The 97,786-nt window shown below is 65.3% G+C and carries 103 protein-coding genes (1 of these 103 cut by a window edge); 48 read left to right on the top strand and 55 right to left on the bottom strand.

The features are described 5' to 3' along the window. Positions 1-137: 137 nt before the first annotated feature. Positions 138-833, top strand: coding sequence for a Crp/Fnr family transcriptional regulator (locus ACZ1JV_RS26550; RefSeq protein WP_465136850.1), 696 nt, complete (start codon positions 138-140; stop codon positions 831-833). 73 nt (positions 834-906) lie between these two features. Here ACZ1JV_RS26550 and ACZ1JV_RS26545 read toward each other — a convergent pair whose 3' ends face one another. Further along, positions 907-1,605, bottom strand: coding sequence for an OmpW/AlkL family protein (locus tag ACZ1JV_RS26545; protein ID WP_465151213.1), 699 nt, complete (start codon positions 1,603-1,605; stop codon positions 907-909). A 199-nt stretch (positions 1,606-1,804) separates the two neighbouring features. Between ACZ1JV_RS26545 and hemN the strand changes: the two genes are divergently transcribed. Next, positions 1,805-3,118 (top strand): oxygen-independent coproporphyrinogen III oxidase, encoded by a 1,314-nt coding sequence (gene hemN / locus ACZ1JV_RS26540; protein WP_465152661.1) that lies wholly within the window; start codon positions 1,805-1,807, stop codon positions 3,116-3,118. 123 nt (positions 3,119-3,241) lie between these two features. On the opposite strand, the gene ACZ1JV_RS26535 is transcribed toward hemN, so the two are convergent. Next, complete coding sequence (locus tag ACZ1JV_RS26535; protein WP_465151212.1) at positions 3,242-3,514, bottom strand: histidine kinase; 273 nt, start codon at positions 3,512-3,514, stop codon at positions 3,242-3,244. Positions 3,515-3,743: 229 nt separating this feature from the next. Further along, positions 3,744-4,502: a phosphocholine cytidylyltransferase family protein gene (locus ACZ1JV_RS26530; protein ID WP_465138625.1), complete on the bottom strand. Its 759-nt coding sequence runs from the start codon at positions 4,500-4,502 to the stop codon at positions 3,744-3,746. Between the two features lie 197 nt (positions 4,503-4,699). On the opposite strand from ACZ1JV_RS26530, the gene ACZ1JV_RS26525 reads away from it, so the two are divergent. The 4 genes from ACZ1JV_RS26525 to ACZ1JV_RS26510 all read left to right on the top strand — a co-directional run bounded on the left by ACZ1JV_RS26525 (position 4,700) and on the right by ACZ1JV_RS26510 (position 8,997). Beyond that, complete coding sequence (locus tag ACZ1JV_RS26525; protein WP_465151211.1) at positions 4,700-6,076, top strand: lipopolysaccharide biosynthesis protein; 1,377 nt, start codon at positions 4,700-4,702, stop codon at positions 6,074-6,076. A 19-nt stretch (positions 6,077-6,095) separates the two neighbouring features. After that, the gene (locus tag ACZ1JV_RS26520) at positions 6,096-7,313 is read left to right on the top strand and encodes a M20 metallopeptidase family protein (protein ID WP_465151210.1); all 1,218 of its coding nucleotides are present in this window, start codon (positions 6,096-6,098) and stop codon (positions 7,311-7,313) included. Positions 7,314-7,384: 71 nt separating this feature from the next. Continuing rightward, positions 7,385-8,326 (top strand): DUF7065 domain-containing protein, encoded by a 942-nt coding sequence (locus tag ACZ1JV_RS26515; RefSeq protein WP_465151209.1) that lies wholly within the window; start codon positions 7,385-7,387, stop codon positions 8,324-8,326. Next, complete coding sequence (locus ACZ1JV_RS26510) at positions 8,323-8,997, top strand: phosphotransferase-like protein (protein WP_465151208.1); 675 nt, start codon at positions 8,323-8,325, stop codon at positions 8,995-8,997. The genes ACZ1JV_RS26515 and ACZ1JV_RS26510 overlap by 4 nt, the downstream gene beginning before the upstream one ends. On the opposite strand, the gene ACZ1JV_RS26505 is transcribed toward ACZ1JV_RS26510, so the two are convergent. The 3 genes from ACZ1JV_RS26505 to dxs form a co-directional block, all read right to left on the bottom strand. Continuing rightward, positions 8,994-9,776, bottom strand: coding sequence for an alpha/beta hydrolase (locus ACZ1JV_RS26505; RefSeq protein WP_465151207.1), 783 nt, complete (start codon positions 9,774-9,776; stop codon positions 8,994-8,996). The two genes, ACZ1JV_RS26510 and ACZ1JV_RS26505, sit on opposite strands and share 4 nt — an antisense overlap. A 56-nt stretch (positions 9,777-9,832) precedes the next feature. Further along, entirely contained in the window at positions 9,833-11,095 is a 1,263-nt protein-coding gene (locus ACZ1JV_RS26500) for an MFS transporter (RefSeq protein ID WP_465152660.1), read from the bottom strand. A gap of 74 nt (positions 11,096-11,169) precedes the next feature. Continuing rightward, complete coding sequence (gene dxs / locus ACZ1JV_RS26495; RefSeq protein WP_465151206.1) at positions 11,170-13,092, bottom strand: 1-deoxy-D-xylulose-5-phosphate synthase; 1,923 nt, start codon at positions 13,090-13,092, stop codon at positions 11,170-11,172. A gap of 97 nt (positions 13,093-13,189) precedes the next feature. Between dxs and ACZ1JV_RS26490 the strand changes: the two genes are divergently transcribed. Both ACZ1JV_RS26490 and ACZ1JV_RS26485 read left to right on the top strand, forming a co-directional pair. Beyond that, a complete protein-coding gene (locus tag ACZ1JV_RS26490; protein ID WP_465151205.1) occupies positions 13,190-13,585 on the top strand; it encodes a VOC family protein in 396 nt (131 codons plus the stop codon). 120 nt (positions 13,586-13,705) lie between these two features. Further along, positions 13,706-14,179 carry a GNAT family N-acetyltransferase gene (locus ACZ1JV_RS26485; protein ID WP_465152659.1) on the top strand — a complete coding sequence of 158 codons (474 nt, stop codon included), beginning with the start codon at positions 13,706-13,708 and terminating at the stop codon, positions 14,177-14,179. A 4-nt stretch (positions 14,180-14,183) separates the two neighbouring features. On the opposite strand, the gene ACZ1JV_RS26480 is transcribed toward ACZ1JV_RS26485, so the two are convergent. The 6 genes from ACZ1JV_RS26480 to rpe form a co-directional block, all read right to left on the bottom strand. After that, positions 14,184-14,648 carry a Fur family transcriptional regulator gene (locus ACZ1JV_RS26480; RefSeq protein WP_465136860.1) on the bottom strand — a complete coding sequence of 155 codons (465 nt, stop codon included), beginning with the start codon at positions 14,646-14,648 and terminating at the stop codon, positions 14,184-14,186. A gap of 57 nt (positions 14,649-14,705) precedes the next feature. Continuing rightward, positions 14,706-14,855 carry a hypothetical protein gene (locus tag ACZ1JV_RS26475; RefSeq protein ID WP_465136861.1) on the bottom strand — a complete coding sequence of 50 codons (150 nt, stop codon included), beginning with the start codon at positions 14,853-14,855 and terminating at the stop codon, positions 14,706-14,708. A gap of 240 nt (positions 14,856-15,095) precedes the next feature. Then, on the bottom strand, positions 15,096-15,305 hold the full coding sequence (locus ACZ1JV_RS26470; protein WP_465151204.1) for a hypothetical protein: 210 nt from the start codon (positions 15,303-15,305) through the stop codon (positions 15,096-15,098). 23 nt (positions 15,306-15,328) lie between these two features. Then, a complete protein-coding gene (gene purH, locus ACZ1JV_RS26465) occupies positions 15,329-16,921 on the bottom strand; it encodes a bifunctional phosphoribosylaminoimidazolecarboxamide formyltransferase/IMP cyclohydrolase (RefSeq protein ID WP_465151203.1) in 1,593 nt (530 codons plus the stop codon). A 110-nt stretch (positions 16,922-17,031) separates the two neighbouring features. Continuing rightward, positions 17,032-18,966, bottom strand: coding sequence for a heparinase II/III family protein (locus ACZ1JV_RS26460; RefSeq protein WP_465151202.1), 1,935 nt, complete (start codon positions 18,964-18,966; stop codon positions 17,032-17,034). 28 nt (positions 18,967-18,994) lie between these two features. Continuing rightward, positions 18,995-19,657: a ribulose-phosphate 3-epimerase gene (gene rpe, locus ACZ1JV_RS26455; protein ID WP_465136865.1), complete on the bottom strand. Its 663-nt coding sequence runs from the start codon at positions 19,655-19,657 to the stop codon at positions 18,995-18,997. A 258-nt stretch (positions 19,658-19,915) separates the two neighbouring features. Here rpe and ACZ1JV_RS26450 point away from each other — a divergent pair, with 258 nt between their 5' ends. Further along, positions 19,916-20,431: a DUF2141 domain-containing protein gene (locus tag ACZ1JV_RS26450; RefSeq protein WP_465151201.1), complete on the top strand. Its 516-nt coding sequence runs from the start codon at positions 19,916-19,918 to the stop codon at positions 20,429-20,431. Between the two features lie 44 nt (positions 20,432-20,475). On the opposite strand, the gene ACZ1JV_RS26445 is transcribed toward ACZ1JV_RS26450, so the two are convergent. From ACZ1JV_RS26445 to ACZ1JV_RS26435, 3 genes are all read right to left on the bottom strand, one after another. Beyond that, positions 20,476-21,240, bottom strand: a complete 765-nt coding sequence (locus ACZ1JV_RS26445) for a nucleotidyltransferase family protein (RefSeq protein ID WP_465151200.1) — start codon at positions 21,238-21,240, stop codon at positions 20,476-20,478. Next, on the bottom strand, positions 21,237-22,160 hold the full coding sequence (locus ACZ1JV_RS26440; protein ID WP_465151199.1) for a hypothetical protein: 924 nt from the start codon (positions 22,158-22,160) through the stop codon (positions 21,237-21,239). The genes ACZ1JV_RS26445 and ACZ1JV_RS26440 overlap by 4 nt, the downstream gene beginning before the upstream one ends. Before the next feature lie 74 nt (positions 22,161-22,234). After that, the gene (locus tag ACZ1JV_RS26435; protein WP_465151198.1) at positions 22,235-23,281 is read right to left on the bottom strand and encodes a diacylglycerol/lipid kinase family protein; all 1,047 of its coding nucleotides are present in this window, start codon (positions 23,279-23,281) and stop codon (positions 22,235-22,237) included. A gap of 215 nt (positions 23,282-23,496) precedes the next feature. Here ACZ1JV_RS26435 and ACZ1JV_RS26430 point away from each other — a divergent pair, with 215 nt between their 5' ends. Beyond that, entirely contained in the window at positions 23,497-24,645 is a 1,149-nt protein-coding gene (locus ACZ1JV_RS26430) for a CDP-alcohol phosphatidyltransferase family protein (RefSeq protein ID WP_465151197.1), read from the top strand. 14 nt (positions 24,646-24,659) lie between these two features. Further along, a complete protein-coding gene (locus tag ACZ1JV_RS26425) occupies positions 24,660-25,088 on the top strand; it encodes an HIT family protein (RefSeq protein ID WP_465151196.1) in 429 nt (142 codons plus the stop codon). Positions 25,089-25,134: 46 nt separating this feature from the next. Here ACZ1JV_RS26425 and phbB read toward each other — a convergent pair whose 3' ends face one another. Continuing rightward, entirely contained in the window at positions 25,135-25,857 is a 723-nt protein-coding gene (phbB, locus tag ACZ1JV_RS26420; protein ID WP_465136872.1) for an acetoacetyl-CoA reductase, read from the bottom strand. Between the two features lie 169 nt (positions 25,858-26,026). After that, on the bottom strand, positions 26,027-26,794 hold the full coding sequence (locus tag ACZ1JV_RS26415) for a hypothetical protein (protein WP_465151195.1): 768 nt from the start codon (positions 26,792-26,794) through the stop codon (positions 26,027-26,029). A 333-nt stretch (positions 26,795-27,127) separates the two neighbouring features. Here ACZ1JV_RS26415 and ACZ1JV_RS26410 point away from each other — a divergent pair, with 333 nt between their 5' ends. The 5 genes from ACZ1JV_RS26410 to ACZ1JV_RS26390 all read left to right on the top strand — a co-directional run bounded on the left by ACZ1JV_RS26410 (position 27,128) and on the right by ACZ1JV_RS26390 (position 33,337). Next, positions 27,128-27,604, top strand: a complete 477-nt coding sequence (locus ACZ1JV_RS26410; protein WP_465136874.1) for a DUF3576 domain-containing protein — start codon at positions 27,128-27,130, stop codon at positions 27,602-27,604. A gap of 77 nt (positions 27,605-27,681) precedes the next feature. Then, complete coding sequence (gene leuS / locus ACZ1JV_RS26405; protein ID WP_465151194.1) at positions 27,682-30,213, top strand: leucine--tRNA ligase; 2,532 nt, start codon at positions 27,682-27,684, stop codon at positions 30,211-30,213. Beyond that, positions 30,210-30,707 carry an LPS assembly lipoprotein LptE gene (gene lptE, locus ACZ1JV_RS26400; RefSeq protein WP_465136876.1) on the top strand — a complete coding sequence of 166 codons (498 nt, stop codon included), beginning with the start codon at positions 30,210-30,212 and terminating at the stop codon, positions 30,705-30,707. The genes leuS and lptE overlap by 4 nt, the downstream gene beginning before the upstream one ends. 24 nt (positions 30,708-30,731) lie before the next feature. Then, positions 30,732-31,790 (top strand): DNA polymerase III subunit delta, encoded by a 1,059-nt coding sequence (holA, locus tag ACZ1JV_RS26395; protein WP_465151193.1) that lies wholly within the window; start codon positions 30,732-30,734, stop codon positions 31,788-31,790. Positions 31,791-31,936: 146 nt separating this feature from the next. Then, positions 31,937-33,337, top strand: coding sequence for a sugar transferase (locus tag ACZ1JV_RS26390; RefSeq protein ID WP_465151192.1), 1,401 nt, complete (start codon positions 31,937-31,939; stop codon positions 33,335-33,337). A 143-nt stretch (positions 33,338-33,480) separates the two neighbouring features. Here ACZ1JV_RS26390 and ACZ1JV_RS26385 read toward each other — a convergent pair whose 3' ends face one another. Genes ACZ1JV_RS26385 through ACZ1JV_RS26375 form a run of 3 tightly spaced genes read right to left on the bottom strand, consistent with a single transcriptional unit; the run spans position 33,481 to position 35,283 of the window. Then, a complete protein-coding gene (locus ACZ1JV_RS26385) occupies positions 33,481-33,990 on the bottom strand; it encodes an LptA/OstA family protein (protein ID WP_465151191.1) in 510 nt (169 codons plus the stop codon). Then, on the bottom strand, positions 33,987-34,634 hold the full coding sequence (gene lptC / locus ACZ1JV_RS26380) for an LPS export ABC transporter periplasmic protein LptC (RefSeq protein ID WP_465136880.1): 648 nt from the start codon (positions 34,632-34,634) through the stop codon (positions 33,987-33,989). Before lptC ends, ACZ1JV_RS26385 begins: the two co-directional genes overlap by 4 nt. Before the next feature lie 25 nt (positions 34,635-34,659). Beyond that, a complete protein-coding gene (locus tag ACZ1JV_RS26375; protein ID WP_465136881.1) occupies positions 34,660-35,283 on the bottom strand; it encodes a ribonuclease D in 624 nt (207 codons plus the stop codon). A 94-nt stretch (positions 35,284-35,377) separates the two neighbouring features. Here ACZ1JV_RS26375 and ung point away from each other — a divergent pair, with 94 nt between their 5' ends. Then, the gene (ung, locus tag ACZ1JV_RS26370; protein WP_465151190.1) at positions 35,378-36,067 is read left to right on the top strand and encodes a uracil-DNA glycosylase; all 690 of its coding nucleotides are present in this window, start codon (positions 35,378-35,380) and stop codon (positions 36,065-36,067) included. 20 nt (positions 36,068-36,087) lie between these two features. Here the strand turns inward: ung and ACZ1JV_RS26365 are convergent, their stop codons facing one another. The 5 genes from ACZ1JV_RS26365 to ACZ1JV_RS26345 all read right to left on the bottom strand — a co-directional run bounded on the left by ACZ1JV_RS26365 (position 36,088) and on the right by ACZ1JV_RS26345 (position 46,495). After that, complete coding sequence (locus ACZ1JV_RS26365; protein WP_465151189.1) at positions 36,088-36,396, bottom strand: putative quinol monooxygenase; 309 nt, start codon at positions 36,394-36,396, stop codon at positions 36,088-36,090. Between the two features lie 236 nt (positions 36,397-36,632). Beyond that, positions 36,633-38,066 carry a glutamate synthase subunit beta gene (locus ACZ1JV_RS26360; protein ID WP_465136884.1) on the bottom strand — a complete coding sequence of 478 codons (1,434 nt, stop codon included), beginning with the start codon at positions 38,064-38,066 and terminating at the stop codon, positions 36,633-36,635. 16 nt (positions 38,067-38,082) lie between these two features. Beyond that, entirely contained in the window at positions 38,083-42,720 is a 4,638-nt protein-coding gene (gltB, locus tag ACZ1JV_RS26355; protein WP_465151188.1) for a glutamate synthase large subunit, read from the bottom strand. Between the two features lie 444 nt (positions 42,721-43,164). After that, positions 43,165-45,204, bottom strand: coding sequence for a hypothetical protein (locus ACZ1JV_RS26350; RefSeq protein WP_465151187.1), 2,040 nt, complete (start codon positions 45,202-45,204; stop codon positions 43,165-43,167). Positions 45,205-45,253: 49 nt separating this feature from the next. Next, positions 45,254-46,495, bottom strand: coding sequence for a TIGR04063 family PEP-CTERM/XrtA system glycosyltransferase (locus ACZ1JV_RS26345; RefSeq protein ID WP_465151186.1), 1,242 nt, complete (start codon positions 46,493-46,495; stop codon positions 45,254-45,256). A gap of 66 nt (positions 46,496-46,561) precedes the next feature. Here ACZ1JV_RS26345 and ACZ1JV_RS26340 point away from each other — a divergent pair, with 66 nt between their 5' ends. The 9 genes from ACZ1JV_RS26340 (at position 46,562) to ACZ1JV_RS26300 (ending at position 54,705) form a co-directional block, all read left to right on the top strand. Further along, positions 46,562-46,768 carry a hypothetical protein gene (locus ACZ1JV_RS26340; RefSeq protein WP_465151185.1) on the top strand — a complete coding sequence of 69 codons (207 nt, stop codon included), beginning with the start codon at positions 46,562-46,564 and terminating at the stop codon, positions 46,766-46,768. Beyond that, positions 46,761-48,149, top strand: coding sequence for a putative O-glycosylation ligase, exosortase A system-associated (locus ACZ1JV_RS26335; RefSeq protein WP_465151184.1), 1,389 nt, complete (start codon positions 46,761-46,763; stop codon positions 48,147-48,149). Before ACZ1JV_RS26340 ends, ACZ1JV_RS26335 begins: the two co-directional genes overlap by 8 nt. Before the next feature lie 193 nt (positions 48,150-48,342). Beyond that, complete coding sequence (ctrA, locus tag ACZ1JV_RS26330; protein ID WP_132389726.1) at positions 48,343-49,038, top strand: response regulator transcription factor CtrA; 696 nt, start codon at positions 48,343-48,345, stop codon at positions 49,036-49,038. 182 nt (positions 49,039-49,220) lie between these two features. Further along, entirely contained in the window at positions 49,221-49,937 is a 717-nt protein-coding gene (trmB, locus tag ACZ1JV_RS26325; protein WP_465151183.1) for a tRNA (guanine(46)-N(7))-methyltransferase TrmB, read from the top strand. Positions 49,938-49,998: 61 nt separating this feature from the next. Further along, positions 49,999-51,537, top strand: a complete 1,539-nt coding sequence (locus ACZ1JV_RS26320) for a peptide chain release factor 3 (protein WP_465151182.1) — start codon at positions 49,999-50,001, stop codon at positions 51,535-51,537. Between the two features lie 121 nt (positions 51,538-51,658). After that, the gene (locus ACZ1JV_RS26315; protein WP_465151181.1) at positions 51,659-52,363 is read left to right on the top strand and encodes an endonuclease/exonuclease/phosphatase family protein; all 705 of its coding nucleotides are present in this window, start codon (positions 51,659-51,661) and stop codon (positions 52,361-52,363) included. Between the two features lie 151 nt (positions 52,364-52,514). Next, entirely contained in the window at positions 52,515-52,853 is a 339-nt protein-coding gene (locus ACZ1JV_RS26310; RefSeq protein ID WP_465136892.1) for a P-II family nitrogen regulator, read from the top strand. 29 nt (positions 52,854-52,882) lie between these two features. Then, entirely contained in the window at positions 52,883-54,184 is a 1,302-nt protein-coding gene (locus ACZ1JV_RS26305; RefSeq protein ID WP_465151180.1) for an ammonium transporter, read from the top strand. A gap of 182 nt (positions 54,185-54,366) precedes the next feature. Further along, on the top strand, positions 54,367-54,705 hold the full coding sequence (locus ACZ1JV_RS26300; protein ID WP_465151179.1) for a P-II family nitrogen regulator: 339 nt from the start codon (positions 54,367-54,369) through the stop codon (positions 54,703-54,705). Between the two features lie 23 nt (positions 54,706-54,728). Here the strand turns inward: ACZ1JV_RS26300 and ACZ1JV_RS26295 are convergent, their stop codons facing one another. Next, positions 54,729-55,157 (bottom strand): protein tyrosine phosphatase family protein, encoded by a 429-nt coding sequence (locus ACZ1JV_RS26295; RefSeq protein ID WP_465136895.1) that lies wholly within the window; start codon positions 55,155-55,157, stop codon positions 54,729-54,731. A gap of 300 nt (positions 55,158-55,457) precedes the next feature. Here ACZ1JV_RS26295 and ACZ1JV_RS26290 point away from each other — a divergent pair, with 300 nt between their 5' ends. From ACZ1JV_RS26290 to queC, 6 genes are all read left to right on the top strand, one after another. Further along, positions 55,458-56,207 (top strand): cold-shock protein, encoded by a 750-nt coding sequence (locus tag ACZ1JV_RS26290; RefSeq protein ID WP_465136896.1) that lies wholly within the window; start codon positions 55,458-55,460, stop codon positions 56,205-56,207. Between the two features lie 145 nt (positions 56,208-56,352). Continuing rightward, complete coding sequence (locus ACZ1JV_RS26285; protein ID WP_465151178.1) at positions 56,353-57,543, top strand: acetylornithine transaminase; 1,191 nt, start codon at positions 56,353-56,355, stop codon at positions 57,541-57,543. Continuing rightward, positions 57,543-58,469 (top strand): ornithine carbamoyltransferase, encoded by a 927-nt coding sequence (gene argF / locus ACZ1JV_RS26280; RefSeq protein WP_465151177.1) that lies wholly within the window; start codon positions 57,543-57,545, stop codon positions 58,467-58,469. The genes ACZ1JV_RS26285 and argF overlap by 1 nt, the downstream gene beginning before the upstream one ends. Next, complete coding sequence (gene hslO, locus ACZ1JV_RS26275; protein ID WP_465151176.1) at positions 58,466-59,374, top strand: Hsp33 family molecular chaperone HslO; 909 nt, start codon at positions 58,466-58,468, stop codon at positions 59,372-59,374. Before argF ends, hslO begins: the two co-directional genes overlap by 4 nt. Positions 59,375-59,426: 52 nt before the next feature. Next, a complete protein-coding gene (locus tag ACZ1JV_RS26270) occupies positions 59,427-59,870 on the top strand; it encodes a hypothetical protein (RefSeq protein ID WP_465151175.1) in 444 nt (147 codons plus the stop codon). Positions 59,871-59,908: 38 nt separating this feature from the next. Beyond that, positions 59,909-60,607: a 7-cyano-7-deazaguanine synthase QueC gene (queC, locus tag ACZ1JV_RS26265; RefSeq protein ID WP_465151174.1), complete on the top strand. Its 699-nt coding sequence runs from the start codon at positions 59,909-59,911 to the stop codon at positions 60,605-60,607. 143 nt (positions 60,608-60,750) lie between these two features. Here queC and ACZ1JV_RS26260 read toward each other — a convergent pair whose 3' ends face one another. The 19 genes from ACZ1JV_RS26260 to ACZ1JV_RS26170 form a co-directional block, all read right to left on the bottom strand. Further along, positions 60,751-61,794, bottom strand: a complete 1,044-nt coding sequence (locus tag ACZ1JV_RS26260; RefSeq protein ID WP_465136902.1) for an OmpA family protein — start codon at positions 61,792-61,794, stop codon at positions 60,751-60,753. A 191-nt stretch (positions 61,795-61,985) separates the two neighbouring features. Further along, the gene (locus tag ACZ1JV_RS26255; RefSeq protein ID WP_465151173.1) at positions 61,986-62,444 is read right to left on the bottom strand and encodes a DUF2793 domain-containing protein; all 459 of its coding nucleotides are present in this window, start codon (positions 62,442-62,444) and stop codon (positions 61,986-61,988) included. A gap of 34 nt (positions 62,445-62,478) precedes the next feature. Then, a complete protein-coding gene (locus tag ACZ1JV_RS26250; protein WP_465151172.1) occupies positions 62,479-64,674 on the bottom strand; it encodes a GTA baseplate fiber-binding domain-containing protein in 2,196 nt (731 codons plus the stop codon). Between the two features lie 9 nt (positions 64,675-64,683). Next, positions 64,684-65,088 (bottom strand): hypothetical protein, encoded by a 405-nt coding sequence (locus ACZ1JV_RS26245; protein WP_465151171.1) that lies wholly within the window; start codon positions 65,086-65,088, stop codon positions 64,684-64,686. A gap of 2 nt (positions 65,089-65,090) precedes the next feature. Next, the gene (locus ACZ1JV_RS26240) at positions 65,091-65,909 is read right to left on the bottom strand and encodes a DUF2163 domain-containing protein (RefSeq protein ID WP_465151170.1); all 819 of its coding nucleotides are present in this window, start codon (positions 65,907-65,909) and stop codon (positions 65,091-65,093) included. Further along, entirely contained in the window at positions 65,906-68,251 is a 2,346-nt protein-coding gene (locus ACZ1JV_RS26235) for a phage distal tail protein, Rcc01695 family (RefSeq protein ID WP_465151169.1), read from the bottom strand. Before ACZ1JV_RS26235 ends, ACZ1JV_RS26240 begins: the two co-directional genes overlap by 4 nt. Before the next feature lie 28 nt (positions 68,252-68,279). Next, positions 68,280-68,867 carry a tail tape measure protein gene (locus tag ACZ1JV_RS26230; RefSeq protein WP_465151168.1) on the bottom strand — a complete coding sequence of 196 codons (588 nt, stop codon included), beginning with the start codon at positions 68,865-68,867 and terminating at the stop codon, positions 68,280-68,282. After that, complete coding sequence (locus ACZ1JV_RS26225; protein ID WP_465151167.1) at positions 68,857-69,054, bottom strand: phage tail assembly chaperone; 198 nt, start codon at positions 69,052-69,054, stop codon at positions 68,857-68,859. Before ACZ1JV_RS26225 ends, ACZ1JV_RS26230 begins: the two co-directional genes overlap by 11 nt. Continuing rightward, positions 69,051-69,365: a gene transfer agent family protein gene (locus tag ACZ1JV_RS26220; protein ID WP_465151166.1), complete on the bottom strand. Its 315-nt coding sequence runs from the start codon at positions 69,363-69,365 to the stop codon at positions 69,051-69,053. Before ACZ1JV_RS26220 ends, ACZ1JV_RS26225 begins: the two co-directional genes overlap by 4 nt. Beyond that, positions 69,362-69,769, bottom strand: coding sequence for a phage major tail protein, TP901-1 family (locus ACZ1JV_RS26215; RefSeq protein ID WP_465151165.1), 408 nt, complete (start codon positions 69,767-69,769; stop codon positions 69,362-69,364). Before ACZ1JV_RS26215 ends, ACZ1JV_RS26220 begins: the two co-directional genes overlap by 4 nt. Before the next feature lie 106 nt (positions 69,770-69,875). Continuing rightward, positions 69,876-70,265, bottom strand: coding sequence for a DUF3168 domain-containing protein (locus tag ACZ1JV_RS26210; protein WP_465151164.1), 390 nt, complete (start codon positions 70,263-70,265; stop codon positions 69,876-69,878). A 3-nt stretch (positions 70,266-70,268) separates the two neighbouring features. After that, on the bottom strand, positions 70,269-70,451 hold the full coding sequence (locus tag ACZ1JV_RS26205) for a hypothetical protein (RefSeq protein WP_465151163.1): 183 nt from the start codon (positions 70,449-70,451) through the stop codon (positions 70,269-70,271). After that, on the bottom strand, positions 70,448-70,996 hold the full coding sequence (locus ACZ1JV_RS26200; RefSeq protein ID WP_465151162.1) for a head-tail connector protein: 549 nt from the start codon (positions 70,994-70,996) through the stop codon (positions 70,448-70,450). The genes ACZ1JV_RS26205 and ACZ1JV_RS26200 overlap by 4 nt, the downstream gene beginning before the upstream one ends. Positions 70,997-71,124: 128 nt before the next feature. Then, positions 71,125-72,264: a phage major capsid protein gene (locus tag ACZ1JV_RS26195; RefSeq protein WP_465151161.1), complete on the bottom strand. Its 1,140-nt coding sequence runs from the start codon at positions 72,262-72,264 to the stop codon at positions 71,125-71,127. 64 nt (positions 72,265-72,328) lie between these two features. Then, positions 72,329-72,760, bottom strand: coding sequence for an HK97 family phage prohead protease (locus ACZ1JV_RS26190; protein WP_465136916.1), 432 nt, complete (start codon positions 72,758-72,760; stop codon positions 72,329-72,331). Further along, positions 72,757-73,065 carry a DUF6127 family protein gene (locus ACZ1JV_RS26185; protein ID WP_465151160.1) on the bottom strand — a complete coding sequence of 103 codons (309 nt, stop codon included), beginning with the start codon at positions 73,063-73,065 and terminating at the stop codon, positions 72,757-72,759. The genes ACZ1JV_RS26190 and ACZ1JV_RS26185 overlap by 4 nt, the downstream gene beginning before the upstream one ends. Continuing rightward, on the bottom strand, positions 73,062-74,234 hold the full coding sequence (locus ACZ1JV_RS26180) for a phage portal protein (protein WP_465151159.1): 1,173 nt from the start codon (positions 74,232-74,234) through the stop codon (positions 73,062-73,064). Before ACZ1JV_RS26180 ends, ACZ1JV_RS26185 begins: the two co-directional genes overlap by 4 nt. 245 nt (positions 74,235-74,479) lie before the next feature. Then, on the bottom strand, positions 74,480-75,808 hold the full coding sequence (locus ACZ1JV_RS26175; protein ID WP_465151158.1) for a DNA-packaging protein: 1,329 nt from the start codon (positions 75,806-75,808) through the stop codon (positions 74,480-74,482). Then, a complete protein-coding gene (locus tag ACZ1JV_RS26170) occupies positions 75,801-76,334 on the bottom strand; it encodes a hypothetical protein (RefSeq protein ID WP_465151157.1) in 534 nt (177 codons plus the stop codon). Before ACZ1JV_RS26170 ends, ACZ1JV_RS26175 begins: the two co-directional genes overlap by 8 nt. A 290-nt stretch (positions 76,335-76,624) precedes the next feature. On the opposite strand from ACZ1JV_RS26170, the gene ACZ1JV_RS26165 reads away from it, so the two are divergent. The 3 genes from ACZ1JV_RS26165 to ACZ1JV_RS26155 all read left to right on the top strand — a co-directional run bounded on the left by ACZ1JV_RS26165 (position 76,625) and on the right by ACZ1JV_RS26155 (position 78,529). After that, entirely contained in the window at positions 76,625-77,263 is a 639-nt protein-coding gene (locus ACZ1JV_RS26165) for a YqaA family protein (RefSeq protein ID WP_465136921.1), read from the top strand. 70 nt (positions 77,264-77,333) lie between these two features. Beyond that, entirely contained in the window at positions 77,334-77,879 is a 546-nt protein-coding gene (locus tag ACZ1JV_RS26160; RefSeq protein ID WP_465151156.1) for a nuclear transport factor 2 family protein, read from the top strand. A 101-nt stretch (positions 77,880-77,980) separates the two neighbouring features. Further along, positions 77,981-78,529: an NADPH-dependent FMN reductase gene (locus ACZ1JV_RS26155; RefSeq protein ID WP_465151155.1), complete on the top strand. Its 549-nt coding sequence runs from the start codon at positions 77,981-77,983 to the stop codon at positions 78,527-78,529. A gap of 61 nt (positions 78,530-78,590) precedes the next feature. On the opposite strand, the gene ACZ1JV_RS26150 is transcribed toward ACZ1JV_RS26155, so the two are convergent. From ACZ1JV_RS26150 to ACZ1JV_RS26135, 4 genes are all read right to left on the bottom strand, one after another. Beyond that, positions 78,591-79,370: a GDSL-type esterase/lipase family protein gene (locus ACZ1JV_RS26150; RefSeq protein ID WP_465151154.1), complete on the bottom strand. Its 780-nt coding sequence runs from the start codon at positions 79,368-79,370 to the stop codon at positions 78,591-78,593. Between the two features lie 34 nt (positions 79,371-79,404). Then, positions 79,405-80,643, bottom strand: a complete 1,239-nt coding sequence (gene spt, locus ACZ1JV_RS26145; RefSeq protein WP_465151153.1) for a serine palmitoyltransferase — start codon at positions 80,641-80,643, stop codon at positions 79,405-79,407. An 11-nt stretch (positions 80,644-80,654) separates the two neighbouring features. After that, the gene (locus ACZ1JV_RS26140; RefSeq protein ID WP_142636232.1) at positions 80,655-80,894 is read right to left on the bottom strand and encodes an acyl carrier protein; all 240 of its coding nucleotides are present in this window, start codon (positions 80,892-80,894) and stop codon (positions 80,655-80,657) included. A gap of 135 nt (positions 80,895-81,029) precedes the next feature. After that, positions 81,030-81,392 carry a response regulator gene (locus ACZ1JV_RS26135; protein ID WP_465151152.1) on the bottom strand — a complete coding sequence of 121 codons (363 nt, stop codon included), beginning with the start codon at positions 81,390-81,392 and terminating at the stop codon, positions 81,030-81,032. Positions 81,393-81,465: 73 nt separating this feature from the next. Here ACZ1JV_RS26135 and ACZ1JV_RS26130 point away from each other — a divergent pair, with 73 nt between their 5' ends. From ACZ1JV_RS26130 to ACZ1JV_RS26110, 5 genes are read left to right on the top strand one after another with little or no spacing between them, the layout of a single operon-like run. After that, on the top strand, positions 81,466-81,747 hold the full coding sequence (locus ACZ1JV_RS26130; protein WP_465152658.1) for a DUF3572 domain-containing protein: 282 nt from the start codon (positions 81,466-81,468) through the stop codon (positions 81,745-81,747). Continuing rightward, positions 81,744-82,406: an HAD family hydrolase gene (locus ACZ1JV_RS26125; protein WP_465151151.1), complete on the top strand. Its 663-nt coding sequence runs from the start codon at positions 81,744-81,746 to the stop codon at positions 82,404-82,406. The genes ACZ1JV_RS26130 and ACZ1JV_RS26125 overlap by 4 nt, the downstream gene beginning before the upstream one ends. Beyond that, the gene (locus ACZ1JV_RS26120) at positions 82,399-82,872 is read left to right on the top strand and encodes a RidA family protein (RefSeq protein WP_465136929.1); all 474 of its coding nucleotides are present in this window, start codon (positions 82,399-82,401) and stop codon (positions 82,870-82,872) included. Before ACZ1JV_RS26125 ends, ACZ1JV_RS26120 begins: the two co-directional genes overlap by 8 nt. Further along, complete coding sequence (locus ACZ1JV_RS26115; RefSeq protein WP_465151150.1) at positions 82,853-83,623, top strand: glycerophosphodiester phosphodiesterase family protein; 771 nt, start codon at positions 82,853-82,855, stop codon at positions 83,621-83,623. Before ACZ1JV_RS26120 ends, ACZ1JV_RS26115 begins: the two co-directional genes overlap by 20 nt. Further along, a complete protein-coding gene (locus ACZ1JV_RS26110) occupies positions 83,620-84,756 on the top strand; it encodes a GNAT family N-acetyltransferase (RefSeq protein ID WP_465151149.1) in 1,137 nt (378 codons plus the stop codon). Before ACZ1JV_RS26115 ends, ACZ1JV_RS26110 begins: the two co-directional genes overlap by 4 nt. A gap of 7 nt (positions 84,757-84,763) precedes the next feature. Here ACZ1JV_RS26110 and ACZ1JV_RS26105 read toward each other — a convergent pair whose 3' ends face one another. Continuing rightward, positions 84,764-85,099 carry an SEL1-like repeat protein gene (locus ACZ1JV_RS26105; protein ID WP_465136932.1) on the bottom strand — a complete coding sequence of 112 codons (336 nt, stop codon included), beginning with the start codon at positions 85,097-85,099 and terminating at the stop codon, positions 84,764-84,766. Between the two features lie 320 nt (positions 85,100-85,419). On the opposite strand from ACZ1JV_RS26105, the gene dksA reads away from it, so the two are divergent. The 5 genes from dksA to ACZ1JV_RS26080 all read left to right on the top strand — a co-directional run bounded on the left by dksA (position 85,420) and on the right by ACZ1JV_RS26080 (position 88,898). Continuing rightward, positions 85,420-85,878 (top strand): RNA polymerase-binding protein DksA, encoded by a 459-nt coding sequence (dksA, locus tag ACZ1JV_RS26100; protein WP_395329995.1) that lies wholly within the window; start codon positions 85,420-85,422, stop codon positions 85,876-85,878. 293 nt (positions 85,879-86,171) lie between these two features. Beyond that, complete coding sequence (locus ACZ1JV_RS26095; RefSeq protein WP_465136933.1) at positions 86,172-86,537, top strand: PilZ domain-containing protein; 366 nt, start codon at positions 86,172-86,174, stop codon at positions 86,535-86,537. Positions 86,538-86,658: 121 nt separating this feature from the next. After that, positions 86,659-88,257 carry an ABC transporter substrate-binding protein gene (locus ACZ1JV_RS26090; RefSeq protein ID WP_465151148.1) on the top strand — a complete coding sequence of 533 codons (1,599 nt, stop codon included), beginning with the start codon at positions 86,659-86,661 and terminating at the stop codon, positions 88,255-88,257. 69 nt (positions 88,258-88,326) lie between these two features. Then, positions 88,327-88,716 (top strand): DUF4112 domain-containing protein, encoded by a 390-nt coding sequence (locus ACZ1JV_RS26085; RefSeq protein WP_465152657.1) that lies wholly within the window; start codon positions 88,327-88,329, stop codon positions 88,714-88,716. Further along, positions 88,716-88,898 (top strand): hypothetical protein, encoded by a 183-nt coding sequence (locus tag ACZ1JV_RS26080; protein WP_465151147.1) that lies wholly within the window; start codon positions 88,716-88,718, stop codon positions 88,896-88,898. The genes ACZ1JV_RS26085 and ACZ1JV_RS26080 overlap by 1 nt, the downstream gene beginning before the upstream one ends. Here the strand turns inward: ACZ1JV_RS26080 and arfB are convergent. From arfB to pabB, 4 genes are read right to left on the bottom strand one after another with little or no spacing between them, the layout of a single operon-like run. After that, positions 88,885-89,301 (bottom strand): alternative ribosome rescue aminoacyl-tRNA hydrolase ArfB, encoded by a 417-nt coding sequence (arfB, locus tag ACZ1JV_RS26075; protein ID WP_465136937.1) that lies wholly within the window; start codon positions 89,299-89,301, stop codon positions 88,885-88,887. The two genes, ACZ1JV_RS26080 and arfB, sit on opposite strands and share 14 nt — an antisense overlap. Next, positions 89,298-89,951 (bottom strand): RluA family pseudouridine synthase, encoded by a 654-nt coding sequence (locus tag ACZ1JV_RS26070; protein ID WP_465151146.1) that lies wholly within the window; start codon positions 89,949-89,951, stop codon positions 89,298-89,300. Before ACZ1JV_RS26070 ends, arfB begins: the two co-directional genes overlap by 4 nt. A gap of 1 nt (position 89,952) precedes the next feature. Then, positions 89,953-91,122: a pyridoxal phosphate-dependent aminotransferase gene (locus ACZ1JV_RS26065; RefSeq protein WP_465151145.1), complete on the bottom strand. Its 1,170-nt coding sequence runs from the start codon at positions 91,120-91,122 to the stop codon at positions 89,953-89,955. Positions 91,123-91,135: 13 nt separating this feature from the next. Continuing rightward, a complete protein-coding gene (gene pabB, locus ACZ1JV_RS26060) occupies positions 91,136-92,932 on the bottom strand; it encodes an aminodeoxychorismate synthase component I (RefSeq protein ID WP_465151144.1) in 1,797 nt (598 codons plus the stop codon). Positions 92,933-93,106: 174 nt separating this feature from the next. Between pabB and ACZ1JV_RS26055 the strand changes: the two genes are divergently transcribed. Continuing rightward, the gene (locus ACZ1JV_RS26055; protein ID WP_465151143.1) at positions 93,107-94,705 is read left to right on the top strand and encodes a helicase HerA-like domain-containing protein; all 1,599 of its coding nucleotides are present in this window, start codon (positions 93,107-93,109) and stop codon (positions 94,703-94,705) included. A gap of 4 nt (positions 94,706-94,709) precedes the next feature. After that, the gene (locus ACZ1JV_RS26050) at positions 94,710-97,367 is read left to right on the top strand and encodes a M1 family metallopeptidase (RefSeq protein WP_465151142.1); all 2,658 of its coding nucleotides are present in this window, start codon (positions 94,710-94,712) and stop codon (positions 97,365-97,367) included. 49 nt (positions 97,368-97,416) lie between these two features. Here the strand turns inward: ACZ1JV_RS26050 and ACZ1JV_RS26045 are convergent, their stop codons facing one another. Further along, the gene (locus ACZ1JV_RS26045; RefSeq protein WP_465151141.1) at positions 97,417-97,638 is read right to left on the bottom strand and encodes a hypothetical protein; all 222 of its coding nucleotides are present in this window, start codon (positions 97,636-97,638) and stop codon (positions 97,417-97,419) included. A 56-nt stretch (positions 97,639-97,694) separates the two neighbouring features. Between ACZ1JV_RS26045 and ACZ1JV_RS26040 the strand changes: the two genes are divergently transcribed. After that, positions 97,695-97,786, top strand: partial view of an IS256 family transposase gene (locus tag ACZ1JV_RS26040; RefSeq protein WP_465149753.1) — the 5' end (the start) only. Its footprint extends 1,111 nt past the window's final position; the window shows 92 of its 1,203 coding nt (coding positions 1-92); its start codon is at positions 97,695-97,697; its stop codon lies beyond the right edge, outside the window.

Raw genomic sequence — 97,786 nt, 5'->3', positions numbered from 1 at the left:
ACAAAAAACCCATTCCAATGAAGCGCTGCATTGCAGGACGCATACCGCGGGTGCGGGATGCAACCCTTTTCAGTGCGGCCACTTTGCGGTATCGGCGGGATTTCCCAGCCAGTTCAGGTCGCAGGTGTCTCCAGATCATGTCCAGTTGTGACCTTTGTGTCGTCCGCAACCGCGCGATCTGCGCAGCGCTCGACGCGAAGGAGCTTGAGGCGCTGAACGCCATTGGGCGGACGCGCGTGATCGAGCCCGGTGAATCGCTGATCTGGGAAGGTGAGGATTCCGTTCTGGTCGCCAACGTCATCGACGGTGTGCTGAAGCTTTCCACCAATACGGAAGACGGGCGCGAGCAGATCGTCGGCGTCGTCTATCCTTCCGACTTCATTGGCCGCCCCTTCGGCGGCACCACCGGGCACGGCGTCACCGCGCTGACCGAAGCCAAGGTCTGTGTCTTTTCGCGTCGGGATTTCGATGCCTTCGCGCGGGAGCATCCCGCGCTCGAACACAAGCTGCTGGAACGCACGCTGGGCGAGCTGGACCGTACGCGTCGCTGGATGCTTCTGCTCGGCCGCAAGTCCGCATCGGAAAAGCTGGCGAGCTTTCTGCTGGAAATGGCGGAGCGTCTGGGAGGGCAGGGGTGTGCCACAGCGTTCGAGAGTCCGCGCCGGATCTCGCTGCCGTTTTCGCGTCAGCAGATCGCCGACGTGCTGGGCCTGACGATCGAGACGGTGAGCCGCCAGTTCACGCGCTTCAAGCAGGAAGGCCTGATCGATCTGCCGTCGCGGCGCGATGTCACGATCCTCGATTTCGAGGCGCTGACTGCAGAGGCGGGCTGAACCCAGCGCTGGAAGCGGACACAAAAAAAGGGGAGCCGATGGCTCCCCTTTTTGCGTTCGGGCGTGGCCCGCTTCAGAAGCGGTAGGTGACGCCCGCGCTCAGCACCCAGGGATCGAGGTCATGCCTGGTCTTCAGCGCCAGCGTGCCGTCTTCGTAGAACGAGGCGGTAGGCTTCACCCAATACTTCTTCGCATCCAGCGAGAGGCCGAGACCCTGATCGTTCAGCGCGATATCGAAGCCGCCCTGAAGCGCGAAGCCCAGCGCATTCGACATCTTCACTTTGTCCACGCCCAGTGCCCTTGCCGTGTCGCCCGGCTTTTCGTCGATCACGAAGAAGATCGACGGGCCGGCGCCGACATAAGGCTTGATCGGCGTGCCGGTATCGAGGTGCGCCTTCAGCGTCACCGTCGCCGGCAGGATCAGCACGTGATCGACCAGCCCCGCGCCGGCAATGTCGCCCGTTCCGCTGACATGGTGCTGGGTAAGGCAGCAGATCGTTTCGACCGAGAAAGTCTTGTTGAAGAAGTATTCTACCGCGACGGTCGGCACGACATTGTCGTTCGCCTTGGTGCCGACATTGTCCAGCGTCGCCAGCGTGGCACCCAGCGTAGTGTCGGTGTCGATCGACTTGATCTTGTCGATCTTGCCATCGGGCAGCACGGCGGTGCCGAGTACCTTGACCTGCCACTTGCCGTCGGGGCTGCCCGCCAGCGCCGGCGTGGTGATCGCGGTGGCCGCCGCGAGAATGGCGAGCATGGTCAGTTTGCGCATGTCTTGCTTCTTTCCATCGCCGCCGGGGCCGCACCGTGCGATCCCCCCTCTTGAGCGGCTATGGCCAAGCCTTTGCGCCCGTTCCCGTTTGGAGGAATTGATTGGGCGCAAATTCCGCGAAAATCCGCGCTTCCTCTGGCGAGCGGTTGCTTGATCGAGCGCAATGACGCGGGCCAGAGTTGCGACAATGCTTCCGCTTATGTGGACCTATCATCCCGATCTGCTGGCGATCCCGGTGCCGCGCTACACCAGCTTCCCGACGGCGGCGGAGTTCGCAGAGGGCGTCGGCCCGGCAGATTTCGTAACCGCGCTGGAAAGCACGCAGGGCGAGGTGTCGCTCTATGTGCACATCCCGTTCTGCGAGAAGATCTGCTGGTATTGCGGCTGCAACACCAGCGTGGCCAACCGTACCGACCGGGTGGCGAGTTACCTTGATGCCCTTCACCGCGAGATCGTGCTGGTGGCCGAGCATCTGCCGAAGACCGCGCGGATCGCGCGCATCGCTTTCGGCGGTGGCAGCCCCAACGGAATCGCCCCGGTCGCTTTCGTGCGGCTGCTGGATGCGCTGACCCTGCACTTTGCGGCGTCCAGCCCGATCCTGTCGATCGAACTGGATCCGCGCACTTTCGGGGCGGACTGGGCGGCGGTGATCGGATCGGCCGGCATCACCCGCGCCAGCTTCGGCGTGCAGACCTTTTCACCCGCATTGCAACAGGCCATCGGCCGCGTGCAGCCGGCGCGGATGATCGAGGAGGGCACATGGATGCTGCGCAATGCCGGCATCTCCTCGCTCAATTTCGATCTGATGTACGGGTTGCCCGGGCAGACGCCGGACGACTTGCGCGATTCGCTGGAGCGGACCGTGGCGCTGGGCGCCGATCGCATTGCGCTGTTCGGCTATGCCCACGTGCCCCACCTGATCGCGCGCCAGCGCAAGATCGATGCGTCGGCCTTGCCCGATGCAGCGGCGCGCTTTGCGATGGCGGCGTTCGGGCATGCGTTCCTCATTTCCCAGGGCTATGTGCCGATCGGGTTCGACCATTTCGCCAGACCGGGCGACAGTCTGGCGCAGGCGGCGCTGTCGGGAATGCTGCATCGCAATTTCCAGGGGTTCACCGATGATCGCGCGCCGGTGCTGATCGGCTTCGGCGCCTCATCGATCAGCAGCTTCCCAGCGCTTCTGGCGCAGAATGAGAAGAATGCCGGGCGTTATCGCACGCTGCTTTCGCAGGAGCGGCTGACCACCAGCCGCGGCATTGTGCGCAGCATGGAAGACCGGCGCCGGGCCATGGTCATCGAACACCTGCTGTGCCGTCACCGCGCACGCATCGATGCCGACTTGCGCGCAGAAGCCTTGCCCTTGCTGCAACCTTATTTCGCGGTGGGATTGTGCGAGAGTGACGGCGAAGATCTGGTGATCCGGGCGGAGGGCCTACCCTATGCCCGCTCGATCGCGGCGCGTTTCGATCCCTATCGCAAGGACTCGTTGCGGCGGTTCAGTTCGGCGGTCTGACGTAAAAGGGCGTCAGACGTTCTGGAGCAATTTCCGATCCGACTGCGTCGGCTCGGCTGCTCTAAATTATGGGTTGGACGCATTTTCCGAGTCATCAGGTGTTCCACCTGATTAGAAAACGCTTTAGCCAGAGCTTTCAAACTCGACGCCGAACAGGTTGCCGTCCACCCAGCGCACCAGCCCCCAGACCTCGCGCCCGTCATCCAGCACGGCGCGGATCACTTCGTTGACCGCGGGCGCCTTGCCGACGGCCGCCGCGCTGAACCCGCGCGAGGAAACGTCGCGTATCATCACTTCTACGGGTTGGCCTTGCGCATCGGTGAGGACGTAGTGGGTCAGTTGCCCGTGGCGGCGCTCGCGCGGGATCGGGGTGGGCCGGAAGCGGGAAGTATCCATAGACGCGGCAGGACGACCGAACTGCGCGAAAATTAAGATAAGGCTTCGAATTTGACCGCGATCAATGGCACGGGGCTGCGCATCTGCGAGGAAGTGCCTGCCGGTCTTGCACCGCCGCTGCCACGGTCGGTGCGAACCGCTTCTCCCCAACTTAACGGGCGGTCCTTAGGGACCGCCCATTTTTGTATTAGGGCCCTTAGTTCAGGCCCCTTAGTTCAGACCCCGTAGCTCAAACCCACGTGTCGGTCAGCTTGGTGGCGATCTCGATATCGTTGAGGAAGTCCACCTCGGCCCAGTTCATGCCTTCGATCGAATTGGTACCGACCTTGCCGGTGGGCGCGATCGAATCGATCACCTTCAGATACCAGTGCTGCACGCCTTCGGGCGTGCGCATCGCCTGCCGCACGGTTTCGCGGAACAAGTCCGCCCCTTCGCCGCGGAAGGCGAGGAAGCCGATCGATTCCGAATTCGACTGTGCGGCGGTCAGCGTCTTGCCGATATGGACCAGACGGCCGTCCTCGGTCCGCTCCACCTTCATGTCGTCGCTGTCATAGCCTTCCTGCTTCACGTCGACAGTGACGGCGATCGGCCAGAGCTTGCCGTCCTTGTCGGTCGCGCCCTGCTGCACTTTGTGGACGATCTCTTCCGAAACCAGCGTATCGCCGTTAAGGATCAGGAAGTCGCCGCGCATCGCCTCACGCGCGATCCAGCAGGAGCCAAGGTTGTCGGCCACCTTGAAGAAGGGGTTGAAGCGAACCGTGATCTCCACGCGCGGATCCTTAATCGACTGCAGGTGCTCCTCCAGCATGTCGGTCATGAAGCCGGTCACCACGTCGATCCGCTTCACGCCGCCGCGCGCCAGCATCTCGATCTGCCATTCGATCAGCGAACGGCCGGAAAAGTCGATCAGGCACTTGGGGCGTTCGGCGGTAAGCGGCAGCAGGCGAGAGCCCTGGCCGGCGCTGAGAAGAATGGCGTGTTCGATCATGGGGTTCACATTCATGTTCGCGGGGGAGATGCCCTGCATCTAGTGATTGTCGCCCGAAAGGAAAAGGTGCGGCGCGATAAGCAGGCCGCGTGGAGGGCCGCGAAGCGAAGCTCTTTCGGGGTACCCGTTCATGCTTGCGCAATCGCGATTTAGCGACTGGCTTGCAACTCGCCTCCCCCTCGTTCAATGCAGGCTCAATGTCTCCCAAACGCCACCGCCAAGAGAGCAACACTCCGCTCGGCCGGATCCTTCAGAACACCGCCTGGCTGCTGGGCGGCAAGGGGTTCGGTGCGGTCTGCGGGATCGGCTATCTCGCCATCCTTACCCGCACGCTGGGGCTGAAGGACTTCGGCCACTTTTCGCTGATCTTCGGCACTGCGCAGGCGCTGATCGCGATCGCCGGGTTCCAGACCTGGCGCGTGGTCGTGCGCTACGGCAGCGAGCATGTGCACAATCTGGACTGGAGCAAGTTCGGCCGCCTCGGCATGCTGTGCGGCGTGCTGGATGCGCTGGGCGCGGTGATGGGCTGCGGGCTTGCCGCGATCCTGATCTACGGCTTCGCACATATGCTGGACCTGAACCCGCTCTACATGAACACGGCGTTCTGGTTCTGCTGCGCCTCGCTCTGGGCGCTGGTTTCAGCGCCGACCGGGATCGTGCGCGCGCTGCACCGCTTCGACATGGCGGTCTATGTGGAGGCCGTGGTGCCGACCGGGCGCCTGATCGCCGCGCTGGTGATCTGGCTGACCGGGCCCACCGTGGGCCGCTTCCTGTTCGCATGGGCGGCGATCGATCTGCTGGAAGCGCTGCTCTACTGGATCATGGCGCGCCGGCTTGCGCCCGCCGCGGTGAATTTCCGCAATTTCCTGCAATGGCGGCAGGCCATGGCCGAAAACCCCGGCATCGGCCGCTTCTTCATGGTCACGTACGTCGGCTCCACGCTCGACGCGGCGGTGAAGAACGGGCCGCTGCTGGTTGTCGGCGCCTGGGTGGGCACCAAGGCGGCGGGTCTCTACCGCCTGGCCTCGCAGCTGTCGCAGGCGCTGACCAAGCTTTCCTCGCTGCTGACGCGCTCGGTCTATGCCGAAGTGGCGCGCGCCCGGGTTTCCTCGCAGGCGGGCGAGTTCCGCAAGCTGGCCATGCAGACCAGCAAGATCGCCGGGCTGGGCGGCGTGGTAGTGGTCGCGGTCGCCATCCTGCTGGGCAAGGAATTGCTGGCACTGATCGGCGGCGACGCGTTCGAGCGGGGCGAGGCGATCCTGGTGCCGCTGACTCTGGCCGCCTGTTTCGATTTCGCCAGCGTTGCGTTCGAGCCGGTGCTCCATTCGACCGGCCGCGCGCAAGCCTCGCTGGTGGCGCGCCTGATCTCGGTGGTGGCGCTGGTGCTGGGCATGGTGTTCTTCATCCCGATCGGCCCCAGCGGCGCGGCTTGGGCCGTGGCTCTGGCGGGCGCGGTGTCCTACCTCGCGATGGGGGCGATGGCCTGGCATACGCTCAGGCAGATCGATCGGGACGAGATCCGCGTGATCGACGCCGAGCCCGAAGGCGACGAACCCGGCTCGACAGTGGAGTGACCGTGGCTATCATGGGGGCATGTCCACAGACCTGCTGACCCGCGAAGCCGCCCGCCTGTCCGACCGCATCGTTGCGCTGCGCCGCGCGATTCACGCCGAGCCCGAGATCGGCCTGCACAACCCGAAGACGCGCGACAAGATTCGCGAGGCGCTGGCCCACCTGCCGCTGGAATGGCGCGAAGGGCCTTCGACCACGGGCCTTGTTGCCACGCTGAAGGGCAGCGCGGGGCAGGGCGGAACGGTGCTGCTGCGCGGCGATACCGACGCGCTGCCGATGCCGGAGGAGACGGGCCTGCCCTTCGCCTCCACCATTCCCGGCGTCATGCACGCCTGCGGGCACGACACCCACGTCGCCATGCTGGCCGGCGCGGCGGAGATTCTCGCCGGGCAGGCCGCCAGCCTGAAGGGCGAAGTGCGCTTCATGTTCCAGCCGGGGGAGGAGGGCTATCACGGCGCCCGCTTCATGCTGAACGACGGGTTGTTGGGCGGGGAGGGCTTCGACCGGCCGCTGCCGGACGCCGCCTTTGCCCTGCACATCATGCCCAACGCCCCGCATGGCGTGATCGGCGGGCGCGCCGGGCCGCTGATGGCGGCAGCGGATGAACTGCGCATCACCGTGACCGGGCGCGGCGGCCATGCCTCCATGCCGCACGATGCCGTCGATCCGGTGCCGGTCGCCTGCGAGATCGTGATGGCCATCCAGACCATGGTCGCGCGGCGCTACAGCGTGTTCGATCCGGTGGTCGTCACCATCGCCAAGATCGAGGCGGGCAGCGCGCACAACGTGATTCCCGATACGGCCAAGCTCACCGGCACGATGCGCACGCTCTCGGCCGAGAACCGCGCGCGGCTGAAGGATGAATTGCCGCGCCTCGTGGCCGGGATTGCCGGCGCGCATGGACTGACGGGTGAGGTGACGATCCTCGAAGGCTTCCCGGTGACGATGTGCGATCCGCGCGCGGTCGATTTCGGTGAAGGCGTGGCGCAGGGCCTGTTCGGAGAGAACGCCTTCCGCCGCCTGCCCGATCCGATCATGGGCGCGGAAGATTTCGCCTATATCCTCGAAAAAGTACCCGGTGCGATGTTCTTCCTGGGCGTGGCGCAGGAAGGGGCGGACTGGCAGCATTGCTGCGGCATCCACTCGACCAAGATGATGGTGGACGAAACGGCACTGCCGCGCGGCTCCGCCTTCCTCGCGGGCCTCGCGCAGAACTGGCTGGAGCGCGGCTTCGGCTAGGCCGCATTGCCGCTGCGGTCATTGCCATGATCGCCGCTCCTTGCTGCCTTGGCGGCAAGGAGAGGTTCCCCATGAACGATCTGGCATTCGCCGATTTCTTCGCCGCCGAGCATGACGATAATCCCTACTGGAACGAAAGCGCCTGGTTCTCGGTCACGATTCCCGAGCGGCGCATCCACGGGCTGATCCAGCACTATTTCCGGCCCAACATGGGCATGCTCAACGGCGGGCCGGTGCTGTGGGATTCGAGCGGGCAGTATCAGTGGAACTGCCTCCACTACGACTGGGCGCATCTTCAGGCCATGCCGGAGGGCGCGGCGAAGTTCGCCATGCAGGCACGCAATTCGCTGTCCGTGCGGATGATCGAGCCGCTGTCGACGTACAAGCTCGACTATGACAAGGATGGCCTGTTCTTCGACCTGACATGGAGCGCCATCGGCCCCGTCCATCAGCTGAAAACCGGGGACGACGGCCAGACGGCAACCGCGAAGTTCCATCTGGAACAGCCGGGCCGGATGACCGGCAGCTTGCGCTGCAATGGCGAGACTTTCGCGGTCGATTGCCTGTCGATGCGCGATTGCTCCTACGGCGCGCGCGATTACGAATCGCTGGCCTGCGGCGGCTATTTCTGGGGCGTGGCGGAAGACCGCGCCTTCCACGCCATCGCCATGGGCGAGGGCAAGGAGGCGCGCTCGATCGGCGGGTTCATCTGGCAGGACGGCGCACTCGCCAGTCTCGCCTCCGGCCGCCGCGAAGTTCTGGAATGGGGCGAGCACGGTCCGGCACGCGTATTGTTCGAGGCGACCGACCAACTCGGCCGCTCGCTGCGCGCCACGGCGGAGATCGATCCGGGGCTGATCTTCACCGGCTATACCGATCATACCGTCGTCTGGTCGCTGATGCGCTGGGATTGGGACGGCGTGGAATTGTGGGGCGACAATCAGGAGTTCTGCCCCACCGCCCGCTTCCGCCGCATCGCCCGCGGTGAGATCGCACCGGGATCGCCGGCATGAGTTTGGGGCAGATCGTCGTCGTCAACGGCACCTCGGGATCAGGCAAGTCGACCGCCTGCGAGTTGTTCCAGAAGCGGCAGCAGGACTATTGGCTGCTTTACGGCATCGACCATTTCATGGCGCAGACCCTGCCCGCGCAGTTCGGCCACCACGGCCCGCGCGCGGGGGAGGGGATCGAGGCGGTGCCGCGCGATCCCGCCGACCCGCAAGGGCCGCTGCGCTGGCACTTCGCCCCGCAGGCGATGGCGGCCTTTTCGGCGATGCACGAGTGGATGGCGGCGACGTCCCGGCAGGGAATCAATGTAATCTTCGACCACCTGCTGCTGACCGACCCACCGGTGCTGCAGGATCTGGTCCGCCGTACCGAGGGTCTGCCAGTGCTGCTCGTCACGCTGAAGCCGCCGTTCGAAGTGCTGGAGCGCCGCGTGGCCGAACGCGCGATGACCAAGCGCATGCCCACCGATCTGTTGGGCGAAGATGCCGTGAACAAGATCATCGACCGCCTTGCACGCCTGCGGCCGTGGTTCTTCGAGGAAGTCTATCGCAATGACGTGTCGGACCTTGTGATCGATACTTCCGTCCATGCGCCGGATGCGGTCTGCGCGCAGATCGAGGAAAGGCTGGTGGCAGGGCCGGGTACTGCGTTCGAGGAACTGCGCCGCCGGCTCTAGAGGCCCCGGCCTTCAAGCCACCCGACAACGGCATCCTGCGCTTCAGCCTCGAACTGAAGCTGATGTCCGTACCGGTCGAAGGCCAGAAAGTGCCCGTGCGGCGCGGCCTTGGCCAGCGCTTCGCCTTGCGCGACGGGAATCAAACGATCATCGCGCGCATGCAGTACCAGAACCGGCGCCGAGACTTGCGGCATCGCGCCAAGGCTGTCGAAACGGTCGAGCATCAACGCGCGAACCGGAGCCCAAGGCATCGCCGTCGCGCCGACATCGGGCAGCGAGGTGAACGGCGATACCAGGACCTGCGCCGCCGGCGGATGCGCTTTTGCCAGTTGCGTCGCCACCCCGGTTCCCAGCGAGGCGCCCATCAGCACCAGCGATTCCGGCGGCAGGCCCTTGGCCTTGAGGAATGCGAGCGCGGCCTCTCCGTCGCTGATCAACCCCTGCTCGCTGGGCTTGCCGGGATTGCCGGAATAGCCGCGATAGTCGGCCAGCAGCAGGCCGTACCCCGCATGCGCCAGTTGCCGCGTGGCGAAGGCCGCGCCGGGCAGGCTGTCGCCATTGCCGTGGAAGAACAGCACCGTCCGCCGGCCGGGAGCGGCGGGTCGCCAGGCGGCGGTGAGGGCAAGTCCATCGTCGGTGCGCAGCATGACCCGCTCGAAGCCTGCCGGAATTTCGGCGGGGCCTTTAGGGGCCGGATAGATCATCGTCCGCTGCGCCAGGAACAGCAGCAGCACGGCTGCAAGATAGAGCCCGCCGACAGTGGGGAGGACGAACAGCACTCGCTTTCTCCATAGCGCGGCAGGGGGCTGGGCAGCGGGCCGGGCCGCGAAGTCGGTCAAACCGCCAGCCGGTCCAGCACGTTGTTGCGGCGGCTGTCCTGCAGCATCAGCGCGGCAATCAGCGAGACCGCGCAGAGCGCCGAGACGTACCAGTAGAAGCCGCTTTCATGGCCCGCCTTCTTGAACGCCAGTGCGACATTCTCGGCCGTGCCGCCGAACAGCGCATTGCCCACGCCATAGGCCAGACCGACGCCCAGCGCGCGCACGTGGGTGGGAAACATCTCGGCTTTGAACAACCCGCTGACCGACGTGTAGAAGCTGTTGATCACCAGCCCCGCCAGCACCAGCAGGAACGCTGCGCCCACCGCCTTCGCCCCGGCCAGCGCAGTGAAGATCGGCACCGTGCAGACGGTCGCCAGCGCGGCGAAGATCAGGATGTTGTTGCGCCGGCCGATCCGGTCGGACAGCAGGCCCATCACCGGCTGCAGCACCATGAACAGCGCCAGTTCGCCCAGCATCAGGCTGGTCGCCACTTCCTTGGACAGCCCCACCGTCAGCACCAGATACTTCTGCATGTACGTGGTGAAGGCATAGAACGAGAGGCTGCCGCCCGCCGTCAGCGCGACCACGATCAGGAACGGGCGCGTGGCCACGCGGAACAGCTCGGCAAGGCTGCCGGCTTTTTCCCCGGCGCGATCCTGGGCGCTGGAGGTCTCATGCATGTGGTGGCGGAACAGTACGATGCCGAGGGCGCCGATTGCCCCGATCACGAAGCCCAGACGCCAGCCCCATGCGGCGAACTCGGCCTCTGTCAGCACTTGCTGGAGCAGCACGATCACGACGGTGGCGCAAAGCTGCCCGCCGACCAGCGTGACGTACTGGAACGAGGACCAGAACCCGCGCCGCCGCCGTCCGGCAATCTCGCTGAGGTAGGTGGCGGCGGTGCCGTATTGCCCACCGGTCGAGAAGCCCTGCACCATGCGGCCGATCAGCAGCAGGATCGGGGCAAGGATGCCCGCCTGCGCGAACGTGGGCAGTACCGCGATCAGCAGCGCGCCGCCGCCCATCATCATGACCGAGAGCACCATCGCGCTCTGCCGTCCGTGCCGATCGGCATAGCGGCCGAAGAACCAGCCGCCGATGGGGCGGAGCAGGAAGCCCACCGCGAAGATCGCGCTGGTGGCCATCAGCTGCACCAGTTGGTCGCTCTCTGGAAAGAACGCGGGTGAGAAGTAGAGCGCGGTGAAAGCGTAGATGTAGAAATCGTACCATTCGATGAGGTTGCCCGCCGATCCCGCAAGGATCGCGCGCAACCGCATCGCGTCGGTTATGCCGACACCCGGCCTAGCTTCCGGCGCTGCCGCCGGAGAGACGACAGCGCTGCTATCCACGTTCAGGCGCGCGCTTCGTTCACGCCGGCACTGTTGTGCCGCAGCGCCTTCAGCACGGTATCGACGATCTGCGGGGCATTGAGGCCCGCCTCGTCATACTGCGCCTCGGGCTTGTCCTGATCCTGGAAAATGTCGGGCAGGCGCATGGTGCGGATCTTCAGACCCGCATCGGTCAGCCCTTCGTCGCTCGCCATGGTCAGCACATGCGCGCCGAGACCGCCGATCGAACCTTCCTCCACCGTGACGACCACTTCGTGGCTGAGCATCAGCTTGCGGATCAGATCGGTGTCGAGCGGCTTGGCAAAGCGCAAGTCGGCCACGCTGGTGGAAAGGCCCTTGGCCTCCAGCGCGTCGGCCGCCTTCAGCGCTTCGCCAAGGCGGGTGCCGAGCGAGAGCAGGGCGACCTTGGTGCCTTCGCGCACGATCCGGCCCTTGCCGATTTCCAAGGCTTGCGGAACCTCGGGCAGCGCCACACCCTCACCATTGCCGCGCGGATAGCGGAAGGCGATCGGACCGGAATCGTGGAGCGCGGCGGTGTGGGTCATGTGGACCAGTTCCGCCTCGTCGGCGGCGGCCATCACCACCATGTTCGGCAATGTCGCCAAGTAAGTAATGTCGAACGAGCCGGCATGAGTGGCGCCATCGGCACCGACCAGCCCGGCGCGGTCGATCGCGAAGCGCACCGGCAGGTTCTGGATGGCGACGTCATGCACCACCTGGTCGAAGGCGCGCTGCAGGAAGGTGGAATAGATCGCGCAGAACGGGCGCATGCCTTCGGCGGCAAGCCCGGCGGCGAACGTCACCGCGTGCTGTTCGGCAATGCCGACGTCGAAGCTGCGATCGGGGAACTGCTGCACGAACTTGTCCAGCCCGGTGCCCGAGGGCATGGCGGCAGTGATCGCGCAGATCGTGGGATTGCGCTCCGCCTCCGCCACCAGCGCCTTGGCGAAGACGCCGGTATAGCTGGGCGGGCCGGCGGGCGCCTTGGCCTGTTCGCCGGTGACGACGTTGAACTTCTGCACGCCGTGATACTTGTCGGCCGCTTCCTCGGCCGGGGCATAGCCCTTGCCCTTCTGCGTGACGACGTGGACGAGGATCGGGCCCTCGCCGGCATCGCGCACGTTTTCCAGAACCGAGATCAGCGCGTCGAGGTCATGACCGTCGATCGGGCCGACGTAGTAGAAGCCCAGTTCCTCGAACAGGGTGCCGCCCATGGCCATGCCGCGGGCGAATTCGTCAGTCTTCTTCGCGGCCAGATGCAGCGGGCGCGGCAGGCGGCGGGCAAACTTGCGCGCCAGTTCGCGCAGGCCAAGGAACCGGCCCGAGGAGACGAGGCGCGCCAGATAGGCCGAAAGCCCGCCCACCGGCGGCGCGATCGACATATCGTTGTCGTTCAGGATCACGATCAGGCGGTTGCCGGCCGCTTGCGCGTTGTTCATCGCCTCATAGGCCATGCCCGCGCTCATCGCGCCGTCGCCGATCACGGCGATGCCGCGGCCGGGCTCACCCTTGATCTTGTTGGCGACGGCAAAGCCGAGCGCGGCCGAGATCGAGGTGGAACTGTGCGCGGTGCCGAACGGATCGTATTCGCTTTCGGAACGCTTGGTGAAGCCCGAAAGGCCGCCACCCTGGCGCAGCGTGCGGATGCGGTCGCGGCGGCCGGTCAGGATCTTGTGCGGGTAGGCCTGGTGGCCCACGTCCCAGATCAGGCGATCCACCGGCGTGTCGAACACGTAGTGGATGGCCACGGTCAGTTCGACCACGCCCAGGCCCGAACCGAGGTGTCCGCCCGTCTGGCCGACGGCGGAAATCATTTCGGTGCGCAGTTCGTCGGCCAGCTGGCGAAGTTGCGTGGGCTTGAGCTTGCGCAGGTCGTCAGGGGTATCGACGGTATCGAGAAGCGGTGTTGCCGGATTGGCTGTCATGGGCATTGTTTACACGCGAGTTTGTCTGGTGTCGAATTTTCCGCTGCCATTAGGCGGCGAATAGGCCAAGATACAGGGATTCTCGTCGGAGGTGCCGATGATTCCCCCAGCGTTTGCGTTGAGCCGAGCCAATCCCATCGCCTTCGTCCTCACCGCCGATCGCGATCGGGCGCGGGCTTTCTATGCGGAATCACTGGGTTTGCCGGTGATCGCGGAAGACGATTTCGCCGTGACGTTCCGGCTGAGCGACGGCACGACGATGCGCCTGAGCGGGGTTCCGGGATACCAGCCGCATCCGCATACGGTGCTTGGCTGGGCGGTGCCCGATATCCGCGCGGCGCTGGCCGAACTGCGCGAAAAGGGCATACGGCCGAACATCTACGACGGGTTCGGGCAGGATGCCGAGGGTATCTGGGGCTCCCCCACCAGCGGCGCGCAAGTCTGCTGGTTTCCCGATCTCGACGGTAACGTGCTGAGCCTGACGCAGTTTTGAGCGGCTGGTGCCGCGGCTGTGATCGTGACATGGAATGGCTCCCCCCATCCGAGGAGTTCTTCCTTGTCGCTTTCCATTCGCCCAGCCACCCGTGACGATCTGCCGCAGCTTTCCACAGTCATGGATGCTGCCATCGGCGAATTGCAGAAGGGCTTCCTCGATGCCGACCAGATCGCGTCGAGCCGCGCGGTGATGGGGTTGGACCGGCAACTGGTGGATGACGGCACGTACTTCCTGGCGGAGATCGATGGCGAGATCGCCGGCTGCGGCGGCTGGAGCCGGCGGGCGACGATGTACGGCGGCGATCACAGCACCGGCCTGCGCGAGCCGCGTCTGCTTGATCCCGCCAGCGAGGCGGCGCGGGTGCGGGCGATGTACACGCATCCCGGTTTCGCCCGGCGCGGCGTCGGCCGCGCGCTACTGGCGCATTGCGAGGAACAGGCCCGCGCCGAGGGCTTCGCGACGTGCGAGCTGATGGGCACGAAGTCGGGCGAGCCGCTCTACCGGGTGGCAGGCTACGAAGTGATTGAGCGGATCGAGGATTCGACCGGCGGCGCACCCGTGCCGCTGGCCCGGATGCGCAAAAGCCTCTGAAACTTCAGGCGCTGCAGGCGGCGCAAGTGCCGCGCAGTTCCACCACCGGGCGGACATCGGCGAAACCGGCATTCTTCGCGGCGGCAATCAGCGCGCCGGTCAGTTTGTCGTCGTCGATGTGCACCGCCTGCCCGCAGGCGTCGCAGATCAGGAAGATGCAGTCATGCTGGCAGCCGGGATGGCTGTTGGCGAGGTAGGCGTTGGCGCTTTCCACGCGGCGGGCCAGGTTGGTGCGCACGAACAGGTCGAGAATGCGATAGACGCTGTTGGGCGCCACGCGCTTGCCGCGCAGGGTAGAGACGCTTTCGGCCAGGTCGTAGGCGGAGGCAGGGCGTTCACGCTCAGCCAGCGCGCCGAACACATCCGCGCGCATTTCGGTCCACTGCTCGCCCGATTCGAGCAGCGCGGAGCGGGCCGCTTCGATCAGACTTTCGCCTGAGTGCTCATGATGATGATGTGCGCCTGACATGGCCTCCATATGGAGGCTCGTCCGTCGGCGCGCAATGCCGCGCCCTTGTTTAGCGTGTTAGCGCTGGATCGAGTCCGCGTGCGCCGGCGGAGCCATCGTTTCGGACAGGGTGTGCGTGCCGATGCCCATCGCGCCGAACACCAGCAGCGCGCCGCCGGCAAAGCCGATTGCGAAGAAGCGGTAGAAGTCAGCCTTGAAGAGTCCCATGATCGGTGCAGCTATCCAGTGGTTCACGAAATTGCGTGGGGCCCACTTGGCGCGATTCGCCTTGCAGTCCAGTGAACGTGCCCCAATTTCGCCTTATTATGCGATGAGCGGTTGGCTCGTGGCGACGAATCGCGGGAACAGACGCGCGGTTGTCATGAACTTGGCCGATTGGGCCGAGTCGTTTGCCGGGTGGGGGAGTGGGCCGGTGCCGCCAAAATCCGCCTTCAGCGGATTTTCAAACTACGGCAGGATCGGCGCCAGCACCGCGTGGCCAAGCGAGGCCAGAACCAGCAGCGCCAGCGGGATCACCGCGCAGCCGAACGGCAGGGCCAGCGCGCCGGCGACGCGGGGCGGGCTGCTTACGCGGCCCAACCGCACGAGCACGGCCGATGCGGCCATGCCGATGAGGAAGGCGAGGGCAACCAGCGGTCCGAGCCAGTCTACCCCCATACGCGCCTTCCTCCCCGAATTGCTTAGTGCTTGAAGTGGCGCATGCCGGTGAAGACCATCGCCAGACCCGCCTCGTCGGCAGCGGCGATGACTTCCTCGTCACGGATCGAGCCGCCCGGCTGGATCACCGCCGTCGCGCCCGCCTCGGCCGCGGCCAGCAGACCGTCGGCGAAGGGGAAGAAGGCATCCGAAGCGACCGCCGAGCCGACCGTGCGCGCCTGCGCCCAGCCGAACTTCTCGGCCGCTTCGGCCGCCTTCATCGCGGCAATGCGCGAGGAATCGCGGCGGTTCATCTGGCCCGCGCCGATGCCGGCGGTGACGCCGTCCTTGGCATAGACGATCGCGTTGGACTTGACGTGGCGGGCCACCGTCCAGGCGAACAGGCAGTCCTTCAGTTCCTGCTCGGTCGGTGCGCGCTTGGTCACCACCTTCAGATCGCCCGCGCCGATGGCGCCGGCGTCGCGGCCCTGCACCAGCAGGCCGCCGGTGATCGGCTTCACGGTCAGGCCGGGGCGGCGCGGATCGGGCAGGCCGCCGGTCAGCAGCAGGCGCAGGTTCTTCTTCTTGGCGAAGAAGGCACGCGCTTCCTCGTCGGCGTCAGGGGCGACGACGACTTCGGTGAAGATCTGGCAGATCGCTTCGGCAGTCGGACCGTCGAGCGTGGTGTTCACCGCAACGATGCCGCCGAAGGCCGAAACGTCGTCACAGGCCAGCGCGCCCTGCCAGGCTTCGAGCAGGCTGGAGCCCTGCGCCACGCCGCAAGGGTTGGCGTGCTTGACGATGACCACGGCCGGATCCTGCCCCTTGAACTCGGCAGCGAGTTCGAAGGCGGCGTCGGCGTCGTTGTAGTTGTTGTAGGACAGTTCCTTGCCCTGCACCTGCTCGCCCTGGGCCAGGCCCTTGGTGAACGGGCCGACCGGCGTGTAGAGCGCGGCCTTCTGGTGCGGGTTCTCGCCATAACGAAGCGTGGTGGCCAGACGGCCGTTGACGCTGAGCATCTCGGGGAACTCAAGGCCCTGATCGGCGAAGGCGAACCACTGGCTGATCATCGAATCGTAAGCGGCGGTCTGCGCATAGGCGCGCGCGGCCAGCAGCTTGCGGAAAGACAGGGTGGTGCCGCCCTCGGTTGTTTCCAGCTCGGTCAGCAGGCCGGCATAGTCCTTGGGATCGGTGACGATGGCGACGAAGGCATGGTTCTTCGCGGCCGAACGCACCATCGACGGGCCGCCGATGTCGATGTTCTCGATGATCTCGTCACGGTCGGCGCCCTTGGCGACGGTCGCTTCGAAGGGATAGAGATTGACGACGACAAGGTCGATCGCGCCGATCTCGTGATCGGCCATGGCCTTGGCGTGTTCCGGATTGTCGCGCACCGCCAGCAACCCGCCGTGGACCTTGGGGTGCAGCGTCTTGACGCGGCCGTCCATCATTTCGGGGAAATTGGTGAGGTCCGAAATGTCCTTCACCTCAAGGCCGGCGTCGCGCAGCGCCTTGGCGGTGCCGCCGGTCGAAACCAGCTCCACCCCGCGCGCGGCAAGCGCCTTGCCGAGATCGGCGAGGCCGGTCTTGTCGGAAACCGAAAGCAATGCGCGGCGGATCGGGACGATATCGGTCATCTGGGGCCTCTTGCGAATGGAGCGGGCAAAGATTTTGCGCGCCCTCTAGGTCGACAGGGCCAAGGCCGCAAGGTGGGTAAGCCACAAGCAGTGGCGTATCCCGGCCGAAACTACCGCATTTTCTTGAGAAGCCAACCGAAGTTTCCGCCGCCGCGCGAAACCATGCCCTGGATCACCAGCTGCTGCGTGGCCTGCGGGCGGCCCATGCCGTCCACCCACAGCGAATCCTCGATCGTCACGTCGCCGGCGGTGCTGCGGAACTGCCAGTAGCTGCCATCGGGCAGCGACAGCGCCGCGCCCTGTCCATCGACGGTGGGCGAGACTTCGACTTCGGGGCCGAGGTGGAAGCGGATCGCGAAGCCCACTTTGCCGCGCTTGCCCTTGCGACCGGCGGGCAGCAGCACGTCTTCGCCGCGCAGTTCGCTGCCGTCGTCGCGCAGGATCAGGATGCGGCGGTGGTTGAGGCCGTGGCGCGCGGCATAGCCGTTGTGGCTGGCTTCCAGCCGGGTGGCATTGCCGCCGTTTTCCTGCGCCATGGTCTTGCGGTCGACATCGACCTCGCTGACGCCCGAACCGATCGTGCCGTTGATGAGCACGGCGGTGGAATTGGCATCGTCCAAGGTCAGCGTGGAATGGGCCGCGGTCGCGCGCAGTGCCTGCTCCAGCCGCACGGGCACCAGCCCGCCGCCGCTGGCGGCACCGCCGCAGTTGACGACCAGCCGGTGACGCCCATGCGAAAGCTCGAACGCCAGCGTGGAGGCGCAGCCATATCGCGCATGGGTGGGCAGCGGCGGCGGGGCCGTGTCGAACTGCAGGATCGCCTTCTGCGCGGCCACGCGCTGGTAGCCCCACTGGCGCACTTCGCGCAGCGGGCGCGTGCGCACGCCGCTGGCCTTGACCAGATCGTCGATATCGCTGGCGCTGACCGCCCAGCTGCCCTGCCACGAACCCAGCGAACCATCGCCGTGGGTCAGCGCCAGCAGCGGCGGCACCAGCAGTTCCACCACGCGCTCCACCGTCTGCGGGGCATCGCGGCGGGTGGCCTGATAGCAATTGCGCAGGCGCACCAGCAGGGTGATCGCCTCCATCTGCGCCAGCGGGCTGCGCGAAAGCACGCCGCCATCGTCGCCCATCAGGTCGCCCAGCGCCTTGACCAGACCGGCCTCGCCATAAAGGCGGCGCGGCCGGCCTTCGGGCAGCAGCAGGCCCGCGGCGACGATCGCGCACCAGCCGGCGACTTCGGCCAGCCCGTCCTCGGCGCGGTTCACATGGCGGTCCAGCCAGCGCGCGGTTGCCGAGATATGCGCCAGCGTGCGGCTGCGCAGCGCCTTGTCGCCCGAAAGGATCAGCGGCGCGTGGGCCAGCCAGTTCATCAGGCGCATGCCGGTATTGCCCACCGCCCAGGCCGGGCCCTTGCCGGGCTTGGACGGAGGGGCCGGGTTGGCTTGCAGCCATGACGTCAGAATGCGTTCGGCCACCGGCACGCACTGTTCGCGCGGGGCGCAGGCCTCAAGATCGGTCAGCCAGGAGAAGCTGTGGACCGTGCGCTCCAGCGGCGGGGTGACGCGTGCGGCGCCGGCATAGTCCACTTGCGCGATCGGGGTCTTGGCACCGTGGACCAGGAAGTGCCCGGCGCGCAGCGCGGTGCCGGCAGTGGCATTGCCGGGCAGCGTGTTGCTGACGGTGGCCAGCAGGCGCGTGCGCGGCTTGCGGCCCAGCGGCGATGTCAGCATCGTGGCCGGCACGCCAAGGCGATAGGCGAAGCGAATGAAGCGGTCCGCCGCGCCGGTGGAGGGCGGCGAGAAATCGGCCAGCGCGATATCGCGGCCGGCTTCGATGCGGGGGGGCAGCTGGATTTCGGGCCCGGTTTCCGGCCGAAGATCGGCGGTGAGCCCATGGCCTTCGGGAGCAGCGTCTTCGGGAATGGCGCCGATGCCATCGGCTTCGGCCGCTCTGTCCTGCTTCAATGCACCGCGCAACGCGTCCTCCTCGGCTTCCGCCGCCAGCGGAACGGCCCGATCCGCGCCCGGGTTCCCGGTTTGCATGCGCGGATCAGCCGTCGTGGCCAAGGGCTCAGTCCAGTCCCTTGAGCGCCCGGATATTGGCGGCATAGTGCGACGGGCCGCCGCGGAAAGTGGCGGAACCCGCCACCAGCACGTCGGCACCGGCGGAAACGCAAAGCGGCGCGGTCTTGGGATCGACGCCGCCGTCGACTTCGAGATGAATCTCGCGGCCGGACTTGTCGATCATCTTGCGCACCGCCTCGATCTTGCGAAGCTGGCTGGAAATGAAGCTCTGGCCGCCGAAGCCGGGGTTCACGCTCATGATCAGGACCAGATCGATGTCGTCGATCAGATAGTCCAGCATCTTGGCGGGGGTGGCGGGGTTCAGCGAGATGCCGGCCTTCTTGCCCAGAGACTTGATCTTCTGGACGGTGCGGTGGACGTGCGGGCCGGCTTCCGGGTGCACGGTGATGATGTCGGCACCGGCGGCGGCGAAATCCTCAAGGAAGGAATCGACCGGGGAGATCATCAGATGCACGTCGAAGACCTTGGCCGAATGCGGGCGCAGCGCCTTCACCACGGCCGGGCCGATAGTGATGTTGGGCACGAAATGGCCGTCCATCACGTCGACATGAATCCAGTCGGCCCCGGCTTCGTCGACCGCGCGGACTTCTTCGCCAAGTCGCGCGAAGTCGGCGGAAAGGATCGACGGAGAGATCAGCGGAACGGTCATGGAAAATCTGTACTCCTACGGGTAACGAATAAGACACCATATGTAGTGGGGACAAGCAGCGTCCTGCGCTTTTCCACCACGCGATATGGAACAGGACGGCCCCTTGGCGGCTGGATCTTCCTTGCGCAATCGCGAATTGCCAATTCAGTGCGCATTCACGGCCCGGCTGCCAATTCGCTGGCGTGAAACGGCGGCCTGCGGCAGAGGGTGCTTGCGGCGGGTGCGATCGGCCAGATGGACAAGGTCACGGGACCGGACATGACTATGAAGCAAATGCATTTTTCCCGCACTGCCATTCGCGGCACGGTGGCTGCCGTAACAGTGATCGGGCTGACGGTTTCCGCCGGCGCGGCGGTGCGCCCGCATGAGGAAATCCGCAACGACATGAGCCTGTGCCGGGCCGACAAGGGGCCGGCACTGCTGGTCACGGTGGACGGAATCAAGGCATCGAGCGGATCGATCCGCGTCCAGAGCTACCGCGCGACGGCGGCGGACTGGTTGCAGTCCGGCAAGTGGATATCGCGCATGGAAGTGCCGGCGAAGGCAGGCACGATGACCTTCTGCGTGCCGCTGCCGGCCAGCGGCTCTTACGGCATCGCCGTGCGTCATGACGTCAACGACAACGGCAAGACCGACATCAGCAGCGATGGCGGGGCGATGTCCAACAATCCGCCGATCAGCATCTTCAACCTCGGCAAGCCCAGCTACACCAAAGTCGGCGTGCCGGTGGGCAACGAAGTGAAGTCGATCCGGGTGCAGATGCGGTACATGTGATGGGCGAGTGCCCTTCTGGGCACTCTAGGTGCGGTTAGGTGTCGTTAAGCCCGCGTCGAAAGAATGGCGCGGGCGTCGGCCAGATCAGATGGCTTGTCGACGTCCACTGCCGCCAGGCCATCCCTTGCGGCGACAAGGCGTGCGGAAACGCCGATCTTGTCGCCCAGCCGCGCCAGGGCGCCGGCCAGCGTCAGCCGGCCCAGTGCATAGCCGATCAGGATGCCGACGCCGAGCCTTGCAGCGATGCGCCAAGGCCGCTTGCGGTCGGCCTCCACCAGTTTCCAGGTATCGATGGCGGTTTCGGCGCGCGGCGTGTTCAGCAGGAACAGGTTGCAGCCGGACCAGTCGCCATCGGCAAAGCGCAGATACGTGCGCTTCGATCCGGGCATGGCCTGTTCGATAGCCTCGCGCCGGGCCAGCAGCACGGCGACATCGGCATCGGCCGGCGTATCGGCGATGAAATCGTCCACCCATGCGCTGCGCAGCAGGGCGTGATCCGACGTCGTCACCAACATCGGCGCGCCAAGGTGCTCCAGCCCCGCGGCGACGCTGGCGCTGGGGCCGGCCTTCGCTGGGATAACCTCGCAGCCAAGGTTCTGCGCCAGCGCGATCACTGCCGGGTCGTTGGCGACGACGGCGATCCGTTCGACGCGGCTCTGCCTGAGCGCGCCGACGACATGCGCGAGCATCGGCTTGCCGGCGATCTCCACCAGCGCCTTGTGGCTGGTACCCTCGCTGGCGGCGACCGGATCGGGGGCGCCGGGACGCGAGCCGGCGAGGACCAGCGCCGCGTGCGGGCGATCCATCATGCCAGCCGCTCCCGCGCCTTCTTCGCGCGCCAGACCTGCCAAAGCACGCCGGGCGCGGCGAGCACGGGATGGCGTTCGCGCCACGGCGTCAGCCGCACGGGAATGCCGGTGTGCCGCTCGATCTTCCACGCGGCATAGCGCGCGGCGCCCTCGAAAGTGGTGGAGGCTTTGAGCAGGCGCAGCACGTTGTAGGGCTTGCCCATCCGGCGGCGATGCGCCCACCAGCCGAGTGTCTTCTGACGCTCGGCGGCGGCGAGTTGCGGCTGGATCGTGCCATCGGCCTCCCGCGCGAAGGCAATGCCGTCGGCCTCCAGCGCCAGCGGCAGCAGCCCGTCGAAATGCTCGCGGTTCACCGAAAGGATCGAATCCTCGCGCCCCGCCTTCTCGACGCGGAATTCGGCGGCGTAAGTCGCGCGGAACAAGGCGCGCCAGTAATCCTCCGCCGTGCCTCGATCGGGGCCGAGCGCGACGGCAAGGCGGCTGGCGGTGCGGGCCGCACCGGAAACGGCCTTGGCCACGCTGTCGGCGGCAACCACATTGCGCTGCCAGGCAAGGCCGCTCGGCTGGACGAAGCGCGCCCAGATCGTGGTGTCGACCAGTTCGCCGGCAGCGGCGGCGCGGAAGGTTTCCAGCGCCATCGTCGCGACTTTGGCGCGCAGGACCACGCCTTCGCGTTCCCATTCGTGATAGCTGACGCGCGGCCAGATCTTCTCTACCTGCGGGCCATCGGTCAGCACGTAGAAATCCAGCACGCCTTCCAGCGATCCGGTGCGCAAGTTGGAGCCGTAGAACAGCACCGCCGCCGTGCCCGGCGTAGCGTGCGCCAAGCGTTCGGCGAAGGCGCGCACTTCCACCACCACAGCGCGGCCGAGCGCCTTGCGCACGCGCGTTTCCAGGGTTTCGCTGGAGATGTCCGTCATGCTTTCATGCTCGGGCAAGCCGGCCCCGAAATCAAGAGTCGGGGCCAGTATTGCGGGGTGGCATTGCCGAAGGTTCAGGGCACCACGAAAGTGATCGCGGGCCCTTCTTCCAGCACGTAGTTGCCGGAAGGAAAAGCCTCCCCATCCAGGATGAACGGCCCGTCGATGTCGAGGTCGATCGCGCTGGTGGCGAAGCGGTGTGCGCCGCTGCGGTCCAGGAAACGGCCCATGATGCCGAACATCAGGATCACCGGCAGCATGGCCATCATCCAGCGCACCGGCCAGTCGATCACCGCCAGCTTCATGCCAGAGGCAACCTTGCTGCCGAACGGCCTTGCGCCCAGCGGAAACTGTTCGAACGTGGTGGCCACCGTCATGAACCGCTCGTGCGGATTGCCCTTGCCGTTGTACGGCAGGTCGCGGCCACTGCGATGGTCGATCAGACGGGTCGGCGTGCTGGCGCGCCACGGATTGCCGGCGCGGCCGAACAGCGTCTGGATGATACCCCAGAGCACGGTCAGGCCGACGGCAAAGCTGTTGAAGGCGCCGCGACGGTGGGCTTCCTGGCCGGCCTTCGTGGCCAGCGCGAAGGCGCCGGTGCCGAAGATGAAGCCCTGGATGCAGCCGGAGCTGCCGTCCCGCGACGAAACCCGCAAGGGTGCACGCACCAGCGTATTGCCGCGATGGGCGGCCGCCAGTGCTTCGGCAAGCGACCACTGGTTCGGTAGGCCGAGATCGATCGCCAGCGCATTGGTCTTGCCCTTGGGCAGGACGATGAACGTGGGCCAGTGGTTGCCGAAAATATCGGCGCCGCAGGTCAGCACGTCCCGCACGGTGCCATCGCCGCCGTCGACTACGAGATAGTCGATCCCGCGCTGGGCGAAACCTTCGAGCACGCGATAGAGATCGATGCGCGTGCGCGGGGTTTCCGTCAGGATGTTGGAGCAATCCTCCATCTCGGGCGCGTGGCCCTTGTTGCGATGGCTGCGGGGATTGCGGATGATGCCGACGAGCGGCACTGCGCGGCCACGGCGCGACTGGCGCACCGGGCGGGGGGCCCGGCGAGAGCTTTGCTCACCGATGGTCGGCAGCGTTTCGAATTCGTAGATTGTTCCGTACACGGGAGCCTATGTAGTGTCACCCGCCCCGGAAATCACCAAGAAACATTCCCTGACACATTCAAGTTACAGTTCTATGGCGGTTTTCCGGGCGTTGAAATTCCGGCAACAAATTGCGCATTTCCTGCAAGCCGGTTGCGGAACGCGCTGCGGTGCGGGACCGGGTAAAACGCTTTGCCGCATTTCCAAATCGGTCGGGAAAGATTACGGCGAGTGGCATGGCCGATACGGAAAACTCCCCCCAGTCCCGTCCGATCGTCGTCACGATCGGCGATAACCCTCTGAAACTCTGGGGTCTTACAATGACCCAGCGGACGGCGCGAATTGCCCGCGCGAATGGCTGCGAGAGCGCCGACGCGCCGCCGGCAGGCGCCGCAATCCTGGCAAACGCCGCTTTCGCGTGGGATCCTGCGTGGTTTCGCCATGTTGCGGAGCGGCCGGGAATGGTGCTGACGCTGGGGGGCGTGCCCGTCCTGGCCCACGCGGCCGATTCTGACCAATCCGGGCGAATCACGGCGGCCATGAGCGCCGGATTCGCGCTCACCGATTCGTCCGGAATGGATGTGGTTGCGTTCGAGAGCGGACCGACCATCGAGAACAAGCAGCTGCGCAAGCGCGAGACGCCGTTCCTGATGGCCTTGACCGGCGACAGCGTGCGCCCGATCGAGCGGGCCAGCTATTTCGGTGCCTATAAGGGCGTGACCGATGTGCTGACCAAGTACCTTTGGCCCGAATGGGCGCTGGTGCTGACGCGCATCTGCGCCAAGCTGCACATTACCCCGAACATGGTGACCACGGTCGGCGCGGTGTTCTGCGTGATCGCCACCGTGCTCTTCGCCTATGGCCACTATTGGCTGGGCATGGCGCTGGGGCTGGTGTTCATGGTGCTGGACACGGTGGACGGCAAGCTGGCGCGCTGCACGATCACCTCTTCCGCCTGGGGCAACGTGTTCGATCACGGCATGGATCTGGTCCACCCGCCGTTCTGGTGGTGGTTCTGGGCGACCGGGCTGACTTACTGGGGTCTGGGCTATGACAGCACAACCTTCTGGCTGGTGCAGGCCGCGATCCAGGGCGGCTATCTGGTGCAGCGCCTGATCGAAGGCGTGTTCATGCGCCAGAACGGCATGATGCACATCCACGTCTGGCGCAAGTTCGACAGCCAGTTCCGCCTGATCACTGCGCGCCGCAACCCGAACATGGTGATCCTGTTCGTCTCGATGCTGTTCTCGCGGCCCGATCTGGGCCTGATCGCGGTGGCGTGGTGGACGGTGATTTCCTGTCTGGTTCACGCCGTGCGGCTGGTGCAGGCATGGATCGTGCGCGGACAGGGCGGCAAGATCACGTCCTGGCTGGCGGATTCCTGAAGGGAGAAGGTGCGATGAACGCGACGATGGAAAAGTTCGGTTTCCCGGCAAGCCTCGTCGCGGAATTCGGTCACTGGGTGGTGCTGGCGCGGCCTGCGCAGCCCACTCTGGGCTCGCTGGTGCTGGCTGCGAAGGGCGAGGCCACGGCGTTCGGCGATCTGCCGGCGGAGGCCCATGCCGAACTCAAGCAGGCGACGGGCGCGATCGAGCGCGCGCTGGCCGAAGCGGTCGGCTACGCGAAGCTCAATTACCTGATGCTGATGATGGTGGACCCGCACGTCCACTTCCACGTCATCCCGCGCTACGAAGGCGTGCGCGAGTGGCAGGGGCGCGAATTCGTCGATTGCGGCTGGCCGAAAGTGCCGGACCTTGGCCATGCCGTCGCGCTGGAAGGCGAAGACCTTGCCGCGCTGGTGGCGTGGCTGAAACCGCTGTTCGGATAATTCGGTCGATGGCGCAGGAAGCCGATGCTCCCTGCGCCAATCGCCATCAATACATGTGCTGGCCGCCGTTGATCGACAGGGTCGATCCGGTCACGAAAGCCGCATTTTCAGAGCAGAGGAACGCGCAGCCGCGCGCGATCTCGTAAGCGCTGCCAAGGCGGCCCACCGGGATCTTGGCAACGATCTTTTCCAGCACCGGGGGCGGAACGGCGGCCACCATGTCGGTATCGATATAGCCGGGCGCGATGGCGTTGACGGTGACGCCGAACTTGGCGCCTTCCTGCGCCAGCGCCTTGGTGAAGCCGTGGATGCCGGACTTGGCGGCGGCGTAATTCACCTGGCCGTACTGGCCGGCCTGACCGTTGATCGAACCGATATTGACGATACGGCCCCAACCGCGATCGCGCATGCCCTGGAATGTGGCTTTGGCCATGTTGAAGCAGCCGCCCAGGTTGATGCGCATGACGTCGTTCCAGTCGTCGAACGTCATCTTGTGCAGCACGCCGTCGCGCGTGATGCCGGCATTGTTGATGACGATATCGACCGGGCCGTGCTTTTCGGTGACTTCGGCCACGCCGGCTAGCACCGCCTCGTGATCGCCCACGTCCCACTTGTAGGCGGGGATGCCGGTCCTTTCGGTGAAGGCGCGGGCCTTCTCCTCATTGCCTGCGTAATTTGCAACTACGGTATGTCCACGTTCCTTGAGGGCGAGCGAGATAGCCTCGCCAATGCCCCGGGTACCGCCGGTAACGATCGCAACACGCGCCATTCTCAAGCCTTTCGCTTCAGTGCATCCACCGGGAGGCAGGCTAGGAAATGCGCAAGGTCAGGGCAAGCGGAACGCCACCGTGCAAGAGGCTTATTTGCGCCGAAATGATTGAGACGAGCGCAACTGTGATTGCGTGAAAGGAAACTGTAATGAACCGCCTTTAGGGGCGTCAGAACCGGAATTGCGTGCCCAGATAGATGGCCTGCGAATCCTGCTTGCCGTCGGTCAGTGGCACCAGACGCTCGCGATCTTGCGAATAGCGCACGCCTGCGGTGACATCGAGGTTCTTGGTCAGGCGGTAGGAGCCGCCAAGATCCACCTCGCCAGCCTCACCCGCGAAAGTGTGGGGCGCGCGGCCTGGCGGGCGCTTCTCATCGATCGAGATGCGGGGGGAAAAGCGCGATTCGGCAGGATCCGCGGCATTGGCGGCAAGGCTGAATTTGCGCAATTCGGGCGCCTCTGCCAGCGCGTGAGCCGGCGGTGCTGCCTGCGTTTGCGCCGTGTCCGGCGAGAAATTCTGGTAGCCGCGCGAAACGCCCAGGTTGAATGCCGTCGGTGCGATGCGCAGGCCGCCCGCGTCGGTATCCGTCCGCGCGACCTGGATGCGATTGTGCACGACGATGATCGACTGGGCTGCCGCATCGTCCACGCGCACCGCCACCGTCACCGCGCGATCGGGGCGATTGGGGGTGCCGGCCGGCGTGAAGGGAAACGGCTGCCCCTTGCCCAGCGAGCGCATGGCGATCACGCGCGAAAGATTTTCGTTCGACGTATCGGGGTCCAGCGAATCGATGGAGGTATCGGGCCGCTGCGCTTCGCGGAAAGTGGTGGAGAACGCCAGCACCGCGCTGGGCAGCGCGAGCACGCAGACACAGCCGGCCAGCATGACGCTCGCCTTCATGCCGCCTCTCGACGTGCGTTTGCGTTGCAGTTCCATCGTGACGTCCTGAACGGCCCTTCACCCTGTTCGTGCCGCATGCCCGCCCAGCGTGGCAAGCGCGCTTGTTCTGTGGAGGTGGCGGACATAGCTGCCAATCCTCACCAGCGCACCTTAACACATGATGATCGAAAGCGGGAGAGGGCGCGACGGGCGAGAGAAACGGGCTGCCGAAACGGCGGGCGCGTTCAGGTGGCGTTTAACGCATCTACCGTTTAGCCGGTCTGCCGATGCGGCCACTCTTGCCGCCCGGGCAACGGCGGCTATAGAGGCGTTTGGATGGCAACCGTCGGTGTTTCGGCGGGTGGTGCCGAGACAGGAACTGGAAACGACATGACAGGCAGCACCGACAAGGGCCTCTTCACCGCTCGATCGCTGGCAACTGCGGGCTTTTGTGCCGTTGCGGCGCTTGCACTGGCGGGCTGCGGTGGCGGCCGGAAAGAGAAGCAGGTCAAGTCTGCGGCGGCTGCCCCTTCGATGGTCACCACCATCGGCGTCAACAGCTACCTGTGGCGCGCCAGCCTCGATTCGCTGTCGTTCATGCCGCTTCTCCAGTCGGACAGCGCCGGCGGCGTGCTCGTCACCGACTGGTACACCAACCCCAAGAACCCGGGCGAGCGCGTCAAGGTCACCGTGATGATCCTCGACAAGGATCTGCGCGCCGATGCCCTGCGCGTCACCGCGCAGCGCGAAGTTTCGGCCGGTGGCGGCTGGACGGCGGCGCCGGTTCAGGCGGCCACCGTGCAGAAGCTTGAGGACATCATCCTCACCCGCGCCCGCGACCTGCGTCGCGATTCGATCGGCGGCTGATTTATTTTCCCGCGGGCTGATCCGGCCCGCGGATTCAATGGCGCGGGCGAAAGCCGCCCGCAGGAGACCTGATAGAAATGACCGAGCGGTTCGACCCGGCTCAGGCGGACACGCGCTGGCAGGCTGCGTGGGACGAAGCCCAGTGCTTCAAGGCTGACGATACTTCGTCGAAGCCCCGCAGCTTCGTGCTTGAGATGTTCCCCTATCCCTCGGGACGCATCCATATCGGCCACGTCCGTAACTACACGATGGGCGACGTGCTGGCGCGCTACAAGCGCATGACCGGCCACGAAGTGCTCCACCCGATGGGCTGGGACGCGTTCGGTATGCCCGCCGAGAACGCGGCGATGGAAAAGGGCGTCCACCCCGGCGGCTGGACGCGCGAGAACATCGCCAACATGAAGGCGCAGCTGAAGCGCTTGGGCTTCGCGCTCGACTGGAGTCGTGAGATCGCCACGTGTGAGCCGGAATACTACGGCCACGAGCAGGCGCTTTTCATCGACCTCTATGAGAACGGCCTGGTCTACCGCAAGGAATCGGCGGTCAACTGGGATCCGGTCGACCAGACCGTGCTCGCCAACGAGCAGGTGATCGACGGGCGCGGCTGGCGCTCGGGCGCGCTGGTGGAGAAGCGCAAGCTCTCCCAGTGGTTCCTCAAGATCACCGACTTCGCGGACGAGCTGCTGGAAGGCCTCTCCACGCTCGACAAGTGGCCTGAGAAGGTCCGCACGATGCAGGAGAACTGGATCGGCAAGAGCCAAGGCCTGCAGTTCAAGTTCGACCTGACCGCCGAAGTGGGCGGCATCGGTTCGGTGGAAGTCTACTCGACCCGCCCGGACACGATCTTCGGTGCCAGCTTCGTGGCCGTCGCTGCCGATCACCCGATCGCGCAGGCGGCTGCCGTCGGCCGCCCCGAGGTCGAGGATTTCATCGCGCTGTGCAAGCAGGGCGGCACCACCGCGGCCGAACTGGAAACCGCCGAGAAGCTGGGCTTCGATACCGGCATCAAGGCCAGGCATCCGTTCACCGGCGCCGACCTGCCGGTCTACATCGCCAACTTCGTGCTGATGGACTACGGCACCGGTGCGGTCATGGCCGTTCCGGGCCACGACCAGCGCGACTTCGAATTCGCCACCAAGTACGGCTTGCCGATCCTGCGTGTCGTCGCGGCGAGCGAGGCCGATGCCGACAAGCCGTTCGATGGCGAGTCCGAGGCCGGTGACGGCGTCTGCGTCCATTCCGACTTCCTCAACGGCATGGCCGTGAGGGATGCCAAGGCCGCCGTCATCGCGCGCGCCGAGGCCGAAGGCTGGGGTGAGGGCAAGACCGTGTGGCGCCTGCGCGACTGGGGCGTTTCGCGCCAGCGCTACTGGGGCACGCCGATCCCGTTCATCCACTGCGAGGTTTGCGGCGTAGTGCCGGTGCCCAAGAAGCACCTGCCGGTCACGCTGCCCGAGGATGTCGATTTCTCGACCCCCGGCAACCCGCTGGTCCGCCACCCGACCTGGAAGCATGTCGACTGCCCGCAGTGCGGCCACCCCGCGCGCCGCGAGACCGACACGCTCGACACGTTCGTCGACTCTTCGTGGTACTTCCTGCGCTTCGCCAGCCAGCCCGAGGATCGCCCGTTCGATCCGGCCAAGATCGCCGAATGGCTGCCGGTGGAACAGTACATCGGCGGCATCGAGCATGCGATCCTGCACTTGCTCTACGCCCGCTTCTGGACGCGCGCGCTGGCTCGCATCGGCAAGGTAGAGGTGAAGGAACCCTTCGCCAGCCTGTTCACGCAGGGCATGGTCACGCACGAAACCTATTTCCGCATCAACGATGCCAATGGCCAGCCGGTCTACTTCTCGCCCGGCGAGATCGAGCGCGGCAGCGAAAGTGCAACGCTGAAGGCCGATGGTGCCCCGGTCGAGATCGGCCGCGTCATCAAGATGTCGAAGTCGAAGAAGAACGTCGTCGACCCCGACGAGATCGTCGCGACCTACGGCGCCGACGCGATCCGCTGGTTCATGCTGTCCGACAGCCCGCCGGAACGCGACCTGCCGTGGTCGGAAGCCGGCATCGAGGGCTGCGGCCGCTTCGTCCAGCGCCTGTGGCGTCTGTTCGCCCAGTACGACGCTGCGGCGACTGGCGAGGACAAGGCGATCGACCGCAAGGCGCACCAGACGGTGGCCGCTGTCGCTTCGGACATCGAATCGCTGGGCTTCAACAAGGCCGTGGCGCGCATCTACGAACTGACCGGCGCGGTCGAGAAGGCGGCCCCTTCGGCCAGCCGTTCGAACGCGATCCGCACGGTTCTGCTGCTCGTCTCGCCGATGATGCCGCACCTTGCCGAAGAGGCTTTCGCCACTTTCGGAGAAGGTCTCGTGGCGCAGGCGGCATGGCCCGAAGTCGATCCGGCGCTGCTGGTCGAGGATGAGGTGACCGTGGCCGTCCAGGTGAAGGGCAAGCTGCGCGATACGCTGACCGTCGCCAAGGGCACGTCCAAGGAAGAGCTTGAAGCGCTTGCCCTTGCCAGCGAGAAAGTGCAGCGTGCACTCGATGGCGCCGAGGTGAGAAAAGTGATCGTCGTTCCCGACCGACTGGTGAATCTCGTCGCGTGAAGCGCCTGAGCGTCCTTCTCGGAGCCGTGCTGCTCTCCGGCTGCGGCCTCACCCCGATGTATGCGGGGGGAGGCAGCGGCGCGATCGCGCGCGGCCTTTCCGATGTGCAGGTCTCGGCGATCGAGGGACGCGCCGGTTGGCTGGTGCGCAATGCCCTGGTCGACCAACTGGGCGCAGGCAAGACCGGCTCCGCCGCCAAGTATCGGCTCGACGTTCGTCTGGACGACAAGCTGGAAGGTCTGGCATTGCTGTCGGACGATACGATCAGCCGCGAACGCCGCACCCTGCGCGCGCGTTACCAGCTGGTCGATGTGTCCAGTGGGGAGATCGTGCTGGACGCCACGGCGGCATCGGATGCCGGTATCGACGTCGTATCGTCCGACTATGCGACGATCGCCGCCGAGCAGACCGCGCTGGAAAATCTCTCCAAGGATGTCGCCTCGCGCATCGTCACCGGGGTCGCGCTGCGGCTGCGGGGCGATACGCACCAGTGACCCAGCCGTGAAGGGCCGCAATCGGTGAAGGCGACCCGTAAGGATTTTGCCGGCATGGCCGCGCGCGCGGCACAGCAGGCGCGGGTGTTCTTTTTCTGCGGGCCGGACGAGGCCGGATGCAGCGACGCGGCCGAGAAGATCGTCTCGCTGCTGTCCGCGCCGGGCGAGCGCGTGGAGATGACCGGCGCCGAATTGCGCAAGGATCCGGTGCGGCTGGGCGACGAGGCGCGCTCCAACTCGCTGTTCGGGGGCACCGATCGGCACATCTGGGTGCGCGCGCAGGGCGATGAAGCCCATGATGCGGTGCAGATCCTGATCGAGAATCCGGTCGATTCCTGCCCGGTGCTGATCGTCGCCACCGGCGCTACCGACAAGTCGCGCACCGCAAAGCTGCTTGCCGCGCGCAGCGATGCGCTGGTGACGATGTTCCATCCGCCCGATCTCGGCACCGTGGCCGCCGCCGTGCGCACCATGGCCAATGGCGCCGGGCTGAAGCTGGGCAGCGAACTGGCGGAGCGGATCGCCCGCGGCGCCGGGCTCGATACGCGGCTGGCGCGGTCCGAAGTGACCAAGCTGGCGCTCTATCTGGATGCCCTGCCGGAAACGCCGCGTGCGGTGTCGGCAGGTGATCTGGACGCGATCGGCGCGTCGACCGAGGATGACGACTTTTCGCCGCTGGTCGATGCCGTGCTGGGCGGAAAGCGCGCGGCGATCGGCCCCGAGCTGAAGCGTATGAAGGATCAGGGTATCAACCCCGTGGGCTTGCTGCTGGCCTTCGAACGCCGGGCGGCGCAATTGGCCGGGCTCAATGCGCGGCTGGGGCATGGCGGAGACGTCGGTGCCTTGCTGGAAGCCGAAGCGGGAGCGCGCCGCGTGTTCTGGAAAGACAAGCCCGCACTGTCCGCCCAACTGCGCATTTGGCGCGGCCCGCGACTCGCGCGACTGGTGGCGCGACTTGTTGCGATGCACCAATCCTTGCTTGGCAATAGTCAGGATTCGGAACTGTTATTGTCCCAGGGCTTACTGGAAATTGCGCGCACGGCATGTCTTGATGTAGAACATCGGACAAATAGAACGGCTTAACCTAACGTTCTTCCCCCTTACGCATTACCCTTATAGGGTCACATTGCTATTGCACCGCAGCATTGAATCCCGTTCGCACAGGTCGCGATAGGTTTCGACGACGTCGTTTCCGGAACGGGGATGCGGCAATGGGGAGTGTTGAACGAGTGAACGCGCCATTCGCGGTATCTCTGCAGGCACGGCAACGGCCAGAGGCAGACGAGTTGCTCGTCGCTCCCTCGCTGGAGCGGCGGCGCCTTCAGTGTTACCTCGTCCTGATCGTTTCCGATATCGTTTCGCTGGCCGCGGGGTTTCTGGCGGCCGGCTGGCTTTATGACATGAACGACGGGGCGATGCGCTCCATGGTCTACGGCCAGGTGCTGCTGCCGATCTTCCTGACTTTGGCACTTTACAACGGTTCCTACTCCACTTGCGCGCTGCGCGAAGGCTGGCGCGGTGTGCTGCGTGCGCAGGCGGCCATTCTCGTCGCCGTGGCGGTGGTGGTCTTCGTCCAGTTCCTGATGAAATCGTCCAGCGAATCGTCGCGCGGTGCTTTCAGCGGCGGCGTGATCCTGGCGATGGTGCTGCTGGCATGGTCGCGATTGCAACTGCGCAGCTTTGTGCGGTGGCGCGTCGGTGCCAATGTGATCAACGAACTGATCATCGACGATGGCGGGCCGCAGTTGCGCTTGCCCGGAGCAATCCGGGTGTCCGCCGCGGCAATGGGGCTGCGTCCGGATCTTACCGATCCCCATGCGCTCGATCGCCTTGGTCTGGTGCTTCGCAACATCGATCGCGTAATCATCAGCTGCCCGGCCGATCGCCGCAGCAGCTGGGCGATGATCCTCAAGGGCGCGAACGTCGATGGCGAGGTGTTGGACGACGAAGTGGCGCGGCTGGGCGCGCAGGGTGCGCGGGTCGCGGCCAACCACGGCCTGCTGCTGGTTTCGGCCGGGCCGCTGGGTCTGCGCGAACGCGCGATCAAGCGGATCTTCGACGTGGGCTTTGCCGGCAGTGCGATCCTTGCGCTGTCCCCGCTGATGCTGGTCGTCGCGCTGGCGGTGAAATTCCAGGACGGCGGGCCGGTGTTCTTCACCCAGCGCCGAATGGGCCGCGGCAACCGCTTTTTCAACATGTACAAGTTCCGCTCGATGACGCAGACCCTGTGCGATGAGGACGGCAACCAGTCCGCCTCCAAGGACGATCAGCGCATCACCGCGATCGGCCGCTTCATCCGCCGCACCAGCATCGACGAACTGCCGCAGCTGTTCAACGTGCTGCTGGGGGACATGAGCCTGGTGGGCCCGCGTCCCCATGCGACGGGATCGCTGGCGGGCGACAAGCTGTTCTGGGAAGTGGACTTGCGATACTGGCAGCGCCACTCACTGAAGCCCGGCCTTTCCGGCCTGGCGCAAGTGCGCGGCTTCCGGGGGGCGACCGACCATGAATCGGATCTCGTCAACCGCCTCCAGTCCGACCTCGAATACCTGGAGGGCTGGACGATCATGCGCGATCTGCAGATCCTGTTCCTGACCTTGCGGGTACTCGTGCACGATCGGGCGTTCTAACCGACCGGCGCTTCGGAAGCGCACTTCGAAAAGGGCGAAACGAGCCGCCCGATTTCGAACAATAGCCCGAACCATCCTCAAAGCGCGATTGATCGACGGGCCTTAGCGGGCTTTCGTCGTCCAACAACGCTTTCGAGGCGCGTTCAGTTCTTCTTGGGTACGTTGAAGGTGCCGGTAACGCGCCCGCCCGATGCGGAGGAGACGCCGCTCTTCAGGTCGATCACGAAGCGGCCGCCACGCAGTGTGTCGCCGCCGGCGCGCTTCAGCGTTGCATTGCCGACCATCGTGATGATGCGCTGATTCAGATCGTAGATCGCGGTATCGCCGGTAGCCGTCTGGTCCTGGCGAGTCACCACGACGCTGCCGCTGGCAGTGATGCGGTTGACTTGCATCTGGCTGGAATTGGCAAGATCGATCACCGTGCGGGCAGCGCGCATGCGCAAGTCGGTCTGGGTGATGTCGACATTGCCGGTCAGCACGACCCGATTCTGCTTGTCCTGCATCTCGATGCGGTCGGCGCCGAAATCGACCGGGGCGTTGCTGTTGTGCCCGGAAAGAGCCTGAGCGCCCAGCTGCTGCGCGGCAGTGACGATGGCTAGTCCCACAACCGGCAAGGCGACAGCGGTGCGGAGGAGGCCGGAGCGAACGGTCATTGGGGGATCCTCAGCTTGCCGGGCGTGATGCGCCCGCGCGCATTGCCTTCGAGCGTTATTGTACGGTTGTCGAGATCAGCATGCATCGTATTGCCGCTGAACGTGCCGCTGGGGCCGCTGCCGGAGACACCGCCTGAAGCAACCGCGGTCTTCTGCTTGACGTCGATGTCCACTTGCTTGGTGGTCATCTGGTAACCGCCGGCGCCGTTGAAGTTCACTGGGCCGGACACCTTCATGGTATCCTCGTCGAAATTATAGGCCCCGCGCGGTGCCGCGATCGTGGTGGGCCCGTCCTTCATGTTCATCTTGGCAACGAGGTCGAGCATATCCACCACCGGAATATCCGGTGAATGCTGTACGGCGGTGCCGGCAGTAACCACGAAGTCACGTCCCGAATTGTCCTGACCGCGATAGGCGGCGTTGGACACCGCGATGCGCTGTTCCGTCACCGCCACCTTGTTCCGGTCCAGCAGGAAGCTGATCTCTCCGCGCGGGGAGAGGGGGATCAGGATCATCACCGCGGCAACCAGCCCGATGCCGGTGGGCAGCGCCTTTGCCAGGAAGCCGACCAGACGATCGTGCGAACCGCCGGGCGCGGCGAAATGCCGGCGGCGATTGCGGATCTGGATGGCTTCTTCGGACATGCGCGCGTGCTCTCCGGTTTAAGGGTCAGGCGGCTTCGTGGCTGAAGATGTCGTGATCGGGCCACCCGGCGAGATCGAGCCGCGCGCGGGCGGGCAGGAAGTCGAAACAGGCCTGCGCGATCTCGGTCCGGTTTTCGCGGGCCAGCCGCACGACGAGAATCTCGTGCATGGCGTGAAGATAGCGCACGTCCGACGCGGCATAGTCCTTCTGTGCGTCGGTGAGTTCGGCCGCGCCCCAGTCGCTCGACTGCTGCTGCTTGGACACTTCCTTGCCCAGCAGTTCGCGCACCAGGTCCTTCAGTCCGTGGCGGTCGGTGTACGTGCGGGTCAGCTTGCTGGCGATCTTGGTGCAGAACACCGGCGCGGCAGTGACGCCAAGGTAGTGCTCGATCGCGGCAAGATCGAATCGCGCGAAGTGATAGAGCTTCAGGCGCGCCGGGTCGGCCAGCACCGCTTTCAGATTGGGCGCGTCATAGGCGCTGCCCGGCGCGAAGCGGACGAGATGCTCATCCCCTTTGCCATCGGAAATCTGGACCACGCAGAGGCGGTCGCGCGGGGTGATCAGGCCCATCGTCTCGGTATCGACGGCAACGGGCCCCGGCGCGAGCACGCCTTCGGGGAGATCTTCTTCGTGGAGATAGACAGCCATAGTCCGGAAATGCTTAGGGACTGGCCCAGGTTTTCGCAATGGTCGGATGCCCCCTCGGGCTGCCCGATATCGACAATTCGGGAGTAAGTCGGCGATGGAAGCAACAGAAGCCATGCAGGGCGTGCCGCCATCCTGGCAGGATGCGCTTGCGCCGGTGCTGGAAACGCCCGAGTCGCGGCGGCTGGGTGGTTGGCTGAAAGCCGAGGAAGTGGCCGGCAAGACGATCTATCCCCCGCGCGGAACCCGGCTGCGCGCACTGGAACTGACGCCGCTGGACGAAGTGCGCGTGGTGATCCTGGGGCAGGACCCTTATCACGGCCCCGGGCAGGCGCATGGACTGGCGTTTTCGGTGATGGAGGGTGTGAAAGTGCCGCCCTCGCTGGTGAATATCTACAAGGAACTGGCGACCGACTGCGGTGTGACCGCGCCGGGCCACGGCAATCTGGAGCATTGGGCCCGGCAAGGCGTGCTGCTGCTCAACAATGCGCTGACGGTGGAGGCGGCGCAGGCCGGTTCGCACCAGAATCGCGGATGGGAAGCGATCACCGACGCGGCCGTCGCCGCCGTTGCCGCAAAGCAGGAGCCCTGCGTGTTCCTGCTCTGGGGCAGCCATGCGAAGAAGAAGGCGATGCGCGTGCCCGGATTGGCGTCCAGCCACCACCTCGTGCTCACCGCGCCGCACCCCAGCCCGCTTTCGGCTTATGCGGGATTCTTCGGCTGCCGGCACTTCAGCCAGGCCAACGAATTCCTCGAAGGTAACGGACGCGGGCGGATCGACTGGTAGGCGCTAATTGACGGGGGCGGTCAGGCGGAAAGGCCGGCGACCGCTTCGTCCATTTCGTAGTGGTGCATGGTTCCGCCGATGGCCATGTCGTCGAAGGCGGTGCGGAAGCGGTCGAAGCTGTCCAGCTTACGCGCGGCGATATGCGCGTCCATCGACGTCCAGACGACGTTGAAGGTGAAGCGCGAGGGGTTTTCCACACCGCGGCCGAAGCGGATGGAAACCACGCCTTCGCAGGCCGCCAGTTCGGGAACGCCGGTTTCGCGCATGGCCTTGGCGAAGGCATCTTCCGATCCGTGGCGGACGTCGATTTCGGCGATTTCCAACAGCATCGTATCTCTCCCGTAATCACGGGAAACTCGACCTCGACATCGCGCGGGTCAAGCATCGGTCTATCGCCAGAGCGTCTTCACATTACGCGAAGAGGCTTTGATCTTTTGATCCCGCATGTTCCGGTGACCGTGAACGGACACCATGAAAATGCACCAAGACGGCTTGCTGCTGATCGCAAATACGAAAAGGGCGCCCGGTGAGGGGCGCCCTTTCCTGATTGTCATGTCGCGTTCGATCAGCGCGGCAGTTCGGAAACGCCCATCAGCGCTTCGTCCACCGCGCGGGCGCACTGGCGGCCTTCGCGGATCGCCCAGACCACCAGCGACTGGCCGCGACGCATGTCGCCGCAGGACCAGATCGCCGGGTCGCTGGTGCGGTAGTCGGCCATGGTTGCCTTCACATTGCCGCGCGCGTCCAGCTCGACGCCCGACTGATCGAGCATGCCGGCCTTGCGCGGGCCGACGAAGCCCATGGCAAGGAAGATCAGGTCGGCCTGGAGCGTGAACTCGCTGCCTTCCACTTCCTGCATCTTGCCGTCCTTCCACTCGACGCGGACGCATTCGAGGCCGGTGACGTCATTCTCGCCGACGACACGCTTGGTCAGCACCGCCCAGTCACGCTCGCAGCCTTCGTCGTGGCTGGACGAGGTGCGTAGCTTGAGCGGCCAATTCGGCCAGGACATCGCCTTGTTCTCATGAACCGGCGGCTTGGGCATGATTTCCAGCTGCGTGACCGAAGCCGCGCCCTGGCGGTTGGAGGTGCCGACGCAGTCCGAACCGGTGTCGCCGCCGCCGATGACGATGACGTGCTTGCCGGTGGCCGAGAGCGTGCCACGCGGGGCGGCGCGCAGTTCGTCGTCACCCGCGTTGCGCTTGTTCTGCTGGGTCAGGAATTCCATCGCGAAGCGCACGCCGGGCAGTTCGAAGCCGGGAATGTTCAGCGGACGGGGATCCTCGGCGCCGCCGGCGAAGACCACGGCGTCGAAGTTTTCCTTCAGCGAAGCCACCGAAACCGTCACGCCGACTTCGACCGAGGTGCGGAACTCCACGCCTTCGGCCATCATCTGCACCATGCGGCGGTTGATGAGGTGCTTCTCCATCTTGAAGTCGGGAATGCCGTAGCGCATCAGCCCGCCGACGCGGTCGTTCTTTTCGAACACCGTCACCGAGTGGCCGGCGCGGGCCAGCTGCTGGGCAGCGGCCAGACCTGCCGGGCCCGAACCCACGACTGCCACCGACTTGCCGGTACGCTTGGTGGCGACCTTCGGCGTGATCCAGCCTTCGGCCCAGCCCTTGTCGACGATCGCGCATTCGATCGACTTGATGGTGACCGGCTGGTCGATGATGTTCAGCGTGCATGCCGCCTCGCACGGGGCGGGGCAGATGCGGCCGGTGAACTCGGGGAAGTTGTTGGTCGAGTGGAGGACTTCCAGCGCGTTGCGGAAGTCATCCTCGTAGACCAGGTGGTTCCAGTCCGGGATGATGTTGTTGACCGGACAGCCGGTATGGCAGTGCGGCACGCCGCAGTTCATGCAGCGCGAGGCCTGATCCTTGAGCGCGCCGGCCGAAAGCGGAACGACGAACTCCTTGTAGTTCTTCAGACGCTCGGCCTTGTCGCCATAAGTGCGATCCTGGCGATCCAGTTCGAGGAAGCCGGTTTCCTTGCCCATTTCTATTACCTTCGAATTATTCTGCGGCCACCGAAGCGGCTTCAAGCCGCTCGGCCTCGAGTTGGCGGAGTGCCTTGGCGTAGTCGCGCGGCATCACCTTGACGAACTTGGAGACGGTCGTCGCCCAGTCGTCGAGCAGCGCACGGGCCCGCTTGGAGCCGGTGTGCAGGTGGTGCCGTTCGAGCAGTACGCGCAGGCGTTCCGCGTCGTGGCGCAGCATGTCGCCCATGCCGAGGTCGGTGACGCCATTGGTCCGCTGCTGCGGACGGCCGGCGCCTTCCTCTTCATCGGCTTCGGCCGAGAACTTCACGAGATCGACCATCGCGGGATTGCACAGCTTCTCGAACTGGCCGTCCTCGTCATAGACGTAGGCGACGCCGCCCGACATGCCTGCCGCGAAGTTGCGGCCGGTCTTGCCCAGCACGGTCACCACGCCGCCGGTCATGTACTCGCAGCCATGATCGCCGCAGCCTTCGACCACCGTGACGGCGCCCGAGTTGCGCACCGCGAAGCGTTCACCGGCGACGCCGTTGAAGAATGCCTCGCCCGAGATCGCGCCGTAGAGCACGGTGTTGCCGACGATGATGTTCTGCAGCGGATCACGGTTCACGTGGCCCGGCTGGCGGACGATCACGCGGCCGCCCGACAGACCCTTGCCGACATAGTCGTTGCCGTCGCCGGTCAGGTCGAGCGTGACGCCGTGGGCAAGCCAGGCGCCGAAGCTCTGGCCGGCAACGCCGGTGAGCTTCACGTTGATCGTGTTGTCCGGCAGGCCGGCATGGCCGTAGCGACGCGCCACTTCGCCCGAAAGCATGGCGCCGACGGTGCGGTTGACGTTGATCACCGGCTTTTCGATCCGCACCGGCTCACGCTTGTCCAGCGCGTCGGCGGCGGCTTCGATCAGCACGTTGTCCAGCGCATGCTCCAGACCGTGGTCCTGCGTCTGGCTCCAGTTGAGCGAGGGGCTGTCGCCCAGCGGGGCCTGATAGAGCACCTTGGACAGGTCGACGCCCTTGGCCTTCCAGTGGGTGATCGCCTTCTTCATGTCGAGACGGTCGACGCGGCCGACCATCTCCGCGATCGTGCGGAAGCCCAGCTCCGCCATGATCGCGCGCAGCTCTTCGGCCACGAAGAAGAAGTAGTTGATCACGTGTTCCGGCTGGCCGGTGAAGCGCGCGCGCAGCACCGGGTTCTGGGTGGCGACGCCGACCGGGCAGGTGTTCAGGTGGCACTTGCGCATCATGATGCAGCCGGCCGCGATCAGCGGGGCTGTGGCGAAGCCGAACTCATCGGCGCCGAGCAGCGCCGCGATGGCCACGTCACGCCCGGTGCGCAGGCCGCCGTCGGCCTGAACCACCACGCGGCTGCGCAAGTTGTTGAGCAGCAGTGTCTGCTGGGTTTCGGCAAGGCCGATTTCCCAGGGCGAACCCGCGTGCGTCAGCGAGGTCAGCGGCGAAGCGCCGGTGCCGCCTTCGTAGCCCGAGATCGTGATGTGGTCGGCACGTGCCTTGGAGACACCTGCCGCCACCGTGCCGACACCGACTTCGGACACCAGCTTCACCGAGACTCGCGACGTGGGGTTCACGTTCTTGAGGTCGTGGATGAGCTGCGCGATGTCCTCGATCGAGTAGATGTCGTGGTGCGGCGGCGGCGAGATCAGGCCGACGCCCGGAGTCGAGTGACGCGTCGCGCCGATCGTCTTGTCGACCTTGTCGCCGGGCAGCTGGCCGCCTTCGCCGGGCTTGGCGCCCTGGGCCATCTTGATCTGGATGTCGTCGGCGTTGACGAGGTACTCGGTGGTGACGCCGAAGCGGCCCGAGGCGACCTGCTTGATCGAAGAACGCATCGAATCGCCGTTCGGCAGCGGCTTGAAGCGGCTGGGATCCTCGCCGCCCTCACCGGTGTTCGACTTGCCGCCGATGCGGTTCATGGCGAGCGCCAGCGTCGTGTGCGCCTCCCACGAGATCGAGCCGTAGCTCATCGCGCCGGTGGCGAAACGCTTGACGATATCGGCGGCCGATTCAACCTCTTCGAGCGGAACCGAGGCGCCGGGCACGAAGTCCATCAGCCCGCGGATGGTCAGCAGGCGGCTGGACTGGTCGTTGATCGACTGTGCGAACTCGCGGTACTTTTCGGGCACATTGCCGCGCACCGCGTGCTGGAGCGCGCCGATGTTCTCGGAAGACCAGGCGTGTTCCTCGCCGCGCACGCGCGAGCCGTAGATGCCGCCGACGTCGAGCATGTTCGCGTAGATCGGATCGTCGCCATAGGCCGAAGCGTGGCGGCGGACGGTCTCTTCCGCGATCTCGGTCAGGCCGGCGCCTTCGATGGTGGTGGCGGTGCCGGTGAAGTACTTCTCGACGAAGGCGCTGGACAGGCCGACCGCGTCGAAGATCTGCGCGCCGCAGTACGACTGGTAGGTCGAGATGCCCATCTTGGACATGACCTTACGGATGCCCTTGCCGATCGCGTAGATGTAGTTCTTGCGCGCCTTTTCGGCGGTTACCGGCAGGTTCTTGCGGGTGCGGATTTCCTCGATCGTCTCGAACGCGACGTAAGGGTTGATCGCTTCCGCGCCGAAGCCCGCCAGCACGCAGAAGTGGTGCACCTCGCGCGCTTCGCCGGTTTCCACGACGAGGCCGGTCTGCATGCGCAGGCCCTGGCGGACGAGGTGGTGGTGGACGGCAGCCGTCGCCAGCAGGGCCGGCATCGGGATGCGGTCCGGGCCCTGCGCACGGTCGGACAGGACAAGGATGTTCTTGTCCGCCAGCACCGCCTCGGTGGCTGCCCAGCACATTTCCTTGATCGCCATCTCTAGACCGGTGGCGCCGGCAGAGGCGTCCCAGGTCATGTCGATGGTCTCGGTACGGAACGCGCCGTCCAGCGCGGCTTCGACCGAGCGGATCTTGGCCAGATCCTCATCCGTGAGGATCGGCTGGCTGACTTCCAGGCGCTTGTGCGAACCGGCATCATGACCCAGCAGGTTCGGGCGCGGACCGATCATCGAGACGAGGCTCATGACCAGTTCCTCGCGGATCGGGTCAATCGGCGGGTTGGTGACCTGCGCGAAGTTCTGCTTGAAGTAGTCGTAGAGCAGGCGCGAACGGTTCGACAGCACCGGGATCGGCGTGTCGGTGCCCATCGAGCCCAGCGGATCGTCCGCGTCCACGGCCATCGGTTCGAGGAAGCGCGAGGTGTCTTCCTGCGTGTAGCCGAAGGCCTGCTGACGATCGAGCAGCGTGCCGGTCGGTTCGGGGATCTGGGCCAGTTCGGGCTCGATCACGTCGAGGTCGGCGAGGTTGTACTGCGCCATCTCAAGCCACTTCTCGTAAGGCTCTTCGCCTGCGAGCTGGTTCTTGATTTCCTCGTCCTCGATGATGCGACCTTCTTCGAAGTCGATCAGCAGCATGCGGCCGGGCTGGAGGCGCCACTTGCGGACGATGTTGTCTTCCTTGATCGGAAGCACGCCCGATTCCGACGCCATGACGCAGAGATCGTCGTCGGTGACGAGGAAGCGCGCGGGGCGCAGGCCATTGCGGTCCAGCGTGGCGCCGATCTGGCGGCCATCGGTGAAGGCTACGGCGGCCGGGCCGTCCCACGGTTCCATCAGCGCGGCGTGATACTCGTAGAACGCACGGCGTTCCGGAGTCATCAGCGGGTTGCCCGCCCATGCCTCGGGGATGAGCATCATCATCGCGTGGCTCAGCGAGTAACCGCCAGCCAGCAGCAGTTCCAGCGCGTTGTCGAGGCACGCGGTGTCCGACTGGCCGTGCGGGATCAGCGGCCACATCTTGTCGAGATCGGCGCCCAGCAGTTCCGATTCCATGGTGCGGCGGCGGGCGTTCATCCAGTTCACGTTGCCGCGAACCGTGTTGATCTCACCGTTGTGCGCCATGAAGCGGAACGGGTGCGCCAGCTTCCAGCTGGGGAAGGTGTTGGTCGAGAAACGCTGGTGGACGAGGCCGAGCGCCGAGACGAACTCGGGATTGCGCAGGTCGTCGTAGAACGAGCCGACCTGGGTCGCCAGCAGCAGACCCTTGTAAACGATCGTGCGGGTCGAGAAGCTGGGCATGTAGAGCTCGGTGAGCCCCGGCATGTTGTGCTTTTCGGCCATCGCAGTCAGCGGGTTCTGGGTCTGCTTGCGGATCGCCAGGATCTTGCGTTCGAACGCGTCCTGATCGGCGCAGTTCTCACCGCGGCCGACGAAGCACTGGCGGATCACTGGCATCGATTCGAGCACGGTCTTGCCAAGCCCGTCCAGCGTCACCGGCACATCGCGCCAGCCGATCAGGGTCTGGCCTTCCTTGGCCACGAACTTTTCGAAGGTCTGCGTGATCAGGTCACGGCAGGCTTCGTCCTGCGGCAGGAAGCACATGGCGACGGCATAGTCGCCGGCCTTGGGCAGTTCGACGCCCGTTGCGGCGGCCCAGCTGCGGAACAGCGTATCGGGAAGCTGAGTCAGGATTCCCGCGCCGTCACCCAGCAAGGGGTCGGCGCCCACCGCACCGCGGTGGTCGATATTTTTAAGGATTTCCAAGGCCTGGGTAATAATGGCGTGGCTTTTGTTTCCTTTGATATGGGCGACAAAGCCCACACCACAGGCATCGTGTTCATTACGCGCATCATAAAGGCCCTGGGGCTTAGGAAATCCCATCGATAAAACCCATCCTGTCGTTGTCCGGGGTTCGCACCATGCGCCTCGCTCCGGCGCGCACGAATCGCACGCGGCCAGAATTCGCCATGGTGTCCCCTAAGCGCCCCCATGACGATTACGGGACGCTTTTGCAACCGCGAAGGCGCGCGCTGGCGAAGATTTAGTGCGTTGACACGGTAAAAATGGGAATTTTGTTGTCCGTTTCGGATGTCTGGTTCGCCGATGGCGATGAGACGCAGAGCGGAATCGGGCAGTTTTCAGCCATTGTCGGGACAAATGCCGCTTCCGACAGGAATCGGCCGCGAAAAGGGGCATGGGAAAGCCCGCGCGGAGCGGTTCCATGGCTCACCTGGTTCGCGGCCGGGTCATGCCGGCAAAGTGCAAACGAAAGAGGCGGAAGATCGAAATCTCCCGCCTCTTTCTCTTTCATATGACGACGATGCTTCAGGCTGCGCCGCTCATCCGCTGGAGCGTGGCGAGCGCTGCGCGCAGGGCCTTTTCGGTTTCGGCCGGATCGGGACGGCCCGGCGGATCGAACAGCCGGGCGCCCGGCAGCGGCTGTTGCGCAAAGGGTTGGGCCCCATCGTTCATCGCGATGGCGTGGTCTTCAGGGTACGCACCGCCAATGGTGTGGCCGGATTCTTCGTCGAAGGCGGCAGCGGCTTCCTCTTCGATACTGATGAGGCCGTTGCGCGGTTCGGCGCGACGCTGGAGGCCGAGCAGCGAGGAATAGCCTTCGTCCAGCACGCCCTCTTCCACGATGTCCTCGCCATCGTCGGCGAAGCCATCGTCTTCCGCGAATGAGGCGAGGGTTTCGTCTTCGTCGTCTTCCTCGTTGGCGCCGGGAGTGAAATCGTGTCCGCCGGCAAGTCCGGCCATGGGCCGATCGCCGAGGTGGTCCGGGGTGCCGTCGGGCGATTCCGCCGCGGCTGCCGGCGCGGCCGGCATGATGATGCGGCGCGGCGGAATATAGCCGGGGACGGCGTCGTCCTCGTCAAACGCGGCCGTTCCCACCGGGCGCAGGGCTGCCGGCACCCGGACGGGCTGGGATGGTTCGGAGTCGGTGTGCTCCGGGGATTCGGCCTGAGGCGGAGCGTCTGCGATCGCCTCGTCGCTGTCTGACCAGCCGCCGATGGCGCCGGTTTCACCCGGTGAGGGCGAGGCGAAGTTCGCCGCCGGTTGGACCGGTTCGTCATCGGCTTCAGTCGTCGCAATCGGCTGGCGCGCGCCGAAGGGCGGCGGCGCAAAAGGCGGCGGTGCGAACGGAGCAGTCGTATTGAGCGACGACAGCCGTTGGAGAATAGGCGCTACGGACGGAGCCGGGGGGCTCTTGTCCTCAGGTGCGGCTTCGATTTGCTCGAAGGACTGGGTTTCCGGCTCGTCGACGACATCATGTGCGGTCTTGGCCGCGAAAGGCACGACCGAAAGCGATGCCGCCTGGGCCAGCGCGAGCTTGCGGCGCTGTTCTTCCATCGCCAGGGCCAGCCGTTCCAGAAGTTCGACGGGCGAGAGATCGTCCAGGTGGGCGGCGGCGATACGTTCGGCGCCCGGCGATACCGGCGGAACGTTGGCGGGCGGCGCTGCTTCCATGCCTTCGGCGCCGAGCGGTTCCGAGAGCGCCTGTTCGGTAGCGGTTTCGGCTTCGTGCTCCGCTGGGGCAGCAGCCGCATCGCGAGCTTCCAGCGTGCGGGTATAGGCTTCGAAAAGGCGCGAGACCGGGGCGTCCCCGTCTTCGTCCTCCTCGTCGCCCTCGTCGAATCCGATGGCCGGCGAGTGGATGGGATCGGCCCAGGCGGCGGGAGAGAAGGCGTCGGTCAGGAGAGCTGGCCCGGTGTCTTCGTCTTCGTTGTCGACGCCAGACACGACCGCTTCGCACTCGTTGATTTCGGCTTCGATCTGCGCGAGGTCCGGCTTGCGGACTGCGGCGAGCGCGGCAGCGGCACGGGCATCGAGTTCGTCGTCTTCAAGGTCGGAGAGCTGGAAAATGCCGGATGCCGGGGCAGGGGCTGCAATTGATGCCGGACCAACAACCGGTTCCGATTCGGCCGCGTCGATTTCGGCCGGAGCGGCGAGCCCGCGACGACGGCCGGGCAGGCGGCCGACAGTGGAGGTTTGCTCGTCGATCTCCTCGAAAGCGCTGTCGCTCAGGTCATGCATGGCTTCGGCAAGCGGCTTGTTGCGGGCGGAAAGGCGCAATCCGATCAGCGCGCCGACAAGACCGCCGATGCCGGTAAGGCCCAGCGCGACCAGCAGGCGCGCTGTGGTGCCGAGCGGCGGGGCCGCCATCGGGATCGCCTTGGCAAGGCCGGTGGCCGCCACGATGCGTTCTATCGTGGTGGTGCCCAAAAGCACGCCGACCACGCCGAACAGCGCGGCGAACCACAGTGCGACGATTGCCGGAAAGAGCGGATGGCGGGTGATCGGCTGGCTGGTGCCGCCGCTACCACCTCGCTGCGGGTTGCGTTCCTGTTTCGCCACCTTCATGACCCCGTGCTGACCTGCGGTTTGCGACCTGGCTTTATCCGCGCGCCGTTCATGCTGCGGCATCGAGCCCGTCTTGAACCTTATCGACTGGCAGGATTTGGTAAACGTCTCGATAACGGCGGACATTGCAAGCCCAATCGTGACTGGAGCGGACATGTTCCAGCCCCGCCGCGCGCATCCGCTCCCAACCGTTGCGGTTGGCGAGCAGATCGGCAAGGGCCGTGGCGCAGGCTGCCGGATCGTCGGGGGTGAACAGCGTGCCGGTCACGCCATGCTCCATCAGTTCGCGATGCCCGCCCACGCTGCTCGCCGCCACCAGCTTGCGCTGCGCCATCGCCTCCAGCGGTTTCAGCGGGGTGACAAGGTCGGTCAGGCGGCTTTTCTTGCGGGGATAGGCCATGACGTCGCAGAGCGCGTAGTAGCGATCGACCTCATGATGCGGCACGCGGCCGATGAATCGGATGGCCTCGGCCGCGCTCGACGCCTCTGCCTGCGCGCGCAAGGCGTCCTCGCGCGGGCCGCCGCCCACCATTAGCAGGCGCGCGTCGGGCTGGCGCTGCAGCAACAGGGGCATGGCGGCGATCAGGTCGTCCAGACCCTCGTAGTCGTAGAAGCTGCCAATGAAGCCGATCACCGGGCAGGGCCGTCCATCGATTTCGAAGCCGAGTTCGCGCGCAAGCGCAGCATCGCGCGGCACGGGTTCGCCGAAAAGGGTCAGATCGACGCCGTTGGGCGATACGGTGATCTTTTCGGCCGGCGTTCCACGCGCGATCAGATCGTTGCGCAGGCCCTGGCAAATGGTGACGACAGCATCGGCCCGGGCGACGACGCGGTTTTCCAGCGCGCGAATCAGGCGATATTTGAAAGAGCCCTCGGTCCCGGTGCCATTGCCCACGGCGGCGTCTTCCCAGAAGGCGCGAATCTCGTAGACGCAGCGGATGCCGTGGCGGCGTGCCACGCGCAAGGCGGCGGCGCCGCAAAGCGCGGGGGAATGGGCGTGGATCACATCCGGGCGCCATTCGCGCACGGCAGCCTCGATCCCCTGTTCGAACAGCGCGATCTCGCGCCATTCGCGCCAGAGCGGGGGACCGCTGGCCTCGCCCGCGCTGCGATAGAACGTCAACCCGTCGAAATGTTCGCACGCGGCCGCTCCGGCGTGGTAGCGGGGCCCGGTGACGCCGCGCACTTCCCAGCCCATGCCCTCCTGCGCCTTCAGGATGGCGCGCGTGCGGAAGGTGTAGCCGCTGTGCAGCGGCAGCGAGTGGTCTAGGACGTGGAGAACCCGGGTCATGGCGGAAATGGCTAACGAAGAACGCTTAACGCGGCGTCAACCCGGCACTGATAGCGGTTGCGGATCATGGTCGACATATTCGCCTTAGCTCTCAGCCATGGCCTGCTGGCACTGGCGGCCTGGCGCCTGTTACTGCGTCCCGATCTGGACGTCGAGGGCGCGCGGGCCGAGAAGGCAGATCCCACGCAGGCCGAAAAGAAGTCACGCGCCGGTTCCGAGCGTCCGATCCGGCGCGGTGTGATCTGGAATCGCGGGGCGGGCGACGATGCTTGACCTTGGGCTTACGGGCTTTCTCTGCACGTTCCTGATTCTGGGCTTCCGACGGCCGTTTCTGTGGGTGCTTTGCTATCTCTATGTGGATATCGTCGCGCCCCAGCTCATCTCGTGGGGCATCCTTTCGCACATACCCGTCTCGCTGATGGCCTTTGGCGCTGCGTTCGGCGGTTGGCTGCTGTTCGACGACAAGCGCGACATGCGGTTCAATATCCGGCAAGCGTTACTGATCGCGTTGCTGATCTACTGTGCGATCTCCACGTTCACCGCGGTCTATCCCGATGCGGCGCAGGAGAAATGGGCCTGGGTGTGGAAGGCGCTGGTCTTCGCGATCTTCCTGCCGCTGACCTTGCGAACGCGCCTCAGGATCGAGGCGGTGGTGCTGGTCATGGTGCTTTCCGCCAGCGCGCTGATCATCGACGGGGGCATCAAGACCGCACTGGGCGGGGGCGGCTACGGCTCGTTGCGAATCTTCGTCGAGAGCAACACCGGCCTGTTCGAAGGCTCGATCCTGTCGAGCGTGGCCATCGCCATCATCCCGCTGATCCTGTGGCTGGCGAAATATGGCACGATCTTCCCGACGGACTGGCGCGTGAAGCTGTTCGCCGCCGCGCTGATCTTTGCCTGCGCGTTGATTCCAGTGGGCACGCAGGCGCGCACCGGCCTCGTCTGCCTGGGCGTGCTCTGCCTGTTCTATCTGCGCACGGCGAAGCACAAGGTGTTGATTGCCGGGGGAATGGCGATCGCAGTGATGCTGGCGGTACCGTTCCTGCCAGCCTCGTTCCTGGCGCGCATGGGCACGATCGAAAATCACCAGGCGGACCAGTCCGCCAGCACGCGAATCGGCGTGTGGAAATGGACCTGGGACTATGTGAAGCAGCATCCGATGGGCGGCGGCTTCGTGGTCAATATCGCCAGCAAGGTTTCCTATGACACTATCGTGACCGCTACCGACGGGGGCACCACCACCGTTACCCGCACGCGCGTGGTGGAGGAAGGGCGGGCCTTCCATTCCAGCTACTTCGAGATGCTGGGAGAGCAAGGCTTTCCCGGATTCGGGCTGTGGATCGCGCTGCAACTTACCGGGTTGCTGCAGATGGAACTGATTCGCCGCCGCTGGAAGAATCGCAAGGAGCCGGATGAGGCTTGGGCCGCGCCGCTCGCGGTGGCGCTGCAACTGGCGCAGATTGTCTACCTGATCGGCTCGCTGTTCGTGGGAATCGCGTTCCAGCCGTTCATTCTGATGCTGGTCGGCCTGCAGTGCGGGCTGTGGACCTATCTGCAACGGATCGGCCGCCGAGAGCCGGTCAGGCGCGGTGGAAAGGCGGAAATCCGCGCATCGAAACCGCCGCGTACAGCCCTTTCCCTACCACCTACGTAGTTTTCCCATTGGGCTGCCGCCTTATGATCCAATGCGGATCTCAGCACGGTTTGCGTTTTACGGCAAATTAACCTTTAACCTTCATAGGTCATATGGTTAATACACGGCAATGTCCGTTTAGGCCTGGTTAGCGTAGCGCTTGGCAGCGTTGGCGCAGGCAGGGCGGACAGAGGGGCAAAAGGGGGGCAACCCAATGCGAGTGCTGTTGATCGAGGACGAACCTACCACGGCGCGTGCGATTGAGCTTATGCTCACCGCCGAAGGGTTCAATGTATACTCCACCGACCTGGGCGAGGAAGGCCTGGATCTCGGTAAGCTCTATGATTACGATATCATCCTGCTCGACCTGAACCTGCCCGACATGCACGGGTACGACGTTCTGAAGAAGCTGCGCGTGGCCAAGGTGCAGACGCCGGTTCTGATCCTTTCGGGCATTTCCGAAATGGATTCCAAGGTCCGCTCGTTCGGCTTCGGTGCCGACGACTATGTGACCAAGCCTTTCCACCGCGAAGAGCTGATCGCCCGCATCCACGCCGTGGTGCGCCGTTCGAAGGGCCACTCGCAGTCGGTCATCCGCACCGGCAAGCTGGTGGTCAATCTCGACGCCAAGACGGTGGAAGTCGATGGCGCGCGCGTGCACCTGACGGGCAAGGAATACGCGATGCTGGAGCTGCTCTCGCTGCGCAAGGGCACCACGCTGACCAAGGAAATGTTCCTGAACCACCTTTACGGCGGCATGGACGAGCCCGAACTGAAGATCATCGACGTCTTCATCTGCAAGCTGCGCAAGAAGCTGGCGCATGCCTGCGGCGGCGCCAATTACATCGAAACCGTCTGGGGCCGTGGCTACGTGCTGCGCGATCCCGACGAACTGGCCGAAGTCGCGTAAGCGCGGCGCAGGGCCCGATTTTCCGGTTGGGGGACCGGAACGGAATTGCGATCCCCTCGCAGTGAGTGAAAACGGCCTGCCTTTCGGGGTGGGCCGTTTTTCGTTGCTTGGTGAAGCGGCGCTGCACTCGCGCATGTCCCAGGCGTTGACCTTGCGCGGCGTTGGTGTCACTGCGCCGCGCCATGACGGCTCACAAATCCGGCGATCCGACCACGCTCAACCGCCTCTATGGCCGCGCCAAGGGCAAGCCCCTGCGCGCGGGCCAGCAGGCGCTGGTCGACAACCTGCTACCGCGAATCGCGGTTCCGCTCGAAGGTCCGGTCACGGCCGTGGGCCTGTTCGGCGATGACCGCCCGATGCATTTCGAGATCGGCTTCGGCGGCGGCGAGCACATGGCCCAGCGCGCCGACATGCTGCCCGATCACGGCTTCATCGGCTGCGAACCGTTCATCAATGGCGTTGCGCAGGCGCTGACGCATGTAGCGGGCGACAACGGCGCGCATCCGCCGATCGGCAATGTCCGGATCCATCACGGCGATGCGCTGGAAGTGCTGGCGCGTATTCCCGATGGCTCGCTGTCGATGCTCTATCTGCTGCATCCGGACCCCTGGCCCAAGGCGCGCCATGCCAAGCGGCGCATGATGAACGACGGTCCGGTGGACATGTTCGCGGCGAAGCTGAAGAAGGGCGGAGAATTCCGCTTCGGCACCGATCACGACATCTACCTGCGCCACGCGCTCATGGTGATGCAGCGGCATACCGATCAGTTCGAATGGCTGTGCGACAAGCCCGCCGATTTCCAGAATCGACCGAGCGGCTGGCCGGAAACGCGCTATGAGACCAAGGCGCGCACGGTTTATGGCCATGAAGTCTGGTACTTCCGCTATCGCCGCAAGTAAGCGCCGACCTGCCGGTAATGCGGGAGTTGCGGGATATCGCCTGCGCCACTAAAGCGCGCCGATGAGCAACTCTCGCCGTACTTTCGCGATCATCTCGCACCCCGACGCCGGTAAGACCACCCTGACCGAAAAGCTGCTGCTGCAAGGCGGCGCTATTCACCTTGCCGGTCAGGTGAAGGCGCGTGGCGCCGCGCGCCGTGCGCGTTCTGACTGGATGAAGATCGAACAGCAGCGCGGCATTTCGGTCACCAGCTCCGTCATGACGTTTGAGCGGACCGATGCCGACGGCAATACGGTGACCTTCAATCTGCTCGATACGCCGGGCCACGAAGACTTCTCCGAAGACACCTATCGCACGCTCACCGCGGTCGATTCGGCGATCATGGTGATCGACGCGGCCAAGGGTATCGAGCCGCAGACGCGCAAGCTGTTCGAGGTGTGCCGCCTGCGCTCGGTGCCGATCATCACCTTCATCAACAAGGTGGACCGTGAAGGCCGCGCCTGTTTCGACCTGATGGACGAAGTGGCGGACATGCTGGCGCTGGATGTCTGCCCGATGTCCTGGCCGGTCGGCATGGGCGGCCTGTTCGAAGGCATTCTGGACATTGCCACCGGCAAGGTCAGCCGTCCCGAAGGGCCGAGCAAGGAATACCTCGGCCATGTCGATGAAAATGCGACTCTGCCCGATGCCGTGGCGGAAGAGCTGGAGCTGGCGCAGGCCGGTTATCCCGAATTCGACGTAGAGGCCTATCGCGGCGGTGACCTGACCCCGGTTTACTTCGGTTCGGCGCTGAAGAATTTCGGCGTGGCCGAACTGATCGACGCGATTTCGAAGTTCGCGCCGCCGCCGCGCCCGCAACCTTCGGAAGCGGGCACGATCGAGCCGGAGAACAAGGAAGTGACCGGCTTCATCTTCAAGGTGCAGGCCAACATGGACCCGATGCATCGTGACCGCATCGCCTTCATGCGGCTGGTTTCGGGTACCTTCAAGCGCGGCATGAAGCTGACGCCCTCCGGCCTCGGCAAGCCGATCGCGGTGCACTCACCAATCCTGTTCTTCGCGCAGGACCGCGAGATTGCCGACAGCGCAGAGCCGGGCGATATCATCGGCATTCCCAACCACGGCACCTTGCGCGTGGGCGATACGCTTTCCGAGAAGAACCAGGTGCGCTTCACCGGCCTGCCCAACTTCGCGCCGGAAATCCTGCGCCGCGTGGCACTGAAGGATCCGACCAAGACCAAGCAGCTGCGCAAGGCGCTGGACGATCTTTCCGAAGAGGGCGTGATCCAGGTGTTCTACCCCGAAATCGGCTCGCAATGGGTGGTCGGCGTGGTCGGCCAGCTTCAGCTCGATGTGCTGATCAGCCGTCTTGAAGCCGAATACAAGGTGGAGGCGGTTCTGGAGCCTGCGCCGTTCGACACGGCGCGCTGGATCAAGGGCGAGGACAAGGCGCTGCGTGACTTTGGAGAGTTCAACAAGATGAACCTCGCCAAGGACCGCGATGGCGATCCGGTGTTCATGGCACGCTCCGGATGGGATGTCAGCTACCAGCAGGAGCGCAATCCGGACCTGACCTTCAGCGCCACAAAGGAGCGCTGAGGAGGGAACCGCCCGCGGGTCTTGCGGATTGGATATTGCGCCCATTCGGGCCTTGGTCATCTTGGCTCTGGCAAAATGGGCGGCTTAGACTGATTCTTCCGCGAAACCCGTGGGGCCATCCTTGCAGATCACATTCGCCAGCTACAACATCCACAAGGCCGTCGGTCTCGACCGACGGCGCGATCCCGAGCGCATTCTGACGGTGCTGCGCGAGATCGATGCCGATGTCGTTGCTTTGCAGGAAGTGGATCGCCGCTACGGACGGCGCATGGCGGCCCTGCCGCTCGATGTGATCCATGGCGCGTCGGATTATACGCCTGTGCCGCTTTCGATGAAGCCGGACAGTCTGGGTTGGCATGGCAATGCCATTCTTGTGCGCAAGGGCATCCATCTGCGCGATGCCTCGCCAGTGCCGCTGCCGGTGCTGGAGCCGCGCGGTGCGGTGCGGGCGGATCTGGAATTGGAAGGGCACCGCTTTCGCGTGGTCGGCATGCATCTCGACCTGTCGGGCCTTCGCCGTAGATTGCAAGTGCGAAGTGTGTTGTCCCATGTCGATGGGTGCGACGCGCATGTGCCCACCGTATTGATGGGCGATCTCAACGAATGGTCGCTGCACGGCGGTTGTTTTCGTGAGTTTGCGAGGCCTTGGCAGGTTCTCGCTCCTGGCCGCAGTTTTCCCTCTCGTCGTCCGCTCGCACAGCTTGACCGTATTATCGTGTCCAGCGAATGGGCAGTTGTTGGAACAAATGTCCATCACAGCCCACTATCGGCGACAGGATCCGATCACCTGCCGGTTTTTGCTAAGCTGGATTTGCCTAAAAAATAGGCAGTTGCTCATGAATCGGGCGGCAGTTCGTGCTGCACTTGCGAGCGTTATATAAAAATCACGCCAAAACCCGCCAATTGATAAATTGGCACGCCCCTTGCTTAACGTAATCGCAGCCGGTGCTGGGGCCGGTGGCAAGCAGGGGATAGGCATGAAGTTCATCATAGCCATCATCAAGCCCTTCAAACTCGACGAAGTTCGGGAAGCGCTGGGCGCGATTGGCGTCGCCGGCATGACCGTTACCGAAGTGAAGGGCTTCGGTCGTCAAAAGGGGCAGACGGAAATTTATCGTGGGGCCGAGTATTCGACCAACATGCTGCCGAAGGTGAAGATTGAGGTCGCCGCTCCGGACGATCTGGCGCCGAAGATCGTCGAGACGATTCAGCAGATCGCCAGCACCGAAGCCATCGGCGACGGCAAGATCTTCGTCCTCGACCTCGCCTCGGCCGTGCGCATCCGCACTGGCGAATCCGGCGATACCGCGCTGTGACCAGCGCTTCCCACAGGAGGGATTCCACGATGAACCGCAAAATTCTTTGCGGCGCCGGCGCTCTGGGTGCGTCGCTGTTCGCCGCCATGCCTGCTTTTGCGCAGGCAGCCGCCACGCCGACGATCGACAAGGGCGACACCGCCTGGATGCTCACGTCGACGCTGCTCGTCTTTCTGATGATCCTGCCCGGCCTCGCCCTGTTCTACGGCGGCCTTACTCGTTCGAAGAACATGCTCTCGACGATGACGCAGATTGGCGCCGCAGCCAGCCTCGCGATGCTGATCTGGGTCATGTATGGCTACACGATGGCCTTTGGTGAAGGCGGCAACGCCTTCATTTCCGGCTTCGGCAAGGCGTTTCTCAAGGGCGTCACTCCCGATTCGGTTTCGGGCAGCATTCCCGAATACGTTTTCGCCTGCTTCCAGATGACCTTCGCGGCGATCACAGTGGCGCTGGTCCTCGGTTCGACCGTAGAGCGCATCAAGTTTTCGGCCGTTATGGTCTTTGCGGTAGTGTGGCTGACTATCGTTTACTTCCCTATTGCGCACATGGTGTGGGCTCCGACCGGCTACTTCTTCGGCCTCGGTGCTCTCGACTATGCCGGTGGTACCGTCGTTCATATCAACGCTGGTGTCTCGGCTCTTGTTGCCGCGATCATTCTTGGTAAGCGCAAGGGCTATCCGAACGAACCGATGCCGCCGCACTCGCTGACGCTGACCTTCGTTGGCACGGGCTTGCTGTGGGTGGGTTGGTTCGGCTTCAACGCCGGCTCGGCCCTGTCGGCTAACGGCGCCGCCAGCCTTGCAATGATCAACACTTTCGTCGCCACCGCCTCGGCCGGCCTGTTCTGGATGCTCGCCGAGCGTCTGGCTGGGCACAAGGGGTCTGCTCTGGGCTTCTGCTCGGGTGTCGTTGCCGGCCTCGTCGCCGTCACCCCGGCTGCGGGTAACTCGGGTCCGTTCGGTGCCATCGTTCTTGGCGGTGTGGCTTCGGTGATCTGCTTCTTCGCTGTCAGCAAGCTCAAGCCCGCACTCGGCTACGACGATGCTCTCGACGCATTCGGCGTCCACGGCATCGGCGGCATTGTCGGCGCGATCGGTACCGGCATCGTTTACTCGCCTGCGCTCGGCGGTCCCGGCAAGGCCGACTTCTCGATCAGCTCGCAGCTCGTGATCCAGGTTGAGGCGGTGCTTGCCACTGTCGTCCTTGCGACCATCGGCACGGTGATCGCGATCTTTATTGCCAAGGCAGTCACGGGCCTTCGTGTCGCTCCCGAAGTCGAACAGGAAGGTCTCGACATCGGCGAGCATGGCGAGCGCGCTTACAACTAAGATTTTCGAGCTTGGCGGCGGCGGGATTTTTCCTCTCCTCCTTTCCGCTGCCGCCTACCGGTGTTCCTCCTGCGAACACAAACTCAAGGGCCGGAGCCAGCCGCTCCGGCCCATTTTTCTTTGTCGTGGGGGAGGCTTTGTGTGATGCTGCACGCATCACTTACCCGGCCAGGGAGATGGGCGTGAAATACATCATCGCGATCATCAAGCCGTTCAAGTTCACCGAAGTGAAGGACGCCCTTGCCAGTGCAGGGGTTTCCGGCCTGACGGTGTCGGAAGTGAGTGGCTTCGGCCGCCAGAAGGGCCAAACCGAAATCTATCGCGGTGCGGAGTATTCCTCCAGCCTGGTGCCCAAGATCAAGCTGGAGATCGCAGTGTCCGACGCCTTTGCCAGCACCGTGGTGGAGATCATCGGCAAAACCGCAAGCACCGATGAAATCGGAGACGGCAAGATCTTCGTCTTCGATCTGGCCGAGGTGCTGCGCGTGCGCACCGGCGAGCAAGGTGACATAGCGCTATAGCTAGCGGTTTGCTGGCCGCGTGTTCAGCGGCCGGCTGCAAACATCTCGATCAATTGGCGGACGGGCGTCACATCGTAACCGGCTGCGGCCGCTTTCGAGGCGATCACGGCGGGATTGTCTCCGGCCTTCGCGCGGGCAAGCGCCCAGAGCAATGTCGAGCGGGTGCCCGAACGACAATAAGCGAGAACCGGACCATCGGCACTATCGAGGGCCTGCATCATCGCATCCACCTGCGCCTGGCTAAAGCCGGCATGGGTTACCGGGATCGCCACGTAGTCGATCCCCGCTTCGCGCGCCGCATCTGCGATGGCGTCCCCGGGGATCTGGTCGTCGCTTTCGCCTTCGGGGCGATTGTTGATGATTCGCACGATGCCCAGCGCTTTGGCTTCGGCAATGGCCTCGATCCCGATCTGCGGACTGGCGAAGACGGATTCAGTGACCTGGCGAAACATCTATGAAACTCCCACGCATGAGCAGCGGTGTGGCCGCGGTTGAGCCTGAAATTCGCCTGCGTCAAGCACATAGTTTGGACAAGAGATGAACGCCGACCCAGTCAAAATGCAGCCTTTCGGATACAGACTCGCAAAAAGAGGCGTAATTGTGTTCGCCTTGCCCATATGACTCGTGTATGACTCGGCCTTGCAGGTGGCGGGAGAGCTGCGTCTCTTCCGCTTGTCTGACGGTCGGCACGGTTCGTCCACGTGTTCGGGTGAATGCTTTTTTTGGGGCGCAGCGAAGGTACGTTCGTAGACATGGGTTTTGACAGAGGTCGTCGCGGAAGGGGACGCGACAAGCGCGATGGTGGTTTCGGGGAGAACGAATTCGATCCGTTCTTCGCCGGGCAGGATCGTTTCGGAGGCGGTGACCGCTTCGGTGGCGGCGACCGTTTCGGTGGCGGCGGTGGTGACCGTGGCGGCTTCGGCGGCGGTGATCGCGGCGGCTTCGGCGGCCCGCGTGGCGGCGGCGGTGGCGGCTTCGGTGGCCCGCGCGGCGGCGGCGGTGGCGGCATGCCCGCCCAGGTCGTTGGCCAGGGCAAGGGCGTCGTAAAGTTCTTCAACGGTGCCAAGGGCTTCGGCTTCATTCAGCGTGAAGAAGGCGGCGACGATGTGTTCGTTCACATCAGCGCGGTCGAGCGTGCAGGCCTTGAAGGTCTCGCCGAAGGTCAGCAGCTGGAATTCCAGCTGGTTGATCGCGGCGGCAAGATTTCGGCCAGCGAACTGGTGATCCTGGGCGACGTGATCCCTGTCGAAAAGCGCGAACCTGCACCGCAGCGTCAGCTTACCGGCGAAAAGGCCAGCGGCACCGTCAAGTTCTTCAATTCCATGAAGGGCTTCGGCTTCATTACGCGTGATGATGGCCAGCCGGACGCATTCGTTCACATCAGCGCTGTCGAGCGTTCGGGGCTCTCGGGCCTCAACGAAGGCGATCGCGTGGAGTTCGACATCGAGGTCGATCGACGAGGCAAGTACTCGGCGGTCAACCTGTCGGCGCTCCAAGGTTGATCTAGCCTGCACCCTCCCCGGTGGTTTGACCGGGGGATGCAACAGCATAGAAGCGCGCAAATGGCGGTCCGGATAGGGCCGCCATTTGTCGTTTTCCGATTCCCGATCTTTTTCGCTTTACTGATTCGTTTCGAGGAACAACGTCATGTCGATTACGCCACTGATGCCCGTGTACCCCCGGTGCGGCGTCCGCCCCGTTCGCGGCGAGCACTGCCATCTTATCAGTGAAGACGGTCGCCGATTCCTCGATTTCGCAAGCGGTATTGCCGTGAACCTATTGGGACATTCGCATCCGGGCCTCATCGGCGCGATTCAGCAGCAAGCTGAAACGCTGATGCACGTGTCTAATCTCTATGGCAGCCCGCAGGGCGAAGCTGTGGCGCAGCGGCTGGTCGATCTGACCTTTGCCGACACCGTCTTCTTCACCAATTCGGGTGCCGAGGCGGTCGAATGCGCAATCAAGACCGCGCGTGCCTATCACCAGCATGTCGGCAATCACGAAAAGTATGAACTGATCACCTTCAACAACGCCTTCCACGGGCGGACGATGGCAACGATCAGCGCATCCAATCAGGAGAAGATGCACAAGGGCTTCCTGCCGCTGCTGCCGGGCTTCAAGTACGTCGAGTTCGATGATCTCGAAGCGGCCAAGGCGGCGATCGGCCCGAATACAGCAGGTTTTCTCGTTGAGCCGATCCAGGGCGAAGGCGGCATTCGTATCGCGTCGCAGGCGTTCATGCAGGGATTGCGCGACCTTTGTGACGAGCACGATCTGATGCTGGTTCTGGACGAGGTGCAAAGCGGTGTCGGCCGGGCCGGCACCTTCTATGCTTACGAACAATACGGTGTCATTCCCGATATTATGTCGACAGCCAAGGGCATCGGCGGTGGCTTCCCTGTCGGCGCGTGCCTGGCGACCGAAAAGGCGGCGCGCGGCATGGTCTACGGCACGCATGGATCGACTTACGGGGGCAATCCGTTCGCGATGGCGGCGATCGATGCTGTCTTGGACGCCGTTGCCAACGAAGATTTCCTTGCGGACGTTCGCGCCAAGGGGGAACGCCTGATGGCGCGCTTGGAGCAGTTCATTGGCAACTATCCGGAACTGTTCGATTCCGTTCGCGGCAAAGGCCTGTTCATTGGCCTTAAGCTGAAGGTCGAACCGCGCGCCTTCGTCGCGCACATGCGCGACAATCATAATCTCCTGACGGTATCGGCCGGAGATAACGTCGTTCGCATCCTGCCGCCGCTGGTGATCGATGATTCCCATATGGACGAGTTCATGGAAAAGCTGTCCGCCGCCGCGGCAAGCTATCAGCGTGAAGGGGTGGCGTGATGCAGCGCGATTTTCTCAGCCTGAGTGATGCCGGCGGCGATGCGCTGGCGGCGATGATCAACGACGCCATCGATCGCAAAGCCGCCCGCAAGGCTTGGCCCAAGGCCCGGCCGGATGCGGATGCGCCGTTGGCAGGCCATGTCCTGGCCATGATCTTCGAGAAGAACTCGACGCGCACGCGCGTTTCTTTCGACATGGCGATGCGCCAGCTTGGCGGCAGCGCCATGATCATGGAAGCGGGCAGCACGCAGATCGGACGCGGCGAAACGATCGCCGACACCGCCCGCGTCCTCAGCCGCATGGTCGATGCGATCATGATCCGTACCGACGATCACGCCAAGATCGAGGAACTGGCTCACTACGCCGATGTGCCAGTGATCAATGGCCTGACCGACCTTTCGCATCCCTGCCAGATCGTCGCGGATCTCCTGACCACCGTCGAGCACGGGTTTGCCCTGCCTGGGTTGCAGATGGCCTGGTTGGGAGACGGCAACAACGTCGCCAATTCGCTGATCGAGGCGGCGGGGCTGATGAAGTTCACGATCCGCATCGGTGGACCGGCCGGCTATGAGCCGGATCAGGCGTTCATCGAGCGCGCCCGAACCGCCGGTGGCGAAGTCATCCTGACGCACAGCGCCGATGAAGCGGTTGCCGGTGCTCAGGTGGTGGTTACCGATACCTGGGTGTCCATGGGGCAGGCGGGCGGCGAAAAGCACGTGGCCGCGATGCAGCCCTATCAGGTCAATGCCGCGTTGATGGCGAAGGCGGCTCCGGGCGCCAAGTTCCTTCACTGCCTGCCCGCACATCGCGGAGAGGAAGTGACGGACGAGGTGATCGACGGACCGCACTCGGTCGTGTGGGATGAGGCGGAAAACCGCATCCATGCGCAGAAGTCGGTGCTGCTCTGGGCGCTCGGCCGGCTGTGAGCGACGATCTGCCCATCCGCGCCGACGATACCGGCTTCGATCGAGTCCTGGCGTTCACCGTGCCGTCGCGCAATGCGCGCGGCCGGGTCGTCAGGTTGGGGCCGGTGCTGGAAACGGTGCTTTCGGCGCACACTTATCCAAAAGTGGTGAAACACGTCCTGGCCGAGGCGCTGGTGCTTTCGGCCTTGATGGGATCTCTGCTGAAGGATGAGGGCGCGCAGCTTACCTTCCAAGCGCAGGCCGAAGGCGGCGCTGTGGATCTGCTCGTCTGCGATTACCGTAATGGCGAACTGCGTGGCTATCTTCGCCATGACCCGGATCTTGTGGAACGGCTGGAGGAAGACTGCTCGCTGGAAGCAATCTTCGGGACGGGCTATCTCGCCATCACCTTCGATCTTGCGGCTACCGGGGCGCGTTATCAGGGCGTGGTCCCGCTTGAAGGGGAATCGCTGGCGCAGGCTTGCGAGAAATACTTCGCGCAGTCGGAACAGGTGCCGACGCTGATCCGGGTATCCGTGCGGTCGAATGACCCGCGCTGTGTGGCGGGCGGGTTTCTGGTTCAGCATTTCCCGGACGGCGAGGAAGGCCGCGAACGTCTGCACGTGCAGGAGCAGCATCCCGATTGGGAGCATGTTGCGATCATGGCTGGAAGCGTTCGGCCGGAGGAACTGGTCGACCCCGTGCTCAATCTGGAGCAACTCGTGTGGCGGATCTTCCATGAGGAAGAGGAAGTCAGGGTGGAGCCACTACTCCCACTCCAGCGCGGGTGCCGGTGCACCGTTGAATATTATCGGGAAATCCTCTCGCGGTTTCCGGAGATCGAGCGCGTGGACATGCGTGATGAGACCGGCATGATCCCGGTCGATTGCGCTTTCTGTTCGAAAATCCTGCATATTCCCGCCTGAGCGACAATTCCTGCGGTTGTGGGAGCCGATCGGGTTGGTCTAAGAGGCGCCCATGGGCATGATGGACGATCCGGTATCGCCACTTCGCGGCAACTCCTTCCTGGGCGTGGCGCTAAGGGCCGGGGTGATGGGAATCAGTCTGGCGATTTTCGCTGCGCCGGTCATGGCGCAGAAGAAGCCCCTGGCCCTGCTGGACCAACTGGATCGCGGAAGCTGGGAGCTTCGCGGCCTGGGAAATGCCGGCAAGCTGTGCCTGCGCAGCGGGCAGGAGCTTGTCCAGCTTGAACATCGCGGCGAGGCATGCAGCACCGTGGTCGTCGATGACAAGCCGAACGAAGTGACGGTGCAATATACCTGTCCTGGGCACGGCTATGGCCGCACGCACATTCGCCGGGAAACCAATGCCCTCGTCCAGATCGACAGCCAGGGCATCGCCAATGGCCGGCCGTTCGCCTTCGCGACCGAGGGGCGCCACCTGGGCAACTGCGGCGTCTGACGGTTGTCATCGCGCGCGGGAAAGCCTAGCGCGAAGGCATGCAAGACAATTCTCCCTCCCCAGCGCCGCGGAAGGCGGTTGTTCTCCTTTCCGGCGGTCTTGATTCCATGGTCTCCGGCGGCCTTGCGCGTGAAGCCGGTTTTGAGATCAATGCCCTGACGATCGACTATAATCAGCGTCATCGTCGGGAAATCGATGCGGCCAGGCATATCGCCCGGGAACTTGGCGCGAAGCGCCATGTCATCCTCCCGCTCGACCTTCGCCAGTTCGGCGGATCCGCGCTCACCGATGAAATCGAAGTGCCCAAGGATGGCTTGGAGCCGGGCATTCCGGTTACTTATGTTCCGGCGCGGAACCTGGTGTTTCTTTCGCTGACACTGGCATGGGCAGAGGCAATCGGAGCGTCCGACATTTTCATCGGGGTGAATGCCCTGGACTATTCCGGGTACCCGGATTGCCGGCCCGAGTTTATTGCAGCCTTCGAGAACATTGCCACTCTAGCCACCAAGGACGGAGACGAGGGAACCAAGTTCCAGATCCATGCTCCGCTGCAGTTCATGGGGAAGGCCGATATCGCGCGCGAAGCGGATAGGCTCGGGCTTGAGGCCGGGATGAGCTGGTCGTGCTATGATCCGCAGCCCGACGGTAGCGCCTGCGGTTTGTGCGATAGCTGCCGATTGCGCAAGGCAGGCTTTGCCGAGGCGGGATTGGTGGATACTACGCCCTACGCAGCCTGATCATCCTCTGATTGCGGCAAAAGAAAGCGCCCCGCTCTTCACGAGCGGGGCGCTTTCTTTTTGTCTGCGGCTGGCAGGCGCCAAGCAAAAGAAAAGGGGGCCGGATTGCTCCGACCCCCCAATCTTTACCGTTGCCGGTTCGCTTACATGCCCGAACCCGGACCGTAAGTGATTTCGACGCGACGGTTCTGCAGTTCGCGCACGCCGTCCGCGGTCGGAACGCGCGGTTGCGTTTCGCCGAAGGCCTGGCTGGTGATCGCGCCATCGGGGATACCGTGGCTGGTCAGGTAAGCGCGGACCGAGTCGTTACGACGAGCCGAGAGGCCCATGTTGTACTTCGGCGAGCCCGAACGGTCGGTGTGACCGGCAAGCATGATCGGAACGCTGTTGCAGTTGCCGTAAGCCGTGATCGCGCTGTCGAGAATGGTCGCGGCTTCCGGAGTAACGTCAGCCTTGTCCCAATCGAAGAACACGATGTACGGGCCCTTGTTGCAGACCACCGGCGGCGGCGGCGGCGGGGGCGGCGGGGGAGGCGGGGGCGGCGGCGGCGGCGGCGGCGGCGGCGGAGCAGCCGGTTCGCCGAAGTTGTAAGCCAGCGTCGCCATCAGCGAGTGCGAGCGCCAACGGGTCTTCAGATCGTCACCAGCGGTGGTCACGACCTTGACGTTGTCGACGTTCATGAAGCGGTACTTCAGACCGAGATCGACGTTCCGGCTGAGCGGAGCGCGGATACCGGCGAGAGCCTGCCAGGCGAAACCGGTGTCCGAATCGTCGACATTGTCGAGATCGACACGGCCGACGCCGGCACCACCGCCGACAAAGCCCTGAAGGCCATCGTCAGCGCCGAAGTCGAGCAGGCCGTTGACCATGAACGACAGGTTGCTGGCGTTGCCGGTACCCTTGAGCGGGCCAGCAGCGTCAGTGTACGTGCCGATCTTGGCCTGGCGATAGCTGGCTTCGGTTTCCAGACGGAACCCACCGAAGTCATAGCCGATTACGCCACCGCCATCGAAGCCGGTCTTGAAGTCATAATCGCCGGCATGGCTGACGCCATTGATCTTGGCGCTTGCGTCTTCGACGATCATGCCGCCGAAGTCGAGTTCCAGATACCAAGCGTCGTCGCGCGCGAACGCGGGCGTGGCGATAGCTGTCGAAGCCAGCGCCAGTCCGATGACGAGTTTCCTCATACGTTTCCCCTACTAAGAGATTTGGAGCCACCGAGTGCCGTAAGTGTCTACCCCCACAACAAACTGCGTGCAAGCGCACAATGACGACATGTGTTGCAAGAATGTCGCGTTTTCGGGGCCTTGGCACCGTCTTGTGACTCCGTTCTTCGAAATCGACGGCATCTTGTTCACCCCTGTTGCATTGGCGCCGGTCACGCCGAAGGCAGGATACCCACGGCCCGCAGGGACGCCATCAAGTTGGTGATGGCAGCCCGAGCTTCCCCATCAACGACCGAACCGCCAACCGGTTCCGCGAACACGGAAGCTTTTCTCCAGGAACCGAAAAATAACCTGTCCCCTGCCGCCGAGCGATCGAACACGCGCAAACCATCGCGTGGTGGGATAAAGATCCAATTGCCGCTTGTGCGACAGGCGATCATGCCGTCGCGGCCGAGCCAGTCTCCCGCCGCGCCGCCAGCAACGATCCAGGCCCGGCCGTCTTCCGAATTTTCAGGAGGTGTGGCACTTACGCCCTCGACCGTGCAGTGCAGAAGCATGTCCGCGCGGACCAGCGCTTCATTGACGAACGCCTCTTTATGCGCCTGCCCTGTATAAAGCAGGGGAAGGGCGAAGCGGGGTGTGATGCTGTCGAATACGATGGGATCGGTCATGGCGTTGCCTTGCACCTGGAGGGTCGGAGAAACGTCAGTTCAACGTGAGCAGGGCGAGCGGGGCCGAGATGGCGTACGTGCCCTGCTGGGCCACGCGCAGCCACTCGCCCGGTGCTTGCGTGGCCAATTGCGCACGCAGGGCGGCGGGCAATTCGATCCACGGTTCGCCGGTGGTCCACATCGCGATCGGCGCTCCGGCGGGGCCGAACGTCACGAGGTAGCTTTCCGCCTCCTCGACCAGTGGAACATCCACGCCGTCCTGCCACGGCACCCGACCACGGGCGCGCCGGGCCCATTCGATGCGCCAGGCGTCATCCGTAATCACCGTCAGGCGCGGATGGACCGGAGACAGCGGGCGCAAGGTAAGTCCGGCTAATCTGATCGAAGCCCGCACCCCATCGGGATCGCCGCGCCCGATGGCGACGACGCTGCGCGCGGCGCCGGCTCCAAGCACCGCGGGATCGATGCCGATGGCTCGTCCATCGATCAACACGAATTCCTCGCCTGCGACGTGACCAGCCATTCCGGCTTCCGAACCGCCGCAGCCGCGCAGGAAGCCTTCGAGCATCCACGAACCGCCGCCCAGCGAAGTCGCCCGTGCGAATTGCAGCAGCTCCTCGCCCAAAAGCGCCAGATTGGCGCCTTCGGCCAGTTGGCGCGGGGAAGCGGAGGCAAGCTGTATCGACGGATCGACCAACCTGACGGTTACGCGCGAGGTCCGGTCGAAGATGAGAGCGTTGCCCGATCCGAGAGCCGTGACCGCCGTACCCATCACGCTGCGGGTTCGGCCGCTGGGACCGATCGGCTGCAATTGTCCGTCGCCGCGATCGGCATAGAGCGCGGCCCCGCCCCAGTTGGATTGTATGGAGGAGACGGCCGCGTAAGGCCGCGCCTTGCCAGAAGCACTGCCGGTGGCGGGATCGAAGGGAAGTTCGAATGCGGCAAGAAGCGTTGTCGCCATCGGCAGATCGACCTGCGGATGGGCTTGCCCCGGGTCGCTCGGCAGCGCTGGAATGAGGTCCGAGCTGGACGGCGGAACGCGCTCTGCCGAAATTTCCACGCCGGTATCGCGCCATTCCCATTCGCGCACGCGCCATGTGCCAGCGATGTCGGGGAACCGGACATGTGTGCCGGGCGCAATGGAGGCGTCCAGTTCGGCCGTGCGCCAGGATAGAGTGTCGCGGCCCCAGTCGAGGCGCCTTGCGGTGCGATCCATCAAGGCGCGGGCATCGGCAGCGGCCAGCGCGGCGGGTAACTCGATCATGCGCGGTTGGCCCGGCGCGGGCCGGCCGGTAGCGTACTGGATCCCGGGCAAGTAGTCGCGCGCAGGTTCATAGTGCCGCAGCGCAGCCAAGGGTTGAATGTCGGCGGGTGCGCGATGGCGGGCGAAGCCGGTTGCCACGCCGAATTCGTCGTCGTCGACCGCCGCAGTGGCCTCTCCAAGAGTCACGGGCGATGCCTGCAGGCGGCCTCGCCCGATCACGAGCAGGTCGCCGGCGCAATCGACATCGAGCGGAAGCACTGGATCGAGCATCTGGACGGTGTCCGCCAGTGGCCCGTCGTTCGAGAGGCCGACGAAACCGTCCAGCGGAACCGCCGCATCAATATCCTCGATCACTTCTCCCACCACGGCGGCCAGATCGAAGGTATCGTCGGCAATGACTTCGAATGTCAGCGAAGGGATGCGGTTGTAGAAGTCCGAAAGGTCCAGGTTTTCGAACACGACGTAGGCAAAATCGCGGTAGCCGGGGCAGCGATCGCCATCCGCCGCCAACAGCAAGGGGTCGGCCGCCTGGTCGCTCTGACCGGTATGGATGCGCAGGATCCCTGAGGTCTTCAGGTCCCCCGCCGCCCCGCGCAGCAGCTTGCCGTCCGCCCAGATGCGGCCCAGATCGCGGATCGGCCGGCTGGACAGGGCCACTGCGAAACTGGCGGTATAGCTATAGTTGGTGACGGTTGCGGAGCCCTTACCGCCGCCCAGCACTTCGCTGTGTTCGACAAGGTCGGCCGCCCAGATCATCTGGCCGGCCACACGCATCCGTCCGAAATGGCGAGGGATTGGCTGCCCATAGCTGGAGGTCGTGACATCCAGTTCCTTGAGGCGGGCACCCTGACGGTTGGGCGTGCCGAAGATCGCGGTGTCGAACTGGCTGCCGACCAGCGATCCCACGGCCCCGCCGACCGGCCCGCCCACCATATTTCCGATCGCGCTGAAAACGAGAGTAGCCATGTCGATTCCTCAAGAATGGAGACGCCAGTGCCCAAGGTTCGGCCACTCGGCGGGAAGCGGAGTGCGGGCGACGCGGCGAAGGCCGGCGTGGGCGTGGACGATCGTTCCGGCATCGACGGCGATGGCGAGGTGGTACTGGCACGGACCGGGCCGCAGCAGCAGGATGTCGCCGGCTTCCGGCGGACCGGAAACGGGTTCGAGCCCCAGCGATGCTGCAAGGCGCGCGGCGGCATCAAGGTCGCCGCCCCGCATCCGATAACCGTTCGGCAAGCGCGCCGTCTCCCCCAGCGCCACGGCCAGAACGCCAACGCAGTCGAGGCCGAGGCGGGGATCGCGTCCGTGGAGCACGAACGGCACGTCGACCAGGGCGCTGGCCGCCTGGGCCAGTTCGGTTCCGGTGATGATGCCAGTCATGATCAGGGCGTGGGATAGCTGGTGAGCAGGTCGTTGCCTGGCAGGTACGGTTCGCCGCGAAAGTTCAGGGCATTGCCGAAGCGCGACGCACATGTGTCCAGCATATGGTCGCATCCCTCGCGCAGCCGCGCGCGGGAACCCGCGGGAATATCAACGGCGATCGGCCTATCGACTAGCGCCTCGCCCGCGGCGGTTACCGCAGCGATGGCCATTTCGAATCCCGCCATCGGGCCGTCGATCCAGCGTAGCGTGCCGCCGGTGTGGCGGTCTGCCGCGAGCGGACCGTCGAAGCGGACGGTGTTGGCATCGGCGTCGATGGTTGCTGCCCGCATCTCGCGCGTGAAAGCCTGCGGGTTCAGGTTGCAGCCGGGCCCGCAGAACCCGGCGCGGCAGGTTGGGCTGGTGCGGGGAATCGGATCGCGTTGCAGTTCCGCCTTGCGCGACGTGAGATCGGCGGAGAAGCCATTGTCCTGCGTGCTCACCGTGCCGAGCGTACCGGCATAGAGCAGCTGCGTTTCGCCGCTCTCCCAATCGACCAGTCCGATGCGGACGCCGGCGCCGTCAAACCGGCCGGAGGCGAGATCTTCGGCGGAGACCGCGTCATGGGTAATCGCTCCCTGAACTTCGGCACTGTCCGCCTCCAGCCCGGCGGACTTGCGGATCGACGATGGCACCATGCCGGGCGATGCCTGATGGAGCACCCCTTCGAACCACAGGTCGGCATCATGCGTGGTGAAGCCCAGCGTCACGCCGTCGCGCCGCAGCAGGCGGCAGAAGCTGGCGACGGTTTCGAGGTCGGTAGAGAACCAGGTTCGGGTCATGATGCCTCCCGGATTTCGACGACGGGGACGCTGGGCGCCTCCCCGGCGGCAAAGGCGGCGCCGGCGATCTCAAGGCTGTCCGCCGCGAAGCGCACGGGAACGTCGAATTCGAACCCGGCCCGTACTATGGCGCCGGCGCCGGGCGCGGTCGCGAAGCGGATCACGCCCCATTCGCCCAGCGTCCAGTTGCCGACCTGGATCTTGCCGTCGACGGAGACGAGCAAGCTCGCGAAATCGGGGCGCGTAATGCGCCGGACCTGTTCCGCCGTGCCGGCGTCATAGCGTTTCACCAGATCGAAGTCGGCGCGGATGCCGTCTCCGGTTCCCAGGTCCTGGTCCATCGCGGTGGGGGTGCCCACCATTCCGTTCGAGCTGAAGTCGCTGGGATCGCGCAGGCGGAAACCGCGCGCCGGGCCGCGACGCGCGCGGAAAAAGGCGATCAACGTGCCCAGTTCCGCATCGGAGCGGACGCCCGGCCCGACATCGAAGCGCAGGCGCGCGTTCGACCAAAGGCTGTTACGGCGTTCGAAGCCCGATGCGGTGACCGAGATCGTCGTCGAAAACTCCGGAATCACGGTGGTGTCGCGGCCCAGCGCGATCGGATAGGGCACATCGTCGAAGGCCTGCATGGCATCGGTTCCCAAACTGTCTGATGAAGGAGGCGGCAGGCGCACGAAGCCGTCGCGCGCGATCTGGGGAAGCGCCCAGACCACGATTTCATGCGGCGCGCGGGCCAGAGCCTCGTCGATCCCGGCATCGATCTGCCGCCACCGGTCGGCGCTGCCGGCATCGGTGACGAAGCCCGCCAGATAATCCTGCTCCTCGGGCGGGTAGCCCAGCCGCTGGTCGATCACCCGATAGGCATTGCGCCGCGCCGCGTCGGCCCCGGCGGTGAGCCAGTCGTAGTCCTCCACCTGCAGCCGGTCGAAGGCGGGCACCGCCCAGCCGAGCGGCAGATTGGCGCGGCGCAGTTCCGGCATCGTGGGGTCGAGCAAAGTCGGCGTGAAGACCAGCGCCAGCGCCTCTACCGATCTGCCTCCGGCGGCGGCGCGCACGGCGGCGATCAGGCTGGCGGTCGATTGCGCCAGCAGCGCCCCCGCGGCATCGAGCAGGGCCCTCTGGCCGGCATCCAGCGCCGCGCGCATGTCGGTAATGGCAGGGGGCGAGCCGCCGAAGGCCGTGCGGGCGGCGGCATCGTAAAGGCAGATGCGGCCATCGGGAAAAGTCCACCACCACGGTTCGCCCACCTGAAAGCGCACCGGCGCGGCGGCCGCGATCATCAGGCCGGTCAGCGCGGCGCCCACCGACTTCAGCCATGCCATCGCCGCCGCATGGGCCGGCGAAAGCAGGGTGGAAGGTGGATACCAGCCGGTCAGCGCGGGATTGCCGTTCAGGTCGCGTTGCTTCCAGTCCGCCGGGACATGCTGGTCCAGCGCCTCATAGGAAAGCGAGGCGACCGGGCTGAGCCCATGATCCATGCATGCGGCGAAGAAGGCGCGATGCCAGGCACGGCACGGCGTATTCAGCGGATCGCCCGCCGTCCGTACCAGATAGCCGTCCGCCCCATGCGCGAGCCGGAAATAATGGCTCATGCCGACATAGTGGACCACCGATCCGCGATAGCCGAGCTGGATCACGTTGCGGATCAGCCGCGCGGGCGTCTGCACGCCCTGATCGTCGAAGCCGGTCGCGATGGCGAGCCCGTGCGGCGGCACGATCACATCGCCGATCTCCAGCATCGCGCGCGCGCCATCGGCGCGGATTTCGCTGATTTCGATCCATCCTTCCGCCTCCGCCGCCAGCGGATCGGCACTGCCGTCGTAGCCGGGCGGGGCGAAAGAGATGAACATCCGGTCGATCGCCTTGGGCCATACCGGATCGGCCTGCGAAGGCAGCATGAAGCCGCCATCCAGCGCGGAGAATTTCAAGGTGATCCGCGCATCGTCACCCGCGCCCTGGGCATAGTTCCAGAGGCGCACATACCAGGTGCGCGCATTCCCGGCCTGATCGCGGCCCTCCACCGTCAGCGTGGGGCCGTAGACGTCGCTCAGCGGCAGCACGCCTGAAGAGCGCCAGCGAAAGCTGAGCGAAGTGTGCGAATAGTCGCGGTCGGTCCGGTAGGCGAGCAGCGGGTGATCGTGCCGGTCTTCGCTCTCCCAGATCAGTCCGCCGAGATCGCCCTTGCGCAGGAACGAGGCATCGACGCGCAGCGAATCCGGGCCGGTGGAAATCACCGTCGCCATCATCGGGCGCGGAAAGTTGACGGTCCAGAAGCGCGGGTCGAAGCGCTGGATCCAGTCGCTCGCCTGCCCTTCGCGCTTGGTCGCGAGCCAGAATGCCATGGGAATGTTCCGATCCGAAGGAGGTGGGTCAGCGGATGGCCAGCGCACGGCGTACGGCGCTGGCCACCTGACGTGAGGAGCGCTGGAGCGACTGCGGAACGCTGCTGCCGCGCGGGCTGGTGAGGTTGATGGCAACGCTGACGCTGCGCCCGCCGGAATGGGCGGCGTCGGAACCAGCGATTCCGGTCTCGATCCGTCCGGCGGAAGTCGGCACGAACATTTCCGGCCCGCGTTCTCCGACGACATAGCCGCGCCCGGGCGAGACATTGCCGCCGGTCGCGCGGCCCGGCAGGCCGAGCAGGCTGGAAAACAGGCCCGAAAGACCTGCGGAGGCCCCCGTCGCGGTGCTGTTCCCGCTCAGCGAGGCGAACAGGCCCTGCACCGATTGCGCGGCGATGTCGGACAGCGCGCTCGATGCCACGCGTTTCAGGTCGTCGAAGCCCAGATTGCCGCGCCGGATCGCGCCGGTCAGGCTCTTTTCCAGCGCCTGACCGGCCTGGGTGAAGCCGCCGACGAGATCGCCGTCGATGCTGGCACGCATCGTCGCGATATCGCGTGCGAAGCCATCGGTGCTGGCGCGCACGTCCACCAGCAGGCTGTCGATTTCATCGCTCATGATCGTGCTCCATCAGCTTTTCGAGCGTTTGTCGGTCGATCCCGGCAGTGTTGTTGCCGGCCAGCAGACCCAGCGCGGCGGCGAGTTCGGCCGGGGTGGCGTCCCAGAACTCCTGCGGCCGCCATCCCAGCACGCGCGCGGCGACCGGGCAGAGCGCCAGGGCGGCGCTCGCGAAATCGTCCGTCACGCAGAGCCCTTGAGGATCTGGCCGAGCAGCACGCGCAGCGGCGCGGCGCAGGCGGCAAGGCCTTGCGCCACCACCGCCTCGCCCACGGTCTCGCGCGTCAGCGCTTCGCGGGGGACCAAGCAGTGCCAGAACAGCGCGGCCAGTTCGGCAAGGCGAAGCTGCCCCGCGCCGGCCCGCTCGACGAGGGCAAAAAGCGGGCCGAGTTCCTCCTCGGCGGCGACCAGCGCGGTGAAGCTGGGGCGCAGTACATGCGCGGTGCCGCCGATTTCCAGCAACGCCTCGCCCCGAAGTGGGTTGGGCAGCGGAGTCATGCCGAGGCGACCTTGCCGGAGCTTTCGAGCTGGAGGGTGTAGTTGCGCTCGCCATTGAAATCGCCGGCATAGTCCAACCGCTGAACCAGGAACTTGCCGCGCAGCCTGTCGCCGTCCTCGAAGCTCAGCTCGTAGTCGTCGAGCGTGCCGGCCATGGCATTGGCGCGGATCTTCGCTTCGGCTGTGCTGCCCAGGAAGATCCCGGCGGCGCTGACCGAGACGGAACGCGCACCGCCGCCCGAAAGCAGTTCGCGCCAGCCACCGCTGTCCTTGCTGGTGACGACGACGGTGTCTCCGCTGATCGACATCTGCGTGGTGCGCAGGCCGGCAACGGTCTGATAAGTTGCAGGGGTGGCGCCGTCGCTGATCTTGAGCAGGAAGGCGCTGCCGTTCTGGGCGGGCATGATGTGGCTCCTTTAGTGGGTGCTGGATCGAGGGGGCTTCGACAAGCTCAGCCTGAGCGGGACGCGGGCAGGACCCAATCCCGCCCATCCTGAGCTTGCCGCAGACCTATTCGGCGATGAGGCGGAAGCGGTATTCGAGCAGGATCGCGCGGCGGCTCTCGCCGCGCTGCTCGGCACGGGCGCGCAGGAACTGGGTGGTGACGATCCGAAAGCCGGTCTGATCGCGTGGCAGGGCTTCCACTCTGCCCTCGATCGCGGCGACCAGGTCGGCCGCCGCGTCGGGCGCGTCGCCCCGGCAGTGAAGTTCCAGCGCCACGCGCACCTCGCGGCCGGGTGCGGTCTTGCAACTCCAGTCGGTGCTGGCGCTGGCGGCGATTGCGAGCCAGGGCAGGCTCGTGCGCGACGGGGCTTCCTCCACCACGGCGTTGAGTTCGGCGCCGAGCACGGGATCGGCGGCCAGCCAGCCGACCAGTGCCGCGCGAAGGGCGATTTCCATGGGCTATCCTTTCGCGAAAAGCGGCCAGACCAGTTCGGCCCGGCGCCACCGGTTTTCATCGGCACGCGCGGCGAGGGCCTGCGTTTCGACATGGGCGGTGGCGAGTGCGGCGGCGCGCGTGGTGAGGCGCCGGGCAAGCGCGTCGAAAGCCTTGTCCGCGTCTGCCGCGACCGTCGGCTTGCTCATGCCAGCCGCATCCGTCGCCACGGGCGCCACAGCGCACAGACCGAGGCAGGCGGTAGCGGCGATGCGCCGTCGTTCTCCCGCGCGCGGTGCTGGTGTGCGGCAAGGCGGATCATGCCGTGGCGCAAGGCATCGGGCAGGCCGTCCCAGTCGGAGGAGAGGCCGGCGGTGAAGCGCACGGCAATGCGCGTTGCCCCCGCTGGCGGTTGCATGCGCACGCGTCCGGAGCCGTCGATGCCGAGGTCGACCTCGTACGCGTTGGCAGGCAGCACAACGCGTGTGCCGTCCGGAGCGATGCCGTAAAGCGCGGTGATCGCCTGTACCGGGCGGGTGGAGAGCGTGGTCCAGCCGGGATTGGCGGAGACAATTTCCTCGCGCTCGGCAGCGAAAGGCATCTGGCCGGTGAAAGCCTCGAAGATGTCGAGCGCGCTGGCGAGCAGGGCCGAGAGCGGTGTGTCATCGCGCGGGGTGGATATACCGAGCCACTGCTTGAGCTCGGCAAGCGCCGAGGACGGCAGCGCGGCCGGCGTAAGGATGACCCGGTTCATGGGCTTCTCCGATCAGATTGGAAATGAAGGCAGGGGGCGGCCGGTGAGGGGCGGCACGAAACCGCCCCCTGCGCGAAAGCGGGGCATCGGGGAGAGGAAGGCGGCCCCCCGATGCACATCCGCTCTCGTCAGGCCGAGATCTTGAGCAGCTTGATCGCGTCCGAATCGAGCACTTGCCCGCCGATCCGCTTCGTCGCGTAGAAGTTGACGAAGGGCTTGTTGGTATAGGGATCGCGCAGGATCGAGGTGGTGCTGCGTTCGGCGATCAGATAGCCGGCGCGGAAGTTGCCGAAGGCGATCGGGAAGGCATTGGCGGCGACATCGGGCATGTCCTCCGCCTCGACCACCGGATAGCCCAGCAGACGGTTCGGCTGGCCGTCCATCAGCCCCGGCTGCCAGAGGAACGAACCGTCCGTCGCCTTCAGCTTGCGCACCACGGCCAGCGTCTTCGAATTCATCACCCAGCTCGCGCCCTGGCGGTGGCCGCCCTTCAGCGCGTGGACCAGGTCGATCAGCTTGAGTTCGGGCGCGGTGTCGAAACCGCTGGCATTGCCGGAGACAAGGAACTGCAGAGTGCCGAAAGCGCGGGCGCTGTCGGCGGTGGCGGCGGTAGGTGCGGCCAGGAAGCCTTTGGGCTGGTTGGTGCCGGTGCCGTTGATGAAGGCGGCGCCTTCGGCACGGGCGAATTCCGAGGCGATCTCGTCGGCCAGCCACGATTGGATATCGAACATGGCGTCGTCGAGCATGGCTTGGCTGGCGGAGGGGTTGGCGTAAAGCTCACCGGTGGGCGGCACGATTTCGGCAAGGCTGGGGGTGGCGGTTTCGGGGCGGGTGGCGGTTTCGCTGACCCAGCCCGATGCGGTGCCGCCCACATTGACCAGCTTGCGATACCCCGCCGTGCCGGTCTGGACGACCTGGGCGATGGAACGGATCGGGCTGATCGCCTTCAGGCGGCTGGAAATCAGCGCATCGATCTCACGCGGGACGGCATAGCCGCCGTCCGAGGCGACCATGCCGGACATCGACTTCAGTTCGGTCTCGCGGCCCATGCGCAAGTAACCTTCGACGAAGCCTTTCACTTCGACACTGGCGGCCGGGTTTGCACCTTCGATCAGCGGGCGCGCGGCGGCGCGGCTGACGCGGTCGAGGCGGGACTTCACCTCGTCCACATCGCCGCGCAGTGCATCGACGGCGGCATCGGTGGCGTCCTGGCGGGCGACGAGATCGAACGAGGCATCGAGGGCTTCTACCGGGGGAGTGGATTCCATGGGGCATTCACCTTTCGCTTGGGAGCCGCTGGTTGGGCGGCGGAAATCGTGGAGTGGGGAAGGTTCAGGTAACGAGATGCACCCGCGCGCCGTGCTGCATCGGGTGGGTGACAAGGCTGACTTCGAAGAGTTCGACGTCGAGCAACTCGCGCCCTTCCACGCCGGTGCGGCTGGAGATCGCGCGGTAGCCGAACGACAAGCCGGTCACGCTGCCGCGCTTGAGGGCGAGGCCGGCGGCGCCGTCCGGATTGTCGATCCACGCAACGACGCGCAGGCCGCGGGCGTCCTCGGCGGCGGTCTCGACCCAGCCGACGCGCAGGTCCGGCTGGTGCTGCCAGTAGAGCGGCAGCGGGTCGCGCCGCTGCGCCAGCGTGCGGGCAAAGGCGCCGGGGCGGATGGTGTCCCGTCCGGAATCGCGCCGGTCGAACAGCGCGGCGTAACCGGCGAAGCGAAGTGGGGCCTGGCCCCGCTCATCCTGAGCTTGCCGAAGGATCAACGGAGCAATTCCGTGGTGCCGCAGCGCACGGCAAGGCCCAGCAGCAGCGCGGCGAGCAGCGCGCGAACGAACCAGCCGATGGCGGCGGCCCGGGCGCTCGCCTTGGCATCGCGCCAGGCCTGCAGCAGCTCGCGCAGTTCGGAGAGGTCATTGGGCGCGGTGGCATCGTCGAGCCCGATGCGCGTCAGCATCCGCCGCGCGCCGACTTCGCTCGCTTCCTCGACGATGGCGCGCAGCGTCACCAGTTCGCTGCCTTCGGAGGCCGCCTGTGCCAGCAGACCGGCAAGCATGTCCTGTTGGTTCATGATTTGTTCTCCAATTCCTTTGCGGCAGGCGTGCGTTCGGGCAGGCCGAGCAGCGCGCGCTTCTCGTCGGCGTCGAGGAAATCGGCGGCGTTGACTTGCGCCCAGAGCCGCTCGCGATCTTCCGAAAGCGCGGGCACGCGGTCGAGATCGATGGCGAGGCAGGCCTCGGGGAACCACGGGGCCAGCCCCTCGCAAAGCGCCGCGAAGATCTTCGACGCCAGCGGCAGCAGCGTCAGCCGCCAGAGCGCGCGGTTGGCCTCGCGGTAATTGGCGTAAGTGGCGTCGCCCGGCAGGCCGAGCAGCATCGGCGGCACCCCGAAAGCCAGCGCCACGTCACGAGCGGCGGCGGCCTTGAGCGTCGCGAAGTCCATGTCCGCCGGGGTCAGCGCGATGGCCTGCCACTTGAGCCCGCCCTCCAGCAGCATCGGCCGCCCGGCATTATGCGACCCAGCATAGGCGTGGGTCAGTTCGGTCCGCAGCCGGTCGAACTGTTCGGTGGTCAGCGTGTTGCCGCCCTCCGCCTCATAGACAAGCGCGCCGGAGGGGCGGGCGGCGTTTTCCAGAAGCTGGCGGTTCCACTGCGCGGCGGCATTGTGCGTGGCGATCGCTTCGTCGGCAGCGGCAAGGCAGCCGGCGCCATAGTGATCGTCCGCCGGGTGGAAGTGGCGGATGTGGATCACGTTGGGCGAGGCGTCCTCGTCCAGCAGCGGGATCGCGAGCCGGCGCCCGGCCACATCATAGACATAGGCGGAAGGCCAGCCGTCCTCGCCTGCGACGATGGTCACACGCTCGGGCCGCAGCGCGAAGAGTTCGACCGGCCGGCCCCGCGCGTCCTTCATCACTTGCACATAGGCATTGCCGTGGAGCAGCAGGTGGCAGGCCAGCGTTTCCAGCAGCGACTGCCCGCCGCTGGTCTCGCCGATAAGCGCGGCCAATTTCGGATCGGCAGCTTTGAGAGGCGCGCCCGCAATCCCTTCGGCCACCAGGCGCACCGCGCGCTGGGCCACGGGGTTTTCGAGATAGGCCCGGCGCACGGCCGTGGCGTACTCGAAGGGGGCACGCCCGCCGCCGCTGTCGGCGAAGAACCATGGCGAAGCCGGCCCTCGCGCCAGAGGCACGCGGGCACTCTCGCCCTTGAAGGCGGCGACGAGCGTATCGATGAAGGACACGTGGGGTTCCTTTCAATGAGGGATCTGAAGGGGCGCACGCGGAGACCCGGAGAGCGAAGTGGGAATCGCGCAAAGGCGCAAAGGCGCAAAGATCTCGTGTTTGCGGCGAAGCCGCCTTTATCTTTCGGGCGCGCGCTTGCGGTGGCATTCGTAAGTAGTGGATGCCTGCGACACAGCATCTTTGCGCCTTTGTGCCTTTGCGCGATTCCTGCTTTTCCTAATTTCTTCTCCGCGTGAACCGCGTTTCACGGCAAGCGAACACGCGGATCCGAAGCCTTGCCGAGCATGAGTTCGGTCAAGGCCCAGACCAGCGCATCGGCCCGGTCGGGCGAGCGCCCCGGTCCCTGATAGGAACCGCCGGCGATCAGCCCGCACATCTCGTCCTCCAGCGCCGGAAACAGTCCGGCATGGCGCACGCGGCCAGCTTCGTAGAGTGCGGCGACGGGTTCGGCGCGCGCGACTTTGCCCCGGCTGGCGTGGACCAGCCGCAGCGGCAGCGAAATTTCCGCCGCGCGCAGGACCGAGGCAACCATGGCACCGCCCTGATTGGCCTCGGCCACGACGCGGTCGGCGGACCACGCCTCGGCCGCTTGCGCGACGGCGCGGGCCCAGCGTTCGGGGCCGGCCTTTTCGACCGAGGCGTCCGCCAGCACATGCGCGGTCCCTTCCGGCGAGAGCCCGACCACCACGATCCCGCAGGCATCGCCGCCTGCCGAAGCGGGCGGATCGACGCCGACGACCACGCGGCGGCATTCCGGCGGAGCCGGTTCGCGGCACTGTTCCAGCAAGGCGCGCGTCCACAGCGCGCCCTCGATATCGGCGATCAGTTCGCCGTCGATCTCCTGCCGGCCGAGCAGGCTGCGGCCGAAATTCCGGCGCATTGCCGATAGGAACCGCGCGGGCAGGTTGGCGGCATTGTCGAAAGTGCTGCCCCGCGTAACCACGACTTCGCCCGAGGCGGCATCGGCCATCAGCCGCATGACCAGCGGCACGCTGCGCGGCGTGGTGGTGGCGACCACGCGCGGATCGCTGCCGAGGCGCAGGCCCATCAGCAGGTTGTCCCAACTCGACGTGGCACGGCCGGCGGCATTGTCCCACTTGGCGATTTCGTCGCACCAGGCGTGGCTGTGCTGCGGGCCGCGCAGCGATTCCGGTTCTGCCGCCGAATAGAGCGTGGCCTGCGCACCATTAGGCCATGTCAGCCGCCGCAGCGAGGGTTCGAACACCGGCCGCCGCCACGGCGCGCCGACCGAGAGCAAACCGCTCTCGCCCTCGACCATGACCGCGCGCGCCTCGCCCAGATTGGCGGCGACAAGCGCGATGCGCGCGCCGGGATTCTCCTCCGCTACCAGCCGGGCCCATTCGGCCCCGCAGCGCGTCTTGCCGAAACCGCGCCCGGCCATGACCAGCCAGACCCGCCAGTCCCCCGCAGGGGCAAGCTGCGAGGGACGTGCGCGGATCGCCCAGTCCCAGCGCCATTCGCGGCGCTCGGTCCGGCCCAGTCCGGCCATGAAGGCCTCGATCTCCCCGCTTTCGGCTTCGGGCAGCCATTCCAGCGGATCGGCCTCAGTCATCGCCCATGCTTTCTTCGCGCATGCTTTCCTCGCCCGCGCTTTCTTCGGTCGCGCGGCGGGCGAGTACGTGTTCGCGCAGTTGCGCGATCTTGGCCTGAATCGAGGCGCGCACCGCGCCGATATCCTCATCCTCGCGCATCGCCCTCTCGCGCGCCACGGTCTCGCGGTGGAGACCCAGCAGGCGCAGGGCATTGGCATTGTCGAACTTCATCTCCCCATCCTTGCTTTCGCCGAAGCGCAGGCGTTGGAGCAGTTCCATTTCGAGGTTCTCGTATCCCTCCAGCAGCGCGCCGCGCCATTCGCGGGCGAATTCGGGTTCGTTGTGACGCACCTTGTAGGGGCGGCTGATATGAACGCCCGCCGCCGCGGCAGCGGCGCTGACGTTCGAGGTTTCGGCCAGCGCGGCGAGAAATTCGGCGCGCCAATGGCGGTTGGACTTGTCCTCGCCCTTGGCGAGATCGGCATTGATCTTCGTCCAGCGCGTGCCAGAGGCAGCACCGGCCGAAGCGCGCTTCGGCTCGACCATGCGGAAAATCCTGTTGTTATGAAGGGCTGCGAAAGAGCCGCCGGGGCGACTCGGTATTTCGCGATGTTCCTGATATGTACCCAATCGGCGTGACGCTGTCAATAAGAAATAACCAAATAGGTTACAGGCTTGCCGCGAGCCGGCCTCGCCCCTAAGCACGCGACCGGGATTCAAAGCGGTTTCCGATCTGACTGCGTCGGAAAAACCGCTCCAGGTTTTTGTTGTTCGCGTTTTCCGAGTCATCAGGCGAAATTCACCTGATTAGAAAACGCTTTATCGCGGAGAATGGGATGCTGCGCCGCCTTTACGACTGGACCATGGCCAAGGCGTCGCACCGCCACGCGGGATGGTGGCTGGCGCTGTTCGCCTTCATGGAAGCCAGTTTCTTCCCGGTGCCGCCGCATCCGCTGCTGGGCCTGATGTGCCTGGCCGAACCGAAGAAGGCGATTCGCTACGCCGTGATCGCCACGCTCGCTTCGGTAACGGGCGGCTTGCTCGGCTACGCCATCGGCCACTTCGCCTATGCCGCTTTCGGCGAAGCGCTGCTGCGCGCGCTGCATCTGGCGGACAGCTTCCCGAAGGCCGCCTGCTATCTGCGCGAATACGGCGCGGAGATCATCATCGTGAAGGGCGCGACGCCGATCCCCTTCAAGCTCCTGACGATCACCGCCGGCTTCATCGGCATGAACATCTTCGTGTTCCTGGGCGCCTCGATCATTTCGCGCTCGATCAGCTTCCTGATCGTGGGCGTGCTGTTCCGCCTGTTCGGGGCGCCGATCAAGGCAGTGATCGACAAGCATCTGGGCAAAGTGACGGTGGCCTTCGTGGTGGCGGTGCTGGCCGGGTTCCTGGCGGTTTCGTTCCTCAGCGGCGGGGGCAAGCAGACCAACCAGAAGTGCGACATGATCGCCGCCACGAACAAGGCGTGACCCCGCTTATCGGGTCGCTGCCACTCGGCTAACCTCGCGCGAAACAAGGCTTGCGCGAGGGAGAGACGCCGTGACCGATCCTGCATCCGTGGATTCCCGGTTGGCCGAACTGGTCGACCGGCATGACATCCATCAGGTCATGCTGCGCTATGCACGGGGGCTGGACCGGCTGGACAATGCGCTCGCCCGATCCTGCTATTGGGACGATGCGATCGAGGATCACGGCCACTTCGTCGGCACGCCGGGCGATTTCATCCCCTGGGCCGACGGCACCACGCTGCGCTTCGAAGCGACGCAGCATGCGATCCTCAACCATGTCTGCGACCTGCAGGGGGAAGAGGCGTTTTGCGAAACTTATTACCATTTCTCCGGTGTCGCGGCTGAAGGCCCGCATTTCATGTCGACCGGGCGCTATGTCGATCACTTCCAGAAGCGCGGCGGCGAATGGCGGATCGCCAACCGGGTTACCATCGTGGAGGGCGTCTACGACGTTCCGCGCGTCGCTCTCGCGCCCGATCCGGCCAGCGCCTACACGGCGGATCAGCCGTGTCAGGCCAGCCGCGATCGCAGTGACGTCAGCTATCATCGCCCACCGGTGCCACGGCGGCCCGGCTGATTTTGGGACCGGCCGCCAAACCTTTGCGATCATGGGGACTTCAAAGTGTCTCGTTTTGCACTGATACTCCTTACGGCAGCCATCAGCCGTGAGGAGTCATCATGTCGAAGATCGCCGTTGTCGTCGGAAGCCTGCGGGCCGAATCCTTCAATCGCCAGTTTGCCGAGGCGCTGATCCGCCTGCCGGCGGGATCGGGCCACGAATTCACTTTTGCCGATATCGGCTCGCTGCCGCTCTACGATCAGGATGACGATGGCGATCAGGCGGAATCGGTCAAGGCGCTGAAGGCACTGATCAAGGGTTCGGACGGGGTGATCTTCGTGACGCCGGAATATAACCGCTCGATCCCCGGCGTGCTGAAGAACGCCATCGACAACGCCTCGCGCCCCTATGGCCAGAGCGCCTGGGCCGGCAAGCCGGCGGGCGTGATCGGCGTCTCGATCGGTGCCATCGGCACCGCGCTGTCGCAACAGCACTTGCGCAATGTGCTGGCTTACCTCGACATGCCGACACTCGGCGCGCCGGAGGCGTTTATCCAGTGGAAGGACGGTCTGATCAACGTCGATGGCACTATCGGCGAGCAGTCTGCCGGATTTGTCGGCGGCTGGCTGGAGGGCTTCCTTCAGCTGGTAGACCGCCACAAGGACTGAGCCTGTTTGGAAAATGCCCCGTGGGGCATTTTCGAATGCGGCACCGGCCCATCAGCCTGTTCTACTGCGCCGCGATTTGCCTGCGGCGCAGTTCCGCCTCCGAAAGCGCGGTGCGGAATATCGGCTGCATCGCCGCATAGCCCGCCGCGTTGGGGTGGACGCCATCGACGAACATGTCCTCCCGGATCGACCCGTCAGGGCGGACCAGCGCGGCGTGGTAGTCGGCCAGGATAAGCCCCTGCTGCCGGGCGATCTGTCGCAGGCGGGCGTTGACGCGGTCGATGGCGGGGGTGGGATCGGTTTCGAACAGGCGGCCGAAGCCCTTTGAGGGCGGCAGCGTGCCGAGGATCAGCACGGCGCCGTGCTGCCGCGCCTGTTCGGCCATCGCGCGCACATTGCCGTCGATCTGGTCCAGCGTGACCGGGCCGGTCAACCCGAACGCGTCGTTGCTGCCGAGCATCAGGTGGATGATGCGCGGGCTGAGGTCCAGCGCGTCCTGCCGGAAGCGGAGCAGGATCTGGCTGCTGGTCTGGCCGCCGATGCCGCGATTGACCACTTGGGTGCCGAGCGTCGGCCAGCCCATCGTGATCGAATCCCCGATCATCACCACTTCGGGATGCAGCCCCTCGCGGCGTAGCGCGGCGTTGCTGGTGCGGTAGAAGCACAGGCCGCCCCAGTCGTCGAAGTCGCTGCCGGTCACCGAGCGGCCGGCGGGGGTGCAGGGCGTGTCCGTCAGCCCGACAAGGCGCGCGCGGCGCTGGTTCTGCCAGAGGCTGTGGCCGACGAGGACCAGCCCGGCAAGGAAAAGCCCGAGCACGAGGATGCGAAGCCGCACCACCATGCCCGGGCCTTTGCCTGGATCGCTCAAGAGCAGGTTAGCCGAGGATGCCGGCCGTCTTGCCCGCGCGCGTGAACATGCCGATGATCTGCTGGACCTGCTCGGCCGAATGTTCGGCGCAGAGCGAGCAGCGCAGCAGCGTCATGTTGGCGGGGGTTGCCGGCGGACGCGCAAGGTTCACGTAGAGGCCTTCGTGCAGCAGCGCTTCCCACATCATCGCACCGCGTTCGAGGTCGGGCATGATCACCGCAATGATCGCGCTCTGCGGCTCCTCGGTGCCGAGCTGGAAGCCGGCATCGGTCAGGCCCTTGTGCAGAACCTTGGAGTTTTCCCAAAGGTGCGCGCGCTTGTCGGCGGCGTGCATCAGCTTGCGCACCGAAGTCGCGGCGGTGGCGACGACGCTGGGCGGCAGGCTGGCGGTGAAGACGTAGGGGCGGCAGACCAGGCGCATGATCTCGAACTTCGGGTGGTTCGAAACGCAGAAGCCTCCGACGGTGCCGACCGACTTGGAGAACGTGCCGATCACGAAGTCCACATCGTCAAGGCAGCCCTGATCCTCGGCCACGCCGCGCCCGTTGGGGCCGATGAAGCCCATCGAGTGCGCTTCGTCCACCAGCACCATCGCGCCGTACTTCTTGGCGACGGCGATCATCTCCTTGAGCGGGGCGATATCGCCCAGCATGGAGTAGACGCCTTCCAGCACGACCAGCTTGCCCGCGCCCTCAGGGATGCGGCGCAGGCGCTTTTCCATCGCCTCGATATCGTTGTGCTTGAACGGCACGACTTCGGCGTCGCCCATCTTGCAGCCGTCCCAGATCGAGGCGTGGCTATCGATGTCGAGGACGATGTAATCACCCTTGCCAGCGATGGTCGAAATGATGCCGAGGTTGGCTTGGTAGCCGGTCGAGAACACCATGGCGTGCTTCATGTCGTAGAAGTCGCAAAGCGCTTTCTCGACAGCCTTGTGTCCGGCGTAAGTTCCGTTGAGGACTCGGCTGCCGGTGGTGCCCGAACCGAAGTCGTCCAGCGCCTGCTTGCCGGCCGCGATCACGTCCGGATCGAAGGTCATGCCCATGTAGTTGTAGGTGCCGAGCAGGATCGTCTCGCGCCCGTTGCACAGGGCGACGGTGGGCGAGATCACCTTTTCCATGACGAGGCCGAACGGATCGGTGACGCCGGTGGAGAGCAGGCCCTGGCGCATCTCGATCAGGGGATCGAACTTGCTGAACAGGTCGGTTGCACCTTGCGTCTCGTTGTCGCTGAGCATGTCGGTCATCGTCGAATCCTTCAGCCCTGCAGCTTGACCACGGCGTCGACGAGCTGGCCGTAGTTCTCGATCTCGGCCTGCTGGTTCATCGAGATGATGATGTCGAACCCGTCCTCGATCTCGGCCACGAAGTCCATGACGGTCAGGCTGTCGAACTCCAGATCGTCGGTGAAGCGGGTCGCGTCGGTAATCTCGATGCCCTTCTTGTTGAAGGGTTCGATCAGCGCGGCGATGCGGGCCGAGGTCTCTGCGCGGTCCATGGTCATTTCAACTCCGGTAATTTCGGGCGGCGCTGTGGCCGATAATTGCGGCGCAAAAGCGGCGGCGGGGGGTAAAGTCAAGCACAGGCGCGTCGGGAAGGGCCATACCGGCGCCCGGAACGCCTGAGGGAAGGGTCATACCAGCGCCCGGACGGCCTGCATGAAGGGGCCGATCGATACCGGCTTGGCGAGATATCCTTCAGCGCCTGCCTCGCGGATGCGTTCCTCGTCGCCCTTGCCGGCATAGGCCGTGACGGCAAGCACCGGGATCGTCCGCAGCACTGCATCCTTCTTGGCCGCTTCGATCAGGTCCAGACCCGAGACATTGGGCAGCTGGATGTCCATGATGACGAGATTGGGCACGAATTCGCGCGCCCTTTCGAGCGCGTCCAGCCCGTCCGCCACCGGCTCCACGGAGAAGCCCTGGCTCTTGAGCACGTCGCAAAAGAGCTTCCGGTTGAGGTCGTTGTCCTCGACAACAAGGATTCGCTTTGCCATTCCGCGCCTGAACCCCATCTTGCGGCTGAGTACCGCTCCAAGATGAGTACCGCTCTAGGACAGGCAAGCGAGGCTGACAATTCCAGGAAGTTCACCTTCCCCATCGCACGATCCCGCAGCGCTGGCGCTCAATGCGCTTGGCTGGGTGCTGACCGATGACGATCGCGCCGAACGTTTCCTGGCGCTGACGGGTCTGACGCCCGACCATCTGCGCGCCTCGTTGGGAGAGGCCGGCACCCTGACGGCGGTGCTCGATTTCCTCTGCGCGCATGAGGCCGACCTTGTTTCGGCAGCCGATGCATTGGGCGTAAGGCCTGAGGAACTCGCTGCCGCCCGCCAGAGGATCGGCCGATGACCCGTCCGCTGCTCATCACCGATTGCGATGAAGTGCTGCTCTACATGGTCAGCCATTTCCGCGACTGGCTGGCCGAGGACGAGGGCGTGAGTTTCGACATGTCGCGCGGCGATTTTTCCAGCGCCATGCGCCGCACCGCCACCGGCGATTTGCTGGAGCAGGCGGAGATGTGGTCGCTGCTCAACAAGTTCTTCGATGGCGAAATGCATCGGCAGACCGCCGTGGAAGGCGCGATCGAGGCGATTCGCGCGATTGCCGACCATGCCGATGTCGTGGTGCTGACCAACCTGATGGATTTCCGGCAGGAGGCGCGCCGGCGCCAGCTGGCCGACCATGGCGTCGACCTGAAGGTCTACACCAATCAGGGTCCGAAAGGCCCGGCGCTCAAGGCGATCCTCGACGAATATGCGCCCAGCCGCGCGGTGTTCATCGACGATCTGGCCCAGCATCACGGATCGGTCGCCGAATTCGCGCCGGACATCGGCCGCCTGCACCTTTGCGCGGAGCCGCTGCTGGCGCCGCATATCACGTGCGCCCATGCGGCAGGCCATGCCCATGCGCGAATCGACGACTGGAAGAGCGCCACCCCGTGGCTGCTTGACTGGTTGACCCAGACCGACTCTACCCAAACCTACAGGGAAATGCCCCAACATGACTGAGATCGAAACCCGCCTTGCCGCCCTTGGCCTGACCCTTCCCGAAGCGGCGGCCCCGGTCGCCGCTTATGTGCCGGTGGTGATTGCCGGTGACACGGCCTACGTCTCGGGCCAGCTGCCTTTCGTCGACGGCAAGCTCGTCACCGGCCGCCTGGGCGAGGACGTCAGCCTTGAAGCCGGCGTCGAGGCAGCGCAGGCCTGCGCAGTGATGATCCTGGCCCAGCTCAAGGCCGCGCTCGGCTCGCTCGACCGGGTGGAGCGCGTGGTCAAGCTGGGCGCTTTCGTCAATTCGACCGGCGATTTCACCGATCAGCCCAAGATCGCCAACGGCGCCTCGGAACTGATGGTTGCGGTGTTCGGCGATGCCGGCAAGCATGCCCGCAGCGCAGTCGGCGTGCCGGTGCTGCCACTGGGCGCCGCCGTCGAAGTGGACGCCATCGTGACGCTTCGTGCTCCTCGCCTCGATTGATCGATGGCTGGCGCCGGCACCCGATCCAAAACGGGTCGGGTGGATCGGCGCGCGCGACTATGCGCACCGGGGCCTGCATGGCGCGGGTATCCCGGAAAACTCGCTTGCCGCCTTCGAGGCGGCGCTGCGCGGCCAGTTCGGAATCGAGCTGGACGTGCAGCGTGCGGGTGACGGAACGCCGGTGGTGTTCCACGATGCCACGCTCGACCGCCTGACCGGTGAGAGCGGGCCGATCTCCCGCCGCAGTGGCGCGCAACTGGCGGCGGTCCGCCTGACCGGCAGCGAGGAGACGATACCCACGCTGCGGCACGTGTTCGATCGCGTGGCAGGACGAGTGCCGGTGCTGATCGAGGTCAAGTCGAGCCGCGCCGCCCGCGTGGCTGCCTTGTGCCTTGCGGTGCGGCGCGTGCTGGAAGGCTATGCCGGCGACTATGCGGTGATGAGCTTCGATCCGCGCGTGGCGCACTGGTTTCGCGTCCATTCGCCGCTGACCGTGCGCGGGCTGATCGTCAGCGAGGGGGAGGATCGCGCGCTGCCCGGTTCGATCCGCCGCCATCTGGCCTTGTGGAAGGCGCGCCCCGATTTCCTTGCCTACGATGTGCGCGACCTGCCCAGCCGCTTTGCGCGGGCCCAGCGCGAACGTGGGCTGCCGGTTGCGAGCTGGACCGTGCGAACCGACGAGCAGCAGGACCGTGTGCGCGAACATGCCGATGCCGCAATCTTCGAGCAGCTTGCAGAGGTTCCCGAATGAGCGAGGGCGAATTTACCGCCCGGATCCACGGCAGCGTTTCCGCCCTACCCGCCGACGAATGGGATGCCCTGGGCGACGGCGGCAATCCGTTCGTCAGTCACGCCTTTCTTTCCGCGCTCGAGGCTTCGGGCAGCGTGGGCGGGCGCAGTGGCTGGAGCCCGGTGCCGATCACCATCGAAGGGCCCGACGGCCGGCTGGCAGCGGCGCTTCCCGCCTATCTCAAGGAGCATAGCCAGGGCGAATACGTCTTCGATCATGCCTGGGCCGATGCCTGGCATCGGGCGGGCGGCGCCTACTATCCCAAGCTCCAGATCGCAGCGCCGTTCACCCCGGCCACGGGCCCGCGCCTGCTGACCCCGCATCCCGAACTGCAACTGCCGCTGCTGCGCGCGGCAGAAACGCTGTGTCGTGAGCATGGCCTGTCCTCCGCCCATGCGACTTTCATCGAGCCGGATCAGGTAGCGGTGTTCGAATCGGCCGGCTGGCTCCTGCGTGAGGATATCCAGTTCCACTGGGAAAACCGCGACTATGGCAGCTTCGACGATTTCCTTGGCGAACTCTCGTCGCGCAAGCGAAAGGACATCCGCAAGGAACGCGAGAAGGCGCAGGAAGGCGTGGAAATCCGCACGCTCACCGGTGCTGATCTGCGCGAGGAGCACTGGGATGCGTTCTGGGCCTTCTATCAGGACACCGGCGCGCGAAAGTGGGGCCATCCCTACCTGACGCGCGCGGCGTTCTCGCGGCTGGGCGAGACGATGGCGGACCGCATCCTGCTGGTCATGGCCTATATCGATGGCGAGCCGGTTGCCGGTGCGCTGAACTTCATCGGCGCGGAGGCTCTCTACGGCCGCTACTGGGGCGCCGTGGTGGAGAAGCCGTTCCTGCACTTCGAGCTGTGCTACTACCAAGCCATCGATGCGGCCATCGCGCTGGGCCTCTCGCGCGTCGAGGCGGGCGCCCAGGGCGGTCATAAACTGGCGCGCGGCTATGAGCCGGTGCGGACGGTTTCTGCGCATTACATCGTCCACGATGGCCTGCGCGGCGCGATTGCCGACTATCTCGAACAGGAGCGGGCCGGAATCGCGCAGGATCAGATGTTCCTGGGCGATCGCACTCCGTTCCGCAAAACCTGAAAGCTGATCAGGCCGCCTTGCGCGTGCTGGCGGCGAGCCACTGGCGGGCGCGGCGCTGCGCTTCGGCAATCTCGCGCGCGGTCATCTCGTCGGAGACTTCGGCGCGGCAGGCGGGCGCTTCCTCATGGCCGGCAACGGCGGCGAGGTTGAACCACTTGTGCGCCTCGATCAGATCGCAGGGCACGCCCTGGCTTCCGGTCGAATAGGCGACGCCCAGGTCGAAGTAGGCCGAATAGTCGCCCTGCGCGGCAGCGGCGAGCCGGTCGGCGACCAGCAGGTTCTCGGCATTGATATCGGCTTCACATGCGGTGATGCCGTGAACATTGATCCAGACAGTACCCATAGTAACCCCCTTCGTAAGGCCGTTCCCGCGGCCTTTCGATGCGATGAGGTTGCGCCGTTCATGGTCAACAAGTCGTTAACGACAATTCGAAAGTCCCTGTGGGCATTTTGGGCGGCATTCCGGCGTGTAGTTTGGGACACAGCTTTTCCGCTTATCGAACAGCCATTCAGGTTTTTTGTGGAAGGCTTTGGTTATGACCTTGTGCAGCCCGAAGGCCGGCCTTATAGGCCGCCGCACCACGGTTTGCCGGGAGGTCACTGGAAAAATCCGGGGCCGCAGGGCGTAGGCAGGCCGCGGGAATTCGTGCGGAGATTCTCTGGATGGCAACGGCCCTAGCTGACGAAATTGATGTCCTCGCCAAGGCCAAGCGTATGCTTGGCGGTTCCTACGTTCCCGCTGAGAACGAGCCTTATATGTGCGAGGCTCAGCAGGATTACTTCCGGCGTCTATTGCTCGCCTGGAAAAAATCGATCCTCGACGCTTCCGCCGGAACGCTGGCGCAGTTGCAGGACGGCCCGATCCGGGAGCCCGACCTTAACGACCGCGCTTCCAGTGAGACCGACTGGGGCATCGAACTGCGCACCCGCGACCGCCAGCGCAAGCTGATTGCCAAGATCGATTCCGCCCTGCGCCGGATCGAGGAAGGCGAATACGGTTATTGCGAAGTGACCGGAGAGCCGATCGGCCTCGGCCGCCTCGAAGCTCGCCCGATCGCGACGATGACGGTGGAAGCGCAGGAAGCGCACGAGCGCCGCGAAAAGGTCTCGCGCGACGATTGAGCCGCGTGGGACGGGGACCCGAAGCGCGTCCGGCGCGGCGGGTTTGCCTGCGACTTTAAGTATCTGAACTGAAAGCGCGATTGCGGATCAAATTCCGCTTGCGCCGAAGCTTCGGTCATGACCACATTTTAACCCTGTTTTGGCGCGGCGGGGGCTGGCCTCGGATGGTCATTAAGGCTTTCTTGGTGACTGCCCCTTAGAACGTGGTGGCAATCGTGTTAGGCTTGTGCGGACAAGTGCTCCGCCGGCCCATACGATGCCCGGCGTACGCCTTGAATACCGGACGAGAATACATGACCGAAGAGAACCGACAGATCGCACGTGACAGCCTGTTTCTGATGGCTGACCTGCGCGTCGATGGTTTGGACGGCGAAAGCCGCATCAAGGTCCGCAATCTTTCGCCCGGCGGCATGATGGGCGAAGGCATGGTGCGCGTCGTTCGCGGCACCCCGGTCAAGGTCAATATCCGCAACATCGGCTGGGTGCCGGGCTCGGTCGCCTGGGTGCAGGACAACCGCTTCGGCGTGGCGTTCGGCACGGACATCGATCCCAAACTGGCCCGCGTCGCGGTGAATGCCGCCGAGGACGCAACCCCGCGCTTTGTTCGCAATCACGAAGCGCTCTATTCCCCGGATTCGGCAGCCCTGCGCAAGATTTGAGCGCCGCCCGGGGCATTGCTGCGGCGGAAAGGGTCGCGATCGCTGCTGCCCTTGCGCTTTTTCCCGAAGATGGATGCAGCGGCCATTTGCGGGCCTGCCGAAATCGACTAGTCCCAAAGGCATGACCGCTTTGCGCACAGGTTACGCCGCGTTCGGCCTTCTGGCTGCGCTGGCGCTCGCCGCGTGCGGATCATCCAGCAATTCGGCGCTGAGCGTGGCAGTGATCGGCAACGCCGCGGATCCTTTCGCCACGGGTCTGCAACGCCCGCTTGCCGGCCAGCTGGCCCGCGCATCGACGACAGAGGGGTTGGTCTCTTTCGACGAGAAGGGGCGCGTGATCCCGGCGCTCGCGGATCGCTGGATCGTTACCGACGATGGGCTGAGCTATATCTTCCGGTTGCGGGACGGCAACTGGCTCACGGGCGATCCCTTGACGGCGCAATCGGCAAAGCGGGCGCTTGATACGGCCCTCGATAGCCTGAAGGGCACGCCTCTCGAACTCGATCTGTCGGGCATCGACGAGACCCGGGTGATGGCCGGTCGCGTCATCGAGATTCGGTTGAATCGGCCGATGCCCTATCTGCTCCAACTGATCGCGCAGCCCGAATTGGGGTTGGTGCACCGGGAGCGAGGCGCCGGCCCGATGCGGCTGGAGCGGGAGCGGAACATCGCCAGGATGGTGCCGATCGATCCCGCGCGGCTGGGCCTGCCGGCGATCGAGAACTGGACCCGCCGCACCCGCCGCGTCGATATGAGCGCGCTCGGGGGCCCGGCGGCGGTGGATGCCTTCAACGCAGGCACAGTGGATATCGTGATGGGCGGTGAAATCCAGGATTTCCCGCTAACCCGATCGGTGGGCATCCTGCGCGGCACGATCCAGCTCGATCCCGTCATCGGCCTGTTCGGCCTGCAGGTGATGAACGATCGCGGGTTCCTGGCCGATCCTGCCAATCGCGAGGCGATTGCCATGGCGATCGACCGCGACGCGCTGATCGCACCGTTCGGCGTGGGCGGCTGGACGGCAACCACCCGCATCGTCACGCCCAGCCTGGACGGAGACCTGGGCACGATCGGCGAGCGCTGGGGCAACCAGAGCATCGATGAGCGCCGCATCGTCGCCGCCGGCCGGGTACGGCGGTGGGAGGGTAATTCGGCCCCCGCGCAGATGGCGGCACCGGCCTTACCGGCTCCGTCCTCGCCCGCTGCGCAGCCGGTGCGTCTGGCGCGCAAGATTTTCCAGCGCGGCCCCAAGGCGCCGACACCGGCCGACCTCGCCGCGCGGGCGCCGCAACTGACGCTCTGGCTGCCGGCGGGGCAAGGTGCTGATACGCTGTTCGAAAAGCTTTCGTCCGATATGGCGGCCATCGGCATCCGGCTGATGCACGCGCCGAATGCTGCCGGGGCCGACCTTGCGCTGGTTGACGAAATTGCCCGCTATCCGCGTGCCGCCTGGTTCCTCAACCGTCTATCGTGCCGTGCCCGTCGCGGCATCTGCTCCGCCGATGCCGATGCGCGCGCGGCGGAAGCGTCGGTGGCGCAGTCTCCCGAACAGCGCGCGGCGCTGTTGACCGAAGCGGAGGCGGAATTGACCTCCGCTAACGTCTTCATCCCGTTCGGCACGCCGATCCGCTGGTCGCTGGTGCGTGGCAGCGTGGACGGCTTTGCGCCCAACACCTGGGGCTGGCACCCCTTGATGCCGCTGGCCTGGGTGCCCAAATAACCTGAGCGGCGCTTTTGCCGTTCGAGGAGTGCGACGACTTTGGCGACTGGACAGGCTTCTGCCCGCCGCATGGAAATGGATCTTCCGCTGGGGTCCGATCCGCTTTCCGTCACCCGCCGTGTGGAAATGGTGGAGCGCGTGCTGGAAAACGCGTTCACGATTCCCGGCCTGCGCCGCAAGGTCGGCCTCGACGCGGTCGTGGGTCTGGTGCCGGTGGCAGGCGACGTGGTTTCGGCGCTGATGGGCCTCTATCTCGTCTGGGAGGGCCGCAATCTCGGCATGTCGAAATGGCAACTGGCCCGGATGAGCGCGAATGTCGGCGTCGATACGCTGCTGGGCGCGATTCCGGTGGCGGGTGATCTGTTCGACTTCGTGTTCCGGTCGAACAGCCGGAATCTCAAGATCATCCGCAAGCACATCGCCAAGCACCACCCCCACGCGCAAGTGATCGAGGGCTGATGAAAGCGCATTTCTGGCTGGCGGCGATGGTTCTGCCTCTGGCGGGTTGCGGATCGCCGGATCCGGTGCCCGCGCCGGTCACCTCGGATGAGGCCAAGGCGCTCGATCAGGCGGCGGAGATGTTCGATGCGCGGCCTTCCGATATGCCTTCGGATGCGGCAACGGGGCTCAGTCGAAACTGACCTTGCCGCGCCCGGCCTTGACCGATCCGCGCAGCTTCTTGCCCTTCAACCGCTGTTCCTTGCCCACCCGGTTGAGCCGGCTCTTGGCGCGCTTTTCGGGCAGCTTGTGGGCATCGCGCAGCATTTCCGCGAGGCGTTCGCGGGCATCGGCACGGTTGGCTTCCTGTGTGCGGAAGCGGCGGGCAGTGAACATCAGTTCTCCACCCGAGGTCATCCGGCTGCCCGCCAGTTCCTTCAACCGTGCGAAGACCGGCGGGGTCAGCCGTAGCGCATAGACGTTGATCCGCAGCTGGACCGCCGTCGCCACTTTGTTGACGTTTTGACCGCCCGGCCCGGAGGCGGCGATGAAGCTCTCGCTCGCCAGGGCCTGGGCGCGGTCTATCGTGGCTTCAATCTCGCTCATTCATCGCTGAAGCCGAGCGCGGCGAAATCGCGCGGCAGCGGCGCCATAGCAACGATCGGCTCCTTGTCGCCGCGCGGCACGGTCAGGCCTGCTGCGTGCAGCATGGTACGCGGCGCGCCCTTGCTGGAACCGTAGACCGGATCGCCCAGCAGCGCGTGGCCAAGGCCGGAGGCGGCATGGACGCGGATCTGGTGCGTGCGGCCGGTTTCCGGGCGGAATTCCACGAGGGTCAGGCCGTTCTTCTCGTCCAGCTTGCGCCAGTGGGTGACGGCGGGTTTGCCCTTCTTGGCGGGGATCATGCGCCAGCCGTCCTTGGCGGTGCTGACCTTGGAGAGGTTGAGCGCAATTGTGCCTTCCTCTTCGGCCAGCGTGCCGGCGACGATGCCGAGGTAGCGCTTCTCGACCAGCTTCTCCTCGAAGGCAGCGGAAAAGCGCTTCAGCGCCTTGGGATTGCGGGCCAGCAGCAGGCAGCCGGAGGTGTCACGGTCCAGCCGGTGCACCGGCGCGGGGTGGCGGTGGAAGCCCAGTTTCAACTCGTCCAGCCGGTCTTCGAGGCTCGGCCCGCCGGCGCGCGGCGTATCGAGCGGCAGGCCGCCGGGCTTGTCGATGACCAGCGCTTCGCCGTCCTCGAAGAGGATTTCCAGTTCCATGTTACGTCAATGCTTTCTCTATGCGCCGCAGCGCTTCTTCGAGCCGCGCGTCATCGGCGGCGAAACTGATGCGGAAACCGTCATGCCCGCCGAAGGCTGAGGCCGGGACCAGCGCCACGCCATGCTCCAGCAGATGCAGCGTCAGCTTCACATCGTCCCCGCCAAAGCGGTCCATCAGCGGCGTCGCGTCGATCATGCAGTAGAACGCGCCATCGGGCGAGGGCGTCGACAGGCCGGGAATCGCGTTGATCGCGGAAACCACCATATCGCGCCGCTTGCGGAACCGCTCGCGCCATTCGGTCAGGAAGTCCTGCGGACCTTCGAAAGCGGCAACGGCAGCGGCCTGACTGATCGAGCAGGGATTGCCCGAGGAGTGCGATTGCAGCTTTTCCATCGCCTTGATCAGCCATTGCGGCCCCGCGGCCACGCCGATGCGGAATCCGGTCATCGCGTGGCTCTTGGACACGCCGGAGACGGTCAGGATGCGGTCGGCAAGGTCCGGGCAGAGGTTGGCCAGCGTGGCATGCGGTCGGCCCGTATAATTGATCGGCGCGTAGATATCGTCGGACAGCACCATCACGCGCGGGTGGTGACGCAGCACTTCGCCGATGCCGCGCAGCATGTCTTCGGGATAATAGGCGCCGGTGGGGTTGCCGGGGCTGTTGAGCAGCACCCAGAGCGTACGCGGGCCGATCTGCGCTTCCAGATCGGCGGGGGTGAAGCGGAAGTTGTCCTTGGGCGACGTGCGCAGCGGCACGACCTTGCCGCCGGCGAAGCGCACGATCTCCGGATAGCTGACCCACCACGGCGAGGGCACGATCACTTCGTCGCCTTCGCTCACCGTCGCCAGCATCGCGTGGAAGATCGCCTGCTTGCCGCCGGCGCTGACCGTCACTTGCGAAGGCGGAACCTCGATGCCGAGATCGCGCTTGAAGTGCAGCGCGGCGGCCTGCTTCAGCTGCGATGTACCGCCGACCGCCGTGTACTTGGTCTGCCCGGCATCGAGCGCGGCCTTGGCCGCCTCGATCACGTGGGGCGGGGTGTCGAAATCGGGCTCGCCGACCGAGAGCGAGATCACGTCGATGCCGGATTCACGCAGGGCGATGGCGCGGTCGGTCATCGCGGTGGTCCCGGAGGGGGCGATGCGGGCGAGGGCAGCGGAAGTGTGCATCAGGGGCGCGCCATCAGGTAAGAAGCTGCGCGGGCATCAGGCCGCGCAGGGCATTGCCGATCAGGAAACCGTCGGAAAGGTCGTCCAGCGTCAGGTCCGCCTCGACCGCGCGGCCTTGCTCGATCAACGAGCGGCGCAGCACGCCGGGCAACAGGCCCAATGCGGCGGGCGGGGTCAGCAGCATGCCGTCCCGCTCTACGAACAGGCTTGTGAAGCTTCCTTCGGTCAGCAACCCGTCATCGCGCAGGAACAGTACTTCCTGCGCGCCGGCCTTTTTTCCCACGGCCAGACCGGAATTGTAGAAACCGCGATCGCTGGTCTTGTGGCGCAGGCGCCAATCGCCGCTGTCGACCGGAAGCGGCAGCACGCCGACCGTCACCGGGCCGTCGAAGGCTTCGGGCAACTCGGCCAGTTCCAGTGCATAGGCGCCGCTGCGCGCGGTGACGAGGCGCAGCTTGGCAGGCGCATCGGCATCGAAGCAGAGCGCCTGAATCGCATTGCGCACGGCATGGCGGTCAAAACTGAAACCCAGCGCCTCTGCGCTGGTACGGACCCGCTCCAGATGGAGTTCAAGCAGCGGGATGCCCTCTTCGGGCGTAAAACGCATCGTCTCGACAAGATCGAAACTGGCGGGTGAAGTTGCCCCTGCCGAATCTCGCACGAAACCCCCTTTGACCAGGCATTCCCGCCATTCGGGAAGCGCTTGTGAATCGGCGACCACCGCCGAACCGACGCCGAGTATGGCCCGGCCCGCTGTTCCCTTGCCGTCCGGCGTCAGACGCAAGGTTCGGATTGCCACATTGAACGCGGCATCGCCAGAGGGTTCGATGAAACCGATTGAACCGCAGTAAGGCCCGCGTGCATGGGGTTCGACATCTGCGATCAGTTCCATTGCCCGGATCTTCGGCGCGCCGGTGATCGATCCGCAGGGGAACAGCGCCCGCAGCAGATCGACAGCCCCCTTGTCCGGCGAGAGGCGGGCGTGGACCGTCGAGACCATCTGATGGACGGTCGGGTAGCTCTCGATCGCGAAGGGCTGTTCCACCCGGACGCTGCCCGTCTCCGCCACGCGCGACAGGTCGTTGCGCATGAGGTCGAGGATCATCAGGTTTTCCGCGCGATCCTTGGTGCTGGTGGCCAGTTCCTCGCGCAGTAGCGCGTCTTCGGCCGCGTCCTGCCCGCGCGGGCGGGTGCCCTTCATCGGGCGGACGGTGACGGTGTGATCGTCCAGAGCGAAGAACAGCTCGGGGGAGAAGCTGAGCAGCCACTCGCTGCCATCGCGGATCGCCGCGCCGTATCCGGCGGCGGCGGCGGGGCGGATCGCGGCGTAGAGTGCCAGCGGATCGCCGTGCCACGGCCCTTCGAGCGGCAGGGTCAGGTTGGCCTGATAGATGTCGCCCGCCTCGATGGCGCCGTGAATCGTATCGAATGCGCGGGTGTAGTCGCCCGTGGAGATCAGCGGATCGAGCGGGCCGATGCCGACCGGGCCGGGCGCGGCGTTTTCGGCCAACCAGCGCGGAATTGCAGCGGCGGGAACGGTTTCGAAGCCTTCGAAGGCGCCGAACCAGACCAGCGGGCCGTCGGTCTTGCGCAGGCCGGCCAGGCGCGGCTCGAGCGCTTGCCCTGCCTCGTAGGCGAGGTATCCAGCCAGATGCAGCCCTTCGCCCGACAATGCCTCGATCCGGGAGAGCGCGGGCAGCACCTCCCGTTCGGTATGCGCGACGACGATCTCCACCGGATCGCGGTAGATACGCGCGTCGGCCGCGCCCTCAAGGCGGGCGTCGTCGAAAAGGATGAAGGGCTGGGGCATGGTTGCGACTGGGCCTTTAGCGCCCGATTTCAGGCGCCGCCAGTGCGCTTCGTCGCAAGGTCCCTTTACTGCGTTTCGCGACCTCTGGGCGATCAAGTGGCGGGTCCGCCAAAATCCCTCTCGCCCTTGCCCAACCTGCGCTCTATCACCTTCGAACGGTGCAAGGAGGCATGAATGGAAGAGATTTTCCTGGGACTCGGTGCCAACGGTGAACGGCAGGTCCTGCACCTTGGTCGCGCCAATCGTCACGGCCTGATCGCGGGCGCCACGGGCACCGGCAAGACGGTGACGCTGCAGACGATTGCCGAACAGTTTTCCGCCGCCGGCGTGCCGGTGTTCCTTGCCGATGTGAAGGGGGACCTTTCGGGCATCTCCATGTCCGGCAGCCCGCAGTTCAAGAACGCCGCCATTCTGGAAGCCCGGGCCAAGGAAATAGGCCTGACGGACTATGGCTATTCCGACAATCCGGCGATTTTCTGGGACATCTACGGTGAGCAGGGCCATCCCGTCCGCACCACGATCTCCGAAATGGGGCCGCTGCTGCTCTCGCGGCTGATGGACCTCAACGACACGCAGGAAGGCGTGCTCAACGTCGTCTTCCGCTATGCCGACGAACAGGGCTTGCTACTGCTCGACCTGCCCGATTTGCAGGCGATGCTGGCCCATGCGGCGGAGAACGCGGCGGAGCTTTCCACCAAATACGGCAATATCACCAAGGCCAGTGTCGGCACGATCCAGCGCCAGCTGCTGGCATTGGACAGCCAGGGCGCGGCGCAGTTCTTCGGCGAACCGGCGCTGGAAATCGCCGATTTCATCCGCTGCGACGATAAGGGGCGCGGCTACATCAACATCCTGGCTGCCGATAAGCTGATGCGCAGCCCCAAGCTCTACGCCACGTTCCTGCTCTGGCTGCTGTCCGAACTGTTCGAGGTGCTGCCCGAGGTGGGCGATCCCGAAAAGCCGAAACTGGTGTTCTTCTTCGACGAGGCGCACCTGCTGTTCGACGATGCCCCCAAGGCGCTGCAGGACAAGGTGGAGCAGGTCGTCCGCCTCGTCCGCTCGAAGGGGGTGGGCGTCTACTTCATTTCGCAGAATCCCATCGATATCCCGGAAGACATCGCGGGCCAGCTAGGCAACCGCGTGCAGCACGCCTTGCGCGCATTCACCCCGCGCGACCAGAAGGCGATCAAGGCGGCGGCGGATACCTTCCGGATCAATCCGGCGCTGAATGTCGTGGAAGCGATCACCGAGCTGAAGGTCGGCGAAGCGCTGGTTTCCACGCTCGATGACGATGGCGCGCCCTCGATCGTCCAGCGCACCTTGATCGCGCCACCGCGCTCGCGGTTGGGTCCGGTGGACGCCAAGGAGCGGGCGATCATCCAGTCGATCAGCCCATATCAGGGCAAGTACGACACTCCCATCAACCGCGAGAGTGCTGAGGAAGTGCTGGCTGCCAAGGCCGCCGACGCGGCGGCAACCGCGCAGGAAGTGGCGGAAAAGGGCGCCGCCGAAGTCGGCAAGCAGGAACGCAAGAGTCCCAGTCTGTGGGACGGGCTTGGCGGCAAGGTGGCCAAGGCGGCGGCGGGTGCGGCGGCGGCAAGTGCGGGGTCGATCCTTGCCCAATCGATGCAGGGCAAGAAAAGCCGCGCGAATCCGCAGGCTTCGGCGGCCAGCGCGGCGGCGGGGACGGTGGGCGACGCCTTGGGCAAGGCCATCGGTTTTCCGGGGCTTGGCCGGTTCGCCCGCAATCTTCTCGGCGGCCTGATGCGCTGAATTGGTGAGGGTTTCCTGTCGTCTGGCTCTCTCTTCGGCGCTGCTTATCGCGCCGGGACAGATCTGGGCGCAGGAGGCCGCTCCCATCGTTTCGCAGGCGGCGCCCGACCTGCCGTTCGGGCGGCTCAGCGATGCCGTGCGGCCCACGGCCTATCGGATCGACCTGACGCTCGACCCTGAAAATCCGCGTTTTTCGGGCCGCGTCGAGATCGACCTGAACGTGACCAGAAGTGCACCTAAAGTGTACCTGCACGGCCGCGACCTCGATGTGGGCAAAGTCACCGCGCGCTTTGGCGGCGAAACGCTGATCGGCCATTGGCGACAGCTTGATGCCAATGGTCTGGCCGTGGTCACTTTCGACCGCGATCTCCCCGCCGGACCCGTCACGCTCAGCTTCGATTACGGCGCCGCCTTCGCCAACGGACCCTCCGGCCTGTTCCGCGTTAACGTCGAAGGGGAATGGTACGTCTGGAGCCAGTTCCAGTCGATCGACGCGCGCGCTGCCTTTCCAGGGTTCGACCAGCCCGGTTTCAAGACGCCGTTCACGCTGACCCTGCGCACCCCGCCTGGCCTGACCGCGATCAGCAATGCGCCGGAAGCGGGCGCGCCGCAGATCGAGAACGGCCTTGCCGTCCATCGCTTCGCGCCCAGCCTGCCGCTGCCGACTTACCTGCTGGCGGTCATGCTCGGGCCTTTCGCCACGCTGGAAGGTGCCGTCCCGCCCAGTGCCGAACGATCGGCGCCGCTGCCTCTGCGCATCGTCTCCACCCGCCAGAATGCCGGAAAACTGGCCTTCGCGCTCGACGGCAGCGCGCGGATCGTCACCCAGCTTGAGGACTTCTTTGGAGAGCCGTTTCCCTTTCCCAAGCTGGACCAGATCACCAGCCCCGTGCTGCCGGGCGGCATGGAGAACGCCGGGGCGGACCTCTACCGCGACGACATTCTGGTGATGGATGCCGCCGCGCCGGTGGAGCAGCAGCGCCTGTTCGGTACCATCGTCGGCCACGAACTGGGCCATCAGTGGTTCGGCGATCTGGTCACCCCCGCCTGGTGGGACGACATCTGGCTGAACGAAAGCTTCGCCAACTGGATCGGCTACCGCATGGGCGACCAGTGGCGGCCGGACCTGGGCATCGCCGGGGACGCGCTGCAGGCGGGGTTCGAGGCGATGGAGATCGACGCGCTCGTCGCCGGGCGCCCGGTCCGCCAACCGATCGAGACCAGCGATCGGATCGATTCCGCCTTCGATGCCATCACCTATGGCAAGGGCGGCCAAGTCGTTTCGATGATCGCCGGATGGCTGGGCGAGGATCGCTTTCGCGAAGGCGTGCGCCGCTACATTGCCGCCCATCGCGGGGGCAACGCCACCAGCGACGATTTCTTCGCGGCGCTGGCCGAAGTGGCCGGCGATCCCCGACTGGTGCCCGCCTTGCGCAGCTTCGTGGAACAACAGGGGGTGCCCTTGCTGGCAATCAGGCAGCAGGGCGACCGCGTGGCCGTGACCCAGCTGCGCTACACCACCGCCGGCATCGCTCCCCCGCCGGGGAAGTGGATCATTCCGCTCTGCTTCCGGCGCGGCGCGCAGAGGACCTGCACGATCATGGACCGGCAGAACCAGTCCTTCACCGTGCCGGGTAGCGGGCCAGTCTTTCCCAACGCCGGTGGGGCCGGATACTATCGCTTCGAACTGGCGGCCGGGCACTGGCAGTCGCTGATCGCTGCCGCAGGAAGCCTGCCGGCCGGGGAGGCGCTGTCGCTGGTCGATTCGCTCGATGCCTCGATCCGGAGCGGACGCGGCAACGTGTCGGAAATGGCGCTGCTCGCCCGCGCGCTGATCCGTCATCCCGATCCCCATGCCGCCGATGCGCCGTTCGAGGCGCTGTCGCGCTACGTCATGCAGGGCCTTGTCACTGGGCGCGGGCGGCTGGGGTTCAATGTGCTGCGCGAACGGCTCTATGTGCCGCTGCTGAAAGAATATGGCTTCGATCCGCGCGCCGGCGTCTATGTGCATGAGGCGCCCGCGCGCATCCAGCGCCGCGTGCAGGTGGTGGAGGCGCTGCTGGCGACCAGCCGCGGCGGCAAGCTGCGCGACCAACTGGCACAGGCGATGCAGGCTTACCTCAAGGGGGACAGCGCCGCGCTGGACCCGGCGTGGATGGACCATGCGCTGGACGTTTACCTGTTCCAGAAGGGCGCCGATGCCGCGCGCGATCTGGTGGAGCGGGCGCTGTCTTCGGACGATCCGGTGTTCCGCCCGGCCGCACTGGCGGCGGCGGCGCGGACCAGTGACGTGAAGCTGGCCTCATGGCTGCTCGACCTGAAAGACCCGCGCCTGCGCGAAGGCGAGCGGCTGAGTTTCCTCGACGGCATCATGGCCCGCAGCGCCACGCGCGATCTCGGCTATCAATGGGCGTTGGCGCATCTGGACGATCTGGTCACGGCCAGCGGCGGCCAGTTCTTCTCCGCCCGCCTGCCGCAGATGCTGGGCCGTTACTGCTCGGTGGAGAAGGCCGAGCAGATCACCCGCGACTTCGGGCCGAGCCTCGCCGGAACGCCGGGCGCTCTGGAACTGGCGCGCGCCAGCGAGCGGGTGCGCAATTGCGGGCTGCTCGACGATCTGGTCGGCACGCAGATCGATGCGGATTTCGTGGCGATGAAATAGGGGGGGATGCGATGGGGAGGGAAGGTCGGTTTGCGCCCTAGAGCAGTTTTCAACTCGACTGCGCCGGATCGACTTCTCTAAGTTTTTGGTTTGGCGCATTTTCCGAGTCATCAGGTGATTCGACCTGATTAGAAAATGCTCTAAACAGGTCTTTCGGCCGCCACTTCGGCGAGCCCCGAAAGCGGACGGTCAGCGTTGCTTGGGCGGCATTCATACGACTCTGTGAGATCGTGTCCCAGGACGTGGTGTAGCTGAAGGCTGAGGTGGTCACCGTGATTTTCGGGTAGGTTTGGGTTGCGAAGCTCAAACTTGACGGAAGGAATCACGATGACCGATCCGATGATGCACTTGCGTTCGCTGGTAGAGAAGACCCCGGATGCAGATATTCTGCGCGAGATGATCTCGTTTGCCGCCGAGCG

It is taken from the genome of Novosphingobium sp. BL-S-19 (assembly GCF_055521675.1).
Note: the sequence above shows the minus strand (reverse complement) of the source record. Positions and strands in the feature narration are given on the sequence as shown.

What these genes read in the sequence shown, in the direction of transcription:
- ACZ1JV_RS26450 (WP_465151201.1), top strand. Translation starts at nt 19,916, where the DNA reads ATGACTATGAAGCAAATGCATTTTTCCCGCACTGCCATTCGCGGCACG.
- ACZ1JV_RS26085 (WP_465152657.1), top strand. Translation starts at nt 88,327, where the DNA reads ATGGAAATGGATCTTCCGCTGGGGTCCGATCCGCTTTCCGTCACCCGC.
- ACZ1JV_RS26515 (WP_465151209.1), top strand. Translation starts at nt 7,385, where the DNA reads ATGAACGATCTGGCATTCGCCGATTTCTTCGCCGCCGAGCATGACGAT.
- ACZ1JV_RS26255 (WP_465151173.1), bottom strand. Translation starts at nt 62,444, where the DNA reads ATGACCGATCCCATCGTATTCGACAGCATCACACCCCGCTTCGCCCTT.
- ACZ1JV_RS26110 (WP_465151149.1), top strand. Translation starts at nt 83,620, where the DNA reads ATGAGCGAGGGCGAATTTACCGCCCGGATCCACGGCAGCGTTTCCGCC.
- ACZ1JV_RS26080 (WP_465151147.1), top strand. Translation starts at nt 88,716, where the DNA reads ATGAAAGCGCATTTCTGGCTGGCGGCGATGGTTCTGCCTCTGGCGGGT.
- gltB (WP_465151188.1), bottom strand. Translation starts at nt 42,720, where the DNA reads ATGGGATTTCCTAAGCCCCAGGGCCTTTATGATGCGCGTAATGAACAC.
- ACZ1JV_RS26430 (WP_465151197.1), top strand. Translation starts at nt 23,497, where the DNA reads ATGGCCGATACGGAAAACTCCCCCCAGTCCCGTCCGATCGTCGTCACG.
- ACZ1JV_RS26185 (WP_465151160.1), bottom strand. Translation starts at nt 73,065, where the DNA reads ATGAACCAACAGGACATGCTTGCCGGTCTGCTGGCACAGGCGGCCTCC.
- ACZ1JV_RS26195 (WP_465151161.1), bottom strand. Translation starts at nt 72,264, where the DNA reads ATGGAATCCACTCCCCCGGTAGAAGCCCTCGATGCCTCGTTCGATCTC.
- ACZ1JV_RS26305 (WP_465151180.1), top strand. Translation starts at nt 52,883, where the DNA reads ATGAACCGCAAAATTCTTTGCGGCGCCGGCGCTCTGGGTGCGTCGCTG.
- ACZ1JV_RS26480 (WP_465136860.1), bottom strand. Translation starts at nt 14,648, where the DNA reads ATGTCAGGCGCACATCATCATCATGAGCACTCAGGCGAAAGTCTGATC.
- ACZ1JV_RS26155 (WP_465151155.1), top strand. Translation starts at nt 77,981, where the DNA reads ATGTCGAAGATCGCCGTTGTCGTCGGAAGCCTGCGGGCCGAATCCTTC.
- ACZ1JV_RS26290 (WP_465136896.1), top strand. Translation starts at nt 55,458, where the DNA reads ATGGGTTTTGACAGAGGTCGTCGCGGAAGGGGACGCGACAAGCGCGAT.
- ACZ1JV_RS26245 (WP_465151171.1), bottom strand. Translation starts at nt 65,088, where the DNA reads ATGACTGGCATCATCACCGGAACCGAACTGGCCCAGGCGGCCAGCGCC.
- ACZ1JV_RS26140 (WP_142636232.1), bottom strand. Translation starts at nt 80,894, where the DNA reads ATGGACCGCGCAGAGACCTCGGCCCGCATCGCCGCGCTGATCGAACCC.
- queC (WP_465151174.1), top strand. Translation starts at nt 59,909, where the DNA reads ATGCAAGACAATTCTCCCTCCCCAGCGCCGCGGAAGGCGGTTGTTCTC.
- phbB (WP_465136872.1), bottom strand. Translation starts at nt 25,857, where the DNA reads ATGGCGCGTGTTGCGATCGTTACCGGCGGTACCCGGGGCATTGGCGAG.
- ACZ1JV_RS26415 (WP_465151195.1), bottom strand. Translation starts at nt 26,794, where the DNA reads ATGGAACTGCAACGCAAACGCACGTCGAGAGGCGGCATGAAGGCGAGC.
- lptC (WP_465136880.1), bottom strand. Translation starts at nt 34,634, where the DNA reads ATGTCCGAAGAAGCCATCCAGATCCGCAATCGCCGCCGGCATTTCGCC.
- ACZ1JV_RS26260 (WP_465136902.1), bottom strand. Translation starts at nt 61,794, where the DNA reads ATGAGGAAACTCGTCATCGGACTGGCGCTGGCTTCGACAGCTATCGCC.
- ACZ1JV_RS26350 (WP_465151187.1), bottom strand. Translation starts at nt 45,204, where the DNA reads ATGAAGGTGGCGAAACAGGAACGCAACCCGCAGCGAGGTGGTAGCGGC.
- ACZ1JV_RS26210 (WP_465151164.1), bottom strand. Translation starts at nt 70,265, where the DNA reads ATGGAAATCGCCCTTCGCGCGGCACTGGTCGGCTGGCTGGCCGCCGAT.
- ACZ1JV_RS26385 (WP_465151191.1), bottom strand. Translation starts at nt 33,990, where the DNA reads ATGACCGTTCGCTCCGGCCTCCTCCGCACCGCTGTCGCCTTGCCGGTT.
- ACZ1JV_RS26485 (WP_465152659.1), top strand. Translation starts at nt 13,706, where the DNA reads ATGGATGCTGCCATCGGCGAATTGCAGAAGGGCTTCCTCGATGCCGAC.
- argF (WP_465151177.1), top strand. Translation starts at nt 57,543, where the DNA reads ATGCAGCGCGATTTTCTCAGCCTGAGTGATGCCGGCGGCGATGCGCTG.
- ACZ1JV_RS26135 (WP_465151152.1), bottom strand. Translation starts at nt 81,392, where the DNA reads ATGGCAAAGCGAATCCTTGTTGTCGAGGACAACGACCTCAACCGGAAG.
- ACZ1JV_RS26175 (WP_465151158.1), bottom strand. Translation starts at nt 75,808, where the DNA reads ATGACTGAGGCCGATCCGCTGGAATGGCTGCCCGAAGCCGAAAGCGGG.
- ACZ1JV_RS26445 (WP_465151200.1), bottom strand. Translation starts at nt 21,240, where the DNA reads ATGATGGATCGCCCGCACGCGGCGCTGGTCCTCGCCGGCTCGCGTCCC.
- ACZ1JV_RS26200 (WP_465151162.1), bottom strand. Translation starts at nt 70,996, where the DNA reads ATGAACCGGGTCATCCTTACGCCGGCCGCGCTGCCGTCCTCGGCGCTT.
- ACZ1JV_RS26375 (WP_465136881.1), bottom strand. Translation starts at nt 35,283, where the DNA reads ATGGCTGTCTATCTCCACGAAGAAGATCTCCCCGAAGGCGTGCTCGCG.
- ACZ1JV_RS26170 (WP_465151157.1), bottom strand. Translation starts at nt 76,334, where the DNA reads ATGGTCGAGCCGAAGCGCGCTTCGGCCGGTGCTGCCTCTGGCACGCGC.
- ACZ1JV_RS26065 (WP_465151145.1), bottom strand. Translation starts at nt 91,122, where the DNA reads ATGCACACTTCCGCTGCCCTCGCCCGCATCGCCCCCTCCGGGACCACC.
- ACZ1JV_RS26230 (WP_465151168.1), bottom strand. Translation starts at nt 68,867, where the DNA reads ATGAGCGATGAAATCGACAGCCTGCTGGTGGACGTGCGCGCCAGCACC.
- ACZ1JV_RS26470 (WP_465151204.1), bottom strand. Translation starts at nt 15,305, where the DNA reads ATGGGGGTAGACTGGCTCGGACCGCTGGTTGCCCTCGCCTTCCTCATC.
- ACZ1JV_RS26220 (WP_465151166.1), bottom strand. Translation starts at nt 69,365, where the DNA reads ATGACTCCGCTGCCCAACCCACTTCGGGGCGAGGCGTTGCTGGAAATC.
- ACZ1JV_RS26320 (WP_465151182.1), top strand. Translation starts at nt 49,999, where the DNA reads ATGAGCAACTCTCGCCGTACTTTCGCGATCATCTCGCACCCCGACGCC.
- ACZ1JV_RS26530 (WP_465138625.1), bottom strand. Translation starts at nt 4,502, where the DNA reads ATGATCGAACACGCCATTCTTCTCAGCGCCGGCCAGGGCTCTCGCCTG.
- arfB (WP_465136937.1), bottom strand. Translation starts at nt 89,301, where the DNA reads ATGAGCGAGATTGAAGCCACGATAGACCGCGCCCAGGCCCTGGCGAGC.
- ACZ1JV_RS26410 (WP_465136874.1), top strand. Translation starts at nt 27,128, where the DNA reads ATGACAGGCAGCACCGACAAGGGCCTCTTCACCGCTCGATCGCTGGCA.
- ACZ1JV_RS26520 (WP_465151210.1), top strand. Translation starts at nt 6,096, where the DNA reads ATGTCCACAGACCTGCTGACCCGCGAAGCCGCCCGCCTGTCCGACCGC.
- ACZ1JV_RS26165 (WP_465136921.1), top strand. Translation starts at nt 76,625, where the DNA reads ATGCTGCGCCGCCTTTACGACTGGACCATGGCCAAGGCGTCGCACCGC.
- ACZ1JV_RS26215 (WP_465151165.1), bottom strand. Translation starts at nt 69,769, where the DNA reads ATGCCCGCCCAGAACGGCAGCGCCTTCCTGCTCAAGATCAGCGACGGC.
- ung (WP_465151190.1), top strand. Translation starts at nt 35,378, where the DNA reads ATGGAAGCAACAGAAGCCATGCAGGGCGTGCCGCCATCCTGGCAGGAT.
- ACZ1JV_RS26055 (WP_465151143.1), top strand. Translation starts at nt 93,107, where the DNA reads ATGGAAGAGATTTTCCTGGGACTCGGTGCCAACGGTGAACGGCAGGTC.
- ACZ1JV_RS26310 (WP_465136892.1), top strand. Translation starts at nt 52,515, where the DNA reads ATGAAGTTCATCATAGCCATCATCAAGCCCTTCAAACTCGACGAAGTT.
- ACZ1JV_RS26105 (WP_465136932.1), bottom strand. Translation starts at nt 85,099, where the DNA reads ATGGGTACTGTCTGGATCAATGTTCACGGCATCACCGCATGTGAAGCC.
- ACZ1JV_RS26340 (WP_465151185.1), top strand. Translation starts at nt 46,562, where the DNA reads ATGGTCGACATATTCGCCTTAGCTCTCAGCCATGGCCTGCTGGCACTG.
- ACZ1JV_RS26095 (WP_465136933.1), top strand. Translation starts at nt 86,172, where the DNA reads ATGACCGAAGAGAACCGACAGATCGCACGTGACAGCCTGTTTCTGATG.
- ACZ1JV_RS26090 (WP_465151148.1), top strand. Translation starts at nt 86,659, where the DNA reads ATGACCGCTTTGCGCACAGGTTACGCCGCGTTCGGCCTTCTGGCTGCG.
- ACZ1JV_RS26335 (WP_465151184.1), top strand. Translation starts at nt 46,761, where the DNA reads ATGCTTGACCTTGGGCTTACGGGCTTTCTCTGCACGTTCCTGATTCTG.
- dksA (WP_395329995.1), top strand. Translation starts at nt 85,420, where the DNA reads ATGGCAACGGCCCTAGCTGACGAAATTGATGTCCTCGCCAAGGCCAAG.
- ACZ1JV_RS26235 (WP_465151169.1), bottom strand. Translation starts at nt 68,251, where the DNA reads ATGGCATTCTGGCTCGCGACCAAGCGCGAAGGGCAGGCGAGCGACTGG.
- ACZ1JV_RS26525 (WP_465151211.1), top strand. Translation starts at nt 4,700, where the DNA reads ATGTCTCCCAAACGCCACCGCCAAGAGAGCAACACTCCGCTCGGCCGG.
- ACZ1JV_RS26425 (WP_465151196.1), top strand. Translation starts at nt 24,660, where the DNA reads ATGAACGCGACGATGGAAAAGTTCGGTTTCCCGGCAAGCCTCGTCGCG.
- rpe (WP_465136865.1), bottom strand. Translation starts at nt 19,657, where the DNA reads ATGACCGTTCCGCTGATCTCTCCGTCGATCCTTTCCGCCGACTTCGCG.
- dxs (WP_465151206.1), bottom strand. Translation starts at nt 13,092, where the DNA reads ATGACAGCCAATCCGGCAACACCGCTTCTCGATACCGTCGATACCCCT.
- ACZ1JV_RS26285 (WP_465151178.1), top strand. Translation starts at nt 56,353, where the DNA reads ATGTCGATTACGCCACTGATGCCCGTGTACCCCCGGTGCGGCGTCCGC.
- ACZ1JV_RS26345 (WP_465151186.1), bottom strand. Translation starts at nt 46,495, where the DNA reads ATGACCCGGGTTCTCCACGTCCTAGACCACTCGCTGCCGCTGCACAGC.
- ACZ1JV_RS26240 (WP_465151170.1), bottom strand. Translation starts at nt 65,909, where the DNA reads ATGACCCGAACCTGGTTCTCTACCGACCTCGAAACCGTCGCCAGCTTC.
- ACZ1JV_RS26205 (WP_465151163.1), bottom strand. Translation starts at nt 70,451, where the DNA reads ATGAGCAAGCCGACGGTCGCGGCAGACGCGGACAAGGCTTTCGACGCG.
- ACZ1JV_RS26490 (WP_465151205.1), top strand. Translation starts at nt 13,190, where the DNA reads ATGATTCCCCCAGCGTTTGCGTTGAGCCGAGCCAATCCCATCGCCTTC.
- ACZ1JV_RS26125 (WP_465151151.1), top strand. Translation starts at nt 81,744, where the DNA reads ATGACCCGTCCGCTGCTCATCACCGATTGCGATGAAGTGCTGCTCTAC.
- ACZ1JV_RS26120 (WP_465136929.1), top strand. Translation starts at nt 82,399, where the DNA reads ATGACTGAGATCGAAACCCGCCTTGCCGCCCTTGGCCTGACCCTTCCC.
- trmB (WP_465151183.1), top strand. Translation starts at nt 49,221, where the DNA reads ATGACGGCTCACAAATCCGGCGATCCGACCACGCTCAACCGCCTCTAT.
- purH (WP_465151203.1), bottom strand. Translation starts at nt 16,921, where the DNA reads ATGACCGATATCGTCCCGATCCGCCGCGCATTGCTTTCGGTTTCCGAC.
- spt (WP_465151153.1), bottom strand. Translation starts at nt 80,643, where the DNA reads ATGACCGACATGCTCAGCGACAACGAGACGCAAGGTGCAACCGACCTG.
- hemN (WP_465152661.1), top strand. Translation starts at nt 1,805, where the DNA reads ATGTGGACCTATCATCCCGATCTGCTGGCGATCCCGGTGCCGCGCTAC.
- ACZ1JV_RS26545 (WP_465151213.1), bottom strand. Translation starts at nt 1,605, where the DNA reads ATGCGCAAACTGACCATGCTCGCCATTCTCGCGGCGGCCACCGCGATC.
- ACZ1JV_RS26535 (WP_465151212.1), bottom strand. Translation starts at nt 3,514, where the DNA reads ATGGATACTTCCCGCTTCCGGCCCACCCCGATCCCGCGCGAGCGCCGC.
- ACZ1JV_RS26150 (WP_465151154.1), bottom strand. Translation starts at nt 79,370, where the DNA reads ATGGTGGTGCGGCTTCGCATCCTCGTGCTCGGGCTTTTCCTTGCCGGG.
- ACZ1JV_RS26500 (WP_465152660.1), bottom strand. Translation starts at nt 11,095, where the DNA reads ATGCGGTTGCGCGCGATCCTTGCGGGATCGGCGGGCAACCTCATCGAA.
- ACZ1JV_RS26510 (WP_465151208.1), top strand. Translation starts at nt 8,323, where the DNA reads ATGAGTTTGGGGCAGATCGTCGTCGTCAACGGCACCTCGGGATCAGGC.
- ACZ1JV_RS26295 (WP_465136895.1), bottom strand. Translation starts at nt 55,157, where the DNA reads ATGTTTCGCCAGGTCACTGAATCCGTCTTCGCCAGTCCGCAGATCGGG.
- ACZ1JV_RS26365 (WP_465151189.1), bottom strand. Translation starts at nt 36,396, where the DNA reads ATGCTGTTGGAAATCGCCGAAATCGACGTCCGCCACGGATCGGAAGAT.
- ACZ1JV_RS26070 (WP_465151146.1), bottom strand. Translation starts at nt 89,951, where the DNA reads ATGGAACTGGAAATCCTCTTCGAGGACGGCGAAGCGCTGGTCATCGAC.
- ACZ1JV_RS26550 (WP_465136850.1), top strand. Translation starts at nt 138, where the DNA reads ATGTCCAGTTGTGACCTTTGTGTCGTCCGCAACCGCGCGATCTGCGCA.
- ACZ1JV_RS26440 (WP_465151199.1), bottom strand. Translation starts at nt 22,160, where the DNA reads ATGACGGACATCTCCAGCGAAACCCTGGAAACGCGCGTGCGCAAGGCG.
- pabB (WP_465151144.1), bottom strand. Translation starts at nt 92,932, where the DNA reads ATGCCCCAGCCCTTCATCCTTTTCGACGACGCCCGCCTTGAGGGCGCG.
- ACZ1JV_RS26475 (WP_465136861.1), bottom strand. Translation starts at nt 14,855, where the DNA reads ATGGGACTCTTCAAGGCTGACTTCTACCGCTTCTTCGCAATCGGCTTT.
- ACZ1JV_RS26460 (WP_465151202.1), bottom strand. Translation starts at nt 18,966, where the DNA reads ATGCAAACCGGGAACCCGGGCGCGGATCGGGCCGTTCCGCTGGCGGCG.
- leuS (WP_465151194.1), top strand. Translation starts at nt 27,682, where the DNA reads ATGACCGAGCGGTTCGACCCGGCTCAGGCGGACACGCGCTGGCAGGCT.
- ACZ1JV_RS26250 (WP_465151172.1), bottom strand. Translation starts at nt 64,674, where the DNA reads ATGGCTACTCTCGTTTTCAGCGCGATCGGAAATATGGTGGGCGGGCCG.
- ACZ1JV_RS26270 (WP_465151175.1), top strand. Translation starts at nt 59,427, where the DNA reads ATGGGCATGATGGACGATCCGGTATCGCCACTTCGCGGCAACTCCTTC.
- ACZ1JV_RS26360 (WP_465136884.1), bottom strand. Translation starts at nt 38,066, where the DNA reads ATGGGCAAGGAAACCGGCTTCCTCGAACTGGATCGCCAGGATCGCACT.
- ctrA (WP_132389726.1), top strand. Translation starts at nt 48,343, where the DNA reads ATGCGAGTGCTGTTGATCGAGGACGAACCTACCACGGCGCGTGCGATT.